Genomic DNA, 109,812 nt, shown 5'->3' on the forward strand with positions numbered 1-109,812 from the left:
TCCTGATGGCCTTGGCGATCTCGCCGATAACGACTTCTGATCCAGCAACAAGGGGCCCGTCGGGCCCCTTGTTCCATCAATGCCGTCGCTCCACATCTGAACCTCCGCGTTTGATCGCCACGTCCATCAGCATCACCCGACGACCTGCAACATTGGCGATGGACCAGACCGCAGCCACCCATCATTTACCGTGCCCGTGCGCCCATCGAATCCCGTGCTCACGCACACATGTGCCGCAAAGGCTGAAAGGAATGTCGGCGCTTGTCCGATATGGCGGCCATGGTGAGGTGTCTGGGGCGCATTTCATGTATTGGGTGACATACACCGGTTGTGTACGGAACAACCACATGGGTAACAACCGAGTTCACTCACATGGGTAACCCTTTGAGACTTAGATAGCGCTTACGCATCTGCGATCAGGTCGCCCCGTTGGCTCGCCCCTACGCATCAAGCTCTTCAGGCGCTGCATCCGTCAGCACGATTCGCGCTGCCTTCATGTTTCCCCGCAGATGGTGGACGGCGGCAAGAACGGCACGTACGCGATGCGCGTACCGGCCAGCTCTTCCGTCAGCGCATCGACCGGTGTCGTGGCATTCCGCTCGTCTGGAGCCGGCGCAAATTCTAACGGCCTCTGAGTTCGAAAGAAGGAACAAATTTAAGGATCGGCCTATGGATGCACCAACTAACGTTGGGTACATCTTGGCATTGGCAAGCGCGGTCTTAGCGATGGGAGCGGATTGAAGCCCAAGGTAGAGCGAGTCACCGCGGCCACGGTGCCTTTGGCGTCTGCATATGCATGGTGCACGCAGGGGCGGATTCGGACTCAATTCAGTTGTTAGAGGTGAACAGTTGAGCAGCTCTCATTCGCGCCTGCGGTCTTGCGGGCACGTTCTCCATACCTCGCCGGACCTTTACATCCTCGTTCGCTATCAGCCAAAGACAGATACGCCGAACTACTGCCGCGTGTCATGTGAATACATAGACCACGAGAACCCGGGCGAGGGAAATGGCATGTCTGTCTATCTCTCTCCATTCGATGCCTACATCGCTGCCGCGTTCCTCTCCAAACCGGGCGAGCAGTATCACGCCATTCCTGCTTATGAGTTTGACCCGCGAGAGCTCATTGGGGACAACGGCGGCAGGCTGCATTACTTCCTGCATTGCGGATGGGGGGCGAGTGACCGGAAACTGGTTACTCGGCGAAAGGGAGGCCTTGTTGGCTTATACGGCATGGATACAGTCAGGGTATCACCTGAAGCCGTGAATGCCGTCGACTTGAATATCAACGGCAAGGACCTCGCGCACTATGGCCGGATGCGAGAAAGGGCGGGGCTGTTTGCGCACTCCGAATGCCATGGCCGGGTATTGGCTCTTGACGAGCGACAACGCATGCAGCATGTTGCGCAGGCCATCGAATCGATGCCCGGCACGATCCCGGTGGGCTGCGATATCAACCAGATGGCGATGTACGATTTCGATGCTGCGCAATGGCATTTCGTCCCCATTGAAGTCTTCACTTCCACCACGGACAGCATGGAGCCGTAATGCCCGATATTCGCTACGCACTTCGAAATGGGGACAAGACCAGTACAGGAGGAACGCTTATCGCCACCGGCCATAGCATGTTTCATCATGGTGTGACCATAGGTGTGGAAGGCGACTATGCGACCTGTCCGGCCTGCAAGGCTGGCGGGCCTGTGATGAACGACTGCGACCCATCGTTCAACATACACGGGAAGCCGCTTCTGGTAAGCGGTGCCCGTGTCTCTTGCAAGTGCGCTACGCGGCCGCTGGTCATACACTCGCAATCCGATTTCAGGATCGAAGTGAACCGAGTAGGTCAGTACGCGTCGCCGCCAAACTCGGCAGGGTTGAGTTCTGGCGTAGCTGCGGCTAGTCACGACACGCAAATCATTGAGCAGTACTACGAGCTTGTTGATGCCGACACGGGACAGCCTGAGTCCGGCTATCGATATGACCTGTTCATTGAGCATCAGTTGGTTACCCGGAATGCCGGACTTGCCGGGACAACCGCAACAGTGCGCGGCGATGTCGAGGTGCGCATCGTCATGTGGCTGGATAAGACTGGCGAAGCACGAGCATGACAGATTCTTCCAAGCTTACTTCGGAGGAGCGCTTGCTGGCAGCCATTGCCTATGGCGAGTCCTCAACGCGCGACCAATATGAAGAGATGGCGGCGCTGGCAAGCGTTATGGTTCGTCAAATGAAGGCGCGCGGTTATTCATCTATTGATGCCTTCACATCAAAGGATAAGAACTTCTCCTTTGTGAGAACAGATGGCAACGCGCGCTATGCCAAGTTGATGAAGTCCTCGGAAAAGGATGTTGAGAAGAGTTCAGCCATGTCGGATGCGGTTAAGGCAGCGAGAAATGCTCTTTCGGGAGGCGTGGACTACTCGAACGGCGCGTACTTTTGGGACGGAGCAGACATCAAGTCAAACTACAAGAATCATGCGAAGGTGAAGTCGGGCATTCACATCACAGATCCCTCTCACAATATCTACGGAATCAGTGGGTCAGAGAAGACGAAAATTCTGTATAAGGCCGTTAAGAAGAAGGTCAACGGACAAGTCAAGACTGTAAGGGAGGAGGTGGGGCGCTACTCCTGGGTCTATGAGTCTACCGCCGGTGTGGGGGGAACGATCTTTTGGCGCTATGGCCAAGACTGGGTCGCTGTCACTCGCGCCAGGGAATACAAATGATACGAACGGCTCTCATGCTTCTTCTCCTCGCGCTTTCGGTTTCCGCTCACGCGGAACAGGTGCCCGAGGACATCATCGACAGTTGCCTACTATTCGACAGATCGTCTGACTCTTCGATCTCGATCAGCCCAATTGAAGGGGATGCGAATCTGATGGACGAGGTTACTATGGCCGGCTACCAGCTGTTTATCCCTGGCGGTGACAGCAACAAGCTCCGGATTGGCTATGCAACCAGTAAGCGCGGGAACAATGACTATATTTTCGTCGGGGCGCGTCGCGGATTCATCATGCGAGCGGTCGCCGTGGGAAAGCCTCAGCCCTCAAGAGTTGAGGAACCGAGCCTTGCCGCCTACGCTGTGCTGCGCCAGCGTGGGCAGCGATATGTGTGTGTGATGGAAAGCAGCGGAAACGGCAGCGCCGCTTTCGTGAGGTCAGCCTTCGTGGGGCGAATCCCGCGGTCGAAGAACGCTACGTTGAAGCTCTTTTACAAGGTTGCAGACGTGAAGAAGTTCAAGGCATTCAATGAGGGGCCGAAACAGATGCCTTGAATTTTCGGATGCTGTTCACGGCGGCGCCGGCCGTTGCCTGCCGAGCCCGCATCAAGCTCCCGTGATCTCCCCGAATCCTACCTTCCGGGCAGTCCTCACCGCCCGCCGTACATGGAAATCGCTGGTCGTCGCCACAATGGGATCGGTGGCGGCCACGCCCTGCTCTTCAAGCAACCGCTGGCTGAACACCAGGTTTTTCTCCGTGCTGGCACTACGCCCTTCCCGGATCACCCTGCCTGCTGCGACCCGCGGTGCAGATTGCTCGATTCAGTGTAAGAAAGGTTCGACAGCGAGCGGCATTGGACCCTACCCCATCGCATATGTCACCAGGTAGAGCGATGCCGTGCCTACAACGAGTAAGGCCAGCAATTGGGCGAGGCGCCTCGACGAAGCGTCACAAGTTCTCCAGCCCACCGCCGCGAACACAATGGATGGCCCCAGAAAGTAGAGGTAGAGCAAGAGTGTGTACCAGGCAGGCACAGTACAAACGCCCACCTCCCAGCAACCCTCCAGGTTTTGAAAACCCCAGCCGAGACCGAGTCGAAAGCTCATTCGACTTCCGATCCAGCAGGCGGCCCAAGTGGTCGCCGCACCCGCTAGGCAGAACGCAGCGACAGTGTAGGCGCGTCTCATTTGATTTCCCAAAACAGGATCGGTAGCTCTCCCCAGATCAGAGTAGAAGGGAGACGAGTTGATTCCGAAAATAAAGCACCCGACATTTGCGGCCATCCCTGCTGCGCCACTGACAGTCATCCTCGACCCGTTCCAGAGGTTGATATGGCCGCTATGGTCGGTCCAACTTCTCGATCCACGGCGGTTGGGTACCCGGATCCATCGGCTGTATCGATTTGACGAGTTCGATGGATAGCTTCATCGGTGAGTTTATCTCCTATGCAAAGGACATGGACGTCGCGGTCACGTATTAAGTGGGTGGCGACCGGCGTGCTTCTCGCGACGATGGCAATCGTCGCGATTGACGCCTGGCAGGCATGACATTCACCGCAGCACTATCCATTTGGCGCAGAAGGGCCTGTGGCAAATCTCTGGGCGTACCAGTCGCAGCCACACTACCTGATTGCATCCGGGCTCGCGCTCGCCGCCTGCGGCATCGCGATGATGGGAATCTGGTTACGCCACGCACCGAGACGGCTTCGTTGGCTCTGTGTTGCGCCGCTTCTCGCCATGGTGGTGCTTACGGTCTATGAGTGGCTCATCGCGTTCGAATGAAAACGCAACTCGACACCACCAACCCGTTCGATGTCGCGCTGTGGTACCTCGCTCGCCTTTCGGGCGCGATCGGCGGGGATTTGTCCATCATGTGGAAAATGCGAAAAATGAAACAATTATTATGATCGCTTGATATGGAAGAAGAAATGGACTACTTACGAAGGTACGTCCCGCCTGGGCTGCTCTGCAGCGGCACCGTGGGAGAGAGCGACGTGCGAGGGTGCTCATAGGGAGAGGCCTCTCATGCACGGACCATCTTGTTAGCGTCGCCGGAACGCTATTAGCCGGTTTCATTCAACAGTGGGAGGCTATTGAATATGTCATCTTTCTCGCGCGTCTTCGTCGTGCTTCTTGGTGCGGCTGGACTTCTTTCCGCCTGCGGAAAATCTGATCAGGCTAAATCCCCGCCTGTGGCGCCGGCGGTGAGTACTTCGCAGGAACCAGCCGCTGACAGTGGTGTGAAACGCGTTGAGGTGCGTCCCACAGATCCGTCACCGGCCCAGGCCGCACCGCAACGGGCTGCTATTCAGACCCAACCGGGGCCAAAGGGCTCTCAGGTGGCCCTCAACAAGGTCGCTGTGACTGGCGATATCATGACCGTCCAGCTCACCTTCACGGCCGACAAGGGCGGGACGGAATACGTTCCACTGAATGAAGTCAGCGTGATCGACGACGCCACCGCGCAGCAGATCGGTGTGCTCAGGGACAATGCGGGTAACTGGCTGGCCTCCCCGCTCCAGGGCAAGGATCGTGTGAACATCAACCTGTACAGTTCGCCCGCGATCGTGTGGTTTAAATTTCCCGCGCCGCCCGCCACGACCAAAACAGTGTCGATCAATATCCCGACCGTGGGGCCGTTCGATGGCGTACCGGTGACGCGATGACGCTCGCGATGGCATCGCCACCCTGTTGGTCAGGCGCCGGTCCTTGGGGGGCCGCACTTCTTGTGGCGGCTATCACCGTCTCCTCGCCGGCGACGGCGGCTCCGGATCAGCTTCCGGCGCCAGGGAAGCTTTCCGCCAACGTCAGCGGCCTGAACGCGACCCGAAGCGATCTGGTTGTACGCGTCACCGATACTGCAACTGTCGTCGACCTGCAGGCGGACACCCTCTTTGCATTCGATAGTGCGGACCTGGATCCCAAGGCGGCTGACAATCTCCGCAAAGTTGCTGATTTGGTCCGCGCGGGCGGACAAGGTGCGGTGGAAGTGATCGGTCACACGGATGCTAAAGGGACCGATACCTATAACCAGGCGCTGTCAAAACGACGCGCCGAAGCGGTGGCGGCGTGGATGCGCAAGCAGGTCGGCGTGGGGCAGCGTGAGTTCGTCGCTTCGGGCAAGGGGGCGGCGGCCCCGGTCGCGCCCAACGTCCGCCCTGATGGCAGCGATGATCCTGCTGGTCGCGCTAAAAATCGGCGTGTTGAAGTGATTATCCCCCGCACCTGAAGCCTGCCGCCGGCCTGGCCTGGCCAGATGCGTCCGGCAGCGGCCACCCTGAACCCGCGCTACACGGGCGCAGCGTTCGAGCGCCTGTGCGACAGTGGCCGTGATGAAGCGACGCATCCCTTCATGATGCTGCCGTTCAAGGCGGCGCCGGCCGTTGCCTGCCGAGCGCCGCGCTTGAATGAGAGCCAGCACCACTTCGTGCGACGGCAGTGTTCTCGCCTTACAGCCCTTCAGCGCTCCTGCCCCTGGCGCAGAAACGGTGCCACGGCGCAGGCGATCAGCAGCAGTCCCGCCATGATGACCAGTCCGTTGCGCGTACTGCCGGTCGCCTGTTCGATGATGCCCATCACCGACGGTCCGATGAATCCGCCCACCAGCCCGCAGGTATTGATGAGGGCCAGTCCCCCCGCCAGCGCCACCCCCTTCAGGCGGGACGACGGGAACAGGAACACGATCGACTGCACCACGAAAAACATCAGCGCGGTCAGCGAGAAGCCGACGAGCGCCATCACCGGCCCTGTGAAGGCGGCAATCAGCAGGCCGCCTGCCATCACCACCAGCCCCAGGCAGAGCAGGCGGCGTCCGCGCTGTGGGGTGTTGGCATGTCGGGGCAGCCATGCGGCGCCGATGGCGGCGGCAATCCAGGGCAGGGAATTGAGCAGCCCGATTTCCACGGGCGTGAGCTTGCCGTACGTGCCGATGATGCCCGGCAGGAAGAAGATCACCGTGTAGATCGAGATCTGATGGCAGAAGTAGATAAAGATCGCCAGCCAGACCTGCGGATCACGCATGGCGCCCAGGAACGAGTGGCCACCCTTGCCGACGCTGGCATCGGCGGCTTCCGCGGCCAGCCGGCTGCGGACTTCCTGCGCCTGGGCTGGCGTCAGCCATGGCGCGCTGTCCGGACCGTCGGGCAGCTTCTTCCAGACCACCGCGGCCAGGAACACCGCAGGCAGGCCTTCCAGCACGAACATCCATTGCCAGCCCTTGAAGCCCCAGATGCCGTCCATGCCCAGCAGGGCGCCGCCCAGCGGGCCGCTGACGATGTTGGCAATGCAGACGCCGAGCAGGAAGTAGCCCACCGCCCGCGCGCGTTCCTCGCGGCCGAACCAGTACGTGAGATAGAGCATCACGCCGGGAAACAGCCCCGCCTCGGCCACGCCGAGCAGCACGCGCATGATGTAGAAGGAGGTCTCGCCCTGGACAAAGGCCATCGCCGCGGACAGCAGGCCCCACGTCACCATGATGCGAGTGATCCAGAAGCGCGCCCCGACCCGATGCATGATCAGGTTGCTCGGGATCTCCAGCAAGGCATAGCTGAGAAAAAACAGACCCGCGCCCAGGCCGTAGGCCGCGGCCGAGATGTTCAGGTCGACAGCGATGTGGGTCTTGGCCAGTGCAATGTTCGTGCGATCGAGAAAGCTGATCACATAGGACAGCACCAGCAAGGGCATGAGCTTGCGGAACAGCAGTGCGGTCAGCGGGCGGTCTGTCGGCGCGGCCAGCGGCGGCGCGCCTGAGGCGGGTACGGTCTGCATGAGCGTAGTCTCCATCGGCGGATATGGCGCCGCGCCCTGGGGCCGCGCGTCAGCCGTTCCGCCTGGTTGATGTCTTCAGTGTTCGATGGTCGGGCGAGGCCGGGCCGTGGCGGCCCCGCCGGTTCAGAACGCGGTGCCTGCCGCGCCCTTCAGGGCGAGAATGTCGCGGGCTTCGCCCGGCGTGGCCACGTCGATGTTCAGGGCTTCCAGCACGGTCCGGATGCGCGTGACCTGCTCGGCGCTAGATGCAGCCAGCTGGCCCGGACCGATCCAGAGTGAGTCCTCCAGGCCAACGCGCACGTTGGCGCCCATTGCCGCGCCGATGGTCGCCAGCGGAAGCTGGCCTCGGCCGGCGCCAAGGATCGACCAACGGAACTGGTCGCCGAACAGGCGCCTGGCGGTGCGGTGCATGTGCATCAGGTCTTCGGGATCGGGGCCAATGCCGCCCAGGATGCCGAACACGGATTGGATGAACACCGGGCCACTGACCAGGCCACGGTCAAGGAAGTGCCGCAGGTTGTACAGATGGCTGATGTCATAGCACTCGAATTCGAACCGCGTGCCGTTGGCATTGCCGATGCGCAGGATGTTCTCGATGTCCTGATAGGTGTTCTTGAAGATCAGGTTGCGGCTGTTCTCCAGGTGTTCGCGCTCCCAGTCGTGTTGGAATTCCTTGAAGCGGTCGAGCATCGGGAACAGGCCGAAGTTCATCGAGCCCATGTTCAGCGAGGCCAGCTCCGGCTTGAAGGTGGTGGCCGGCAACATGCGTTCTTCCACCGTCATGTGCGGGCTGCCGCCGGTGGTGATATTGATCACTGCGTTGGTCTCGGCGCTGATCCTGGCCAGGAACGGCCGGAACAGCTCCGGGTCCTGCGACGGGCGTCCGTCCTTGGGGTCGCGGGCGTGCAGGTGCAGGATGGCGGCCCCTGCGCGCGCCGCGTCGATGGCGGCTTGTGCGATCTCGTCGGCAGTCACCGGCAGGTGGGGCGACATGCTGGGCGTGTGGATGGCGCCGGTCGGGGCGCAGGTGATGATGGCTTTGGCTCGCTTGGCCATGGTGATTCCTTGGTTGGGCTTGGTCGGGGCTTGGTTGGGTTTGTCGGACTGCGGGCCGCGGATATCCGGCGGCCCCAGGAATGTGCCGGGCGCGCTAGCTGAGCGCCTGGGTCAGACCGTCCACGACCATTTCCTGGCCGTGCACATTGGCCGCCTGGTCGCTGCAGAGGAAGCGCACCATGTTGGCGATGTCGCGCATCGTCACCATGCGCTGCAGTGCCGCCTGCGACGTGTAGCTGCGCGTGACTTCCTCAAGCGGCTTGCCCAGCGACTCAGCCTTCGCGGCAATGACGGCGCGGATACGCGGGCCGTCGACCGCACCGGGCAGCACCGTGTTCACACGGATGCCATCCGCTCCCAGTTCAAGCGCCAGCGATTTGGTAAAGCCCACCACGGCCCATTTCGACGCGGAGTAGGCGGCACGGCCCGGCATGCCGAGATGCCCGGCAGCGGAAGAGAGGTTGACGATCGACGGCGAGCGCCCCTGCCGCAGGCGCGGCACCGCGGCGCGGGCGCACAGGAACTGGCCGGTGATGTTGACGGCAAGCGTGCGCTCCCAGTCGGCCAGCGACAGGGTTTCAACACCGCCAGTCGGGCCGGCAACCCCGGCATTGTTGACCAGCACGTCCAGGCCGCCAAAGGCGCCATCGACCGCCTGGAACAGCGCCTCGACGTCGCTTTCCTTCGACACATCGGCCCTGACTGCCACCACGCCGGGCAACTCGGCACAGACCCGTTCGAGACTGTCGCCAGCCACGTCGCAAACCGCAACGCGGGCGCCCGCCTCCACAAAGGCCCGTGTGATCTCCAGGCCAATGCCGTCCGCGCCGGCGGTCACCAGTACGCGCTTGCCGGCGAGCGATTCATCCTTCCACATGATTCCAATCCTCCTGGGAACAGGCGGCTGCCTGCCTTCCGGACGAAGAGTAAAACTGTGATCACAGATCAAATATAGAGAATAACCCTATGTGCTATGCTTCGCGGCATGCCCCTGAATGACCTTGTGACGCCCCTTGTCCGCCAGACGCTCAGCCGCGACGTCTACACACAGCTGCGCGACCTGCTGGTCAGCGGCCAGATGATGCCGGGCGAGCAGATTTCGCTGCGCAGCATCGCCGCCGCACTGGGCGTCAGCGTCATGCCGGTGCGCGAAGCGGTGCATCGCCTGGTTGCCGAGCAGGCGCTCGAACTCACGCCGAACCGCGCGCTGCGCGTGCCGCGCATGAGCGTCAGCCAGTTCGACGAAATCACGAAAATCCGGATCGAGCTCGAAGGGCTCGCCACCGCGACCGCGGCAGAGCGCATCACCGATGAGGAGCTGAAGCAGGTACAGGCACTGCACCGCCGGTTTGCCGACGAGATGGCCAAGCGCAGCCCAAACGGCGCGGATGTCATCGCCGCGAACCAGGCCCTCCACTTTGCCGTCTACGCGGCGGCGCGCATGCCGATCCTGTTGCAGATGATCGAGTCTACGTGGCTGCGCATCGGCCCGATTCTTAACCACGACCTCCGCTCCGGATCGCGTCGTGTGGAAGAGCGCGTCGCGGTCAAGCATCACGACAACCTGATCGCAGCGCTGCGCAAGCATGACAGCGCGGCGGCATGTGCGGCGCTGCGCGGGGATATCGAGAGCGCGGCGGCCTATATTGTCTCGGCGGGGGTGCTGGTCAATACGGACAGGCCGGAGGATGCGGCGGCCACGCTGGTGCCCGTGAAGCGGGCTGCGAAGGCCGGGCGTGCGGCGGTGAAGCGCTGATCAGCGCCGTGGACGTGAAGAGGTTCAAGGCGCGCCAGCACCCAATCGCGTCTGGTTCCGGCTATCGCTATCGCTCAGGACGATTCTGCGACAACACCCAAAGCATGGCACCGACAGCCTCCGTCTGCGTCCGCGTGCGGGTCTTCTCGTAAATCGCCCGCAACTGGGTGCGAACCGTAGCCACCGAAACCCCGGCACTGCTGGCGTAGGCCTCAGCCGTCTTGCCTGAAACCAGCGCTTCAGCAACCGCCGCTTCCGCCGCAGACAATGCGAACGCTTGCCGCAACTGCCGCGCCGTCACCAGGGCGGTGGTGCCGCGCTGCCTGGCTGTGATCAGCATGGTGGCATTGCCAAACACCGCACGCGTGTCCTTGCCGGGGAGCGCGGTGATGCTGAGGAAGATGTCCGGCGGTGCGCCCGATGTGGCTGGCAGCGCCAGGCTCTCGCCCTGGCGGGTTTTTGCCACGCGCCCGATGGCCGCTTGCAGGCCGACGTTATCGGCTGCCGTGGATGCAACCAGGCGCCCGTGTTCGAGTTTCAGGCTGGTGGTGGCGCGCAACGCGGATTCGGCCGCCGCATTGACAAAGACCACGCGTGAATGCCGGTCCAGCGCGAACACGGCCAGGCCTAGTTGTTCCATCAGTTCCGTGCCAAGCGCGGCATCGCGATGCAGGACCCTGGCGTCCTGCCAGAGATTGATGGCGCGCTGCAGGTGGCCGGCCATGCCTGCAGCTGCCGCGCGTTCTGCCTGTGTATAAGGCGACCTGTCCCGCGCCCGCAACAGGCCAAGTAAGATCTCGTCGCTGTTCGGCCGAGCCAGCCGCACACCCATCAGGTAGCGGAATCCCGCCGGAATCTGGAAATCCTGGAAGAACTCGCTGCGTGAAACGTCCTGCTCGCTTAGGTGGTCATCGCAGTTGACGAACTGGCCGATGCGGGCCTGCTCCACAAAGCGGCGCCGGGGATCGAAGGCGCCATAGAACTGGTCATAACGCGCGATGACCTCATCCCATCTTACGTCCGGCGTATAGATGGAGAGATGCGGTGCATTACGCACGGCATCCCAGCTGAACATGTGGAAGACGTTGGCGCCCAATACCTCGGTGACGGTCTGGAACGTGTCCAGAAAGCCGTCTTGCCGGACCGCCGCCTCATAGAGGTCACCGATGAGCTGATCTCTTGGCAATTCCATTCCTCCCCAGGCGCCGGTGTCCGGGCATCGTGCGTGCCCTCTGGCCGGCTCCCCCTCTTTTTATTCAATGCATTGTCTTGCGCGGGTTATCACTGCCGCTCTGCAAGCCGCACTGCGATTTTTTTTCTGGCTTTCATCAATTTGAATGATGCCAGCCAGTACGCGTTTTTGCAGAATTCCGCGAAAGTCCGACGGCTTCAAATCCAGTTGCCAGGTCAAGAAAATGAAGCCCGGATTAACAAAAATCACAACGGGGTGTGCTCAATATGAATTATTGAGCGCTTTCAAAGGGGTCCATTGACGTAGCCAGTCAAGCTTGACCCTCCCTCAGAGGGGAGGTGGCTGCGTTTGCGGTGTTGTCTCTTTTACAACGGTACGGGGAAGGAAATGAAACTCACACCTATTGCACTCAGCATTGCAGTGCTCGCCTTGTCGGCGTGCGGCGGCGGCGGAGATTCTTCAACGGGAGGCACCACCACCACCTCTACGCCTCCCGAGGTTTCTGTGCCTGCCAAGCAGACTGTCAGCGGCGTAGCCGCGACCGGCGCAGCCATGCAGGGCGCGACGGTGACGCTGATGGACGCGGCCGGCAAGTCGGCCAGTTGCCCGGCTGACGCCACCACGGGCTCTTTCCAGTGCGACGTGACCGGCCTGACCGCGCCGTTCGTGCTGGCCGCCACCGGCAACGTCTCTGATTCCCAGGCAACGCTGATCAGCCTGAGCGCCACCGCGGGCACCCAGACCATCAACATCACGCCGTTGACCAATGCCATTGCCGCGACCATCATCGGCGACAACCCGACCAAGCTGCTGGCCGACAGCAGCCTGCTGCAGTCCAAAGTCACATCATCGGCGATCAGCACCACGGTGAAAGCGTACTCGGATGCGCTGGCCGATCTGCTGAGCGCCACGGGCAACACCGGCGTCGACCTGATCTCAGGCCCGCTCACGGCCGGTGCGCCGGGGCTGGACCGCCTGCTGGACCAAGTGAAGATCAACGTGCTGCCAGACGGCGGCGTGCAGCTGTCGTCCGTGGCCGGCGCTTCGAGCGATACGCCAGTGGTGCTGCAATTGGCACCGGGCGTGGCCCCCACGGCCAGCGACACGGCCAGCCTGCCTAGCGTTGCCACGATCGGCGGCGCGCCGGTGACCAACCTGCCCAGCGCCAGTGACCTGGCTGGGCTGCAGGCCGCTTTCAACCAGTGCTTCGGTGGATCATCGACGGGCAACGCGCGCATGGAGGGCAATGTTGCCGCGTGCAGCCAGATCTTTGTTGACGAAGTGGCCTCCGGCAACCTGCAAGCGGGCGTTCCCGCGGCGTATTTGAGCAATGGCGCCAGCGCCGAGCAGGAATTCGGACCGGGCCCGAGCGGCAGCGCCCCCGGCATCTTTGCGGACGACGAGATGAACGGCGCTGTATTCAGCCTGCCGGAAATCATCCGGGTGCAGGCGGCTGACAAGGTCTGGATGAAGCTGTCGTGGACGCGCACCGATGGCATCCGCGATGGCGTGCAGCTGATTGCGCAGGTCGCCCTGCAGCCCGCGGCGCGCACCAGCAGTGATAACGGCTGGCGCCTGGTGGGCAACCAGCGGCATATGGTGACCAAGGTCAATGGCAGCGCGCAGCGCTGGGACTGGCTGAATCCGGCCAAGCCGATGACCGGCACCAACGCCTATATCAGCTCGCTGACGCTGCAGGTCGGCATCACGGACGACCAGAATGTGCCGGTGGATTTTGCGATCGTGAAGGGGCCGGGGCTGCGCAATGGTGTCCTGCTCAATCGCAGCAATGGCGTGTGCGGCACGCTCAATATCGCGGCCCAGCTGACGCCTTCGCAAACACCGGCCCAGGCAGCGGCGCTGCCAAGACTGAATTCCTGCCGCAACAACTTCCGGCTCGCCGGCGTGGCGCAGGATGCATCGGCCCAGGCGCTGTTCACCTGGCCGGGCGCCACCAACAAGGCGTTTGCCGATCCGCAGCTGAGCACCACGGAGCTGGAAGGGGTCACGCCGTTCAGCGCCTACACCTTCGACATCTATCAGAACGGCAACACGGCTGCGCCGGCCTACTCGTACACCGTGCGCCTGCGCACCCCGCCGCCGGCGCCGGTGACGCTGCGCCAGTATGCCTGGCAGGATGTCAGCAAGGCCGCGCGTGACCAGCTGACGCCGGGTTCCGGCACCACGTTCACCGGCGGCAGCACGTTCCCGATGAGCTGGACCTCGGCTGCGAACGTGCCGTTCGTGAAGCGGAGCAATGTGCAGATCCGCTCGACCATCGGCGCAACGCCGGCGGTGTTCGTGAGCGGCAACGGACGTGCGCGCCCGGCGGCGCCCAATACGGTGGTCAGCCTGAATGTGTTAGGAGACCTGGGTGCGTCGTTCCCGTCGGTGGCGGGGGCGACTGGCGGGGGCGATATGTCGTTTGCCAACCTGAACTGGACAGATCCGTTTGACCTGAACTTCAGCACCAGCGTGGAGTATGACCACTAAGGCGATGGTGTGATCCGCTGCGCGGCGGGCTGCCTGACACGCAGCCAGGCCGCGGGCGGCTGATGCTTGTTTTGCTCGCTTCCAGGCCAGGGTGATTTGCTCTGGCCTCTTTTTTTGGTTGCGTGGTTGGTGGTCATAGGCGCCGCAGATCCGAGCGGTCAGGCATCTGTCCAATTAACATAAAAGCCTTCGTCGACGTGGGGATCGGTCCCCGGCGGTTGGCAGCCGCCGCGCGCGGCGCTAGCGGTGGAAGGCGTGACCTGTCCGTCAGCCGAGCAACCGCCAGGCCAGCCGCGCAGCCACGCGCGCGCCCTGGTGGTCGCGGTCGTACTGCGGGTTGTACTCCGCCAGGTCGGCCACGCGCAGCTTGCCGCTGCGGCGGACAAGCAGGGCCACTTCCTCCACCACCGGCAACGGCACGCCATAGGCGGCGGGTGCCGACACGCCCGGCATCACGGCCGCGGGCAGCGCGTCGAGGTCGATGGTCAGGTACACGTGGTCCGCGGCATCGATGCACGACGCCAGTTCCGTGAGGCGCGTTTCCAGGTGGCGCTCCTGCATGTCCAGGTCTTCCACGTAGCTGACGCACAGCGCGTCCGCGCGGTTGAACAGCGCCGGTGTATTGCTGAGGCGGCTTACGCCCAGGCAGACATAGTCGAACGGCTGCCCGCGCTCGGCGCAGGCGTTGGCGATCTGGTCGAACGGCGTGCCGGAGCTTGCCGGCCGGCTGGTGCGCAGGTCGAAGTGGGCGTCGATATTGATGATCAGCACGCGTCCGGCATCGTCCTGCGCATCCAGGTGCGCGCGCAGGCCTTGCCACGTGCCCCAGGCTACTTCATGGCCGCCGCCCAGCACCAGCGGGAAGCCGCCGCGCGCCAGCACGTCGCGCACGGCACCCGCCAGCGCGAACTGGGCCGACTCCAGGTCGGCGTCTTCACAGCTGATATTGCCAGCGTCGTACAACGCAGGCAGGCCATGCGCCGGCACGTTGGCCAGCGCCTGGCGGATGGCGTCGGGGCCATGGGCGGCGCCGGGGCGGCCCTGGTTGCGCAGCACGCCGGCATCGCAGCGGAAGCCGAGCAATACCGGTGCGTTGCCCAGGGGCGTGAGGTCTGACGTCTCCAGCGCATGCACGATGCGGAACAGGCGCGTGGTGTCGCCATCCTCGCCGTTGTCGACACGGCCCTGCCAGGGGTTCTGGGTCACTGCCATCCTCATGAGCGCGTCAGCACGGCCTGCAGGAAGCCACGCGTGCGTTCCTGCGTCGGTGCGGAGAAGATGACCGACGGCGGCCCGGCCTCGATGATGCCGCCGCCATCCATGACCACCACCACATCGGCCACTTCACGGGCAAAGCCCATTTCATGGGTGACCACGACCATGGTCATGCCTTCGGCGGCCAGCACCTTCATCACTTGCAGCACTTCGCCCACCAGCTCGGGGTCCAGCGCGGAGGTCGGCTCGTCGAACAACATCACGCGCGGCTCCATGGCCAGCGCGCGGGCAATGGCCACGCGCTGCTTCTGGCCGCCCGACAGGCTGGCGGGCATGGCGTGGGCCTTGTGCGCCAGGCCGACTTTCTCAAGCAGGCTCATCGCCTTGCGCTCGGCGTCCTCGCGCGAGGCGCCGCGCAGCATGCGGGGGCCCACCGTGACGTTGTGCAGCACTGACAGGTGCGGGAACAGGTTGAACGACTGGAACACCATGCCCACTTCCGTGCGCAGTTGGTTCAGCTCATGCTCGCCGATCAGCTGGCCTTCAGTCACCAGCCGCTTGCCGACGATGTCGATGGTGCCGGCCTCGGGTTGTTCCAGGCCATTGCAGCAGCGCAGGAAGGTGCTCTTGCCCGAGCCGCTGGGGCCGATCACGACCACCACCTGCGACGGCTCTACATCGAAGTCGATGCCGCGCAAGACCGTGTGGCTGCCGAACGATTTACCCAGGTTCCGGATCCGGATGATTGCGGAATCGCTCATTGCACCATGCCTCCCATGCGCAGCCGTTGTTCGGCGCGCCGCAGGATCAGCCCGGCCGCGCTCGTCAGGATCAGATAAACCAGCGCGATCGCCAGGTAGACTTCCAGCGACCGGTACGACACGCTGATGATCTTCTGGCCCTCATGCATCAGGTCGGCAATTGTCAGCAGCGACACCAGCGCCGAGTTCTTGATCAGGGCGATGAACTCGTTGCCCAGCGGCGGGATCATCCGCACGATGGCCTGCGGCAGGATGATTGCGCGCATGGCCTGGCCGGAAGACATGCCGATCGAACGGGCCGCTTCCATCTGGCCCTTGTCCACCGACTGGATCGCGCCGCGCACGATTTCCGACACATAGGCGCCGGAATAGATGCCCAGCCCGATCACGCCGCATACAAAGGCCGGCAGCAGGATGTTGAACTGCGGCAGACCGAAGAACAGCAGGAACAGCTGCACCAGCAGCGGCGTGCCGCGGATAAAGGTCACATAGGCCGTGCAGAGGCTATAGATGACGCGGCGATTCGGGTCCAGCCGGCCAATGCCGACCAGCAGGCCCATGACGCAGCCCAGCACCAGCGCGCAGGCCGTCACCTCCACGGTGATGACGGCGCCGTGGAGGATGTCAGGCCAGCCGGCGAAGACGGGAGAAAAATCCAGTTCCATGATGTCGGTCCGCGCGGCTTACTTGGCGGCCGCGCCGAACCATTTCTGGGTCAGCCTGGCGTAGGTGCCATCGGCCTTCACCTTGGCCAGCGCGGCATTGAGGGCGCGGGTCAGCTCGGGCGTGTCCTTGCGCACGGCCATGCCGTATTCCTCGGTGGTCAGCGGCTGCTCCACCACGCGCAGGCCGCCGCGGGTCTTGACGTACTGCATCGCGGCCGGCTTGCCGGTCACGGCGGCATCGGCGCGGCCGATCTCGACCAGGTTGAACATTTCCTGGTTCTTCTCCACTTCCACGCGCTGCACCTGCGGGTACGTGTCGCGCAGGAAGCTGACGGACTTGGTGCCCACCTGCACGCTGACCTTCTTGCCGTTCAGGTCGGCCGGGGCGTGGATGGCGGTGTTGCCGCTCTTGACCAGCGCCACCAGGCCGCCGGTGTAGTACGGCTCAGTGAAGTCCACCACCTTGCGGCGCTCGGGGGTGATGTAGATGCCGGACACGGCCATGTCGAAGCGGCGCGAGACCAGCCCCGGGATCAGGCCCTTGAAGTCGATGTCGGTCCATTCCACCCGCTTGCCCATCGTCTTGGCCATGGCCTCCACCAGTTCCACGTCAAAGCCGGTGCGCTTGCCGTTCTCGGTGAATTCCATCGGCGGGAAGGTGGCGTCGGTGGCCACGCGCAGCACGGCGCTGTCCTGCGCGTGCGCGACGGTGCCGAAGGTCAGGGCGGTCAGGGTTGCCAGGCCGGCGAGGCTGACCATCAGGCATTTGCGGCGAAGGTTCATGGAAGTCTCCTATTCTCGGGAACGAGGGATCTGCCGTCGCATGGGTCTGCCGACGGCGGCGGTAATGATTGGCTTGGTAGCCTGGTATTCAGTAAGACTGCAGCCGCGCGGAAATCCGCATCGCCGCTGCCACGGTCATGTCGATCAGCGCGCTCTCGCGCCCTTGCCGCCGCGTGGCCGGCACCATCAGCGTGATGGAACCCAGCGCATCGGCCTTGCTGCGCCGCGAGAACAGCGGCGCGCTCACGCCCCACACGCCCGGATCCACCTCGCCCTCGCTGACCGCGTAACCGGTCTCGCGAATGGCGGCCAGCTCGGCCAGCAGCCGTTCGGCTTCGCCTGGCTCGCACTGGGCACGGACCAGGCGCTCGCGCGCTTCGTCGCGCATGAACGCCAGCAGCGACTTGGCCGACGCACCGGCGCGCAGCGGCACGCCGCGGCCCTTCTCGAACGAGCAGCGCAGCGACTGGCGGCTCTCCACCATCTCCAGGCACACCACGTGATCCTTGACGGCCACGACCAGACCCACGCTTTCATCGGACTGCTGCGCCAGCAGCTGCATGTCGGGCAAGGCTTCGCGCGCCAGGTGCGAGGCCATGTCAAAGCCGAGCGCCAGTTGCAGGCTGATCGGGCCCGGCGCGTATTCGCCGTCGGACTCCAGCACAAAGCCCCAGCGCTTGAGCATCATCAGCTGCCGGTAGAGCGTGCTCTTGGGCAGGCCGGTCTTGGCAACCAGCTCGCGCACCGTGATCGGCGCGCCGTGTTGCGCCAGCGTTGCCAGCACGAACAGCACGCGATCGGCTCCGCCCGCGGGCTGGCCGGGTTCGGCAGGCGTGGGCGTCGCGGGCTTCACGGAGGGAGGGTTGTCGACGGCATTCAACATAGGGCCCAAGAATAGGACCTGATTCCCGGAAATCAAAACCGTGAGTCCCGGAAAATGGGAATGATCGACTAGGGATAACCCTTGATGATTGGCAGATTGATTGCCAAGTGCGCGGGGCGCCGCTGCGTCGCGATCAGTAGATACCGGGGAGCAGCCGCCACGTCCTGTCGCAGTACGACGCATATTCAACGCCGGACTGGTCGCGCAGCAGCGCTTCTTCGGCCCGGATGCGCGCCAGCAGCGCGGGCACCATCAGCAGCGTCAGCACCACGCCCACGCCGGAGCGAAAGGTCAGTACCCATCCCAGCGAACTGATCAGGAAAAGCAGCGCTCAGCGCGGGGTTCGAGGCAAAGAGCGCAAGATGTCAACGCCGATAGCCAGCCACCAGCTGCTTCATGGCCCGGAAGGCCGTGGCGCGGTCGTCGCCGAGCAGGAAGGCGTGCACGCCTTGTTCGCGCCAGTGCTCGCACTGTCCGGCCGCACGCGGAATCGCGCAGAACGGCACGCCACGTGCCTGGCAGGCCTGCGCAATGCGGCGGATTGCCGCCTGCACGGAAGGATGCTGTGCGTCAGCTGGCACGCCAAGGCTTTGCGACAAGTCGATCGCACCTTCCAGCACCATGTCGATGCCCGGCACGGCGACGATCTCTTCGATGGCATCGACGCCCTCCCGGTCTTCGATCATGGCCACCACCATCAGCTCACGATTGGCCCGCTCAATGTAGGCCGGCAACGTCAGCGTGCCAAAGCCGGTGGTCCGGCCCCCGGCAATGCCGCGCGTGCCGAGCGGGTGGTAGCGCGCGCTGTCGACGGCCAGCTGGGCTACCTCCCGGCTGGACACGTGTGGCACCACGATCCCCTGCGCGCCGGCATCCAGTACGCGCAGGATGATGTCCGGCGCCGCCCATGGCACCCGTATGAGGGCGGTAGTGCCAGCGCATTCCGCGGCGCGGATCATGTTCTCCAGCGTCTGGGGGTTCACGCCGACGTGCTCGAGGTCCAGGATCACGAAGTCAAAGCCGGCGTAGCCGATCATCTCTGTCATCAGCGGCAATGGCAGCGAGTTGATCAGGCCGAACACATCGCGCCCGGCCGCGAGCGCGGCCTTCAGCTTATTCGGCTGCAGCATGGGCATTCTCTGCGGGAAGGTAGCAATGCCGCGGGTGCGGGTGGCGCAGGAAGTCGTGGTGCGAGATATGCCAGGCGTATGCGCCGGCATACGGGAACACCACCATGTCGCCGGCGCGCACGCGCGCCACTGGCGCGTCGTGGGCAAGGATGTCCTTCGGCGTGCAGAGCTGCCCGACTACGCTGACGCGCGCGTCCTGCACGCCGGGGCGGGCAAACGGGTAGCGCCACGATTCCACAGGCAGCACCCGGAACGGGTGGCTGTGCCCCTGCGCATACGGCGTGCGGAAGTGGTGCGTGCCGCCGCAGGCCACGACGAAGGCACGGTCGAAGGCGTGTTTCACATCGATCACCTCCATCGCGTAGTAGCCGCAGAAGGCGGTGATATAACGCCCGCATTCAAAGCGCACGGTGAGCCCGTCGCGCTGCGCCGACAACGCCGGGAGGCCTGCGGTAAAGGCGGCCCAGTCGAACTGCCGCTCGGGCTCGCGGTAGTTGACGCCGATGCCGCCGCCGACGTTGACCTGGTCCAGCGTATCGAGCCCATACTCTGCACGCCAGCGCCTGACCTGTTGCAGATAGGCGTCGAGCAGCCGCAGGTGGGCGGCAGCGTCGAGCTGGTGCGACATCAGGTGGAAATGGAAGCCACGCAGCCGGATCTCCGGATGCGCGCGCAGCCACGCCAGGCAGGCCGGCAACTGGTCGCCGGCGATGCCGAATGGCGTGGGCTTGCCCCCCATCATCAGCGTGGTGGCCTGCAGTCCTTCGATGGCAAGGTTGACACGCAGCAGCACCGGGGCCGTGACGCCGCGCTCGCGCGCGAGCCAGGCCAGCCGTTCGAGTTCATGCAGGCTTTCCACGTGCAGCGCCTCGACCCCGAGATCGAGCGCGCTGGCCAGTTCCGCATCGGTCTTGCCGGGGCCGCTGAAGATCAGCGGCACCTCGGCAAAGTGTTCGCGCACCCATGCCAGCTCGCCGCCGGAGGAGATCTCGAAGCCGTGCGCCAGCGGCGCCAGCGTCTGCAGGATCGGCAGGTCGGAGTTGGCCTTGATCGCGTAGAACAGCTCGAATCCGGGCGGCAGGCTGAGCGCCGTGGCCGCGGCGTGGCGCCGCAGCGCCTCCAGGTCGTAGACATAGGTGCACAGGGGGGCGCTGGCCTTGGCCAGCGCATCGTGCAGGTGGGTGGCGACGCGTGTCCAGCGCAGTTCGGGGGTGCTCATTGCCATGCGGCCTCCACCCCGGCGAAAGGAATGGGATTGGTGACGGGCACGTAGGTGGAAGCGCGGTCAGCACGCTGGAAGAAGCGGTTGCTGAAATTGGTCTTGGCCGGGAAGGGATTGCCGGCCAGCAGTCCGTTGATGCGCCGCGCCGAGGCCGCATTGCCATAGCGATGCTGGTAGGTATGCAGGTGATGGCGCACGACCGACCACAGCCGCGTGGTCATGGCCGCCCTGCCGGCACCGAGCTGGGCGACGACTTCGCACAGGTTGTTGACGAACAGGCAATAGGCCACGCGGTTCCAGCCTTGTTCTTCGTCGTACCAGAGCGAGGCCTGGGCGCGTTCGCTGAGCCCGGGCATGGACGACGCGGGATGGCGCGAAGGCGTCAGCTTCACGCCCTCGAAGTCGCGCAGGAAGAGCTGCGCGGGCATGTCCTGGCGCAGGCCGAGCACCACGTTCTGCAGGTGCGGCTCGAAGATGACGCCGTGCGCGAAGAAGAGGTGGAAGACCGGGTAGATGAGTTGCGACACGTAGGCGGAGAACCAGCGTTCGGTCATGGCATCCACGGGCGTCCCGGCCTGCGCGGCGAGCGCCGCCAAGAGGCGCTGCATGCGGGCTTCGCCGTAGTAGTGGTTGCCGAACAGCGAGCCGGCCAGCAGCGGCACGCAATCAGGCGTGCGCAGCGTATCCACGCTCTGGCGCAGGATCAGGCCGAAGCCCTCGATGACCTGACGATTCTTTTCGATATCGGCGTCCTTCAGGTCCACTGACAGGAATGCCGGCTCCTCCATCAGCGCCAGGCCCGGGAACAGCCGCCCGAGATCCGGCAGCAGCGGACGCAGCACGCGATTGACGTGCATGGCGCTCTCCAGCTCGTACCACGCGTTCTTGCGCACGCAGTTGGTGATGCGGATGTTCAGCGAAAGCTTGTAGAAATACGGATTGCCGGGCTGGTACAGGGTGCGGATCGATGAGGTGGGAAAGAAGTCCGCGCCCTGCGTGCCCAGGTCCTGCATGCGGCCGCTTGCGAGGGCATCGCGCACCAGCGGGTGCTCGCGCAGGTAGGCCGCCTGCCAGGGGTGGACCGGTACCGCCACGCGGTCGGCGGGTACTGCCGGGGCATTCGCCGTGATCAGCTGGTCGCAGCTGGCGTCGAGCAGTGACTGCTGCGCGATGTCGTCGCGCGGCACCGCGAACCACGCGAGCGGAAAGCGGGTGCGCAGTTCAGGCGAGTAGCGCAGCAGGTCGTCGTCGGAGAAGCCCTGCCGGCTCTTCGGCGTGGGGTGGAACGGATGGCCGAAGGTCAGCGATTGCTCGGAGTCGATATAGGCCTCCACCGGATCGGCCGGAATCGCGGCGGACACCGGCACGGACAGGACTTCTGTGCTGACGGCCACGCTGTTGCGGATCTGCTCCATCAGCTCGGTATTGGGCGGCAGTTCGTGCTGCTGCGCCATCTCGCGCAACAGCAGCGCGGCCTGCGATTCCCAGTCGAGCAGCGCCCACGGCTTGTTTTCGGCCTTGTGGAATACCGGCGACAGGTAGCGGTAGTTGCCAGTCAGCCAGGCACCGCCGACCACGGCCAGGAGGCGATCGTGGATATGCGGCAACTGCACTTCCAGGACCTGGGCCTGCTCGCGCTGCAGCGTCATGGTGATCGTCGCCGGCCAGTCATTCTGCCCGGCGGGCGGGCCGACGCGCAGCTGGCCGGCGGGCGCCGCGACCTCGCGGCAGTAGCAGTTCAACAGCGTTTCCTGGCAGCGCCGCGTGGCGGCCAGTTTCGCCGACGTGCGGCTCATGCCGTTAACTTCCATCTTGGTTTGCACTTGCATGTCTTGTGACCTCGTTCTCGGGAGGGATCAGAGTGTGCTCATCCGCTGCCTGGCGAAGAAAATCAGGTAAGCGACGGCCGGCGCGAGCAGCGCCGCGCCGAGCAGGTAAGGCGCACGCTGGCCGGCCAGGCTGACTGCCGCGCCGGCGCCAAGCCCGGCCACGACGCCGCCCCATTTCGAACTGCTTTCGAACCAGCCAAAGGTCCGGCCGGCGTTGCCGGCGTGCACCATGCTTGCCACTAGCGCGTGCAGGGCGATGAATCCGACCGTCATGGCGGTGCCCATCAGCAGGCGCCAGGCCACCAGCGCCGGCAGGCCAAGCGGCGCCGCCTGTGCCAGCAGGGTGATCACCAGCGTGCCGTAGGCGGTGGCGAGCAGCCCCAGCGATGGGGCCAGCCCCAGCCGCCGTGACAGCAGCGGTGCGGCGGCCAGGTACACCAGGTGTGGCAGGCCGAAGAGCAGCCCGGCCGTGGCCGCGGACAGAACAGGCATGCGCTGCTGCATGTCAGGGATGAAGTACGGGAACGTCACGACGGTGGCGAACACGAACGCGAACTGCAATACGTAGATCTGCCGCGGCGAGGCTGGCGCCGCGGCGCTTGCATCGCCGGCGCGTGCTGCCGGGCGCTTGGCAGCGCTGGCGCCTTCGCCCGCAGGCAGCGATGCGATCAGCGCCGCGGCGGCCAGCGGCAGCAACGCCAGGCAGCGGTACAGCACGATCGGCGATTCCGCCCCCATCCACAGGCCCAGGCAGGCGGGTGCCGCCACCAGCGCGGCGCGCGCGGACCACTGCATCGCCGTCAGGCTGCGCGTGAGCGTGGTACCGCTGGCGACCGTTGCCAGGTAGGCATTGGAGGCCGAAAACGTGCCGCCCAGCACGCCCTGCAGCACCAGCGCCGTCAGGAATGCGAACGAATTGGTGGCGTAGCTGGCAAGCAGGAAGCTTGCCGCCAGGCCCAGTTGCGCGCGCATCAGCAGCCGCTTCTTGCCAAAGCGGTCAGCAAGCCGGCCCCACCATGGCGCCGACACCGCTGCCAGCAGCGTCGGCACCACGTAGAACGCGCCCGCGAGCCACGGCACGTCGTTGTGCAGCGAGCGCTGCAGGATCAGCGCGAAGAAAGGCGGCATGCCCAGCGCCGCAAACGCGGCGATGAAATGGCACAGCATGACCACCGCGACCACCTGTCGCGTGCCGGTACTCATGTGGCCACCCGGAGGAAGTTGGGCGCGCGCTTGCCGTAGAACTTGTTGACGTCGGTCGCGCCGGTCTGCGCCTTCTCCACCAGCGACGCCGCGGTCAGCAGGTACTTGAGGTGCAGCCGCTCGTCGTCAAGCAGCACCTGGCGCGCGAAGCCGGTGTCTTCGCCGGCGGCGTCCAGGTCGGCAAGCACGGCCTCCACATGGCGCTGCACGCGCGCGTAGCCCGCGGCGGGATCGGTGCCGCCACGCTGCGCAAGGCCTTCCACCAGCGCCGCAATGTTCAGCTGCAGCGTGATGGTGACGAACATCTGTGCCAGCGGCAGCGCCTCGGCTACGCCAATGCGCTGGTCTTCCAGGCTATCGAGACGCGCCGACAGGGCCGGCCAGCGGCGCGCGAGCGTGCCGCGGTCGATGCGTGCGGCATCGTTGTCCTTCAGCAGCAGGCGCAAGCCTTCGTCGCTGTAGACCAGCATCGAATTCTGCTGGTTCGACTCCAGGGCAATACCGTAGCGCAGCCACAGCGTCAGGTGCAGCTGCAGCGTGAGCGCCAGGTAGGCGTCGAACCAGGCATCGAGATCGCCGCCGTGGTAGCGGCCGGCGAGTTCCTCGGCCACGCTCATGCCGCCGGCGGTTTCCGCCAACAGGCCGGCCACCGGCACCACCGTAGCGTTCGCCAGTTGCTGTCCGGGGTAGCGGCGCAGGATGTAGCCCAGGAACGGGCGCTGGTCCACATGGGTGCCATTGGCCTCGTCCGTAAACAGCACCTGCCCGTTGAGGCCCGGTTCGCGCCGGACGATATCGCCGAGCAGTGACTGGATGCGATGCCCGTCGCCGATGGTACTGGGCTTGATGGTGCGGATGTTTTTGGCGCCCAGGGTGCGGATCGTGAGCGGCAGTTTGACGTGCCATTCGGGCGCATCAAGCAGGACCAGCGAGCGCACCGACAGGGTGGGCGACACGCGCAGGTACGCGCGCGGGGCGCGGATGACCTGGCCGTCGAGCCCGGCTTCGGCCATGAAGCCGTCCAGGTGATGCTGCCACACGAACGGATGCACGGGCACCAGCGCATGCGAGCGGGCGAGCGCGGGATCGAGGCCGACATCGGCGAAATCCGGCCAGTTTGGCGGCAGCGTCTCGCCACTGCGATGATGGCGCTCGCGCGGGACCGCCAGCCAGTTCAGCGCGAATACCGGCTGGAACTCGGGCGCATAGTGGGCCAGATCGCTGGCGGCAAAGCCAAGCTTGGCGCGCGCGGTGGGATAGTAGGGGTGGTCCAGAAAGCCCGCGACACGGTCGTAGTGCAGCATGCGCTGGTCCCATCCCGGCAGCGCGTGGCCGTCTGCGCTGTCCGGCTGCGCGAACCAGCGCGCCCGTTCGGCCAGCGAAGCCTTGCGGTGCTCGACAGCCGCACGGCATTCGTCGCCATAGGCGGTGAACAGGCGTTCTTCTTCGGCTGGAAGGTTGCCGGCAAATGCTGAGAGGATGGTGTCGACGTCATGCAGCGCGGAGCACGCGCCGACGTCACCGCGCAGCAGCGGCAGGCGGGTCAGGCGCCATTCCTGCATGTAGCGGGTGGGCGTCACCGGGATCCAGAGGGTGCCGGCGCCAAGGTGCGCCACGCGCAGCCACTGCTGGCTGGCGTCGAAACCGTGCGCGGTGGCGGCCGGTACGGCATCGGCACCGTGCACCTCGCCGCGGCTGACGCATGCGCGGACATCTTCGCGCAGCAGGGTGTCGACGACGCGGACGCAGATATAGGCGGCATCCGCATCCGGGGTCGCGGCGGACAGGCCCGGCTGGTCAGGCAGGCGTGCGGTCATTACGCGATCTCCCAGGCGAGCTTGCTGCTGGCCAGCTCCACGGCGGCGGCGAGACCCGTGGTATCCGGACCGCTGCCGCGCAGCACGCCCAGGTAGTCCTTGTTGGAGTTGGTCAGCTGGATGGCGTCGCCCACTTTGCGCAGGGGCTGGTAGGTCAGGCGCACGCCGTCGCCTTCATGCTGGCTGTGCGCAGGCGCATGCCGCAGCGTGCCTTCCGACTGGGCCGTGAAATAGCGGATCCAGGCCGCCCGCTTCGGCACCTCGAGCGCAGGCAGGGCCTCGCCAAGGTGCAGGCGCAGGACCTGCTCGAACAGCGGGAACTGGAGCGTGTCGGACAGCAGGAACTCGCGGTAATCGCCGATGCTGCGGTAGTTGATCTCGATAAGGCGCGGGCCTTTCGGCGTCAGCACGTATTCGGTATGGCAGGCGCCGAAGCCGATGCCGAAGCGGCGGATGGTGTCCAGGACTTCAGCCTCGACCGAGGCGGGCAGGCCGGTGCCCCATACGGCTTCCAGTTCAACGAAGTACGGCGGCGGCGACAGGCTCACGCGGAACCCGCCCAGCGCGCGGATCTCCTTGCCATCGCCCAGCGTCTCCAGCGTGAACAGAGGACCCTCCAGGTATTCCTCCAGCAACAGGGCCTGACCCGGGTGCCGGGCCCAAATTGCGCCGCAATGCACGGCAAGCTCGGCGTGGCTGCGCGCCAGGCTGACCTGCTGGCTGGCCACGCCTTCGCGCGGCTTGACGATGCACGGCATCGGGACATTGGCGAGGGCCGCCAGGCCGTCTGCATCGCAGACGACCGCGTGCCAGAGCGTGTCGATGCCCGACTCCGCCAGCCGCCGCCGCATTTCCGCCTTGTTCTTGGCGGCGTAGGTGGTTCGCCAGTCCTTGCCCGGCAGGCCGAAGTAAGCCGCCGCAATTGCCGTGGCCGTCTGCAGGTGATCACTGTTGGAGTAGACCGCCGCGGGCTTGCCACCGCGTCGGGTGATCGCATCGATGACCGCCAGCGGGTTGAAGACGTCGCACGAGACAACGTCATCCGGATAGGCGGGCAAGCCAGCACTGGCAAAGTGGGCGCGATGCGCATCGGCGCAGTCGGTCAGCAAGATGACGGAGAGCCCGAGTGTCCGTGCCGCCGGCAGGAAGCCTTCGTTGACGGGGGCGGTCGGTACATGGGCGAGTACGAAGATTTCTTGCATGAATTAGGAACCTTGAACCTGGTTGTGCAGCTGGAGATGTTTTGGCTAAGCGTGCTTAATGAATCGTGATGCTAATCGCAATGATTCGCATTACGCAAGTATGATACGTTTTGTTACGACAAATTAAGAAAGCGCACCAGCGACTGGCAGATTGATCGGCCAGGTGCGGTGGCATCGCTACGCCGCGATGGATTAGTAGATACCGGGCAGCATGCGCCAGGTCCTGGCGCAGTACGATGCGTACGCGTCGCCAAACTGGTCGAGCAGCAGCGCCTCTTCGGCCCGGATGCGCGCCAGCAGCGCGGGCACCATCAGCAGCGTCAGCACCACGCCCACGCCGGAGCGAAAGGCCAGTACCCATCCCAGCGAACTGATCAGGAAGCCGAGGTAGCTAGGGTGCCGGATCACGCCATAGACCCCGGTGGTCACCAGTGTGTGCCCTGGCTGGATCGCCACCAGCCCGCTGAAGCGCCGCCCCAGCACAAACACCGGCCACAGCCGCAGCACGCCGCCGCCGGCAAACAGCGCCACGCCGATCCAGCGCATGGCGTCGCCATCCAGTGTCCAGAAACCGATACGGTCGGTATAAGGCGGCAGGTAAGCCGCCAGCAGCCCAAGCACGCCAAAGACTGCCAACACCCAGCGGTTGCCGCGGTCCTCGCGCATGCCGCTGCTGATGTTGCCGCCCGAGAAGAGTGCCGCGATCGACAGGGCGAACAGCACCAGGGTCAGGGCCACGCGCGCCGGGTGCGCGAAGAAGGGGGCGATGCCGCCCCAACCTGCGATGGCGATGGCGAGGTAGGCGAGCGTGCCGGCGAGCGTGGCAATTGCCAGGCCGGGAGTCGGGCGCATGGTGAACCTCCGTTGCGGCGGTGGATGCACAAGCGAAGGGTAAGCCTCGGGCGGCCCGGATGTCGAGGGTGGCCGGGTCGTGATTAAATCTGCGTCTTGCGCCGGCGCATGCCGGGGCGCAGAGAACCGCTATCGCTACACCACCATGCCCCTGATCGACATCAAGAACCTCCAGCAAGCCGCCCATGCCTTCGGCGAGGCCCGCCACTGGGGCAAGTACCACAGCCCCAAGAACCTCGCGATGGCGCTGAGCGTGGAGGTGTCCGAGCTGGTCGAGATCTTCCAGTGGCAGACCGACGCGGAATCGCGCGCCATCATGTCCACCGACGAGCGCGACCATGTGGAGCAGGAGCTTGCCGATATCACCATCTACCTGGCGCAGTTGGTGACAGCGCTGGGTGTGGACCTGGACGCGGCGATCCGCGCCAAGATGGAGCTGAACGCCAGGAAGTACCCGCTGCCGGAATGAGGCGCCCGGCGACGGCGTGAGCTTACGAAAATGGCCGGCTCGCCGCCAGGACGCACAACAGCAGCACCCCGTTCAAGGCAAGCAGTCCGCTCACCAACAGCACGATGGGCGGCGCATCCCGTGTCCGCTCGCGCAGGCGGCTGACCCCCGGCAGCCATTCGCCTCGCATGCGCCGGGACCAGCAGGCGATGCCCGCGCCGCACATGCCCAGCCAAGCCAGCGTGCCCAGCGATGCCCAGCCGCGTGGTTGCGGCGCCAGCGTCGGCCGGATGGAAGCCTGTTGGAGCGTCGGGCCGGAGGCTCTCTGGATCAGCACAGGGTGCGCTTGAGTCCCCGGTTCGGCTAACGCCTCTGACGGTGGCCGGGCTTGAGCCTGCTCCGCTACTGGTTGAGCCGCTGGAGGTGGTGGCGCGACGGCTGGCCGCGAGGCCTCGACCCTGACCGCCGCTTGCTTGTTCCTCGACACCTCTCGCGCCCGCCCCGCCGGCGGCGTTGGTCGCGGCGCGGCAGCCCGAGGGGGTGGCTTCTTGCCTGGCTGCCGGCGCCAACTGGCAAAGACCCTGTCCAGGCATGTCACCGACGTGCAGGCGTCCCGTCGCTCACGCCAGGCGGCGATGTCGCTCCCATGGATCGCGCCGGCGCGCAGCTGGCGCTGCTGGTCCGCATGGATGCGCTCATGTTCGCGCTGGAGCATCGCGTGGTCGCAGATCAGGTCGGCGGCATGTGGCACTGACTGCAGGCAGGACGTGCCGGCGGCGAGCGGATCGTCGCAGCGGGAAGGACGCATCGTGGTCTTGCAGGCGATATCCGACGCCTGCGCACTGGCAGCCAGCAGAAGACCGAACGCGATGCACGCGGCCAGACGGCCCGAAAGCCTTGTCATCCTGTCGCCCGGGATAGTGGGGATCGACCGGCGCTAAAGCGGGCGCCGATGGACTTCTATTCTGGAACGGCGCTGGCAATCTACGGTTCGCTATCCCACAGAACTGTGTAGCGAACCTTACGCGCGGTCTCGGATGCGTAGCCGAGGCCACAAATCCCGAAAGCTGCGGGCATGGTGGTCTGCCGCTGTATCCGTTTGTCAGATCGATCCTGCTACCAGGCTCACAACCCAACCCGCCACATAGAGCCCCAGCCCGAACACCGCATGCGTCACCAGGCTATGCGCCCGTGCCACATTTGGCCGTGGCGTGCGGCTTGCAGCGATGCCGGCACCCATCGCCGGCTGCATCAGCAGGAACGGTGCCGCCACACTGCCGATGCCGACGATCAACGCGGGTGCCAGCGTCGGATGACGCGCCCAGTCGAGTCCCCATAGCCCCAGCAGAATGGCCGCGAATACGATGCCGGTCAGGTAATGCGCGATCCAGCCGATCGCGCGCTCGCCGCGCACCGGTGGCGATGCCGCGATGGGATGGTGGCAAAGGCGCCCTCGCGGCAGCCACACGAGCCAGCGGCCTGCCAGTCCATAGTCCAGCGCAGGGACGCCCATGAACCGCTTGCGGAGGAAGGCCCAGGCGTCCATCGCCAGCGTTGCGCCGGTGCCGATCACGATTGCATTGAACAGGAGCGCCATCGCTGTATCAGTCATGGGCAGTCTCCCCGGCCGACTGTGATGGAGCCGAAGTCCGGGCTGTGATCATCCAGCAAGCAGCGGTGTAGCGCACAGTTGCGCCATGAACATAAGGCTCGAATGCCGCGCGGACGGTTTCGATGACCCTGGCGCGGGTGCTTGCATCCGTCTCGCGCAGGGCCAGGCCGACGGGACCCAGGCGGGACAGGTAGTCCACCAGCGCAGGCTCCGGCAGCGTGCAGGCGAGCTCGACCGGCTGGATATCGATCCCGGTCCAGCCGCCCGCTTCCAGGATGGCCTGCACGCGCTGGCGGTCGCCGAAGGCGAACTGCCCCGGCGCGCCCGGCTGCCGCGGCGGCAGGTTGGACAGCAGCGGTGCGGCCGCTCGCTCGGCGGTGGTCATGAATGGGTTCTCCGCGGCGCTGCGCCAGGCGATGCAGTGGAGCGTGGCGTCCGGTGTTGCGGCCTGGCGCAGGTTGGCAAAGGCCCGCACCGGATCGCTGAAGAACATCACGCCCAGGCGCGACACGATGCTGTCGAAGCTTGCTGGGGCGAAGGCGTAGTCCTGCGCGTCGGCGCGAATAAAGCTGGCAGTCGAGCCGTCGTGCTGCGCGCGTGCCCGTGCAGCGGCGAGCATCGGCTCGGAAATATCGATGCCGGTGCATCTGCCCAGCGTGCCGAGCTTGCGCGCCAGCGCGATCGTGGTGCTGCCGGTGCCGCAGCCGACATCGAGCACACGCTGCGCAGAGGTCTTGCCGACCGTATCGACAAGGAGGCCTTCCAGCGGCCGGAGCATGTCGTCGAGCACCGTCTGCTCCGCGACCCAGGCATGGCCGGACGGGCCGTTCCATAGTGCGGCCTGGTCGCCGCCGATGCTGCGGGTCTGTTGTTGCACATCCATGGTCATATCCCCTTGCACGCCGTCCTGGCATGGAAGCTACACTGTGCCAGTTCAAGTCGACTTGAGGTCAAGCGGTGACAAGCCTGGATATTGCGGAAGTGGCCCAGCAGGCTGGCGTGCCGGCCTCGACGCTGCGGTACTACGAGGAAAAGGGGCTGATCGCCTCAATCGGCCGGCGCGGGATGCGGCGCGTGTTCGATGCCGGCGTGCTGGAGCGGCTGGCGCTGATCGCACTGGGGCGCGCCGCCGGCTTCTCGCTGGATGACATTGCGCAGATGTTCTCGCCACAGGGCCAGCCGCGCATCGACCGGCAGATGCTGGCGGCCAAGGTGGATGAGCTGGACCGGACCATCCGCAAGCTGACTGCGATGCGCGACGGATTGCGGCATGCGGCGGTTTGTCCGGCGCCAAGCCATATGGAGTGCCCGACGTTCAGGCGGATTCTGCGGGCGGCGGCGTCGGGGGCGATTGGTGGAAGGAAGCATGCCCACGGGCTTCCAACGGACTGACGTTCCGCCCTGAACAAGCGTTTCGCAAGGCCCCTTTTTGGACTCTGTGGAGTTTGGCGGGGCCATTCTCCGCGGCACGATCTGATCCAGCTGGCTCACCGATATATTCATCTATTGAATACTACGGGTCTGTTCCGCGGCTGCACGATTGATCTCTGAAATAATGCCGGTCACCCTGTAGACGTGGCTGACGATCTCGCCCATGGTGTCGCCGGCGCGGCGGACCTGCCGGAGCGGGGGGTCGGCGCGATCAAACGCTGTTCCGATGCGTTGCAATACAAGCTGCGTTGCAACGCAGCGGTTGATGCCGATGCGGGCGCGTGGCAGCACGACAGCTGCCGCAGCAGAACGCGTGTCGCAGCGCATCGGACGCGGCCTGAACGAGAGCACATCTTCGTCAAGCCTTGCTGACCGGTCATGCAGGCAAGCTGCTGACTTTTTCACAACGCATTACAAAGACTTACAGCCGTTATTCGATCAGCAACATATTCTCGGATCAGACCACAAACAAAGCGGAGAAACTATCGTGTCAGTCAGTTCTTTTACTTCTGCGCCGCTGCGCATCCTTGCCCTGAGCGGCGCCCTGGCGCTGGCTGCCTGTGGCGGTGGTGGCGGCGATGATGGCGCCGGACAAGGGACGCTCAAGGTCTCGATGACCGATGCGCCGGCCTGCGGTTTCAACAACGTCTTCGTGACCGTCAACAAGGTGCGCGTGCATAGCAGCGCCAGCGCCGAGGCAAGCGCCGCGGGCTGGGTCGATATCGATGTCGTGCCGGCACGCAAGATCGACCTGCTGTCGCTGACCAATGGTGTGATGACGGTGCTGGGCCAGACCGCGCTGCCTGCCGGCAACTACCAGCAGGTGCGCCTGGTGCTCGATGCCAACCGTGGCGGCGGCGCCGGTGCGCTGGCTAATTCGGTGGTGCCGACCGGCGGCACCGAGCAAGCGCTGGATACGCCGAGCGCCGTGCAGTCCGGCATCAAGATCAACCGGCCGTTCACGGTGGCACGCGATACGCTGACCGACCTGGTGCTGGACTTTGACGCGTGCAAGTCGGTCGTCACGCGCGGCAACGGCACCTATGGCCTGAAGCCGGTGGTGTCGGCGATCCCGACAACGGTCAGCGGCGAAGTCACCGGCGTGGTGAGCGGCGCGCCGGGCGCGCGTGTCTATGCCGAGCGCAACGGCGTGGTGGTGAAGTCGACGGTGGCGGATGCCAATGGCAACTTCCGGCTGGTGCCGATCGAGCAGAGCAGCACGGCCGGCACGGTGGATGTGGTGGTGGTGCCGGGTACGACCAATGGCAAGGCGGCGGGCATCGTGCGCAGCGTGCCGGTGGTGGTGGGCACGCCCACGGCGATCTCGACCGCGGCGGCGCCGATGACGCTGCCTGCATCGACCTATCGCCGCGTTTCGGGTACGGTGACGCCGGCTTCGGCAGAAGCGACCCTGCGCGCGCTGCAACTGGTCAGCGGCGGCACCTTTGAGATCGCGGCGACGGCTGCCGCAAGCGATACCGGCGCCTACAGCCTGTTCACGGGCGAGCCGGCGCTGCCGGTGGCCGCGCCGGTGATCGGCACCTACCAGGCCGCGCTGCCGATCCCGCTGTCGCCGGATGGCGCTGCCGCGGGCAAGTACAGTGTGCAGGCCACCAGCGCCAGCGGTGCCGTGCAGACGAAGCCGGCCGATGTGAGCGCCGCGGACGCTTTGGTGAACTTCACGTTCTGATTCTCCGGGGGGTCAGGCAGGAAGCCGGAAGGGGGCGTTGCCCTCTTTCGGCCTTTTTGTCTGGGCAGCGGGCCTTGACGCGCAGCCACCGCTTGCCGTGGTTTCCCGCTAGACTGCCAGTCTCGCGTTTCGGGAGATCGCGCCATGGCAGCACGCACCGCGGCGAAAGCCGCATCCACGCCTGCAACAACGTCCGGGGCCACGCCCAAGGCCAAGGCACGCAACGCCTCTACGTCCGCCAAGCCGGTGCGCGTCGGCATCGGTGGCTGGAATTTCGCCCCGTGGCGCGACAACTTCTATCCCGCCGGCCTGCCCCACGCGCGTGAACTGGCCTATGCCAGCCGCCACCTCAGCGCGATCGAAATCAACAGCACGTATCACGGCACGCAGAAGCGCACCTCGTTCGCCAAATGGCGCGACGAGACACCGGATGACTTCGTGTTCGCGGTGAAGGCATCGCGCTTTGCCACCAACCGGCGCGTACTGGCGGAGTCCGGTGAATCGATCGAACGCTTTATCGACAGCGGCATTGCCGAGCTGGGCCGCAAGCTGGGGCCGGTGGTATGGCAGTTCGCGCCGACCAAGCAGTTCGATGCGGAAGACTTCGAGGCCTTCCTGCAGCTGCTGCCGGATTCGGTGGAAGGCGTGAAGCTGCGCCACGTGCTGGAAGTGCGGCACGACAGCTTCCTGTCGCCGGACTACCTGAAGCTTGCGCGCAAGTACAAGGCCGCCACGGTCTTTACGGATTCACCCAAGTTCCCGTCGATGGCGGATCTCACCGCGGACTTCGTCTATGCGCGGCTGATGGCCAGCAGCGGGAAGCTGAAGGCCGGCTACGCGCCCAAGGCGCTGGATGCATGGGCAGAACGCGCGCGCGCCTGGGCACACGGCCGACAGCCGGAAGACCTGCCGGCCGTGGAAGACCGCAAGCCCGCCGCGCGCAAGCGCGAGGTCTTTGTCTTCTTTATCAACGGCGCCAAGGAACGCGCGCCGGCCGCGGCGCAGGCGCTGCTGGCGCGGCTGGACTGGACGCCGCCGGCCGATGACTGACGGATCGACATCCCTGGTCGCTATAATCGCGCATGAACTCGACCCCCGCCCAGCCGCAAGCCGGCATCGCTTTTTCCACCCTGCCGCTGTCGCCCACCATGCTCGCCACGCTGGCGCAGCTTGGCTATGACGAAATGACGCCGATCCAGGCGGCCAGCCTGCCGATCACATTGGCGGGCCAGGACCTGGTGGCGCAGGCCAAGACCGGCAGCGGCAAGACCGCCGCCTTCGCACTCGCGCTGCTGCACCGGCTCGATCCGCGCCGCTTCGATGTGCAGGCGATGGTGCTGTGCCCCACGCGCGAGCTGGCCGACCAGGTCACGCAGGAAATCCGCCGCCTGGCGCGCGCGGAAGAGAACATCAAGGTGCTGACGCTGTGCGGCGGCTCGCCAATGCGGCCGCAGGTCGACAGCCTGATCCATGGCGCGCATATCGTGGTGGGCACGCCCGGCCGCATCCTGGATCACATCGACCGCGGCAGCCTGGACCTGTCGGGCATCAACACGCTGGTGCTGGACGAGGCCGACCGCATGCTCGACATGGGCTTCTTCGACGACATCGCCTATGTGGCCAGCCGCTGCCCGAAGGACCGGCAGACGCTGCTGTTCTCTGCCACCTACCCGCCCGGCATCGACAAGCTCAGCCACCGATTCCTGCGCAACCCGCAGTCGGTCAAGCTGGAGTCGACGCATGACAACAGCACCATCCGCCAGCGCTTCTATGAGGTCGAGGAAGGCGAGCGCCTGAGCGCAGTGGGGCGCCTGCTGGACCACTTCCGGCCGGTGAGCACGCTGGCGTTCTGCAATACCAAGGCGCGCTGCCGCGAGCTGGTGGAGCTGCTGCGCGCGCAGGGCTACCAGGCGCTGGCGCTGCACGGCGAGCTGGAGCAGCGCGAGCGCGACCAGGTGCTGGTGCAGTTTGCCAACCGCAGCTGCTCGGTTCTGGTGGCCACCGACGTCGCCGCGCGCGGGCTGGATATCGCGCAGCTTGAGGCGGTGATCAATGTCGAGATCACGCCCGATCCTGAAGTCCACGTGCACCGCATCGGCCGCACCGGCCGCGCCGACCAGGAAGGCTGGGCCTTCAGCCTGGTCAGCATGGACGAGATGGGCCGCGTGGGCAACCTGGAACAGCACCACGGCGGCGAATTCGAATGGCACCCGCTCGCCGACCTGAGGCCCGCCGGCGATGAACGCCTGCTGCCGCCGATGGTGACCTTGCAGATGCTGGGCGGCCGCAAGGAGAAGATCCGCCCCGGCGATATCCTGGGCGCGCTGACCGGCGACGCGGGCTTCACCAAGGAGCAGATCGGCAAGATCAATGTGCTGGAGATGTCGACCTATATCGCGGTGGAGCGCAGCATCGGGCGCGAGGCAGTGAAGCGGCTCAATGCCGGCAAGGTCAAGGGCAAGAAGGTGAAGGTGCGGATGCTGACGGAGTGAGGCAGGGGCCCCATGCGGGGTGCCGGTTCGCGGCCCTGACGCCACGGCTGCCATGCGTGCGTCACAGCATTGCTTACAAAGATTAGCGTAAGTCACCCTGTGAGGGCGCGCGTTCCTTTGCTACTCTGATTGCATTGGCATCGAAGCAGGCACCGCATTCTCGACCGAAAAGGAGTTGGTGATGAAAACCGCACGCCAGGTTCTGGAGTCCAAGCCGAGTCAGGCCATTTACAGCGTCCCGCCCACGGCAACCGTTTACGCCGCGCTGCAACTGATGGCGGAAAAAGGCATCGGCGCGCTGCTGGTGATAGAGCAAGGCGAGATCAAGGGGATCCTGAGCGAGCGCGACTACGCGCGCAAGGTGATCCTGATGCAGCGCACCTCGCGCGAGACACTGGTGCGCGACATCATGACCACCGCGGTGATCTATGTCGGCGGCAGCCAGACCACTGACGAATGCATGGCGCTAATGACCCGGCACCGGCTGCGCCACCTGCCGGTGATGGAGCGCGACGAGCTGATCGGCATGCTCTCGATCGGCGACCTGGTGAAGGACATCATCTCCGAGCAGCAGTTCATCATCGAGCAGCTGGAGCATTACATCACTGGCGGCGGGCGTTAGGCTTCGCGCCGTTCGCCGTGGCCGCGCTGAGGCCTTGCGCTTGTCGATTGCGCCCTCTCCGTCGCGCGGGAGAGGGCCCAGCACGCTGGTCTGAAGCGGTCGACAACTAGTCCAGGTCCCGATCATCTCGTCGCAAGCACGATATGCGCTGGCCGCATATAATTATGCGTTCGCTGAATTAGGCCACCCGCAACGGCATCGCCCTCTCTTTTGCGTGGTTTCCCGGCCGAGATTCCCTGCATTTGACGTTGCTTTTGCCGCACATTGCTGCGGTTTCGTGCTTGCCCATGTCTTCCCCCTCTTCCGCCGTATCCGTCCAGGACACCACGCCGGCCCTGCCCGCCCACGACCATCGCGCCGTGATGCGGGTGATCGGCGGCATCGTCCTGTGCATCCTGCTGGCCGCGCTCGACCAGACCGTGGTGATCCCGGCGGTGCCGGCCATTGCCAATGACCTGAACGGCTTCAGCCACCTGTCGTGGATCGTGACGGCGTATCTGATCGTGTCGACGGTGACCACGCCGCTGTATGGCAAGCTGTCGGACAGCTTTGGCCGGCGGCGCCTGCTGATGGTGGCGATCACGCTGTTTATCGGCGCCTCGGTGGCATGCGCGCTGGCGCAGACGCTGGGCCAGCTGATCCTGTTCCGCGCGCTGCAGGGGGTGGGCGGCGGCGGCCTGATGTCGCTGGCGCAGGCAGCCATTGCCGATGTGGTGGCGCCGCGCCAGCGCGGGCGCTACCAGGGCTACCTGGCCACGGTGTGGGCGGTGGCGTCGATCGCCGGGCCGCTGGTGGGCGGCTGGGTCTCTGACCATATGTCGTGGCGCTGGCTGTTCTGGGTCAACGTGCCGCTGGGCCTGCTGGCGATGTTCATGTGCTACCGCGGGCTGGCCATGCTGCCGCCGCGTGGCGGGCGTGCGCGCGTGGACTGGCTGGGGGCGCTGCTGCTGGCGGTGGCCATCGTCGCCTTCCTGCTGGCGATGAGCTGGGGCGGCGACGTCTACGACTGGCTCTCGCCAGAACTGGGCGCCCTGCTCCTGGCCGCAGTGGCCGCGGTGGTCCTGCTGACCTGGCAGGAGCGCCGCGCCGCGGACCCGATGCTGCCGCCGCGCCTGTTTGCCAACCGTGCCTATGTGATGGGCGTGGCCGCCTCGGCGCTGGCCGCGCTTGATATCTTCCTGTGCATCTTCGCCCTGCCCCTGCACTTCCAGCTGGTGCGCGGCGCCGATGCATCGACCTCCGGCCTGCTGGTGATGCCGTTCCTGCTGGCCACCGTGGCGGGCAACTTTATCGTGGCGTGGCTGGCGCCGCGCGTGGGCCGCATGCGCGGCATCCTGACCGGCGGCTATATCGCCGGCGCGCTGGGGCTGATCGCACTGGCGCTGGTGACGCCGGCGGTGCCGCTGGCGGTGGTGCTGGCGGCAATGACGCTGGCCGGCGTGGGCCTGGGCATGACCATGGTGGCCACGCTGATGAGCGTGCAGAACGCGCTGGAGCGCCGCGACACCGGCGCCGGCACGGGCGCGCTGCTGGTGCTGCGCTCGCTCGGCAGCGCGCTGGGCGGGGCGCTTGCCGGCACGCTGCTGACGCTGGAATTCCGCCATGCGCTGGCGGCCTCGGGTGTCACGCAGGCGCTGGACCTGGGCGCGCTGCGCCACGGCAGCGAGGCCTTTGCGCAACTGTCGCCGTCGGTGCGCGCGGTGCTGGCGGGCGGCGTGGAATCGGGCTTCCACCTGATCTTTGCCGCGGGCGCGGCGGCGGCAGTGCTGGCGCTGCTGATCGTGCGCCGCATGCCGGACCTGGAACTGCGCAGCGGCGTCACTGAACACGCGGCCACGCTGGCGATGGACTGACGGGCGCCGCATCCGGCCGGCCGCCATCGGCGTAAACTACGCGTACCCGATACAGCGAGCCGACCACCGGAGCCCCGTCGCCATGATCCGTCGTCCCCTGCTTTCCAGCCTGGCTGCCGCCCTGACCCTTGCGGCGGCCAGCACCGTCCTGCTGCCGGCACCCGCGCGCGCCGCCGACAAGCCCGCCGCGGCGCCTGCCGCGGGCGCCTGCCCCGCCTCGCTCAACTTTACCTTCCCGCGCCTGCAGGACGATGCACCGCAGAACCTGTGCCAGTACGCCGGCAAGGTGGTGCTGGTGGTCAATACCGCCAGCTATTGCGGCTTCACGCCGCAGTACGAGGGGCTGGAGGCGCTGTACGCCAGGTACGGCGCGCGCGGGCTGGTGGTGCTGGGCTTCCCGTCCAATGACTTCTCGCAGGAACCCGGCTCGCAGAAAGAGATCGCGGACTTCTGCTACAACACCTACGGCGTCAAGTTCCCGATGCTCGGCAAGTCGCATGTGCGCGGCAGCGATGCCAACCCGATGTACGCGCTGCTGGCAAAGCAAACCGGCACCACGCCCAAGTGGAATTTCTACAAGTACCTGATCGGCCGCGACGGCCAGGTGGTGGCCAGCTACGGCAGCCGCACCAGGCCGGACGACAAGGAACTGGTGGCGAAGATCGAATCGCTGCTCGGCGCGCAGCGCTGAGCGAGCGATTTTCCGCGTGGCTGGGATCAGTCGCGCACCAGCCCTTCGGCCCGCATCGCTTCCTGCACCGCCGGCCGTGCCGCAACGCGCGACAGGTATTGCTGCAGCGCCGGGTAGTCGTTGAGCGGCAGCTTCAGGATACGGGCCCAGCCGACGATGGTGAAGCAGTACGCATCCGCCACCGTGAACCTGTCGCCGGTCAGGTACTGGCGGGTTTGCAGGTGCTGGTCGAGCTCGGCAAAGCGCCGGTGCAGCCTGGCCTTGCACTCGTCCTGCGTGCTCTGTGCGGTTTCCTTGTGCCACAGCCACGGGCTGAAGACCTTGTGCAGCTCGGTTGAGACCAGCGTGATCCAGCCGGTGGCTTCCAGCCGCTCGCGCGTGCCGGCGGCGGGCAGCAGCGCGCGTTCGGGCACCATGTCCGCGATGTATTGCAGCAGCGATGCCGCCTCGGTATGGCGCGAGCCGTCGTCGAGCTGCAGCAGCGGCACGTAGCCGCGCGGGTTGATGGTGTAGTAGTCGTCGGTGCCGTTTTCAGGCACGGCCAGCTTGTGGTGGTGCAGGTCGACCCTGGCCAGTGTGACCGGCAGGCCGGCTTCGCGCAGGGCGATATGGACGGCCATCGAGCAGACGCCGGGAGTGTAGTAGAGCTTCATTGCGATCCTGTGGTGGTTGCCTGGCCGCCACGCCATGCGGCGGCTGTGCAGGCAGTCTAGGATCGCCCCCCTTTATGCAGCAATGCGCGTCCTTGCGGACGCGCATTGCAGATTTGCACAGGGCTAAGTTTGCGCGCTCGCTTGCGCTCAGTTGAGCAGCTTTGCCAGCGCCGGCGGCAGGCCGGCGTTGGGCTTGCGCGGCGGCCGCGCGAAGCTGCCCTGCGTGGCGCTGCCGGGGCGCAGGGCCACCAGCGATTCGCAGTGCCGCACCGCGCTGGACACGCCATCCACCACCGGCACCGGGATGCGCCCTTGCAGCGAGCGCGCCAGTCCCGCCAGCGGCGCGCCGGCGACGATGATCACGTCGGCGCCGTCCTGCTCGATGGCCTGCAGCGCCAGTTGCTCCAGCCGCGCGGCATGGTCTTCCTGCACGCTGCCGATATCGCGCAGGGGCTCCTGCAGCGAGCGCACGCTGGCCAGCCGCGACGACAGGCCGTTGGCCGCCACGCATTCGCGGTACCACGCCTGGATGCGGTGCGAGATCGCGATGATGGAAAAGCGTTGCCCCAGCAGGCAGGCGCTGGCCAGCGCCGCTTCGGTCATGCCGACGACCGGGACGTCGAACAGCTCTTTCAGCCCGGCCAGGCCGGGGTCGCCGAACGCGGCGACCACCAGGCCGTCGAACTGGCCGGCGTGTTCCGCGGCGGCGCAGGCGGTGGCATAGCCGCCGACCAGCGCCTCGAAGCGCGTTTCGATATAGGCCACGCCGAAGGGCGCGGTGGCCATCTGCAGCGTGGTGGTGGCGGCCGCGGTGCGGCGCGCCTCCGCCTCGATCAGCGCCGTGACGGATTCGCTGATATTGGGATTGACGATCAGGAGTTTCATGTTCGGAATGGGTTGGCTGCAGGCGTGGCGATCAGCCCAGCATCGGCGCGCCCGCCGGCAGGAACTGCCCGCGTCCGGCCTGGGGTTCCTGGTACTGGCCATCGCGCACCAGCATCTCGCCGCGCGAGAAGCAATGCACCGGCCAGCCGGTCACTTCGATGCCTTCGTACGGCGTGTAGTCCACCGCGTGGTGCAGCGCGCTGTTGCGGATCTGCACGCGCTTGTTCGGGTCCCACAGCACGATGTCTGCATCCGCGCCGATGGCGATGGTGCCCTTGCGCGGATACAGGCCATACAGCCGCGCCGGCCGCCATGAGGTCAGCTCGACAAACTGGTGCAGCGACAGCTTGCCGCGTGCCACGCCGTCGAACAGCAGCGGCAGGCGCGTCTCGATGCCCGGCACGCCGTTGGGGATATGCTCGAACGAAGGCCGTTCGCCGCCCGGCTGCTTGCCTTGCGGGTCGTCATAGCGGAACGGTGCATGGTCTGACGAGAACACGCTGAACACGCCATTGGTCAGCGCGCGCCATACCGCGGCCTGGTTCTCCGGGTCGCGCGGCGGCGGGCTGCACACGCACTTGGCGCCTTCGTAGCCGTCGTCGCCGGGCAGGGCCATGTCGTCGGCGGTCAGGTACAGGTACTGCGGGCAGGTCTCGGCCAGGATCTGCAGCCCCCTGCCTTGTGCCCAGCGGATCTGCTCGATCGCTTCCTTGCCCGAGACATGCACGATCAGGATCGGCACGTCGACCAGTTCGGCAAAGGTGATGGCGCGGTGCGTGGCCTCGCGCTCCACCGCGGCGGGCCGTGCCAGGCCGTGGAAGCGCGGTGCGATGCGCCCTTCCCCGACCAGCTTGTCGGTCAGCCACGAGATGCAGTCGGCGTTCTCGGCATGCACCATCACCAGCGCGCCGTTCTGCTTGGCGACGTCGAGCACCGACAGCATCTCGCGGTCAGACAGCTTCAGGTCGTCGTAGGTCATATAGACCTTGAACGAGCTGTAGCCCTTGCGGATCAGCGTCGGCAGCTCATCGGCCAGCACTGCCGGCGTGGGGTCGGCCACGATCAGGTGGAAGGCGTAGTCGATCACCGCGCGGCCTTCCGCGCGGCGATGGTAGTCCGCCACGGCAGCCTTGAGCGATGCGCCCTTCTCCTGCGCGGCAAACGGGATCACAGTGGTGGTGCCGCCGCACACCGCGGCGCGCGTGCCCGTGAAGAAGTCGTCGGCCATGCGCAGGCCGTCGGGCATGGGCTGGTCGAGGTGGCAATGGCCGTCGACGCCGCCGGGCAGCGCCAGCAGGCCATCGGCATCGATCTCGCGCGCGCCGGGTGGTACCTCAGGCAGCGCGTGGCCGAGCGCGACGATCTGCCCGTTGCGCACGCCGATGTCGCAGCGGAAGCGGTCGGAGGCAGTGACCACGTCCGCGCGGCGGATCACCAGGTCAAGGCTGTCGTGAGCGGACATCGGCTTACTCCACTTCGCGGAACAGGCGGCCCCAGCCGCGCAGTTCGCGCGTATCGACGCCGCACAGGCGCAGCGACTTCCACACCACGGTGGAGATGGTGTCGTACAGCGGAATGCCGGTTTCGGCTTCAAGTTCTTCGGCCAGGTGCGCGGCGCGCAGGTTGGTGCAGAAGGTGGTGATGGCCTGCGGCTGGTGCTGGGCCAGGCCGCGCACCATCTCGCGGATGGTGTCTTCCTCGACCTCGGCGAAGCTGTAGTTCACATGCAGGTCCAGGTGGCTTTCGGCCACGCAGTGAAAGCCGCTGCGCTCATAGTTGGCGATGATGCGCTGCTGCACATCGTCCAGGTACGGCGTGGCCAGGCCGAAGTTGCGCGCGCCGGTCTTTTCCAGGATCTCGTTGAGCGCCAGCACCGAGGTGGTGGCCGGGATGCCGGTGGCTTCGGTGATCTGCTTGCACAGCGCTTCATCCTTGTCGAAGCCGAGCCAGCCGGAAGAGGTGCCGTTCCAGGCGATGACATCGACGCGCGCATCGGCCAGCAGGCTGGCGGCGGCCAGGATCTTGTCCAGGTTGAACTGGCCCAGGGCCTGGTCGCGCAGCGAGATCTCGGTCACGGTGAAGCGCGAGAAATGCGCGCTGACGTTGGGCAGGCCGGCAACCATCGCGCTGGTGATGGGTTCGAGCGCCGTGTTGGAAGACGGCGTCAGCATGCCGAGGCGGATTTGCTTGGTCATTTCAGTCGTTCTCAGGAGTTGGGCGGGCGCCGTCTCATGGGCGGCGCCTCTGCGGTTATTGTTCGGGTTTGTCGTTGAAGGCGAGGGCGGTGCCGGGTACGCGCTGGCTGGCGCGCGCCAGTTCAAGTTCCTTCTGCAGTGCGGCCTGGCGCGCGGCATCCGGCCTGACGGACTTGCCGGCCTGGAGCGCGGGCAGTACGTATTCATTCACCATGCGGCGGTACAGGTCAAGGTACGCCGCGTCACGCAGGCCGCCTTGCGTGGACATGATGCTGTTCATCACGATCACCGCGTTCTGCTTCGGCAGCACGGTGATGAACTGGCCCTTGTAGCCCATCGCACTGAACTCGCGCTCGCTCTGCACGATGTTGTTGACCCAGCAGTAGAAACCATAGTCCTTCGCCGGACCCGCAGGCGTGATCATGCGTGCGACCCAAGAGGCCGGCACGATCTGCTGCCCGTTCCAGCGACCTTCGTTCAGCATCAGCATGCCGAGCTTGGCCATGTCGATGGACCGCAGCCGCAGGCCCCAGCCGCCCGATACCGCGCCCTTGCCGTCGGCGCCGTCCCAGCGGTAGTGGCTCATGCCGAGCGGGCCGAACAGGCGCGCCTTGGCGTACTGGTCTTCGGGCTGCCCGGCGGCCTGCGTGATGGTGGCGCCGACAAGCACGGGATTGACGTCGATATAGTCGAACTCGGCGCCGGCCTTGGTGCGCACGGCGGCGGTCGCCGCCACGCGCAGGCGGTCCGGCACGCCGTAGTAGAGCGTGTCGGTGCCTTCCACCAGCTTGTACGACAGGCCGCTGGACATCGACATCAGGTGGCGCAACTGGATCGCCTGCTTGTCTGCCAGCGCCGGGGCGAGGTCGGGGCGCGCTGCCGCCAGGCGCTGCGCGGGCGCGTCTTCGGCGCTCAGCTTGCCGTCGCCGACCAGCGTGCCGACCAGCAGGGCGCTGATGAACTTGGTGACGGAATACAGCTCGTGGTTGTAGTCGCGCGCCAGGCCGTCGCCGTAGCGCTCGAACACCAGCTTGCCGTCCTTGATGATGAGCAGGCTGCGTACGTCGAGCTTGTCGCGGCGGATCCATTCGGACAGTGCGACGAGTTTTGCCGAATCGACGCCGACGGCTTCGGGTTGGGCGGTCGGCAGTCCATCACCGGCAGGTGCCGAGGGCGCTGCCGGCGCGGCGTGCGCCTGCGCTGCGCCCAGCACGAGCAAGGCTGCAGCCAGCATACGTGGGAAGCGGGTCATGACATGTCTCCTCCACCGCTGCGCCGGTAGCGGCCGGCGCAGCGTGTGTGGTTTGCCTTGCATGAGGCAATGTTTGAGTGTGGGTCCTTGGGTGCCGCAGTGGATCAGACCGGGATCTTGGTCTCGTAGTCGATCGCGGTGGAAGCGAACAACAGGCCCACGCCGGCGGCCGCGAAGAACATCAGCGCCAGGAAGTAGGAGCCCGTGGCCTGCACGATCAGGCCAACGATGATCGGCACGCTGATGCCGGCGATATTGCCGCCCAGGTTCATCAGGCCGCCCAGGAAGCCAATCTTGTTGCGGGTGGCCAGCATCGACGGCACGGACCAGAACAGGCCGCACCAGCGCAGGAAGAAGAGGGTGGAAGAGAGCAGCGCCACCACGGCCACTGCGTCGGTGACATAGGCCACCGAAAAGATCGACACGGTGGCGACCACGGCCGCAATGCCGAACAGCGTGCGCATCACCACGTTGGGGCGGCCGCCGGCTTCCTTCCACTTGTCGGCGATCCAGCCGCCGACGAGTTCGCCGACGAAGCCGCTCATGAAAATGATGAAGCTTGCGCCGCCCATCGTCTTGAGGTCAAAGCCGCGGGCCTTGCTCAGGTAGGTCGGCATCCAGGTGAGCAGGCCGTAGAAGACGGCGTTGAAGCACATCCAGCTGATGGCCATGCACCACACCGAGCGGTACTTGAAGAAGTCGAGCGAACGGCCGGACAGGTTGGCCGGCTCGGCGCTGTGCTCGCGTGCTTGTGCTTCTTCGATGTGGCGCGCTTCGAGTTCATTGACGCCGCTGTGTTCGCGCGGCGAATTGCGGATGTACCACCAGGCCACGAAGCCGGCGAGCACGGTGCCGACGCCGGCTACCACGAACGACATGCGCCACGAGCCGAGCTCGCTGATCAGCCCGGCAATGATGAGCGAGCCGAGCGCTGCGCCCAGCGGCGCGCCGCCGTCAAGCAGCGTGGCGCCGCGACCGCGTTCGTTCTGCGTCATCCAGATGGCGTTGAGCTTGCCGCCGGCCGGGTAGATCGGCGCTTCGGAGGCGCCCAGCCCGAGCCGGGTGATCAGCAGCGAGGTGGCGTTGGTGCAGACCGCCGCGATCGCCTGGAAGAAGCCCCAGAACACGGTGGCGCAGGCAATCACGATGCGCGGCTTGTACTTGTCGGCCAGCATGCCGCCCGGGATCTGCATGAAGGCGTAAGTCCAGAAGAAGGAGCTGAGGATCAGCCCCTGCATGGCGGGACTGAGGTCGAACTCCTTGGCGATCAGTGGCATGGCCACCGACAGCGAGGCGCGGTCAATGTAATTGATCGCGACGAGGAACAGCATCATCAAAAAAATCTTCCAGCGCACCGAGGTCTTGGCCTCTGTGATCACTGTCGCCCGGCTTGTCGTCTCCATGACGGCGTCTCCTGTTTTAGTCCTTGGGTGAGGCAGTTCTGTTGGCGTTCTGCGCAACAGGTCGGAGTATAGGATACGTAATCTGTAATTACAACGCGTGTAAGTCATTGATTTTGCTATATTGCACATGCACAATTTTGGTATGTGGTAGCCTTGTCGTGGTGCATTTCCCCATTCTGGTGACGTCTGTGACACAAACGCTTTCCCAAACCACGCGCCTGCGCACGCTCGGCATGTCGGCCGAAATCGCCGCCCGGTTGCGCACCATGATCGAAGAGGGCGAACTGCCGCCCGGCGCGAGGATCGATGAACGGGCCTTCTGCGAGACCTTCGATGTCTCCAAGACGCCGCTGCGCGAGGCGCTGAAGGTGCTGGTGTCCGAGGGGCTGGTGCTGCACCGGCAGTACATCGGCTACCGCGTGGCGCCGCTGGACCTGGACGAGTTGCGCGCCACCTTCGAGACCCTGCACGGCCTGGAGGCGCTGGCGGGCGAACTGGCCGCGCAGCGCCTGGGCGCGGCGGCCATGGCCAAGCTGGAGCGGCGCCACCTGGCCATGATCGATGCGCATGCCGCCGGCCGGCGCACCGACTATTTCCGCATCAACCAGGAAATCCACCAGCTGATTATCGACGGCGCCGCCAACCCGGTGCTGGCCGGCGTCTATGCCGCGCTGATGAGCAAGGTGCACCGCGCACGCGGTGCGGCCAATGCCGATACCATCCGCTGGCAGGAGTCGCATGAGGAACACGAGGCCATCATGGCCGCACTGCGCGAACCGGGCCGGCCGCGCCTGGCGCAGGTGCTGCGCGCCCACTCGGAGAACACCGCCACGGAAGTCCTGAGCGTGGTGGCGCAGACCCTGGCCGAAGCCGGCGCAACCGGCGCAACCGGCGCATCTGGCGCATCTGGCGCCGCCCTCAAGAAATCCGCCTGAACAACCCCTGAAGACAACGACGACGATGAAACTGGTTCGAGTAGGCAATCCCGGCGCCGAGCGCCCGGGCATGATCGATGCGCAAGGCCGCGTGCGCGACCTGTCCGGCGTGGTGGCCGATATCGGCGCGGCGCAGCTGGCGCCGGCGGCGCTGGCGCAGCTGGCGCAGGTGGACCCCGCGTCGCTCCCGGTGATCGAGGGCGCACGCTTTGGCGTGCCCTGGAGCGGAGTCGGCAAGATCGTGGCGATCGGCCTGAACTATGCCGACCACGCCGCCGAGGCCGGCATGCCGCTGCCGGCCGAGCCGATCGTGTTCCTGAAGGCCAACAGCTCGCTGAATGGTCCCAACGACGCGGTGATGCTGCCGTTCGGCTCGGAGAAGACCGACTGGGAAGTTGAGCTGGGCGTGGTCATCGGCAGCACCGCGCGCAATGTCTCGCGCGAAGCGGCGCTGAACCACGTGGCCGGCTACTGCGTGGTCAACGACGTGTCCGAGCGCGAATTCCAGATCGAGCGCGGCGGCACCTGGGACAAGGGCAAGGGCTGCGACACCTTCTGCCCGGCCGGCCCCTGGCTGGTGACGCGCGACGAAGTGCAGGACCCGCAGGCGCTGGGCCTGTGGCTGGAGGTCAATGGCGAGCGCGTGCAGAAGGGCAGCACCGCCACCATGGTCTTCGACGTGGCCACCGTGGTCAGCTATGTCAGCCGCTTCATGACGCTGCTGCCGGGCGACCTGATCGCGACAGGCACGCCGCCGGGCGTGGGCATGGGCTTCAAGCCCCCGCGCTTCCTGAAGGCCGGCGACACCATGCGCCTGGGCGTGGACGGGCTGGGCGAGCAGACGCAGCAGGTGATGCCCTACGGCGAACGCTGAGGGCAGGGCAGTGGCAACGCGTCACCCTCCGGGGTGACGCATGCCGGCAGCGCTGCTGCGGGCAAAGACACCATCCCCAATGGTTCCCCATCGATACGCTTTCACACAAAGCGTTGGGTTTCCATACAAAGCGTACGATTAGGGCAACAGTTCCGGTGCTGAAGCAGGCCCGATTACATGGTTTTACAGGAAATCGCACACTTGGCGTTTCGCTCGCGTTTTCTGCGTGAAATACTGGTTATACAGGTTTCGCCAGAGAGCAAAACACCATGTCTGAGCACGCCCCCGAAATCGAGTCCTACCTCGGCACCACCCTCACGGCGTCCCCCACGGCGCCACTCAAGCACCGGTACTGCGCGCTGGCCGACACCCTGGACAGCCGCGCTGAACTCGAAGTCATCCGGCGCAATATCCACCAGCATCCCGAATTAGCCTTCGACGAGGTCCGCACCTCGGGCCTGGTCGCCAGCCTGCTGGAGACGTGGGGCTACACGGTCACGCGCGGCGTGGGCGGCACCGGAGTGGTGGGCACCCTGCGCTGCGGGGACAGCGGGCACAGCGTGGGCATCCGCGCCGACATGGACGCCCTGCCGATCCACGAACGCACCGCGCTGCCATACGCCAGCGTCAATGCCGGCCGCATGCACGCCTGTGGCCACGACGGCCATACCGCGATGCTGCTCGGTGCGGCAAAACACCTGGCGCGCACGCGCAACTTTGACGGCACCGTGCACCTGATCTTCCAGCCGGCCGAGGAAATCGGCGCGGGCGGCGGCGCCGAGCGCATGCTGGCCGACGGGCTGTTCGAGCGCTTTCCCTGCGATGCGATCTTCGGGCTGCACAACCATCCGGGGGTGGAGCAGGGCAATTTCCTGTTCCGCTCGGGTCCCTTCATGGCGGCGTGCGACACGGTCACCATCACCATCCGCGGCAAGGGCGGCCACGCCGCGCGCCCGCACCAGTCGGTCGACCCCATCCTGGTGGCAGGCAGCCTGGTGATGGCGCTGCAGTCGGTGGTGGCGCGCTATGTCGACCCGAACGAGACCGCGGTGGTGACGATCGGCACGCTGCACGCCGGCCACGCGCCCAATGTGATCCCGGACAATGCGCGCATGGAGATCAGCGTGCGCTCATTCAACCCCGAGGTGCGCGCATCGGTGGAGAACCGCATCCGCCAGCTGGCCACGTCGCACGCCGAGGGCTACGGCGCGGTGGCCGAGGTCGACTATGTGCGCGGCTACCCCGTGCTGGTCAACAGCGAGCGCGAGACCGAGTTCGCGCGCCAGGTGGCCGAGGAGCTGGTCGGCCCCGGCAAGGTGGTGGACCAGGCCGCGCGCATCGCCGGCAGCGAGGACTTTGCCTACTTTCTGCAGCAGCGCCCGGGCTGCTTCGTGCGGCTGGGCAACGGTGCCAACCAGCCGCTGCTGCACAACGCCGGCTACGACTTCAACGACGAGAACCTGACCGTCGGCGCGGCCTACTGGACGCGGCTGGTGGAGCGATACCTGGCGCGCTGACCGCCCTGGCGCCCCGCTCAGCGAAAGAACGCACTTGGCGGCACGCCGAACTGACGCCTGAACATGGTCGCAAACGCGCTCGGGCTGTCGTAGCCCAGGTCCAGCGCCACATCCACGACCTTGCTGCCGGCGGCCAGTTTCTCCAGCGCCGCCAGCAGGCGCGCCTGCTGGCGCCATTGGCCGAAAGTCATCCCGGTTTCACGCGCAAAGCGGCGCTGGATGGTCTTGGGGTCCACCCCCAGCCGTGAGCCCCAGTCCGCCAGCGTCAGCGCCGTATCGGGCGCGCCGGTGATGGCATCGCAGATCTGCCGCAGGCTGTCATCGGCCGGGCGCGGCAGGTGCAGCGGCAGCGACGGCACCAGCATCACTTCATCGAGCAACAGCCGCATCAGCCGCGCGTCGCGCGTGTCGGGGGCGTAGGGCAGGGGGATGTCGATCGCGGCCAGGATCAACTCGCGCAGCAGCGCGGAGATGCCCAGCACGGTGCAGCGCTGCGGCAGGTCGGGCGCGGCATCGGGGCGGATATAGGCGGTGCGCATCTGCACCCGGCCGACCATGCGGATCCAGTGCGTGGTGCCGCCCGGCATCCACATGCCGCGCGTGGGCGGCACGATCCACTGGCCGTCGGCCGTGGCCACCACCATCACGCCGTGCACCGCATGGATCAGCTGCGCGTGCGGATGCTGGTGCGGGTTGGTCACGTGGCCGGGCAGGTAGTCGGCGGCCATGGCGGTGACGGGAAGGGGGCTGCGGTCGAAGCGGACGTAGGGCGGAGGATCGGCGTAGGTGTCGCCCAGCGCCAGCGTCCCGGGCGTGGGGGCAGGGGGCGCATGCTGGCCGCGGGGGCGGCGGCGGACCGCGCCCGGAGCAGAAAGGGGGCGAGGGGCGCGCGGCATGTCCTTTTCTCCAAGGTTGCGGACCTATTCTCGCAGGACAGGCGCCGGGGCGCCAGCTAGCATCGGTGCTCAGTTCCTTCCAGGCCGGCGCCCCCGCTGGCCGCTTTCCGTCTGTCGAGAGCCGCCAATGAGCACAACCATCGACTCCGCGCCTGCTGGCGCGACACCCTCCGCGACATCCCCCCAGGCCGAACGCACTGGCTTCCGCGTGTTGTCGGCGATCAGCTTCGCCCACTTCCTCAACGACATGATCCAGTCGTTGATCCTGGCCATCTATCCGATGCTCAAGGGGGGCTTCAACCTGAGCTTCACGCAGATCGGCCTGCTGACCATGACCTACCAGGTCACGGCGTCGCTGCTGCAGCCGGTGGTTGGGCTGTACACCGACAAGCATCCCAGGCCGTATTCACTGGCCATCGCCATGGCGTTCACGCTGGCGGGCTTGCTGCTGCTGTCGGTGGCGCCAACCTACGGCGTGCTGCTGGTGGCCGCTGCGCTGGTCGGCACGGGGTCGTCGATCTTCCACCCCGAGTCGTCGCGCGTGGCGCGCATGGCCTCTGGCGGCCAGCACGGGCTGGCGCAGTCGATCTTCCAGGTCGGCGGCAACGGCGGCAGCGCCATGGGGCCGCTGCTGGCCGCGCTGATCGTGCACCAGCAGGCCAGCCTGGCGTGGTTCTCGCTGGCGGCGCTGGTGGGCATCGTGGTGCTGTGGCGCATCGGCGGCTGGTATGCGCGCCAGCTGGCGCAGGGCGCGCGCAAGCGCAAGGCCGCGGGCGCGGTCGCCGGCCCGGTGCCCACGCGCGTGGTGGTGCGGGCCATGGTGGTGCTGATGGTGCTGGTGTTCTCCAAGTACTTCTACATGGCCAGCCTGACCTCTTACTACACCTTTTACCTGATGGAGCGCTTCGGGCTGGCGCGCCAGGACGCGCAGCTGCACCTGTTCATGTTCCTGGCCGCGGTGGCGGCGGGCACCATCCTGGGCGGCCCGATCGGCGACCGCATCGGCCGCAAGCGCGTGATCTGGGCCTCGATCCTTGGCGTGGCGCCGTTCACCCTGGTGCTGCCGCACGTGGGCCTGTTCTGGACCACGGTGCTGACCTTCATCATCGGCTTTATCCTGGCCTCGGCGTTCTCGGCGATCCTGGTGTTCGCGCAGGAGCTGATTCCCGGCAAGGTGGGCATGGTGTCGGGCCTGTTCTTCGGCTTCGCCTTCGGCATGGGCGGCATCGGCGCCGCGGTGCTGGGCGGCATGGCCGATACGCACGGCATCCGCGCGGTGTACGAGTACTGCGCCTACCTGCCGCTGCTGGGCCTGCTGACGGTATTCCTGCCCGACCTGCGCGAGCGTGCGCAGCGGGCCTGACGCTCAGGCCGGCTCATTGCCTTCGCCGCCTCCGCCCGGTGGCGGCTCGAACATGCGCAGCCAGCGGCGCAGCAGCGCGGCCAGCTGCGCGCGCTCCGTCGCAGTCAGGTCCGCCAGCAGGCGGTGCTCGTTGGCCACGTGCAGTTCCAGCGCGCGGTCGACGCGCTCGCGTCCGGCCTCGGTCAGTTCCACCAGCAGCCCGCGCCGGTCCTCCGGATTGGGCTGGCGCCGCACCAGCCCGGCCCGCTCCAGGTGGTCGAGCCGGTTGGTCATGGTGCCCGAAGTGATCATCAGCGACCCGATCAGCGCGCCCGGCGACAGCGCATACGGCGGCCCCGCGCGCCGCAGCGTCGCCAGTACATCGAATTCCCACGGCTGCAGGCCGGTTTCCCCAAGCGCGGCTTCAATGGCGCGGCTGGTATGGCGGTTGAGCCGTCCCAGCCGGCCGATCACGCCCATCGGCGAGGCATCCAGGTCCGGGCGCTCACGCGCCCATTGGGCGAGAATGCCGTCGACGTGGTCAGGCGTGTCTTCGGGTTTGCGGCGGGCAGTCATCAGGGGGGGCAGGCGTGCGGACACGCGATGGGCGGAACACCGAAGTATCTTGACATCAACCAATCGGCTTCGTAAAGTCTATTTATCTTGACATCAAGAATATCGACATGAAGGCGAGTGGATCTTCCTCCCTGGCCGCGACCGGCGGCGCAACCCTCAGGGACATCCTGCTGACCGGGCTGGCCCCGGCCATCTGGGGCAGCACCTACCTGGTCACCAGCCAGTGGCTGCCGCCGGGGCAGCCGTTGCTGTCAGGCGTGATCCGGGCGCTGCCGGCCGGGCTGGCGATGCTCGCGTTCGGCCGGCAACTGCCGCGCGGCAGCTGGTGGTGGCGCGCGGCGGTGCTGGGCGTGCTCAATATCGGATTCTTCCAGGCCATGCTGTTTATCGCCGCGTACCGGCTGCCGGGCGGCGTGGCGGCCACGGTCGGCGCGATCCAGCCGCTGATCGTGGTGGTGCTGGCGTGGGCCTGGCTGGGCGCGCGCCCGCGGCCGGCCGCCTGGCTGGCCGGCGTGGGCGGGCTGCTGGGCGTGGCGCTGCTGGTGCTGGGCCCGGCCGCGCGGCTAGACGCCGTCGGCGTGGCGGCGGCAGCGGCCGGGGCGGTATCGATGGCGGTGGGCACGGTGCTGACGCGGCACTGGCGCCCGCCGGTCTCGCCGCTGGTGCTGACGGCATGGCAGCTGTGCGCGGGCGGGCTGTTCCTGCTGCCGTTCGCACTGGTGCTGGAGCCGCTGCCCGGGCATTTCACGCTGGCTAACTGGCTTGGCTATGCGTGGCTGAGCATTGTCGGGGCCGGCTTCAGCTATGCGCTGTGGTTCCGCGGTGTCGGGCGCATGCCGTCGTCCGCGGTGGCGGCGCTGGGGCTGCTGAGCCCGGTCAGCGCCACCGTGCTCGGCTTCCTGGTGCTGGGCCAGGCATTGACGGCGATGCAGGCGGCCGGCGCGCTGCTGGTGCTGGGCAGCGTGTGGCTGGGCCAGCGCGCGGCGACGCCGGCCGCGGTGCCGCGCACGCAGCCGGCCTGATCGCATTGCGTCAGCGGCTGCTGCCGGGCGTCATTTTGCGGCATCATGGCGGGCATGGAGTCTGCCGTGCCCCCGTCCCCGCCCCCCGTCCAACCTGTGCCGGCACCGTCTGCCACGCCCGCCACGCCTGCCTGCGAGCGCTGCCTGGCGCTCGCCGCCGACCCGCGCCGGCGCGAGCCGCCGTCCTGCCTGGCGCTGCGCGGCACGGTGCCGTTGGTGAGCCAGAGCGCCGCCGGCGTGCCGTTCAGCATGCTGACCTTTGCCTGCCGCGACTGCGGCACGGTATGGCGGCTGTATGACAGGGCCAACGAACTCTTTGTCTCGTGGGTGCCGGAACGCCCGCTGGTGCGCTGACAGCGCGCACGTCCCGATCGGCTAAGATAGCGGCTGCCATGCGCCAGACCGGCAATCCGCTGCCGCTCCCGGCGCCCTCCTGTCGCAGTCTCTCCCGCATTTCCATCATGGCCTTCCCCTTCCGCTCATCCGTGCTGGCCGCCTTGTGCGTGACCAGCGGTGCTGCCGCACTGCCTGCCGCCGCTGCCGACGCCTATCCCAGCCGTCCGATCCGCCTGATCGTCGCCTACCCGACCGGCGGCATCAGCGACACCGTGGCGCGCGCGCTCGGCGAGCGGCTGTCGGCGCAGATGGGCACCTCGGTGGTGGTCGAGAACAAGGCCGGCGCGGGCGGCAGCATCGGCATCGACGCGGTCGCCAAGGCTGCGCCTGACGGCTATACGCTGGGCTTTGCCGCCACCAGCCCGCTGACGCTCAACCCGCATGTCGGCCGCGTCAACTACGACCCGCAGAAAGACGTGGCGCCGGTGATGAGCGTGATGTACTCGCCGGTGCTGGTGGTGGCCACCTCCGGCTTCAGCGGCAAGAGCTTTGCCGATATGGTCGGCCAGGCCAGCGCCAAACCGGGCTCGGTGCGCTGGGCAACGTCGGGCCTGGGCACGGTCGGCCATGTGGTGCTGGAACAGATCAAGCAGAAGTCGAAGGCCGATATCACGCTGATCCCATACAAGGGCGCGGGCCAGCAGATGAACGACGCGCTCGGCGGCCAGTTCGAGGTGATGAGCACCAATGCCAGCCCGGTGCTGACCCAGCATATGCAGGCCGGCCGCCTGCGCGCGCTGGCGGTGGGTGCGCCCAGGCGCCTGGAGAGCCTGCCCTCGGTGCCGACACTGGCCGAGCTGGGCTACCCCAAGGCCAACCTGACCTCGACCTTCGGCATTTTCGCGCCGGGCAAAACGCCCGCGGCCATCATCAGCCGCCTGAACGCCGAACTGAACAAGGCGCTGGCCGAGCCGGAAGTCCATGAGCGCCTGCTCAAGGGCGGCGAGGTGCCGACCGGCGGCACGCCGGCGCAGTTTGCCAAGGCCATCCGCGACGAGTCCGCGGAGAACGCCCGCATCGTCAGGGAAGCGGACATCAAGGCCGATTGAGGCCTGCGGCTTCACAACTAGGCCGCATCCAGGCGGCTGCCCAGCCCATACACCGACGACAGCCGCACGCCGTTGTGCGGCCACAGCGCCAGCTTGGTGCGCACGCGCGACAGGTGGCTGTCCACCGTGCGCGAGGCCGGGTCCATGTGGTAGCGCCAGACCTGGTCGGCCATGGTCTGGCGCAGCACCAGCGAACCCAGGTTGCGGAACAGCAGCACCGCCAGGTCGAATTCCTTGGGGGCCAGCAGCACCGGCTTGCCCTGGACCCACACGCGCCGCTCCGTGGTGGCAAAGCGGAACACGCCGTGCTCCAGGTCGCATTCCTCGCCCGCTGGCCTGGCGCGGCGCAACAGCGCCAGCACGCGCGCGGCCAGCTCGGCCGTGCGCAGCGGCTTGGGCAGGTAGCTGTCGGCGCCTTGCGCAAAGCAGGCCGCGACGAAGGCTTCTTCGTTGGAGGTGCCGGTCAGCATCACCGGCATCTCGTTGCCGAGCGTGCGGCGCACCCATGCCAGCACTTCCAGGGCCGGAATCCCCGGCGTATCGCAATCGAGCATCAGCAGATCGAACGACCTGCCGCGCAGCGCGCCGATCATGGTGCGTGCGCTGAGATAGCGCGTGCACTGGTGGCCGTTCAGGCGCAGGGTCTGTTCGATGCTGACGGCGAGGGTCGGGTCCGCCTGCAGCGCGGCGATGTTCACGAGAGTGGCTCCTGCGCGGGCGCATCGGAATGCGCCGATGGATGGACAGAGCATGGCACCGCGGGCCCGCTCGGCACGCAGCGAAGCCCATGGTAGGAGCGGCCTGCTGAGGCGAGAAGTAAAAGATTGTTGAAAGTCGAGATTGAGGTCTTTCCTATTCGTGCGGGCGACAAGTCGGTCTTAAATGTCCCGCTGGTGTCCTGTTCCGTCGGAGACAACACATGGGAAAGAAAATGGCATCGCGCATTGCATCGCTTGAGGACGCGCCCGCGGATGCGGCGCTGATCCGGCAGGTCATTACCGGCGCGGGACATGACTGCGTGACCTTTGCTGAAAGCCGGCGCCTGCTGCTGGCGCTGCGCGACGCGGGCTTCGACCTGCTGCTGCTGGACTGGCAGATGCCGGACTTGTCGGGGCGCGAGGTGCTGGCCTGGGTGCGTACCCACCTCGACCGCCGCATCCCGGTGATGTTCCTGACCTGCCGCGAGGCCGAGCCCGACATCGTCAATGCCCTGGCGGCTGGCGCTGACGACTACATGGTCAAGCCGGTGCGCCCGGCCGAGCTGGCCGCGCGCATCGACTGCCTGCTGCGGCGCGCGTATCCCGCGCATCTGGCGCCGCTCGCGCCGTTGCGGCTGGGTGAGTACGCTTTCGACTGCGCCCTGCGCAAGGTCACCTGCAACGGCCATCCGGTCGGCCTGACGCCGAAAGAGTTCGACCTGGCGGTGCTGCTGTTCCGCAATGAGGGGCGCATCGTCACGCGCGACCACATCTCCGCCGCGGTCTGGGGCCGCGAGATCTCGCCGCTGTCGCGCACCATCGATACCCATGTCTCGCGCGTGCGCAGCAAGCTGGGCCTGCAGGCAGGGCATGGCTTGCGGCTGACCCCGGTCTACACGCATGGCTACCGGCTGGAGCGCACCGATCGCCCGGAGCGCACCGAGCGGGCTGCCGCATGAAGGCGTCCCGCTTGCCCCGGGCGGGGCTGGCCGTGGCACTGTGGCTCGGCGGCCGCTGGCTGGCCCGGTGCCTGCGCGGCCGGCCGGTTGGGCAGCGCCGCGCTGATGTGCGCGACCCCGACGCCGTGCACGGCATGCTCCTGCAAGTGCTTGGCCACGACCTGCGCGCACCCAATGCCTCGCTGCTGGCCTGGCTGGAGCTGCGCCGCACGCGGGACCAGGCCGACGCCGCGCTGCTGGCGCAGGTCGGCGGCCATGCGCGCCGTTCACTGTGCCAGATCGATGACCTGAACCGGCTGTTGCGCGAAACGCGCCACGCCTATCGCATGCGCCGTATTGCCATGGAGTCGCTGCTGGATGAAGCGCTGGACCGCGTCTGGACCCTGGCCAGCGAGGCCGGCATCCGGTTTGAACGGCCGGCAGGCCGCCTGCCGCGCCTTGGCGGGGACCAGGCCATGCTGGCGCAAACGCTGGAATGGCTGCTGACCAGCGCCATTGGCGCCGCGGCGCGGGGGACTGCGCTGCGGGTCACATGCCGTGGCCACGCAGGCGGCCTGGCGCTGTGGCTGGCGTTCGATCCCGCCGATGACGAAAGCGCCGCGCGGCTGGCGCAGCCCGGGCCTGCGCTGTTGTGCGCACAGCGCGTGGTGGCGCGCCATGGCGGCGTGCTGGTGCCGCTGCAGCCGATGGGCCAAGCCGCCGCGCCGGCCGGCTGGTACCTGTGGCTGCGGCGCCGGCCGCGCCCATGAAAAAAGGCACCCGAAGGTGCCTTTTGCCAGGTACACCGCTGATCAGATGTCGATCAGAAGATGTGGCGGATACCGAGGGCAGCGCCAGTCTGGTTGTTGCGGCCCGGCAATTCGGTGGTGGTGCCGCCCGAAACCTTGTTGAAGTCAACCGTGCCGTAGACCTGGGTGCGCTTGGACAGCGAGTACTCGGCCAGCAGCACGCCGGTGTAGCGGCGGCCGTTGTTGTCGTTCACGCCGTTCTTGTTCTCGACGTAGTCGCCGTAGAACACGCCGGTCAGCGCCAGGGCCGGGGTGGCCTGGTAGGTCAGGCCGATGTAGCCGATGGTGTCCTTGCGCGGGTTGCTGGCAGCGCCAGCCGTGACCACGGCCGGAGCAGGCGCGGCAGCCGAGTTGTTCAGGAACCCGTTGTCGATCACGCCGGTGCGGTCCTTGCCGCCGACGTAGCCCACGAACAGCTTGGCCGGGCCAAATGCGTACTTACCGGCAGCGCCCCACATTTGCTGCTTGTTGCCGTTGATGTCGCGGATTTCCTGGTACACGCCGCCGATGCCGAACGGACCGTACGAGTACGCGGCACGGGTGCCCCAGTACTGGTTCTTGGTCATGCTGCCCGGCTGCTCGCCGAAGCCGTAGCTGGCGCCCACGTCCAGGCCGCCGAACTTGCCGCCGTAGCTGACCACGTTGTCGCTGCGGAACTGGGTCAGGAAGAACGGCCAGGCGTTGGCGGTGTAGTTGCCGATGGTCAGCGGATCGTAGTCGCCGAAGAAGTTAAAGCCTTCGGTGTACTGGCGGCCCAGCTTGATCGTGCCGAAGTCACCCGACAGGCCAACGTAAGCCTGACGACCGAACAGGCGGCCATTCGGGTTGGTGGCGCTGGCCTGGTTGGAACGGCCGGTATCCGGATCGAAGCCGCCTTCCAGCTGGAAGATCGCCTTCAGGTTGTTGCCCAGGGCTTCGCTGCCCTTCAGGCCCCAGCGGCTGTTGGTGACCGCGCCGTTGGTCAGTTCGAACAGGTGATCGTTGTTGGCGTTGGCGTTCGTGGTGAAGCGCAGGCTCTGGTCAACGATTCCGTACAGGGTAACGGACGATTGTGCGAACGCCGAACCTGCCAACAGGCTGCCGGCTGCGAGGACGATGGCCGATTTCTTCATGGAGCTCCTTTTCTGTCTTGTATTGTGCTCACCGCCGGATCACGGCGGGGATAAAAGGTCTACGTTTCGTGTAAACGCCCGCGAAAATTTAACAAAACGACAGCTACAAGGACACAAAACTCCGCGAAGCTGCGCTTTCAAGCAGGATTTTGGTGCAAATCCGTTGTCTCGCCGCTACACAATTCTGAGTTGGTGCATTGCCGCAAATCGCAAGGTGGCCTGCAGACTGGCTGGCGGGGGGCATGGCGGGGGAAACGGAGGCCGGCCGACCCCGGCGCGCAAGCGGCGCCGCGGTCGGCGGAAAGACGGGAAGTGCGGGAAAACCGAAGGAGGAGGAACGAATCCGGCAGCGCCGGGAATCCGTCCTCAGTTCTGCGGGATCTCGATCTTGACCTCGAGCACCTCGAGGTTGTCCTGGCGTTCCAGGCTGACGCGCAGGTCCTGGTCGCCGATCTTGACGTACTTGGAGATCACCGCCACCAGCTCGCGCTGCAGCGCGGGCAGGTAGTCGGCGGGCGCGGAATGGCCGGTGCGCTCGTGCGCCAGGATGATCTGCAGCCGCTCCTTGGCGACCGACGCGGACTTCTTCTTCTCTCCCAGCAGGAAGGAAAGGATCGACATGGGGTGAGCCCTCCTTGACCGTTACTTGTTGCCGAAGATGCGGGAGAGCAGACCCGGCTTCTGGTAGTCGGTGAAACGCATCGGCTTGTCCTTGCCGAGGAAACGGTCCACCACGTCGCTGTAGGCATCCGACACGTCGCTGCCTTCCAGGTGGATGGCGGGCGTGCCCTGGTTGGAAGCGTGCAGCACGGCTTCAGACTCAGGCACCACGCCGATCAGCTTGATGCGCAGGATTTCCTGGATGTCGGTCAGCGACAGCATTTCGCCGCCATGCACGCGCTTGGGGTTGTAGCGGGTGATCAGCAGGTGTTCCTTGATCGGGTCGCCGCCTTCGCTGGCGCGCTTGGTCTTGGACGCCAGGATGCCCAGGATGCGGTCCGAATCGCGCACCGACGACACTTCCGGGTTGGTCACGATCAGCGCCTCGTCAGCGAAGTACATCGCCATCAGCGCGCCCGACTCGATGCCGGCGGGCGAGTCGCAGACGATGTATTCGAAATCCATCTCGATCAGGCCGTTGATGACCTTCTCGACGCCGTCGCGCGTGAGCGCATCCTTGTCGCGCGTCTGCGAGGCCGGCAGGATGAACAGGTTCTCGCACTTCTTGTCCTTGATCAGCGCCTGGCGCAGGTTGGCTTCGCCCTGCACCACGTTGATCAGGTCGTACACCACGCGGCGCTCGCAACCCATGATCAGGTCAAGGTTGCGCAGGCCGACGTCGAAGTCGATCACGGCAGTCTTGTGGCCGCGCAGGGCCAGGCCGGCGGCAAAGCTGGCGCTGGTGGTGGTCTTGCCGACGCCTCCCTTGCCGGAGGTCACAACGATGATTTTTGCCATGGCTCTTTGGTCCAGTAATAAGTTGAAGCTTGCGCTCTCTGCGATTCGGTCCCGAGGGCTGCCGCGGTTACTTGAGCCGCAGCGCTTCGAGGATCAGTTTTTCATCGGCCAGGCGCACCTGGGCGGTCTTGCCGAGCACATCGGCCGGAAGCGTCTGCTCCGCGGTCCGGTAGATGCCGGCGATGGAAATCAGTTCAGGCTCCATGCACGTGCTGAAGATGCGCGCGCCGGTGTTGCCCTTGACGCCCGCCAGCGCACGGCCGCGCAGCGGAGCATAGATATGGATGTTGCCTTCGGCGATCACCTCGGCGCCGTAGCTGACCACGTCCAGGATGACCACGTCGCCCTGCGCGTAGACCTGCTGGCCCGAGCGCAGCGGCTTGTCGATCAGCATGGTCTGGGTCTGGCGGATGGCAGCGGTCACGGCGGCGTCGGTGGCGGCCTGCGCGGCGGCGCGGATGGATTCCTCGCGCGCGGCCTGTTCGGCGGCGGCCTGTTCCGCCGCGGCTGCGGCCCTGGCCTCGGCGGCGCGGTCGGTGGCGCGGTCGGCGCCACTGCCGCGGCGGGCCTGGCTGTCCAGCAGCGGCAGGCCGAAGCGCTCGGCCCACTCGCGCTGGCCGGGGCGGGCCACCACGCCGATGGCGCGGGCCTTGAGCGTGGCCAGGGTCTCGATCACGGTGCCAAGCGCGACTTCGCTGTCATCTTCCAGCGCGCGCAGGTCCAGCGCGATCACGTCATTGGAGAAGAAGTCGGGGGTGGCTTCAAAGCGGGAGAGGAGGTCATCCCGCAGCGCAGCCATGTCGGCGGTCTGGAGGGCGAGAAGGAGGGCGTCTACGTTGCCACTGCGCAGCTCGAAGCGTGGCGATTTCTTCTGGGACATAGCCGGGTGACCGTGGAAATGCCACATTCTAACTTCGTATCTGTCGCGAACTGTAACAATTGGATCGATATGTACAGCAGGTGGCGCGTGGGTTCCATATGCGCGTGTACGGCACACCGTAGCGCGGGGCAAGTGCGGCCAGCGTGGTTTGCCGCGCGAGGCAACGCGCATCGAGTCCGGCGCAGCGTAAAGGCTTGTTACGATTGCGCCATCTGATCAGCGGAGTTTTCATGGGCGCCATCGTCAATTGCGTGGCCTACCGGCAGGGCAAGCGGCTCAGCACGGTGGGCATGGAGGAGATCCCCGCAGTGCTGAGGGTGCCGGGCACCTTTGTCTGGCTGGGCTTGCATGAGCCTGACCTCGCGCTGCTGCGCCAGGCCCAGCAGGCGTTCGGCTTGCACGACCTGGCGGTGGAAGATGCGCTCGATGCGCACCAGCGCCCCAAGCTCGAGTCCTACGGCGATTCGGTCTTCGTGGTGCTCAACACGGCGCAACTGGTGGAAGATGAAGTCGTGGTCGGCGAGACCCATCTCTTTGTCGGCCCAAACTACGTGGTTTCGGTGCGCCACGGTGTCAGCAGCACCTATGCGCCCGTGCGCGAGCGCTGCGAGCACGACCCGCACGGCCTGGCCAATGGCCCGGGCTATGTGCTGTACGCGCTGATGGACTTTATCGTCGACCACTACATGCCCATCGTCACGCGCCTGGAAGACACCTTCGAGGCGCTGGAGCAGGGCATCTTCCGCGACGAGTTCGACCGCGCGGCGATCGAGCGCCTGTACCAGATCAAGCGCCAGGTGCTGCGCCTGCGCAATGCGGTCAGCCCGGTGGAAGACATGTGCGGCCAGCTGATCCGGCTGCACGAGGACCTGGTGCCAAAGGAGCTGCGCGCTTATTTCCGCGACATCGAAGACCACGCCAGCCGGCTGGTGCGCACCCTCGACGTGGTGCGCGAAATGCTGACCACCGCCGTGCAGGTCAACCTGGCCCTCGTCACCGTGGGCCAGAACGAGGTGGTCAAGCGCCTGGCCGGCTGGGGCGCAATCCTGGCGATCCCGACCGTGATCTTCAGCCTGTATGGCATGAACTTCAATTTTATGCCTGAGCTGAAAATCCCCTTCGCCTACCCGGTGGTGATCGGCGTGACCGCGGTCGCCTGCGGGGGACTGTGGCGGCGGCTGCATCGGGCCGGGTGGATCTGAAGACCTGATTTTATCTGTTCGACGAATGATGGCGGCAGCTATTGTGGCCGATTGATTATTCGCATGGATATTCTGGCGATTCCGCGCCTGCCTACCGGCGCGGTGTCCTGACTCCTACACTGGAATCAGGAAGGCGCCGTGCCCGGAGTCCGCCATGTCGATTGCCCGCCCCCCGATTGCCGCCCTGCTCGCCGGCGCCGCCGCCGCATGGCTGTTGTGGATGCAGCCGGCAGCCTCCGCACCGCAGCCGCCTGCCCCCGCGCAGGCCCAGACCCGCGACGCGGTCACCGCGTATGAAGCGGGCAACTTCGACCAGGCCCTGCGCGGCTTTGCCGATGCCGCCCGGCTGGGCAACCGTCTGGCCCAATTCAACTACGCAATGATGCTGCTGCGCGGCGAGGGCACTGCCGCCCGCCCGCAGGAGGCGCTGGTCTGGCTGAAAAAAGCGGCCGACAACCAGATGACGCATGCGCAGTACACCTGGGGCGACCTTTATGAGCGCGGCGAACTGGTGCCGAAGTCACTGGAGCAAGCCAACCGCTGGTATGCACTGGCCGCACAGGGCGGGCATGTGCAGGCGCAGATGGCGCTGGCGACGAATTACTTCACTGGCCGGGGCGTGCCGCGCGACTACGGACAGGCGTTCATGTGGTACAGCCGCGCCGCCAGTGCCGGCGACGGCGGCGCGCAATACATCGTCGGCAGCTACTACGAGCACGGTGAGCCCGGGGTGGTCGACCGGGATCTCGAGCAGGCCAAGATCTGGTATGCGCGCTCAGCCGCGCACGGCGATCCGGGCGCGCTGGCGAAGTTGCGGTCGTTGCTGGAGGAGTCGGTGCGGGGAAGGGCGGCGAGGTAGCGCAGCGGGCTGACTGTGCCCGGAAGCGTCAACCATGTCCTCGCACGCCTGTCACCTGTGTCCCCGGTCTGTACCGCGGGGGAGGGGAGCAGACCGGCGCGGGATCATGGCTTCCCGCCGCCCCCGCCTTCCTCATCATGCAAATGCTCGATGATCGCCGCCACCCGGTCCCCCAGGTATTTGTTGGCCGAGATCTCGAGCGCCCGCATCATCTCCGTCTCCGCCATCACCAGCGCCAGCGGGCGGATGCGCCACAGGATGTCCACCAGCCGCGGCACGTCCTGCGGCGGCGGCAGCTTGCCAACGCCAAAGCGGTCCAGCTCGCGCACCACGGTAGCGACGATATGGTCCGATACCGCCTGGAAATGCCCGCGCGACTGGGCGATGATCTCCAGCACGTCTTCCAGCGCAAAGCCCGCCTGGGCGATCTCCGCGCCCGCGGCCAGCGCGCGCGGGCTGCGCGCGAGATAGCCCAGGCCGTCCGGCTCCAGCAGCCCCAGTGAGATCGCCTTGGCCAGCGCCGGGCGCGAGATCGCGCGCCCGAACAGCCGTGCCAGCGCCAGGTAGGAGTAGTGCCGCGGCGTCTCGCTGGTCCACGGGCTGCTGATGGCGGTTTCCAGCCCCAGGATCGAGCGCAGGTCGTGCCCTTCGACGATGGCCTTGAGCAGCTCGGTGATATTGGCCAGCGTATAGCCGCGCGCCAGCAGGTGGTGGATCAGCTTGAGCCGCCCCAGGTGCGCCTGCGTGTAGATGCCCACGCGCCCGCGCCGCTGCGGCGGATCGATCAGGCCGCGGTCCTGGTAGGAGCGCACGTTGCGCACCGTGGTGCCGGCCACGCGCGCCAGTTCGTCGATGGTGTATTCCGGGGCGGGCGGCATGGTGTCGGACGCCTGGCTGGTCGGGGACGAGGGGGTGCGGCGCCGGATCAGTGTCATGCGAAAAATTCTAACCGACGAATGCGGCAGGCAAAGGTGGCGGCCGGTTTTGCCGATAATGAGGGCATTGCCGCTCCACCCTCAACGGTCCGCCTTCCATGCATATCCGCTGGCTCGAAGACTTCGTCTGCCTGGCCCAGGCCGGCAGCCTGGCGCGCGCCGCCGAGCTGCGCAACGTGACCCCGCCCGCGTTTGGCCGGCGCATGCAGGCGCTTGAGGTCTGGGCCGGCGCCCCGCTGATCGACCGCAGCGCGTTCCCGGTACGGCTGACCGCCGAGGGCCGCCAGTTCCTGGAAGCGGCGCAGAGCGCTTTGCGCACGCTGGACGAGACCCGCCTGGCGCTGCGCGCCGCGCACCGCGCCGACGCCAGCACGGTCACCATTGCCACCGGCAAGACCCTGGCGCGCTCGATGGTGCCGGCGTGGCTGGCGGGCCTGCGCGAGGCGCTGCGGCACGACCCCGCGGCGGCCGGCTTCCGCACCCGGCTGTCGACCTTCCCGATGCATGACGCGCTGGCCATGTTTGCCGAGGGCGATGCCGATTTCCTGCTTTGCTACAGCCCGCCGGACCTGCCGGTGATGCTGGACGACGCGCGCTACCAGTTCCACCTGGCCGGCGTGGAGCGGCTGGTGTGCGTGAGCGCCGCCGATGCGCGCGGCGCGCCGCTGCACCGGCTGGCGACCGGCAAGGCTGCGGCGAAGCCGGTGCCCATGATCGCTTACGCCGAGACCCTGACACTCGGCCGCATGGTCAACCAGGAGATCGCGCGCCGCAAGCTGGCACCGCGGCTGGACGTGATCGCGGTCAGCGACTTTGCCGAGTCGGTGCACGAGATGGTGCGCCAGCGCATGGGCCTGGCCTGGCTGCCGGCGCGGCTGATTGCCGACGACCTGCACGCGGGGCGCCTGGTGCGTGCCATCGGCGGCGTACGCGGCGATGATGGCGGCGACCTCGCGCTCGATATCCGCCTGTACCGCCAGCGCGCGCCGATGCGCGCGCTGGCCGAGGCCTTCTGGCGGGCGGCGGTGCAGGCACCGCGCTGATGCGCCTTCGGCCACCATTGCCGAATCGGCAACCGCCCTTGCCAAAGCTGCACGCCGGGCCGGTTCCGCGCTCACTACCATCGGTCCACAACAACCATTCCGGGACCCCCAGAGCCAAGACCATGAAGACCATCCTGCGCGCGGCCGCTGCCGCACTCTGCCTTGCCGCTTCCGCCGGCGCCGTTGCCTCCGCCTGGCCCGCCAAACCGATCACGCTGGTGGTGGGCTACACCGCTGGCGGCAGCGTCGACCTGGTGGCAAGAACCATCGCCCCGGAGCTGGGCAAGCGCCTGGGCCAGAGCGTGGTGATCGAGAACCTGGGCGGCGCCGGCGGCACCATCGGCGCGGCCAAGGTGGTCAAGGCCGAGGCCGACGGCTACACCCTGCTGATGGGCTCGGGCAGTGAAGTGTCGATCGCCCGCCTGACCAACCCCGCCGTGCGCTACGACGGCGAGAAGGACCTGGCGCCGGTGACCTTCGTCGGCACCCAGCCGATGGTGCTGGTCGGCAAGCCCGGCCTGCCCGCGAAGAACGCCGCCGAGCTGATTGCGCTGGCCAGGGCGCAGCCGGGCAAGCTGTCGTATGCCTCCTCGGGCGTGGGCACGCCGCTGAACCTGGCCGGCGAGCTGATCAAGCAGCAGGGCCAGGTCAATATCACGCATGTGCCTTACAAGGGCGCGTCGGCGATGGCCACCGACCTGCTCGGCGGCCAGATCGACCTGGCGGTGATGGTGCTGTCGTCGGCGCTGCCGCATATCCAGGCCGGCCGCGTGCAGGCCTACGGCGTGACCAACGCCAGGCGCTCGCCGGTGGCGCCGAACGTGCCCGCGCTGGCCGAGACGCCCGCGCTCAAGGGCGTCGACATGGGCGTGTGGTTCGGCCTGATGGGCCCGGCCAGGCTGCCGCAGGCGGTGGTGGAGCGCCTGAACACCGAGATGCAGGCGGTGCTGGCCATGCCGGATGTGAAGAAGAAACTGGCAGAAGCCGGTGTGGAAGTGGCGCCGGCCAATCCGGCGCAGTTCGGCAGCTTTATCAGGCGCGAGACGGGGCGCTATCGCACCATCGTGCAGACGGCCGGCATTCACGAGTGATGAGGCGGGCGGCGCTGGCAAGACCCCGCCGCCCATCCTCAACCTGATCCCCAGAACACGACCCGGCGGCACCGACCCGCCAGGCACCCTGAACGCACCGATTCCCATGACCCAGCCCACCGCACCGACCGAGGCCTACCCCGTCGATGTCGCATTCCCCGACATCCGCGCCTGCGCGGCCGGCAACACCGGCATCCCCTACCTGTTCACCTTCGACAGCGGCCAGCCCGGCCCGCACGTGATGGTCAACGCGCTGACCCACGGCAACGAGGTCTGTGGCGCCATCGCCGTCAAGGCGCTGCTGGACCACGGCCTGCGCCCCCGCCGCGGCCGGCTGACGCTGGCATTTGCCAACGTCGATGCGTACCACAGCTTCGATGCCGCCAGGCCCGACGCATCGCGCTTTGTCGACCAGGATTTCAACCGCGTATGGACCGCCAGGGTGCTGGATGACGCCAGCCTGGATTCATCGGAGTTGCGCCGCGCGCGCGCCATGCGCCCGGTGATCGATACCGTCGACCTGCTGCTGGACCTGCATTCGATGCACGAGAAAAGCCGGCCGCTGATCGTATCCGGCCCGCTCGACAAGGGCATCGCCCTGGCGCGCGCGCTGGGCGCGCCGGCCGATGTGATCGTCGACGAAGGCCACCCCGAAGGCCGCCGCATGCGCGACTACGATGGCTTTGGCGATGCCGCCAGCCCGCGCAATGCACTGCTGATCGAATGCGGCCAGCACTGGGAGCCCGCCGCCGTGACCGTGGCGCAGGACAGCACCGCGCGCTTCCTGCTGCATGCCGGCGTGATCGATGAAAGCGACTTGCCCGCGGGCTGGCTGCAGCCGCTGCCCGCCACGCAGCGCGTGGTGCGCGTGACCGAGCCGGTGGTGGCCACCAGCATGGACTTCCGCTTTGCCGGCCCCTACACCGGGCTGGAGACTTTTACCGAGGCCGGGACCGTAATCGGCTGGCGCGACGGCGAGCCAGTGGTGACGCCGTATCCGGACTGCGTGCTGGTGATGCCGTCGCTGCGCCAGTTGCGCCCGGGCGTGACCGTGGTGCGCCTGGGCCGGCTGGAGCGCTGATCCGGGTACGCTGGGCCAGGCGCGGCTGCGCCCGGCAAGATGCTGCGCGGAGCGGCATGGTCCGGCCCTCCGGTTGACTGCAGACAGGCTAGGCCGCTGGGTCGGCCGTTCCCGCCGGCGGCGGGGGCGGCGGCAGCATGCCGGGGAACAGCTGTTCGACCAGTTCATCCAGCTTGGACGACGGCTGCACGAAGTTGCTCAGGTTGAGCCCGCCCGCGCTGCGGTTGGCGCTATAGATGGCCTTGCCGACGCGGTCGCCGTTGCGGAACACGGTGATGTCCGCGCTGTTCAGGTAGGCAGTCCAGTACCACGCGCTGCGCGCCGTGTACAGCGCCACCACCGGGCATGCCGCGATCGAGGTCTGCGGCTGCAGCACCTTCACCTCGAAATTGCGCCGCCGCAGCGATGAGAGAAAGTTCTCGACAAAGTCATTGCCCGTGACCGGGTTCACCACTACGCACAGCAGCGTGCCGTTGGCGCCGTAGTGGCCCAGCGGGCCGCCGCCGGCCGGCACCTGGAACGCGACCAGGGGATCGGTGCGGTCGGGCCGGTCGACCGGGGTCACTGCCTGGTAGGTCGAGCAACCGGTGATCAGCAGGCCAAGGCCTGCGGCCAGCAGAGCTTTGTACATGGATGTCCTGTGTGGCTGGGGCGGGCTGCCACGCAAGACGCAGTGGCCACCGCATACCTTCACACTGTAGGCGCCGGTACGCCGATCCAATCGTCCAAACAGAGGCGCAAAACGGCCGCTTCTGCGCCGGGGTGGCGCCTCAGCCGCCCGCGCCGCCGCCTTGCGCCAGCCGGCCCACCAGCACCAGGCAAAGCCCGGCAAGGCAGACCCCAATGACTGCGACCTGCAGCCGCGTGACGGGTCTGCCGCCAAACAGCGTCTGGCTGAGCCAGGCGGGCGAGACCACGCCGACGATGGTGGCCACCATGATCAGGATGGCAAGGACGGACAGAACGGATTGCATGGCGGGACTCCGGAAGCTTGGATGGGGCGATCAGTTGGCGCCGCCGCGCAGCAGGCAGTCGCGCAGCAGCGGTGCGCCATCCGCCAGCCCCGCGCCGTTGCATTCCAGCGCCACTTTCTGGCCGCGCCGCACCATGGTGGCTCGGGCTTCCACCCCGCACACCCGCCCTGCCGGGCCGCAGATCTGGCGTTGCAGCAGCAGTGCGCGCACATTCACGCCGGGATCGTTGGTGCGGATATCGACAAAGACCTGGTCGCCCTCGCGGCGAATGCCGCTGGCGACGCCTTCGACGATCAGGTACTGGCCCAGGTAGCGGGTGTCGGCTTCCTTGGGGTTGTCGCGGTAGTCCTTCAGCAGCGTGTCGGCCTGGAGCTGCGGCAGCCGGTCCGCGGGGCGCTCCGGGTCGATGCTGATCGGGTCGAGCGTGCCATCGCGCGGCACCCCGCGCACGACGCTGGCCGGCACCGCGCTGGCTTCGGCCTGTGCCTCGGGCGCGGCACCGCCGACATCGTCGCGGCGGTCATTGCCGGCAAACCACAACATGCCAAGGACAGCCACGGCGACGATGGCAATAAGGATTTGCTGGGTACGGTTCAACATCGGAAGGTCCTGCGTCAGTGAATGCGGAAGGCGGAACGGGATTATGCGCCCTGCCTGCCGCAAAAGCGCTCAATCGCCGCCACGGCATTGTCGACGCCGCGCTCGGCAGCCATCGCTCGGCCCAGCCTGGCGGCCCGTTCGCGCGTGGCCGGTTGCCCGGCAAAGGCGATCATCGACGCCAGCCGCGGCGCGTCGATCTTGTGCCCGGCGACATAGCGCGGCGCCACGCCCAGCGCCGCCAGCCGGCCCGCCCAGAAGAACTGGTCGCCCGCAAACGGCAGCACAATCGCCGGCACCCCCGCCGCCGCGGCCGCATGCGTGGTGCCCGCACCGCCGTGATGGATTGCCGCCGACACGCGCGGCAACAGCCAGTCATGCGGGGTGGCGCCCACCACGTGGAAGTTGGATGGCAACGCCGCCACGTCGATGCCGCTCCAGCCCGGATAGAACAGCGCGCGCCGGCCATCGACCGCCTGCATCAGCGCCGTCATCACCTTGTGCCGGTCAAAGCCCGCCATGCTGCCAAAGCCGATATACAGCGGCGCCTCGCCGGCCGCCAGGAAGTCGCGCAGCGGCGCGTCCGCTTGCCAGTCCGGCTGCGGCGGCATGGTCCACGCGCCGCTCACCAGCCAGTTGTCATGCCAGTCATGCGGACGCGGCACCAGGTGTGGCGACATCGCATACAGCGTCGGAAAATTCGCCCACATCGCCTTGCGCGCTGACGCGCCGAACAGCCTGGACCGCGCGGCATTGGTAGCGGTACGGAACATGCGCCACAGCACGAAGTTGATCACGTGGTGGCTGGCGCGATTGGCCCACCCCGGCATCCTGAACGGCGGCAGCAGCGCGGACGGAAAGGCCCGCGTCGGCGAGATCGGGAACATGCCCGCGCCGATCACCGGCTTGCCCAGCTGCTCGCCCACCGACAGCGCCACATATGCCGTCAGCCCCGAGAACACGATGCCATCGGCAGCGCGCGCGGCCTCCGCCAGTTGTGCCATCCACGCCTCGGTGTTGTCCTCGGCGATGCGCGCGAATGCCCGCGTGGCCTCGGCGACGTTGCCGCCTTCGGTCATCAGCTTGTGCAGCGCGCCGCCCGGCGCCAGCGTCTGCTGGATATCGCCTGCCATCGGGGCAAAGGCCAGGCCGTGCTCTGCCGCGAGCGGGGCCGCCGAGCGTTCGCCCAGCATCAGCACGTCGTGGCCGGCGGCGCGCAGGCCGAGGCCCAGCGCGACGATGGGGCGGCAGTCGCCCTGGGTACCGAAGGTGATGAGGAGGAGGCGCATGCAGGTAGCAGCAGCTTCTGTCGGGTCAGAGATCTTCCGGTGTGGCCTTGCTGATTTGTTTTGCAGCTGACGCTGTTCACGCTCAATCTGCGTAATGCTCTTCTCCGCAGGTTTTCCAGGAGCGGCATCGCGGACCTGGGATTCCGCTTACTTCCCGATACAAAACCGCGTAAAAATCGTCCCCAGCAAATCATCACTGGTGAACTCGCCGGTAATGCTGTTCAGGTGCTCCTGCGCCAGCCGCAGTTCTTCGGCAAACAGGTCCAGCGCCTGCGCCTGGCGCTCGCTCTGCTCGGCCGCCACATCCAGGTGCGATTGCGCCTGCCGCAGCGCGGTGAGATGCCGTTCCCGCGCCAGGAAGTTGCCTTCATTGCCTGACTGCCAGCCCACCAGCCGCAGCAGCTCGCGGCGCAGCAGTTCAATGCCGGACCCGGTGCGTGCCGAGATCCAGATCTCGGTCGGGTTGGGGCCGTTGGCCGCGACCACGTGCGGGCGGTTGCCGCCGAAGACGATATCGCCAACCGCGGGCGCCTTGTCGATCTTGTTGACGATGCGCACGATCGGCGAGCCCGGCGGCAGCTGGCCGCTGAGCTGGTCGTCGATGGCGTTGTCAATCTCTGACAGGCCGTGGCGCAGGTAGTCGGTGGCGTCGACCAGGTGCAGCACGATATCGGCCCGGCGGATGGCGTCCCAGGTGCGTTCGATGCCGATGCGCTCGACTTCGTCGGCGGTGTGCTCGCGCAGGCCGGCGGTGTCGATGATATGCAGCGGGATGCCGTCGATCTGGATGGTCTCGCGCACGCGGTCGCGCGTGGTGCCGGCGATGGGCGTGACGATGGCCAGCTCCGCACCGGCCAGCGCGTTCAGCAGCGACGACTTGCCCACGTTGGGCTGGCCCGCCAGCACCACCGACAGGCCCTCGCGCAGCAGCGCGCCCTGGCGCGCCTGCGCCAGCACGCCGCCCAGTTCGGCGCGGATGGTGGCAAGCTGGCCGCGGGCGTCGGACTGCTCCAGGAAATCGATCTCTTCTTCGGGGAAGTCCAGCGTGGCTTCCACCAGCATGCGCAGGTGGATGACCTTATCCACAAGCTGGCGGATGGCGTTGGAGAACTCGCCCTCCATCGAACGCGCCGCTGAGCGCGCCGCGGCCTCGGTGCTGGCTTCGATCAGGTCGGCTACAGCCTCGGCCTGGGCCAGGTCGAGCTTGTCGTTGAGGAAGGCGCGCCGCGTGAACTCGCCGGGCTCTGCCAGGCGCAGGCCGATGCCGTCGCCCGCTTGCAGGCAGCGCGTCAGCAGCATCTGCATCACCACCGGGCCGCCGTGGCCCTGCAGCTCGAGCACTTCCTCGCCGGTATAGGAATTGGGCGCCGGGAAATACAGCGCCAGGCCGTGGTCGATGACCTTGCCATGGCCATCGAGGAAGGGCAGGTAGGTGGCGTGGCGCGGCTTCAACGCCTGGCCGCAGACGGCGCGCATCACGGGGCCGACATCGGGGCCCGACACACGCACCACGCCGATGCCGCCGCGTCCGGGCGCGGTGGCGATGGCGGCAATGGGAACCTGGGGAGCAGTCATGGCGGTATTGTCGCAGATCGGGTGCCGTTGGCGTGGCACGCGGTGGGCAGGCCGCCATGGCGGGCGGGGTGGTCAGCTGGCGCCGGGCAGCGGGCGCGGCGCCTCGTCCGGCATTGCCTGCGCCTGCAGGCAATCGGCCAGCAGGCGGCGTGCGACCATGCCGTCGACAATGCGGCCGAGCTTCGCCTGCCGTTTGACCAGCTTGCGATGCAGGTCCCTGGCGTAGCGGGATGGCAGCACCGGCGCGAACGCCTCGATCACATAGCGCAGTCGCTTGCCGGCGATGCGCTGCGCATGCACCGCGCGGGGATCGCCGCGGCGTGCAGCCTTTGCCAGCGCGCGCAGGCGCTTGCGGCCGCGGCGCACGCGCTTGCGCGCAAAGGGCCCGAGGCGGCCACCATCATTGCGGGTGCGGGCGGCCAGATGGGCCAGGTGCGCCAGGTCGCGATGCAGCGCGGGCAGGGGCCAGTCACGGTAGCCGGACAGGGCCGACAGCATGGTTGTACGTGCGGTGTCGCGGCGCTCACGGGCAGTGTCGGCGATGGCCGACAGCACAGTATCGTCCGGTTCCAGTTCGCGTGCCGGGGCAATGGTTTCGGCCAGGAATACGTCCCAGTCGCGCACGTCGCTGGTGGCGTGCGCCAGCATGCGCAGGTCATGTTTCCAGCGATCGCGCTCCTGCCGCGGCAACGACGGCCCCAGGGCCCAGAGCACCGCGCGCGCATGGCGTACCGCCACACGCAGCGCGTGCAGGTCTTCGGGCTCGTCGCGGCGCAACAACTGGTCCAACCTTGCTTCGATGCGCGCCAGGCTTGCCTGCGTCAGCGCGGCAAAGGCGGCGGCGGGCCGCGTCTTGCTGCGTAGGGTGGGGGGATGGTCGTCGGCGATCATGGCGGGCTGCATGCGGTCAGGCGCGCATGCGGGTCGCGGATGCTTCCAGTGTAGGCGACAGCACGCCGGCCCGCTTTTACGCGGCGTAAAAGGCGCATGGATGGTTGACAGCCCGGCGCCTTCACGCTGGAATGCGCACATCCCGGTGATGCAGTGACCCGACAAGGAACAGCCATGACCACCGAACAGGAACGGCTTCTGCTGCGCGACACCATCGAGGCGGGCTTCCGCCAGGCCGCTTTCGTCAACGAAGTCGGCATCACGCTGGCGGACTGCGGGCCCGGCTGGTGCGAATCCACGCTGGCCATCACGCCGCGCCACCTGCAGCATGGCGGCATCGTCCATGCGGGCGTGCAGGCCACCATGGCGGACCATACCGCGGGCGCGGCGGCATCCACCATCCTGGAGGCTGGCCAGCACGTGGTCACCGCGGAGTTCAAGATCAACCTGCTCAGGGCCGTGCGCAGCGAACGGCTGCGCTGCCGTGCCGATGTGCTCAAGTCCGGCCGCGCGATCATCGTGGTGGAGGCAGATGTCTTTGCCGACGTCCACGGTGAATCCGTGCTGGTCAGCCGGCTGAACGCCACCATGAGCGTGCTGGACCTGGCCTGAGCTCCCTCCCACAGCTTGTGGCAGGCCGCTTCGATGTTGCAGGGTCTCAGCGCGTGGCGACGATGAACAGGCGCGGGAACGGCAGCAGCACCGACCCGTCCGGCAGCGCCGGGTACGCCTTGGCAATCTCGGCCTGGTAGCGTGCCAGGTAGGCGGCGCGCCCGGCCTCGTCCAGCGGCTGCAGGAAGGGGCGCAGGCCGCTGCCCTTGAACCACTCCACCACCGCGGCCGGGCCGCCCGCCAGCGGATGGTGGTACACGGTCAGCCATACGTCCACGCGCTGGCACAGCGGGCGCAGCAGCTCGTAGTACCACTGCGCCGGGGCGCGCTCGGCGCGAGCCTTGCTGGCGCCGGCGAGCTTTTCCGCCCACGGGCCTTGCGCCGCCACTTGGCGCATCAGCCGGTGCGCGGGTTCTTCCAGGTTGTCCGGCATCTGCACGGCCAGCGTGCCGCCGGGAGCGAGCCTGGATACCAGTGCCGGGAACAGGCTGGCGTGGTCAGGCAGCCACTGCAGCACGGCATTGGCCAGGATCACGTCATAGGGTCCGGCCTCGTCCCAGGCGCCGATGTCGGCCACGCGGAACTGCACGTCGGGGAGGCGCTTGCGCGCCGCGTCGATCATGTCCTGCGAGCTGTCCAGCCCGGTCACCGACGCCCCCGCATAGCGTGCCAGCAGCACCTCGGTAGAGTTGCCCGGTCCGCAGCCGATATCCACCGCGCTGCGCGCGATCGCATTGGGGATGGCAGCCACCAGGTCGCGGACCGGGCGGGTGCGTTCGTCTTCGAAGGCGACGTATTGGTGGGCGGACCAGCTCATGGGGATCTCCTGACGCTTAGGGCAGGCCAGTAGGATACGCCTGCCGCTGGCGGTTCGCTGGTCCTGTCAGCCCGCCCTTGCCCCATTACCCCAGTTTCTTCTTCAGCAGCTCATTCACCTGCGCCGGATTGGCCTTGCCCCTGGTGGCCTTCATCGCCTGCCCGACCAGCGCATTGAACGCCTTCTCCTTGCCCGAGCGGAATTCCTCGACCGACTTGGCGTTGGCCGCCAGCACGTCGTCGATGATCTTCTCCAGCTCGCCGGTGTCGGACATCTGCTTCAGGCCCTTGGCCGCGATGATGGCGTCGGCATCGCCGCCGTGCTCGCCGGCCCACATCGCCGGGAACACGTCCTTCTTGGCGGTGTTGTTCGACACTGTGCCATCGGCGATGCGCGCGAGCAGGCTGGCCAGTTGCGCCGGCGTGACCGGTGCGGCGTCGATGGTGATGCCTTCGCGGTTCAGCTGCGAGGCCACGTCGCCCATCAGCCAGTTGGCCGCGGGCTTGGCGTTGGCGGCGCCGGCACCGGCCACGACGGCCTCGTAGTACGTGGCGAATGCCTTGGTGGCGGTCAGCGTGGTGGCGTCATAGGCCGACAGGCCGTACTGCGAGACAAAGCGCGCCTGCATTGCCGCCGGCAGTTCCGGCAGTTCGCCGCGTACGCGCTCGATCCAGCTCGCGTCGATCTCCAGCGGCATCAGGTCGGGGTCGGGGAAGTAGCGGTAGTCGTGCGCGTCTTCCTTGGTGCGCATGGCGCGCGTTTCGCCCGTTTCCGGGTCGAACAGCACGGTGGCCTGCTGGATCTTGCGGCCGTCCTCGATCTCGGCGATCTGCCACTGCACTTCGTACTCGATGGCCTGCTGCAGGAAGCGGAACGAGTTCAGGTTCTTGATCTCGCGGCGGGTGCCGAATTCCTTCTGGCCGAGCGGGCGCACCGACACGTTGGCGTCGCAGCGGAAGCTGCCTTCCTGCATGTTGCCATCGCAGATGCCCAGCCACACTACCAGCGAGTGCAGCGTCTTGGCATAGGCCACGGCTTCGGCGGCGCTGCGCATGTCGGGCTCGGTGACGATTTCCAGCAGCGGGGTGCCGGCGCGGTTCAGGTCGATGCCGGTCATGCCGGCAAAGTCTTCGTGCAGGGACTTGCCCGCGTCTTCTTCCAGGTGGGCGCGCGTCAGGTTGACGGTCTTTTCATAGAACTCGCCCTTCTTGCCTTCGACCTGGATGGTGATGGTGCCGCCCTGTACCACGGGGATCTCATACTGGCTGATCTGGTAGCCCTTGGGCAGGTCGGGGTAGAAGTAGTTCTTGCGCGCAAAGATGCTGCGCGGCGCGATGGTGGCGCCGATCGCCAGGCCGAACTGGATGGCGCGCTCGACCGCGCCCCGGTTGAGCACCGGCAGCACGCCCGGCAGCGCCAGGTCCACCGGCGAGGCCTGTGTGTTGGCCTCGGCCCCGAAGGCGGTGGAGGTGCCGGAAAAAATCTTGGAGGCCGTCGAAAGCTGAGCGTGCGTTTCGAGGCCGATCACCACTTCCCATTGCATGGCGGTATTCCTGTTCGGTTCTTTCGGTTCTGTCTGTTGCGGTGGAGCGGCGGCGCCGCCCCGGTGTTCAGTCTGGTCTTGCCCCGGCCCTCAGGGGTCGGGGCTGGCAAGCCATGAGTCGAGCTGGGCCAGCGCGGCCACGCGGGCCACCGCATCGCCGCCGACGGTGACGCCCTGGGTCTTGCGCATGCCTGCCGGCACGTCGCGGCGCATATGCAGCTCGCTGGTGCCGTCAAAGCCGTGATAGGCGCCCGGGTAGATCTCCAGCCGGAAGCGCGCGTCCGGCTGGCGCGCCAGCACCGCGCTCTGCAGCATGGCGCAGCGGGTGGCGGGCGTCCAGTCGTCGGCGCCGCCGATCATCAGCAGCATCGGCGCGCGCAGGCGGTAGTTGTGCTGCTGCACCGCGCGCTTGCAGCCCGGATAGAACGCCACGGCGCGCTCCACCTGGGGCGTGCCGGCCGGCCACGGGCGGCTGGCATCGACCGTGGCCAGCACTGCCTGCGCGCCATTGGACCAGCCCAGCAGCACGATGCGCGCGGTGTCGATCGCCGGCTGCTGCGCCACCCAGCGCAGCGCGGCCAGCGCATCGGCGCGGCGCGTGCGGTCGTCGATGCCGCGCGTGTCGATGGGTTCGGAGCAGATGCCATGGGGCCTGCCGCGCGCGCTGAAGCTGTCGGGCATCAGCACGGCATAGCCGCGCTCGGTCAGCCAGTGTGCGTATTCGCGGTAGCGTTGCTGCAGCATTCCGGAAACGTCCGACCTGTCGGTTCCCGTGGCGCCCGCTGCGCTCGCGCGCGAGGGGCGCGCGGACAGCAGGCCGCCGCAGCCGTGCAATGCCACCACCACGGGCAGCGCGCGCGCGGTGGTGCCTTCGCGCGGCAGGAACCAGTAGGCGGTCAGCGCGGGCGTGGCCGCATCGCCGCGCAGCTCGACGCGCTGCGCGGGCACCGATGCTGTTGCCGCAGATCCTGGCGCGGCCCGGCTCACCGCATTCGGCGCCAGCACGCCGGCGGGCGTCAGCGGCGCCGGTTGTGCCAGCGCGGGGGCGGGCAGGTCCGGCGTATGCGCCGCCGCGCCGGCCAGCCATGCGCCCAGCCCCAGTGCCACCGCGGCGCGCAGCACCGCCACCGCCGGGCGGGCGGTGCGCAGTGAGCGTTGCGGGGTGGCGGGTGCGTGGGTCATGACCGGCTTCGAGGGCTTCAGCGCGTGCGGGCGCAGGCGCCGCTGCCCGGCTCGAACATCACGGGCCAGGCTTCTTCGTAGATGCCGGGGGTGCAGCGCTGCTGGCAGTTGGCGTGCGCCAGCGTAACGCGGCGCGGGTCCTGCCAGACCATCAGCTTGCAAGCGCTGCCGTCTTTGGCGCGCAGCTCGATATGCGGCTTCTTCTGGACCTGGCGGAAGTCCGCCAGGTTGAAGCTGCACGAGCCGCGCTTGCCGACCCACAGCTTCCACGACAGCTGCTGCACGCTGTTGTCCGACACGCGCAGCTGGGCGTCTTCGCGGAAGCCGTCTTCCTCGGTGCGGCGGCAGTCGCCGGCCAGGTCGATATCGCGGCTGGGGATCGGCGTGGAGCGGCCCAGCCCGCCCGGCAGCGGGATGCACCCGGCCACCGCCGCGGCCAGCGCGGCCGCGGCCATCAGGCGCAGAGTCAGCGAGGAGCGCGCGGTCATGTTCATGCCTTGCCCGGACGGCGCAGGTGCCAGTCGGTTGCCTGCTGGAACGCGTGCGCGGTCTGCAGCAGGCGCGCCTCGTCGAAGTAGTTGCCGATCAGCTGCAGGCCCACCGGCATGCCGGCATCGCCGAAGCCGCACGGCACGCTCATGCCGGGCAGGCCGGCCAGGCTGGTCGACAGCGTGAAAATGTCGGCCAGGTACATCTGCACCGGGTCCGAGGTCTTTTCGCCCAGCTTCCACGCCACCGTCGGCGCCACCGGGCCCATGATCACGTCGCACTGGGCGAAGGCGCGCTGGAAGTCGTCGGCGATGATGCGGCGGATCTTCTGCGCCTGCAGGTAGTAGGCGTCGTAGTAGCCATGCGACAGCACATAGGTGCCAACCATGATGCGGCGCTTGACCTCGGCGCCGAAGCCTTCGGCGCGGCTCTTCTTGTACATGTCGAGCAGGTCGCGGTACTCGGCCGCGCGGTGGCCGTAGCGCACGCCGTCAAAGCGCGACAGGTTGGAAGAGGCTTCGGCCGGCGCGATCACGTAGTACACCGGGATCGACAGCTCGGTCTTGGGCAGCGTCACCTCGACCAGCGTGGCGCCCAGCTTTTCATACTCGGCCAGCGCGGCGCGCACGGCCTGCTCGACGTCGGCCGACAGGCCCTTGCCGAAGTATTCCTTCGGCAGGCCGATGCGCAGCCCGGCCAGCGGGCGCTCGGCGGTGGCGCCGGCGCGCGGCTGGCCCAGCAGGCGGGTGTAGTCCTCGTCCACGCCGCCCTGCGCGGGCGTGATGCTGGTGGAGTCCCTGGGGTCGAAGCCGGCCATGGCGTTGAGCAGCAGCGCGCAGTCTTCGGCGCTATGGGCCATCGGGCCGGCCTGGTCCAGCGACGAGGCGAAGGCGATCATGCCGTAGCGCGACACGCGGCCGTAGGTCGGCTTGATGCCGGTGATGCCCGAGAACGACGCCGGCTGGCGGATCGAGCCACCGGTGTCGGTGCCGGTGGCGGCGGGGGCCAGGCCGGCGGCCACGGCCGCGGCCGAGCCGCCCGACGAGCCGCCGGGCACGCGGCTGGTGTCCCAGGGGTTCTGCACCGGGCCGAAATGCGAGTTCTCGTTGGACGAGCCCATCGCGAACTCGTCCATATTGGTCTTGCCCAGCGTAACCATGCCGGCCGCGGCCATGCGCTCGACCACGGTGGCGTCGAACGGGCTTTCATAGTTGCCCAGCATCTTCGAGCCGGCGGTGGCACGCCAGCCGCGCGTGACGAACACGTCCTTGTGCGCGATCGGCACGCCGGTCAGCGGCGCGGCCTCGCCGCGGGCGCGGCGTTCATCGGCGGCGCGCGCCTGCGCCAGGGTCCGCTCGGCATCGACGTGGATAAAGGCGTTGAGCGCGGTGGCCTGCTCGATGCGGGCCAGGTACTCGCGTGCGAGTTCCTCGGCGGAGACGGAGCGCGCGGCCAGCGCATCGGCAAGCTGGCGCAGGGAGGTCACGGAATCAGCGGAAAAGGGCATGACAGTCGGTTGGCATCAGGGGTAGCGTACTGGCGGGTGGCCGGCGGCGGACAGGCTTGCACGGGTGCGTCGGGTCCGGGCCGGGCGGCGGTCATTCGATGACCTTGGGCACCAGGTACAGGCCGTCTTCGGTGGCCGGCGCGGGGCGCTGGTAGTCGGCGCGGCGGTCGGATTCGGTGACCACGTCCTCGCGCAGGCGCTGGACCATGTCGCGCACGGCCGACAACGGGTGGGCCAGCGGTTCGATGCCGGTGGTGTCGACCGCCTGCATCTGCTCGACCAGCGAGAAAAAGTTGTTCAGCTGCGCAAGCGTCTGGGCGGCCTCGTCATCGCTGGTTTCGATGCGGGCCAGGTGGGCGATGCGCTTGACGTCGGATAGGTCGAGGGCCATGGCGTGGTGGTTCGGATGCTCGGATGCGGGGGGCGCGGGCTGCGCCGGCGGCTGGCTCATGGGGCGGCTGAGTCGCACGGCCCTTGGCCTGACCGGGGGCGCCGGAGTGGCGCCCCGGAGTCGTCGGAATTACAGGTATTTTCAGGCTGTAAACGCCCGAAGCAGCAGGAATTATAAGGTATCATTGCGAGTTACCGACCCTTGGCAACGCTTACGCCACATGGCCGCAAGCCGGCCGCTGGCCGGCGTGCCTGCGCCCGGCATCCCCAGGCGCCCGAAGGGCGAACCAGGTTCCTCTGATTAGGCCTCTGCAGCCGGCCACCGCATGTCGCATGTCACTCGACATTGTGCGCCGGAGCCTGCACATTTCCGCGAACTTTTCCGCGGGGTCTAATCAAAGGTTCCCGTAGGGCCGGCGGTGCCGTTCCCAATCCCATTCCGGCCCGGGCAGCCCCCGTGCCGGACGGCGGGCGGACCGGGAAACCGGGAACCATTCCGTATTCAACACAACGTATTTCGTGGCCGGGCCGCCTGCGGTGCCGGCCGCTTCGCCTACCCGCGAACACCACCACAGACAGGATTCCTGATGTTCGGATTTCTCCGCAGCTACTTCTCCAACGACCTGGCGATCGACCTCGGCACCGCCAACACGCTGATCTACATGCGCGACAAGGGCATCGTGCTGGACGAGCCCTCGGTCGTCGCGATCCGCCAGGAAGGCGGCCCCAATGCCAAGAAGACCATCACGGCGGTGGGCAAGGAAGCCAAGCAGATGCTGGGCAAGGTGCCGGGCAATATCGAGGCGATCCGCCCGATGAAGGACGGCGTGATCGCCGACTTCACCGTCACCGAGCAAATGCTCAAGCAATTCATCAAGATGGTGCATGACAGCAAGCTGCTGCGCCCGAGCCCGCGCATCATCATCTGCGTGCCGTGCGGCTCGACCCAGGTCGAGCGCCGCGCCATCCGCGAATCGGCGCTGGGCGCCGGCGCCAGCCAGGTCTACCTGATCGAGGAGCCGATGTCGGCCGCGATCGGCGCCGGCCTGCCGGTGTCGGAGCCGTCGGGCTCGATGGTGGTGGATATTGGCGGCGGCACCACCGAGGTCGGCATCATCTCGCTGGGCGGCATGGTCTACAAGGGTTCGGTGCGCGTGGGCGGCGACAAGTTCGACGAGGCCATCGTCAACTACATCCGCCGCAACTACGGCATGCTGATCGGCGAGCAGACCGCCGAGGCCATCAAGAAGGAAATCGGCTCGGCCTTCCCCGGCTCCGAGGTCCGCGAGATGGAAGTCAAGGGCCGCAACCTGTCCGAAGGCATCCCGCGCGCCTTCACGGTGTCGTCCAACGAAATCCTGGAAGCCCTGACCGATCCGCTGAACCAGATCGTGTCGGCGGTGAAGATCGCGCTGGAGCAGACCCCGCCCGAACTGGGCGCCGACATCGCCGAGCGCGGCATGATGCTGACCGGCGGCGGCGCGCTGCTGCGCGACCTGGATCGCCTGCTGGCGGAAGAAACCGGCCTGCCGGTGCTGGTGGCCGAAGACCCGCTGACCTGCGTGGTGCGCGGCTCCGGCATGGCGCTGGAACGCATGGACAAGCTCGGCAGCATCTTCTCCTACGAGTAAGAAGGACGCTCACGTGGCGATGCGCGGCCTGCCGGATCCAGCGATCATGGCGGCGTCGCGGCGCCTCATCCGCCGGGGCCAGGCCCCGGCAGCTCCCGCCGCCCGACCGTACCGCGCCCGTTCCCGCCAGGGATCGGGGCGCGGCACGGCGGGCGGCGGGGCGTTTCCGCGTGGCCTCCGGCCTTTGTTCGGGTAAATGGATTACTCCCCTCCGCCGCTCTTCAAGCAAGGCACCTCGGCTGTCGCCAGGCTGGTCCTGTACGTGGCTATCGCGCTGGCGCTGCTGGTGGTCGATGCCCGTTTCGACGCGCTCAGCGTGGGCCGGCAGGTTGCCGCCACCGTGCTGATGCCGGTCGAGCGCCTGGTGCTGACGCCGCGCGACGCACTGCGCACAATGTTCGACTATGCGCAGTCGTCGGCGATGCTCGCCACCGAGAACCGCGAACTGCGCCAGAATGCCGTGCAGCAGGCCCAGGCCTCGGTGCGCCAGGCGCAGCTGGAGTCCGAGAACAACCAGCTGCGCAAGCTGCTCGGGCTGGCGCAGCAGTCGGCCACGCCGGTGACGTCCGCCGAGATCCTGTATGACGCGCGCGATCCCTACAGCCAGCGCATCGTGATCGACAAGGGCAGCCAGCACGGCCTGCGTGCGGGCTACCCGGTGATCGACGAGCGCGGCGTGGTGGGGCAGGTCACGCGCGTGTCGCCGTTCCAGTCCGAGGTGACGCTCCTGACCGACAAGGACCAGGCCATCCCCGTGCAGGTGGTGCGCAACGGCCTGCGCAGCGTGGCCTTCGGCGGTGCGCGCGCGGGCCAGCTGGACCTGCGCTTCATGGCCGCCGCCGCCGACCTGCAGCAGGGCGACCTGCTGGTGACCTCGGGCCTGGACGGCACCTACCCGCCGGGCCTGCCGGTGGCGAAGATCGTCCAGATCGAGCGCAAGGCCGATACCGCGTTCTCGCGCGTCTATTGCGAACCGGTGGCCGGCGTGCGTGCGCACCGCCAGCTGCTGGTGGTGCGCTACGACGCCGCCATCCCGGCGCGCGAATCGGTCGAAGCCAGGCCGCAGGCGCCGGTCAAGGGCGCCAAGTCCGCCGCGGCGCGCGCTGCCGCCGACAGCGCGGCGGCTGCCAGGGCCGCGCCCGCCAAGGAGGCACCACAGTGACCAACCCCCAATACCTGCTGCGGCCGGTCAATCCCACCTTTATCGCCTTCAGCTTCGTGCTGGCGTTCCTGTTCAACCTGATGCCCTGGGGCACCACGCTGTGGATTCCCGACATGGTGGCGCTGGTGCTGGTGTTCTGGAACATCCACCAGCCGCGCAAGGTAGGCATGGGCGTGGCCTTCCTGCTGGGCCTGCTGATGGACGTGCACGATGCCCGGCTGCTGGGCGAGCACGCGCTGGCCTACACCCTGCTGGCCTACTTTGCCATCACCATCCACCGCCGCGTGCTGTGGTTCACCGTCTATACCCAGGCACTGCACGTGCTGCCGCTGCTGTTCATCGTGCACGCGGTGCCGGTGCTGATCCGGCTGGCCATGGGCGCGCCGCTGCCGGGCTGGCAACTGTTGCTGGCGCCGGCGATCGAGGCGCTGCTGTGGCCGCTGGCCACCAGCCTGCTGCTGGCGCCGCAGCGCCGTTCGAGCGATGTCGACGAGACGCGGCCGATCTGACGCCGCCATTGCCATCATCCGCCACCGCCCACCACCGCCCCCTCCAGGCCACGCAGTACCATGACCGAAATCCGCAACGTCGAACTGGAAATCGGCCGCTTCCGCATCCGCGTGGCGGCCGCGGCCCTGTTCACGGTGATCTGCTTTGGCCTGCTGTTCTCGCGCTTCCTGTGGCTGCAGTGGTACAAGCATGACCAGTACTCGGCCAAGGCCGAGGACAACCGCATCTCGGTGGCGCCGATCGAGCCCAACCGCGGCATCATCATGGATCGCAACGGGATCGTGCTGGCGCGCAATTATTCGGCGTACACGCTGGAGATCACGCCGTCCAAGCTGACCGATACGCTGGACAACACCATCGAAGGCCTGTCCGGGCTGGTGGATATCCAGCCGCGCGACCGGCGCCGCTTCAAGCGCCTGATGGAAGAGTCGCGCAGCTTTGAGAGCCTGCCGATCCGCAGCCAGCTGACCGACGAGGAAGTGGCGCGCTTTTCCGCGCAGCGCTTTCGCTTCCCGGGCGTGGACGTGCGCGCGCGGCTGTTCCGCCAGTACCCGCTGGGCGAGTCGGCCTCGCACGTGATCGGCTACCTGGGCCGCATCTCGCAGCGCGACCAGGAACGCATCGAGGCCATGGACGAGGCCAACGATGCCGACGGCGCCAGGTACGATCCGCGCAAGGATGCCGACAACTACAAGGGCTCCAACTACATCGGCAAGATCGGCCTGGAGCAGAGCTACGAGACCGAGCTGCACGGCCTGACCGGGTTCGAGGAAGTGGAAGTGAGCGCGGGCGGGCGCCCGATCCGCACGCTGTCCACCTCGCCGGCCACGCCCGGCAATAACCTGATCCTGTCGCTGGATATCCGCCTGCAGCAGCTGGCCGAGGCGCTCTACGGCGACCGCCGCGGCGCGCTGGTGGCGATCGAGCCGTCCACGGGCGACATCCTGGCCTTTGTCTCCAAGCCCACCTACGACCCCAACCTGTTTGTCGAAGGCATCGACACCAATACCTGGAATGAACTCAACGGCTCGCCCGACAAGCCGTTGCTGAACCGGCCCCTGCGCGGCACCTATCCGCCGGGCTCAACCTATAAGCCGTTCATGGCGCTGGCGGCCCTGACCACCGGCAAGCGCACCGCCGCCTGGGGCATGCACGATCCGGGCTTCTTCACGCTGGGCAACCACACCTTCCGCGACGACAAGCCGGGCGGCCATGGCTGGGTCGACATGCACAGCTCGATCGTGCAGTCGTGCGACACCTATTACTACGCGCTGGCGCGCGACCTGGGCGTCAATGGCATCCATGACTTTATGAAACCGCTGGGCTTCGGCCAGATCACCGGCATCGATATCGAGGGCGAAAGCCGCGGTATCCTGCCGTCGACCGAATGGAAGCGCAAGGCTTACCGCAAGCCCGAGCAGCAGAAGTGGTACGACGGCGAGACCATTTCGCTGGGCATCGGCCAGGGCTACAACAGCTTCACCATCCTGCAGCTGGCGCAGGCCACCTCGGTGATCGTCAACAACGGCAGCGTGATGAAGCCGCACCTGGTCAAGGCCGTGGAAGACGCAGTCACGCGCAAGCGCTCGCTGACGGTGCCCAAGGAAAGCTACCGGATCCCGCTCAAGCAGGCCGATATCGACGTGATCAAGCGCGCCATGGTGGCGGTGACGCACTCCGGCACGGCCGCGCGCGCGTTTGCCGGCGCCGCCTATGAGTCAGCGGGCAAGACCGGCACGGCGCAGACCTACAGCCTGGGCAAGGGCGAGAAGTACAACCACCACGCGCTGGACGAGCGCAAGCGCGACCACTCGCTGTACACCGCCTTCGCGCCCGCGGACAACCCCAGGATCGCGATTGCGATGATCGTCGAGAACGCCGGCTTCGGCGCCGCGGTGGCCGCGCCGATCGCGCGCAAGGTGATGGATTATTACCTGACCGGCAAATGGCCCGAGGAACTGGAAGCCATCGCGCCGCCGGAAGCCGAGCGCATGGCGGGCCGCCCGCCGGTGGCTACGCCGAGTGTGTTCACCACCGGCCAGACCGCCAGCATCGCCAGCGCCACCGTGATGTCGAGTGGCAGTGCGCCGGCCAGCGGCGCGGCCGCGAGCGCCGTTGCCGCGGCCTCGGGCGCGCACGCCGGGGCATCCGACGCAATCGTGGCGGCGCTGGATCCGGCCGCGATCGCGCCGGCCTCGGCCGTGCAGACGCTGGACGAACGCATGCTGCAGGCGCTGGGCCACAGCAAGCCGCAGGCGCCACCGGCCGCGCCGGTTGCGCCGGCCAAGGCGCCCGCGCCCAAACCACGCGTCAAGCCCGTGGCTGCCAAGGCAGCCAGCGGTGCCGGCGCCACTCGCTGAAGGAGACGCGCATGGATCGACGCCGCGTCCTGTCCCTGGTCAAGACCGCGCTGACCGGTTTTGACAAACCACTTTCGCTGATTGTCTTCCTGCTGTTCGCCACCGGCATCGTGGCGCTGTACTCGGCCGCCATCGACATGCCGGGCCGGGTCGAGGACCAGTTGCGCAATATCCTGCTGTCGTACGTGGTGATGCTGGTGATCGCCTACCTGCCCACGCAGACACTGATGCGGGTGGCGGTGCCCATCTATACGGTGGGGGTGGCGCTGCTGGTCGCGGTGGCCATGTTCGGCCTGATCCGCAAGGGCGCGCGCCGCTGGCTCTATGTCGGCATGGTGATCCAGCCGTCCGAGATCATGAAGATCTCGATGCCGCTGATGCTGGCCTGGTACTTCCAGAAGCGCGAGGGTGTGGTCAAGTGGTTTGACTTCGTGGTGGCGCTGGTGCTGCTGCTGATCCCGGTCGGCCTGATCGCCAAGCAGCCCGACCTGGGCACGGCGCTGCTGGTGATGGCCGCGGGCGTGTACGTGATCTACTTTGCCGGGCTGTCGTGGAAGCTGATCCTGCCGCTGCTGGGGCTGCTGGTGGTCGCCGTCACGCTGCTGATCACGTTCCAGAACGACATCTGCGCGCCGGGCGTGAACTGGCCGGTGCTGCACGACTACCAGCAGCACCGCGTCTGCACGCTGCTGGACCCCACCAGCGATCCGCTCGGCAAAGGCTTCCACACGATCCAGTCGATCATCGCGATCGGCTCGGGCGGGGTGGAGGGCAAGGGCTGGCTCAAGGGCACGCAGACGCACCTGGAATTCATCCCCGAGAAGCACACGGACTTTATCTTCGCGGTGTATTCCGAGGAGTTCGGCCTGATCGGCAATGCGCTGCTGCTGGTGCTGTACCTGCTGCTGATCTTCCGCGGCCTGTTTATCGCGGCCAATGCGCCGACGCTGTTCTCGCGGCTGCTGGCGGGATCGATCACGCTGATCTTCTTCACCTATGCCTTCGTCAACATGGGCATGGTCAGCGGCATCCTGCCGGTGGTGGGCGTGCCGCTGCCGCTGATGAGCTATGGCGGCACCGCGCTGGTGACGCTGGGCGCGGGCATCGGCATCCTGATGAGTATTTCGCGGCAGAAGCGGCTGATCCAGACGTAGCGCGGCACGCGTAAAAAGGGGCCGCGGCTGCGCCGCCGGCCCCCTTTGCTAAACTGCCACCAACTTTACCTCTACCGGTCCACGCCCCATGAACGCCCAAGACGTTGCCGCCTACCTGCAGAGCCATCCCGAATTCTTCGAAGAACACGCCGAGCTGCTGGCCGCGGTGCAGCTGACCAGCCCGCACAGCCACCGTGCCGTGTCGCTGCAGGAGCGCCAGATGGAAATCCTGCGCGAGAAGAACAAGGGCCTGGAGCTGCGCCTGGCGGACCTGGTCCGCCACGGCCATGACAACGACCGCACCCAGCAGCGCATGCATGCCTGGCAGCTGCGCCTGCTGGCCGAAGCCGATTCGCACGCGCTGCCCTATGCGGTGCAGGACGGTCTGCAGCAGGTGTTCGACGTGCCCGCGGTGGCGCTCAGGCTGTGGGACGTCGCCGAGCAATACGTCCATATGGAAGTGGCGCAGGGCGCCAGCGAAGACCTGCGCATCTTTGCCGAAGGCCTGCGTGCGCCGTACTGCGGCAGCAACGGCGGCTTCGAGGCGGCGGGGCTGCTGGAGCGCGGCGATATCACCTCGCTGGCGATGGTGACGCTGCGCGTGCCGGTGCGCGCGGCCGATGCCGGGCCCGGTGCAGACGTGCGCGGCGCCGCCTTTGGCCTGCTGGTGCTGGGCTCGCCCGATCCGCGCCGTTTCCACGAAGGCATGGGCACCGCCTACCTGTCGCAGATCGGCGAAGTCGCCGGCGCCGCGCTGCACCGGCTGCGCGACTGAGGCGCGGCGGCCCGCGCCTGACGCCATGACTGCACGCCGGCCGCCTCGCAGCGTGGTTGCGGATATCGCGCCTGCCAGCGACAGCCCGCCGCCGGCACCCGAGCCGCTGGTCACGCGCTACCTGGACTGGCTGCGCGGCAGCCGCAAGCTGGCCGGGCACACGCTGACCAGCTACAGCCGCGACCTGCGCGTGCTGCAGGGGCACGCGGCGCGCTATGCGCCCGGCGTGGCCCTGCTGGCACTGCAGACCCACCATATCCGCAACTTTGCCGCGCGGCTGCATGGCGCCGGGCTGGTCGGCACCAGCATCGCGCGCACCTTGTCGGCCTGGCGCGGTTTCTTCCAGTGGGCGGCGCGCCACGGCCATGGCGTCACGGTGAACCCGGTCGACGGCGTGCGCGCGCCGCGCTCGGGCCACGCGCTGCCCAAGGCGTTGTCGGTCGAACACGCGGTGGCACTGGTCGCGCATCCTGCCGGAACGGATGCCCAGGCACTGCGTGACCATGCGGTCTATGAGCTGTTCTATTCAAGCGGGCTGCGGCTGTCCGAGCTGGTGCAGCTGGACCTGCGCTATGCCGATGCCGACGGCTACCGCTCCAGCGGCTGGCTCGACCTGGCCGGGGCGGAAGTCACCGTGACCGGCAAGGGTTCGCGCCAGCGCTCGGTGCCGGTCGGCAGCAAGGCCATCGAGGCGCTGCGCGCCTGGCTGGCGGTGCGCGACACGCTGCTGCGCCCCGGCGCCTTGCCGGAAGATGCTCACGCCCTGTTCCTCGGCCCGCGCGGGCGGCGCCTGTCGATGCGCACGGTGCAGTTGCGGCTCAAGCAACAGGCGCTGCGCGCCGGCGTGCCGGCCGATGTGCATCCGCATATGCTGCGGCATTCGTTTGCCACCCACGTGCTGCAGTCGTCGGGCGACCTGCGCGCGGTGCAGGAGATGCTGGGCCATGCCAGTATCTCGACCACGCAGGTCTATACCGCGCTCGATTTCCAGCATCTGGCGAAGGTCTACGACAAGGCCCATCCGCGTGCCGGACGGGCGCGCGCCAAGCCCGCGGAGGCGGGCCCCGATGCGGCCGATGCCGGCGAAGCCTCGGAAGACTAGCTCACTCCCACTGCGCCAGCACCTCGCGGAAGCCCTCGATCTCGGGCAGCAGCCAGCCGCGGAACGCCTGCACCTTGGGCAGGCTCAATGCGCCCGGAGCGCACACGAAGTACAGCAGCCACGGGCAGGGGATGCCGACATCGAACAGCCGCACCACGCGCCCGGCCAGCAGGTCGTTGCAGGCCAGCGAGGAGCGGATCAGCGCAATGCCCTGGCCTTCGGACGCAGCCTGCAGCAGCAGCGAGGAATCTTCCAGCAGCAGCCCCTTGCGCGGCTCGGGCCAGTCCAGCCCGGCGGCCTCGAACCACGGCTTCCACGGGTCGCCCTCGCCGCGCAGCAGCGGCAGGCCGGCCATGTCCTGCGGCCGCTCGGGCAGGCGACCGCCATTGAAGCCGGGGCTGCAGACCGGGAAGAAGACATCGTCCAGCAGCCGTTCCACATACAGGCCGGGGTAATCGCCGCTGCCCATGCGCAGCGCGATATCGACTTCCTCATGGGCAAAGTTGACCAGCGTGTTCGACGACAGCAGCTCGACATCCAGCTCCGGGTGGCGCTCGATAAAGCTGCCGATGCGCGGCGTCAGCCAGCGCGCGGCAAACGACGGCATGGTGCTGATGGTCAGGCGCTTGTCGCGGTTGCCGGCCTGCAGCGCGCGCGTGGCATCGGCGATCTGCAGCAGCGCGTCACGCACCCGCTCGGCATAGAGGCGCCCCGACGGCGTCAGCGCGACGCGCTTGCCGTGGCGCTCGAACAGCGGCATGCCCAGTTCTTCTTCCAGCGCGCGGATCTGGTGGCTGACCGCGCCGTGCGTGACAAACAGCTCCGTGGCCGCCCGCGAAAAGCTCTCGTGCCGCGCCGCGGCTTCGAAGGCGCGCAGCGCGGTCAGCGCCGGCAGGCGCGGCAGTTCGCGGTGCCAGCCGCGCGGCAGGTCCTTTTCCCAGGCGCTCTTCCATGCCATGGTGGTCTCCAGGCGGTCGTGTGTATGTGAGTTTGTCTAACAAGAACAAAGAAAATATATCGTTTTGATAGTGGCCGGGCAATCACTAATATTCCATCACCGGCCCCCGCAGTAGTCATTGTCTTCACGGCGATATTCATAGGATTTAACTGGCCTGGTCCCCTTGCCGGACCAGTTCCGGTGCCCCGCCGCGAATTCCTACTGTGTCTGGCGTATTCCCGCCGCGGCCGGCTGAACGGAGAACCACCATGAAAACCGTGCTCACAACGACCGTGTTCACCCTGAGTCCTGGCGAAGTCACCACGCTGTCGGTGCATGCTGCCCAGCGCCTGCATGTCGAAGAGGCCCGCGGCACCGACGTATGGCTGACCCGCGAGAAAGATTCAGAGGACTACTGGCTGCGTTGTGGCGGCAGCCTGCTGCTGCGCTCGGGTGACGAGGTGGTGCTGAGCGTTGACCCGCGTGCGCTGCAACCGGTGCGTCTCGCCCTGATCGCGGAAGCGCGCCGCCCGGCGCTGGCGCTGGCTGACGTGCCGCACCTGGTGTACCGCAGCCTGCGCCGCCTGGTTCGAGGCACGGAGTGGACGCCTAACCAGGACAAGGTCACCGCATCCTGAGGCAAAGGCTGGCGGGGCGTCGTCCGCATCACACCGCGACCGCGGGCATCTGCGCCTGGTCTGGTCGCGGGACGCATCGGATGATTCTCGCCAGACGACACCCTGAGCGGGCAGCAGAAGTGACCGAGGCAGGGCCGGCGCAAGCCGGCCCTTTTCGTTACACTCTCGCCATGCATCCGATTCAAGTCATCGAACGCGGCCGCGAGGACTATCAGCCGTGTTTCGACGCGATGCGCGCCTACACCGCCGCACGCACGCCCGAGACGCCCGACCAGGTCTGGCTGGTCGAGCATCCGCCGGTCTACACCCTGGGCCAGGCGGGCGACCCCGCGCACCTGCTGGCCCCGGACGACCAGATTCCGGTCGTGCAGATCGATCGTGGCGGGCAGATCACATATCACGGTCCCGGCCAGGTCGTGGCCTACCTGCTGCTCGATCTGCGCCGCCGCCGCCTGATGGTGCGCGAGCTGGTGCACGGCATCGAGCAGGCGGTGCTGGACACGCTCGCGGCGTATAATCTCCCAGCCGAACGCAAGCCCGGCGCCCCCGGCATCTACCTGTCCGACGGGCCGCACCAGGGCGCCAAGATTGCCGCGCTCGGCCTCAAGATCCGCAACGGCTGCAGCTACCACGGCGTCAGCCTCAACGTGCAGATGGACCTGTCGCCGTTCCTGCGCATCAATCCCTGCGGCTATGCCGGGCTGGAAACAGTCGACATGGCTACCGCGGGCGCCACCTTCGCGGCGGCGGATGCCAACGGCGCCCCCTTGCCCGTGACCGCGGTACAACAACCGGAAATCGCACAGCGCCTGGCGGCAGCATTGTGCGAGGTGCTGGCAGCGCATGAAGCCCGCGCGCTGGCTGCCGAAGGAACTGCCGCCCCGGCTGAAGCGAAGCAGCCGAGTGAGACGGCCCTGGCCTCCTAGTCAAAAGCGAAATGCACGCTGAGCGCGTGCGGAGAAATGTATGAGCGACGCACTGATCGCCACTTCCAGCGAAGCCCCGCAGTCCCCCGCGGAGCAGTACGACCCGACCCGCAAGCAGAAGTCGGCCGACAAGACCGCACGCATCCCCATCAAGATCGTGCCGGCCGAAAAGCTCAAGAAGCCGGACTGGATCCGCGTGAAGGCCGCCACCGGCAGTTCGCGTTTCTATGAGATCAAGGACATCCTGCGCGCCAACAACCTGGTGACGGTGTGCGAGGAAGCCAGCTGCCCCAATATCGGCGAGTGCTTCGGCAAGGGCACCGCCACCTTCATGATCATGGGCGACAAGTGCACGCGCCGCTGCCCGTTCTGCGACGTGGGCCACGGCCGCCCCGATCCGCTGGACGTGAACGAGCCGGGCAACCTGGCCCGCACCATCGCCCAGCTCAAGCTGAACTATGTGGTGATCACCAGCGTCGACCGCGACGACCTGCGCGACGGCGGCGCCCAGCACTATGTCGACTGCATCTCGCAGACGCGCGAGCTGTCGCCCGTTACCCGCATCGAAGTGCTGGTGCCCGACTTCCGCGGCCGCCTGGACAAGGCGCTCGACATCCTGCAGGCGTGCCCGCCGGACGTGATGAACCACAATATGGAAACCGTGCCGCGTCTGTACAAGCAGGCCCGCCCGGGCGCGGACTATGCGCACTCGCTCAAGCTGCTGCAAGAGTTCAAGCGCCGCAACCCGAACGTGCCGACCAAGTCCGGCCTGATGGTGGGCCTGGGCGAGACCGACGAGGAAATCCTCGACGTCATGCGCGACATGCGCGCCCACGATATCGACATGCTGACCATCGGCCAGTACCTGGCGCCGTCGAACCACCACCTGCCGGTGCTGCGCTACGTGCATCCCGACACGTTCAAGATGTTCGAGGAAGAGGCTTACAAGATGGGCTTCACCCACGCTGCCGTGGGCGCGATGGTGCGCAGTTCGTACCATGCCGACCAGCAGGCGCATCAGGCGGGGTTTGCCTGAGCAGGGCTTGTCAGTGGATGGAATAAGAAAACGGCCGGATTTCCGGCCGTTTTTCTTTGGGTCTTGCGTGGCTACTGACGGCTGCCGGTAGCGGGCCTGAGCTCCGGGTCAGTCAGCCGATCCTAGGGTCAACCCCGACTGTCCAGTGAAGTTCCATTTCGATATGATGAATTCATCGATAAATTATCGATGAAATACAAACACGTCACTTTTCCGGTTTGCCTGCCTACACTGGTAGCAAGTGCGCTACCGGGACTCTCATGAACTGCATCGTCCACCGACTCGCCGAGCAGGCGTTGCTGTACAGCGTGGCGCCTCCCGCCTCGCTGGAAGTCCAGCGCCGGATCTGGGCCATGGCTGCCCGCGCGGCGGACTGGCGCGGGGTGGTTGACGTGGTGCCGGGCATGAACAACCTGACCGTGATCTTCGACGGCAGCGCCGACGTAGACGCGCTGGAGCGCAACCTGAAGCTCGCGTGGGCCTCCGGCGAGGCGCGCAATGCGACCGGCAAGCTGGTGGAGATCCCGGTGCGCTATGGCGGCGAGCATGGCCCGGACCTGGGCGATGTGGCGGCCCATACCGGGCTGACGCCGCAGGAAGTGGTGCGCCGTCACGCCGCCGGCGAGTACGTCGTCTACTTCCTGGGCTTCCAGCCCGGCTTTGCCTATATGGGCGGCCTAGCGCCGGAGCTGGCCACGCCGCGCCGGCGTGAGCCGCGGGTGGCGGTGCCGGCCGGGTCGGTCGGCATTGGCGGCGAGCAGACCGGGATCTATCCGGCGGTGCTGCCGGGCGGCTGGCAGCTGATCGGGCGCACCGACGCCGAACTCTTCGTGGCGGACCGGGATCCGCCGTCCCTGTTCGCGCCCGGCGATACCGTGCGCTTTGTGGCCGAGGAAATCATCGCGTGATCGAGATCATTCGTCCCGGCGCGCTCGCCTCGGTGCAGGACCTGGGCCGTACCGGCTTTCGCCGTTTTGGCGTGGGCCGCTGCGGGGCCATGGACATGCTGGCGGTGGAAGTCGGCAACCGCCTGCTCGGCAATGCGCCGGGCTGCGCCGCCATTGAATTCACGCTGGGCCGCGCCGCGCTGCGCTTCCATGCCGATATGCGCGTGGCGCTGGCTGGTGCTGAATGCGGCGCCAACCTGGACGGCGTGGCCGTGTGGTCGTGGCATGCCTTTGACGTGCACAAGGGCGAGACGCTGACGCTGCCGTCGACGCGCGGCGGCACGCGCGTGTACCTGTGCGTGGCGGGCGGCATCGACGTCGAGCCGGTGATGGGCTCGCGCAGCACCGACCTGAAGTCAGGCTTTGGCGGGCTGGGCGGGCGCGCGCTGCAGGAAGGCGACCGCCTGGCGGCGGGGCGCCCGGGGCTGTTGGCCGAGACCGACTGGATCGGCGTGCAGGCGCCGTCGTGGGCGCTGCCCGCCAGCATCGAGGGCAAGGCCACGCCGGTCCGCATGCTGCCGGGGCCTGAATATGAGGACTTCGACGCGGCATCGCAGGCCGCGCTGTGGCAGGCCGACTGGACCGTCACGCCCAACAGCAACCGCATGGGGCTGCGCCTGAACGGGCCCGCGCTGGCGCGGCGCGCCGAGCGCAGCGCCGACCTGCTGTCGCATGGCGTGGTGCCGGGCGTGATGCAGGTGCCGCCGGGCGGCCAGCCGATCGCGCTGATGGCCGATGCGCAAACCACCGGCGGCTATCCCAAGATCGGCGTGGTGATCGGCGCCGACCTGTGGCGGCTGGCGCAGGTGCCGCTGGGTGCGCCGGTGCGTTTCGTGCAGGTGACGCTGGCACAGGCAGAGGCGGCGCAGGCCGAGCTGGAGCGCTACCTGCGCCAGATCGACCAGGCGCTGCGGTGGCAGGGCGATGGCATGCCCATCGCCGCGCGGCGGCGCGCACGCACGCGCGTGGCCGCATAGGCGCGCACGCGCAACAGCAATCGGGCGACGCAAGACGCCGCACAGGAGAATGGCAATGCAGATCGATTTGAACGCCGACCTTGGCGAAGGCTGTGACAACGACGAGGCGCTGCTGGCGCTGATCAGTTCGGCCAATATCGCATGCGGCTGGCACGCGGGCGACGCGGCCACCATGGTGCAGACGGTGAAATGGGCGCTCGCGCGCGGCGTGGCGATCGGGGCGCACCCGAGCTACCCCGACCGCGAGAACTTCGGCCGCACCGAGATGCAGCGCGACCCGGAAGCCGTCTACGCCGACGTGCTGTACCAGATCGGCGCGCTCGACGCGATCGTGCGCGCGCAAGGCGGCGAACTGCATCACGTCAAGCCGCATGGCGCGCTGTACAACCAGGCCGTGCGCGATCCGGCGCTGGCCCGCGCCATCGTGCGCGCGGTGCGCGACTTCGATGCCGACCTGGTGTTCGTCGGCCTGGCCGGCAGCCAGATGATCGATATCGCCAGGGAGGCCGGCCTGCGCGTCAAGCAGGAGGTCTTTGCCGACCGCGGCTACAACCCCGACGGCACGCTGGTCAAGCGTGGCACGCCGGGCGCGCTGCATGAGGACGAGGAAGTCGCCCTGAACCAGACCCTGACCATGGTGCGCGAGAAACGCGTGCGCGCCATCGACGGCACCTGGGTACCGATTCAAGCCGAAACCGTGTGTCTGCACGGCGACGGCGCCCACGCGCTGGCCTTTGCGCGCCGCATCCGGGAACGGCTGGGCGCGGAAGGCATCGCGGTCCGCGCCGGCGACTGAGCACTCCGTCTCAAGCGCCAGCATCCACTGCGGCCGGCCCCGTCGTGCGGTAAGACGGCTGCCGTCCGCTCGCCTCCATCACACTCGTTTGGTGTCTCTTATGGAACAGGCAGTCAATCTCTGGCCCCTTGTCGGGGTCGGCGTCATCATCATCGGCTTCGTGCTGCGCTTCAATCCCATGCTGGTGGTGGTGCTCGCCGCACTGGCCACGGGGCTGGCCGCGCCGATGCCGCTGATGCAGATCTTCTCGGCGATCGGCACCGCCTTCGTCAAGGCGCGCAACCTGCCGCTGATCATCCTGCTGCCGCTGGCCGTGATCGGCCTGCTGGAGCGGCACGGGCTGCGCGAGCATGCGCAGGCATGGATTGCGCGCATCGCGTCGGCCACGGTTGGCCGCCTGCTGATCGTCTACCTGGGCGTGCGCGAGCTGACCGCCGCGATCGGACTGACCAGCCTGGGCGGGCACCCGCAGATGGTGCGCCCGCTGCTGGCGCCGATGGCCGAGGGCGCGGCCGAGAACCGCTTTGGCCACCTGCCCGAGCCGGTGCGCCAGCGCGTCCTGGCGTTCTGCGCCGCCACCGACAATGTGGGCCTGTTCTTTGGCGAGGACATCTTCGTGGCCTTCGGCGCGATCGCGCTGATGCACACCTTCCTGCTGTCGTCGAACCTCGACGTGGAGCCGCTGCATATTGCCGTGTGGGGCATTCCCACCGCGATCTGCGCCTTCCTGATCCACGCCGTGCGCCTGAAGCGCCTGGACCGCTGGCTCGAGCGCGAGCTGGGCGGCAAGGCCGCCCCGGCCGCCGTGCCTGCCAAGAGCGCCGAGTAAGGAGCGCGCCATGATCATTTCCATCGAATATCTCTACTGGCTCGCCGGCCTGGTGCTGGCGATCACCGCGCTGATGACCTTCGCCGACCGCGAGCATCCGCGCCGCCTCAGCACCGGCCTGTTCTGGCTGCTGTACGCGATCGTGTTCCTGATAGGCGACCGGCTGCCGCCGGCCGCGGTCGGCATCGGCGCGGTGGTGATGGCGCTGATTGCGGGCTTTGGCGGCGTCGGTCACGGCAAGCACCACAGCCTGCCGGAGGAAGAACGCCGCGCCAGCGCGCGCCGCCTGGGCAACAAGCTGTTCATTCCGGCGCTGCTGATCCCGCTGGTGACCGTGATCGGCACCATGTTGTTCAAAAACGTCAAGATCGCCGGCCTGCCGCTGCTCGATCCCAAGAACGTGACTTTTGTCTCGCTGGGGATCGGCTGCCTGATCTCGCTGGCGGTAGTGTGCTGGCTCACGCGCGACACCGTGGCGCAGGGCCTGCGCGAGTCGCGCCGGCTGACCGATTCGCTGGGCTGGGCACTGGTGCTGCCGCAGATGCTGGCGATGCTGGGCCTGGTGTTCGCCGACGCGGGCGTGGGCAAGGCCGTGGCGCACCTGTCCACCGCCTATATCAACATGGACTACAAGCTGGTGGCGGTGGCGGTCTACTGCGTCGGCATGGCGCTGTTCACGGTGATCATGGGCAACGGCTTCGCGGCCTTCCCGGTGATGACCGGCGGCGTGGGCGTGCCGATCCTGGTCGGCATGTTCGGCGGCAATCCGGCGGTGATGGCGGCGATCGGCATGTTCTCGGGCTATTGCGGTACGCTGATGACGCCGATGGCGGCCAACTTCAATATCGTGCCGGCGGCGCTGCTGGAACTCGACGACAAGAACGCCGTGATCCGCGCGCAGGTGCCCACCGCGCTGGCGATCCTGGTAGCCAATATCGCGCTGCTGTACTTCCTGATGTAACTGCGGAGCCCCGCCATGCGTACCGTGCTGCTGACCGGCTTCGAGCCGTTCGAGAATGAACCGATCAATCCCTCATGGGAGGCAGTGCGCGCGCTCGACGGCGAGCGTGTGGGCGACGCGGTGATCGTGGCGAGGCAGCTGCCGTGCGTGTTCGGCGCGGCGATCGATACCATCGGCGAGCTGGTCGATGTGCTGCGGCCCGCGCTGGTGATTGCCGTGGGCCAGGCCGGCGGGCGCGCCGAAATGTCGGTGGAGCGCGTGGCGATCAATGTCGACGATGCGCGCATTGCCGACAACGCCGGCGCCCAGCCGATCGATACCGCGATCGTGGCAGGCGGCCCGGCCGCCTACTTTGCCACGCTGCCGATCAAGGCGATGGTGCGCGACATGCGCGCGGCCGGCGTGCCGGCCTCGGTGTCGCAGACCGCCGGCACCTTCGTCTGCAACCATGTCTTCTACGGGCTGATGCACCGGCTGGCGCAGCAGCCGGATGGCGATGTGCGCGGCGGCTTTATCCATATCCCCTACCTGCCCGAGCAGGCGGCGCGCCATCCGGGCCAGCCGAGCCTGGCGCAGGAAACGCTGGTGAAGGGATTGCGCGCGGCGGTGGCGACGGCGCTGTCGACCCGCGCCGATGTGCGCGAGCAAGGCGGGCAGCTGCACTAGTCCCGCCGCGCTATTCCTGCGTACCGGCCGCGGCCGCCTCACGGTGCGCCGCGGCTTTTTTCCTGGCATGGCGGCGCAGGCTGACCTGCTCGAAGCGCCAGATCACATAGCAGAACGCCAGGAACGGCCACAGCCAGCCCAGCCATTGCGCCAGGCTGTTGAAGTGGATGAAGCGGCCCATGCGCCAGCCTTGCTCCGAGATCCATGCATAGGGGTTGGATGGCAGCACATTGGTCAGCACCACCAGCACGATCAGCGCCACCATCGCCAGCACCGCACGCAGCCAGCGTGGCAGGTACAGCAGCAGCGCCAGCACCAGCGAGCTGGTCAGCAAGGCAAAGCGCCCGCCCTCTGAGAGCCAGACAAAGGCGCTCTCGGACGGAAACTGCAGTTCGGCCGCGGTGGCCTTGAACAGCAGCGCCGCGGCCAGCAGGCCGGCCAGGATGCGCAGCATCGGCGCGCTGCGGCGCATTGCGAACGAGGCGAACAGGCCCGTGCCGACCCAGCTGCTGGCGGTCACCAGCGATTCCAGCAACTGCTGGCTCTGCATGTCCTCGGGCCGCAGGCCGATATGGTCCTGCCAGGCCTCCAGCTGCGGGAACACCATCTGCAGCACCTGCATCGGCCAGGACTCCGGGTCGGTCAGCCATTCGCGCACGATGCCGCCCATGCCGAACAGGTGCTCTTGCGGAAACACCTGCGCAAACGGCCACAGCAGCAGCAGGATGATGGCAAAGCTGGCGTGCGGCTCGAACCACGCATGGCGCAGGCGCGTCAGGCGCCCGTCGTCGATCAGGGCCCGGGTGAACGGCGCCACCACCGCGCCGCCCAGCAGCGCGCCCAGCGCATTGGTGATCAGGTCGATATTGGAAGAGATGCGGCTTGGCAGCCAGGTCTGGAAGGCCTCCATGCAGGCCGACAGCAGTGCCCCGGCCACCAGCGCCACCAGCGTGGCGCGCCCGCCCGACATGCGCGGATGCAGCGACAGCACCACCAGCGCGCCGAACGGGAAGTATCCCAGCACATTGGTCAGCAGGTCGAAGTCGGTGATGTAGCGCGGCTTGGGCGCGCTCAGGAAGGCAAACGGCGAAACGCCGTTGTCGACCCAGCCCGAGAACGGGTACAGGCTGGCGTACACGACCAGCAGCGTGAAGCAAATCAGCCCCACGCGGGCCAGCGGCGAGTGCTGCGGGCCGGCAGGTTCTGGCCTTGACTGAGCCGCCGGGGGCGGCGCGGAGGGCGGCAGGGGAGCCGGCTCCATGGCATTTCTCCTTGCGTATCTACTTTAGCTGCAGCGTGCCGATCCAGTCGAGCAGCGCCGCGATCACGGCGTCGCTGGCCTCGGCCAGCGCCCTGGCGCCGCCGGCGCCATCGGCGCTGGCCGCGGGCCGGCGCGCCTCGAAGGTCTGCTGGCCGAGCATGCCGTGCTGGAACACCGTGGCGCGCAGCCGCACCACGCCTGCGCTGGTGGTGGCGCTGTCGAACACCTGGTCGAACTCGATCAGGTCCACCTTCAGCGCCGGCACGCTGCTGTCGCCGAACCAGCTCAGCGTGCCGCGCGCGGCCACGGCCTCGCGCAGCCGCTCGTCGAACAGGCGCGTGGGCGACATCACCCAGCGCTGCGTGGCGTAGGCCTGCAGGCGCTGCGCCTGCGCATACTGCAGCCGGTAGAAGAGGGCGTTGCCATCCAGCCAGTTGGGCCCGTCGGTCTGCGCCACGCGCAGTTTGGGCAGCCGCGCCGGCGCGGGGTTCCCGTTGCCGGGGCTGGCGGCGGCCGGCGGGCCGAGGTCGTAGGTGACGGTGGGGTCGTTGCCGCGCGTCAGCGCGCAGCCCGACAGCGCCAGCCCCGCGGCGGCGGCCAGCAGGGCGGCCTGGAGGCGGGATCGCGCGGATCGGAGAAAGCGTGGCATCTCGGTCGCAGGGTTCACGGCGGTGTCTCGCGGTTGACGGTATCGGGTCAGGGGTGGCATGCGGGCCGCGCTACGGTGCGCTGAAGCCCTGCTCGCCCGGACCCGGCGCGGGCGTGGGCGCGCCGAACAGCACGCTGCTCGGGCTTTCATTGAACTGGCCGGCGGCGCGCTCGAAGGTGCGCGCGGTCTGGCGCGCGTCGCGGGCCAGGCCATTGAGCTGCGGCAGGGTCTCTTCGCTGAAGGTGCCCGCCGCGGACTGCACCGACGAGGCCGCGCCCTGCAGGTCGCGGCCGACGTTGTCGACCGTGCGCATCACCGTGCCGTTGGGGTTGGCCAGCTCCTGCGTCAGGCGCCGGGTCGATTCCAGCGTGGCGTTCAGGTTCTCGCTCACCTTCGGCAGCCGGTTGGCGGCCGGGGCCAGCGAATCGGACAGCCGCGAGTAGTCTTCCGCGGTCTTGCGCACCGCGTGGATCGCGGCCATCAGCTCAGTGCGGTTGGCGCCCTGGAACATGTCGTTGAGCGAGGCCATCATAGTCTCGACCTGCGTCAGCAGCGAGTCGCCGCGCTTTTCCAGTTCCTCGAAGAAGCCTGGCCGCATGGCGATGCGCGCCACCGCCTTGGGCGAGGTCGGCAGCGGCGGCGAGGCCGTGGCGCCGTCGTGCGTGGCGGCGTCGTCGAGCTGCACGTAGGCGATCCCGGTCACGCCCTGGAAGCCCAGCGTGCCATAGGTGGTGCGCGTGATCGGCGTGTCCTTGTTGACGTTGACGCGCACGATGATCTGGCCCGGCACCTGCGGGTCGAACTTGATCGACTCGACCTTGCCCACCGCAAGCCCACGGTATTTCACGTCGCCCTGCGGCTGCAGGCCGTTGACGGTGGAGCGCGTGATCAGGTCGTATGGCACGCGCACGGCGTGGTCGCTGCTGAACCAGAAGATTGCGAACAGCACCAGCACGGCCAGGCCGATGGTGAACACGCCGGCCAGGAATGCGTGTGACTTGTTTTCCATCATGCTTCTCCAGGGGGCGCCGCATCCGGCTGCCCGTGCGGTGGCAGCGCCTGCATGGCGCGCTGGGCGCGCTCGCCCAGGAAATACTCGCGGATGAAGGGGTGGTCCACCTTGACCACGTCAGGGATCGGCGCCGCGGCAATCAGCTTGTGGTCGGCCAGCACCGCGACGCGGTCGGACAATGCCACCAGCGTGTCCAGGTCGTGCGTGATCATCACCACCGTCAGGCCCAGTTCGCGGCGCAGTTCGCGGATCAGCGCAACGTAGTCGTCCGAGGCCATCGGGTCCAGCCCGGCGGTGGGCTCGTCCAGGAACAGCAGCTCGGGCTCCAGTGCCAGCGCGCGCGCCAGCGCCACGCGCTTGATCATGCCGCCGGACAGGTCCGCCGGCATCTTGTCGGCATCGCGCGCCGACAGCCCCACCAGTTGCAGCTTGAGCAGCGCCGCCTGGCAGATCAGGTTGTCGGGCAGCGCGCGCAGCTCGCGCAGCGGCAGCGCGATATTGTCGATCACCGACAGCGCCGAGAACAGCGCGCCGCGCTGGAATTGCAGCCCCCAGCGGTTGCGCAGCGCCTGCAGCTGCGCCGGGCGCAGCTGGGTCGGGTCTTCGCCGAACACCTTGATGGAGCCCGAGGTGGGACGCTCCAGCCCCACGATCTGGCGCAGCAGGACGGTCTTGCCGCTGCCGGAGCCGCCAACGATTGACAGCACCTCGTCGCGGTAGACGTCCAGGTTCACATGGTCATGCACCACCGCCTTGCCGAAGCGCTTGACCAGGTCGCGCACCTCGATGACCGGGGTGCGGTCCGCCTTGCGCTCCGGCCTACGTCCGGGTTTGCCGTCCGGCGTGGCGTTCGCTTGCGCCGCGCTCACAGGCCCACGTCCTTGAACAGGATGGCGAAGACCGCGTCGGCCAGGATCACCATGGTGATCGCGGTCACCACCGAGGCGGTGGTGCCTTCGCCCAGGCTTTGCGTATTGGGCTTGATGCGCAGCCCAAAGTGGCATGCGGTCAGCGCAATCAGGATGCCGAACACCACTCCCTTGCCCAGTCCGAGCCACAGGTTGGCCACCGGCACCGCATCGGGCAGCTCGCGCAGGAAGAAGGTGGCGCTGATGCCCAGTTGCCAGCGCGCAGCCAGGATGCCGCCCGCCAGCGCCATCACGTCGGTCCAGGCCACCAGCAGCGGCATGGCGATGGCCAGGGCGATCACGCGCGGCATGATCAGCCGGAAGCCGTGCGAGATGCCCATCACGAGCATGGCATCGAGCTCTTCGGTCACGCGCATCACGCCGATCTGCGCGGTGATGGCCGAGCCCGAGCGCCCCGCGATCAGGATTGCCGCCAGCACCGGCCCCAGCTCGCGGATCACCGCCATGCCCAGGATGTTGACGATAAAGGTGCTGGCGCCAAAGGTGCGCAACTGGTTGGCCGACAGGTACGACAGCACGATGCCGATCAGAAAGCCCACCAGCGCGGTGATGCCGAGCGCCTTGTAGCCGACGTTATAGATATTGGCCGAGATCTCGCGCCAGGGGCCGCGCTGCGGCATGCGTGCAAGGCGCAGCAGGTCGAAGGCCAACTGGCCCAGCATGCTGACGCCGCGGCCCAGTTGCGCGCCGAACGACAGCACGCTGGCGCCGAACAGCGTGACCGGGTTGAAGCGGTCCACCATGTGCTTCTTCCAGCCCTCGTCCTGCACCGCGGCGATGCGCTCGAACACGCGGCGCTGGCCCTCGCTGGCATCGAGCCGCTGCGGCAGCGCGCCGTTCCAGGCCTGCCACAGCAGTTGCCCGCCGATATGGTCCAGCCGCTCGACGCCGGCCAGCGACCACTGCGCGCTGTCTGGCGCCTGTGCCAGCTCATGCAGCTGCGCGCGCAACTGCCGCGCCTGGTGGCAGCCGGCCAGGGCGAGCGCGGTCCAGTCGCCACGCAGCGCTACGCTGACGGTTCCGTCCCCGCGCGTGATATGGAAGTCTGGCGTCGTCTGGCGTTCCAAGGGCATGCGATGTGATGGCCGAGTCTCGATTCTAAGCCACCCGCCCCGCTGGCGCGACCGCGCCGTGCCGAGGCGGCGGCGCGGCTACAATGCGGCATCTGCCGCAGGCACCCCGGGGCACAGCCCTGCCCCCGCCTGTGTTTTCCACGATCGCCACCGATCCCCAGTCCTTTGCCGCGCATGTCCGCCGTTCCTCCGACTCCATCCGACCCTTCCGCCCCATTCGACGCCAGCTGGCGCATCGATGCCGGTGCGCTGCGCGGCTTGCTGTCGCCCGCGCTGAGCGACTGGACGCTGGAGCTGGTGGAGGAAACCGGCTCCACCAATGCCGACCTGACCGCGGCCTGCCGCCAGGCGCCGTGGCACGACGCCGGCAGGCTGCGCCTGGCCTACCGCCAGACCGCCGGGCGCGGGCGCCAGGGCCGGCCGTGGCAGGGACAGGCTGGCATGACCTTCTCGGTGGCTCTGCCGCTGGCGCTGGCGCCGGCGCAGTTGAGCGGCCTGAGCCTGGCCGTGGGCCTGGCGCTGGCCGAGGCGCTGGGCGATGTCGATGCGCGCCTCGGCGCACGGATCGGGCTGAAATGGCCCAATGACCTCCAGATCGATGGCCGCAAGCTGGCCGGCATCCTGATCGAGTCGGTGCCCGCCGGGCCGCAGCGTGTCTGGGCCGTGATCGGCATCGGCCTGAACCTGGTGCGCGACGCGCAGATGGAAGCGGCACTGGGCCGCGAGCTGGCTGGCGTGGCCGAGGCCATGCCCGGCTTCGACGCTCAGCGCGATGCCCCGCGCCTGCTGGCCGCGCTGCTGGAACGGCTGGCGGCCATGCGCACCGCGTTCCTGGCGCACGGTTTCGGGCCGATGGCGCGGCGCTGGTCAGCGGCCGATGCCTACCGCGACCAGCCGGTGCGGCTGCTGCACGATGGCAAGGTGATCGCCGAAGGCATGGCGCGCGGCGTCGACGAGGCTGGCCACCTGCTGCTGGAAACGCCGGCGGGGCTTGAGCGCATCGCCAGCGGCGAGCTGTCGCTGCGGCCCGCGCCGGGGCAGGGAGGCACCGCATGAGCGCGCCGCATCTGCTGATCGATATCGGCAATACCCGCCTCAAGTGGGCCTGGTGCGAAGCCGGTGCGGCGCTGCCCGCCACCGGCGCGCTGCCCACGCCGTGGCAGCACGGCGGCGCGGCCGCCCATGCCGACGCCGGCGCGCTGCAGACACTGGCCGCGGACCTGCGCGCGCTGCGCGGCAGCGGGCCGATGCCGTCGGTGTGGATCAGCAACGTCGCCGGGCCGGTGATTGCGGCCGCCGTGGAGGCAGCGCTGGCCGACGCCTTCGGGGGCTGTGCGCCGGTGCAATGGGTGCGCAGCGCCGCCGCGCACGGCAACCTGGCCAACGGCTACCGCGAGCCCACGCAACTGGGCGTGGACCGCTGGGTCGGCGCCATCGGCGCACACCGCTGGCTGCCGCACGACACGCTGCTGGTGGTGACCGCGGGCACGGCCACCACGCTGGATATCGTCACGGCCGCGGCGGATGGCAGCGCGCGCTTCGAGGGCGGCCTGATCCTGCCCGGGCTGGCGCTGATGCTGGGCACGCTGGCGCGCAACACCGCGCAGTTGCCGGCGCTGGACGTGGACGATGCCGGCACCGTCGCCGGCGCGCACCTGTGCTGGGCCGACAATACGCACGACGCCATTGCCGCAGGCTGCCTGGCCGCGCAGGCCGGTGCCATCGAACGCACCTGGCGCGCGCTGGACGAGCGCCGGCCGGCGCGTCGCCCCGTGCGCTGCCTGCTGTCCGGCGGTGCCCGCGGCGCGCTGGCAGGCGCGCTCGCTGTGCCGTTCGAGATGCACGATAATCTGGTGCTGCTCGGCCTGCACGCGATGGCATCGGCCGGCCCCTGGCCGTAGCGCAACTTCTCACACGCCTCAATCCGCCCCGACCCATGACTGCCCCAGCCCAGCCCGCCCGGGCACGCTCGCCGCGCATCGTGCCGCTGTTGCTGCTGCTCGCCAATGCCGTGCTGCTGGGGGCGGTGCTCGGGGTGTTCGGCGCGAACCCGCTGGCCGGCTGGTTTGAAACGCCGCGTGAGCCGCAGCGGCTGCAGCAGCAGGTACGTGGGGAGGGCATGCGGGTGCAGGCGCCGGCATCGGCACCAGCGGCGGATGCCGCACCGCGCAGCGCGCTGCCGTCGGCCAGGCTGGCTGCCTGCATCGAGATCGGTGGCTTCAGCGCCCAGGCGGCGCGCCGCGCCACTGAAGACCTGGCCGCCACTGCGCTGCGCGTGGAAGCGTTCGCGCGGCAGGAACAGGTGCGCTGGTGGGTCCATCTGCCCGCGCAGCCCACGCGCGAGCATGCCGAACGCAAGCTGGCCGAGCTGCGCCGGCGCAACGTGACGGAGTACTCGCTGGTGACCGCCGGCACGCCTGAGGCCACCACCTATACGGTGTCGCTGGGCCTCTTCCGCGAGCGCGAGCGTGCCGAGCAATATCTCGACGCCCTGCGCGGCCACGGCGTGCGCACCGCCATGCTGACCGAGGCCGCGCGGCCGCTCACGCGGCAGTGGCTGCGCGTGCGCGATGCCGACGACGCGGCGCGCGCCCGGCTCGAGGCCATGCGCCAGCGTTACGGCGCCGAGGACATGCTGGCCTGCTCCTGAGCGACCGGAGCTGCCTTAGCTGCCTTAGCTGCCTTAGCTGCCTTAGCTGCCTTAGCTGCCCTGGCGCACCCTGGTCAGCAGCTTGGTGGTCGAGCGGTCGTGCAGGAAGGGGATGGCGTAGGCCTGGCCGCCCCAGCTGCGCACCAGCCGGGTTTCTTCCAGCGTGTCGATGTCGTAGTCGCCGCCCTTGACGTAGATGTCGGGGCGCACCAGGCGGATCAGTTCCACCGGCGTCTGTTCGCGGAACATCGCCACCAGGTCGACCGACTCCAGCGCGGCCAGCAGCGCCATACGGTCCGATTCATGGTTCAGCGGACGGTCATCGCCCTTGCCCAGCATCCTTACGGAAGCATCGCTGTTGACGCCGACCACCAGGCTCGCGCCCAGTGCGCGCGCCTGGGCCAGGTAGGTGGCATGGCCGCGGTGCAGGATGTCGAAGACGCCATTGGTGAACACCAGCGGGCGCGGCAAGGCGGCGATGCGCGCGGCCAGCGCGGCGGGGGTGTCAGGCAGGGTCAGCTTGGATTCGAAAGCGGGTACGGACATGGGGTTGGCATCGGAAAGTGGGGGCCGGCCCCTGGTCGGAGCCGGCGTGCTTGCCCGAGATGGTACCCCTTCTTGTGATCTCCGCCGGCGGTGGGCTCTGGCTACCCCGTCACGCACAGCCTGCCGGAGCGGCAACCGGGCTGGCCTGCTGCCACGCCGGGAACTGCGAGGCATGACACCACGAATTAAATGAATTCGTAATGCTGGATTTACAGCGCATTGAGTGTCAGGATAATCGCCGCGTGCTTTAAATATTCTATTTTCGGATATGAATTCTTTCGGCGAACGGCCGCCAGGCATGGGTTTGCCGCCGCCGCGTGACAGCGAGGCAGTGGGTGGGACGGGAATGGAATGATGTAGTAACCGGCTACTACCTGCATGGCAACTGGCTCGCTTATCATGCCAGGCGCCTGAATTTCCAGGATAAGGAAATCAGCAATGCAGAATACCCGCCACAGCCGGACCAGGTCCGGTGCGCCGCGGCGGGTCGCATTTGTCGGGAATGCGTCAAGGCAAAAGAAGGGCAAAAAAAGCCCCGCTTCGGCGGGGCTTTTTTTTCGGGCTGTCGGACTGGCCGCTCAGGCTTGCGCCGGCTGGGCCCCGCCCGTGCCTTGCAGGCTGGCGTTCAGTTCCTTGCGGTAGCGGTTCAGGTCCTGCACCGTTTCGAAGGTGCGTTCGAACAGCAGCGACATGTTGTGCAGAATCCGTTCGATGACCTTCTTCTCCCAGCCTTCGTCAAAGCGGATCTGTTCGTCCAGCCAGTGCTCGAGCCAGTCCGGATCCGGCAGGCGCGACTGCACCGTGTCGTTGGGGAACAGCGCCTTGTTCACGTGCAGGTTGGTCGGGTGCAGCGGCTTCTCGGTGCGGCGGGCCGAGGCCATCAGCACGCCGATCTTGGCAAAGGCGGCGCGCGCGCTGTCGCCGAACTGTGCCAGGTACTTTTTCATGTAGCGCAGGTAGGCGCCGCCATGGCGGGCTTCGTCCTGCGACAGGGTGCGGTAGATATGCTTGATCACCGGTTCCGTGTGCCATTCGGCGGCGCGGCGGTACCAGTGGTTCAGGCGGATCTCGCCGCAGAAATGCAGCATCAGGGTTTCCAGCGGCGGGGCCGGGTCGAACTCGAAGCGCACCGCGTGCAGTTCTTCCTCGGTCGGCACCAGGTCCGGGCGGAAGCGGCGCAGGTACTCCATCAGCACCAGCGAGTGCTTCTGTTCCTCAAAGAACCAGATGCTCATGAACGCCGAAAAATCAGAATCGTGGCGGTTGTCACGCAGGAACATCTCGGTCGCGGGCAGGGCGGACCATTCCGTGATCGCGTTCATGCGAATGGTCTTGGCCTGGTCGTCCGTCAGCATGCCGGCGTCAAAGGTATCCCAGGGGATGTCCTTGTCCATGTGCCAGCGGACGGCTTCCAACGATTTGAACAGTTCGGGGTAGAGCATGGTAAGCCTTTGAAATTACGGGCAGATTCTACCAGATGCGAATTATTCTCTTCTCCTTTTTTAGTCCGGATCGGGGCAAATGCAACGCTTTTGACGCGGTTTGGCGCAGCCGGCCGCATATTGCGGGCGATCAGCGCAGCGCTGACACCTCAATGTGCCAGCCGCGGCGCCTGGCAGGACGCCATGTGAGGCAGGCTGCTCAGGGCGAAAGTGCACGCTCGTCCGCCGGCTGCGCGGCCGGTGGCGTGCCCGGGACGATGCCGAACAGGAACGCCGCGAGCTCGTCCGCCTGGGCCTCGGCGTCGCGCTCGCCCAGCGCCATCAGGGCCTGGGTGAAGGCAGGTTCGAACAGCAGGTAGCTGGCAAAGGCGGCGCCGCGCGCCTCGGTGCCGCCCAGTGGCGCCAGCAGGGCGCGCACCGTGCGCGGCAACTGCTTCTGGTGCTCGGCGGCAACGGCTTCGATCGGCTCGCTGGGAGAGATCGTCATCACCTGTACCGGGCGCCAGCCCTCGCGGTCGCCGGCCAGCTCCGGCATGCGCGCCAGCAAGCGGTTGATATGCAGCAGCCGTTCCAGGTCGGCGTTGAGCCCGTCCAGGAAGATGCTGGCCAGCGCCTGCCCGCCCACCTGCGCCAGCGATGGGTAGCCGCCGGCCGGCACGGTGTCGTACCAGCCCGAGCGCTGGCGCGAGGCCGCGCCGATCGCCAGCACGCGCGACGCGCCCAGGTGGATCGCCGGCGACAGCGGCGACATCTGCCGCATGGTGCCGTCGCCGAACCACTCATGGTGGCCGTCCAGCTCCAGCGGCATCGCCGGGAACAGGAACGGGATCGACGCGGATGCCAGCAGGTGGTCCACCGTGATCTGCGCCGGGATCGCAATGCGCTGGCTGCGGTGCCATGGATGGATGCGGTGGTGCGACTGGTAGAAGGTCACGTGGCGCCCGGTGCTGTAGGACAGCGCGGTGACCGCGAATGCCTGCAGCGCACCGCTGTCCAGGCTGGCCTGCACGCGCCCGGGCTCGAACAGCTCGCCCAGCATGCTGCCCAGCGGGGTGTTGTCGAACAGGGCGCGCGGCGCGCGCCGCTGCGTGGCCCAGCCCAGCGCCAGCGTCGACAGCCAGCGCGCGCCCGATATGCCCACGCGCAGCACGTCGGTGCGGTAGACGTCGTCGGCATGAATGCTGTGCCACAGCGCCGCCAGGCTCTGCGTGGCGGCCTGGAAGTCCTCCGCCCGGATCGCCAGCCCGGCGCCGTTGATTGCGCCTGCCGAGGTCCCGGCGATGATGCCGAAGGGCATCGCGCCATGACCTTTGCCGTGCCGCGCGGCAATGCGTGCCAGCCCGCTCAGCACGCCCGCCTGGTAGGCGGCGCGCGCGCCGCCGCCCATCATGATCAGCGCGGTGGCGGCGGGGTTGGGTCCGGACTGCAGCGCTGGATGGGGGGCCGGGAAGGACTCGCGGTGCATTGCGTTGGCGTGGACGAATTGTCGCGCTAATTGGCTGTCAGGCTGCGCTGCTGCCGTTGGCGCCGTGGCTGCCGCCGCCGTTGTTGTTGCCCCCGTTCTTGCCATTGTCAGCGCCGTTGCCCGCGTTCTTGGCCGGCTTTGCCTTGGCCGCCTTTTTGGCCGGCGCCTTCTTTGCCGGCGCCTTCTTGGCGGCAGGCTTGCCCGTGCCGGCGGAGGCGGCCTTGCCAGGCGCGCCCGTCTGCGGCTTTGCAGCAGCCGCTTGCGCTGCGGCTTCGGCGCCGGCCGCGGCGCCGAAGCCGCCCATGCCGAACGGGGCGATGCTGGCCGCGGCGGCGCTGCTGGCGATCTGGCTGAACTGCTGTTGCAGCAGGTCCCACCACAGCGCGGCGTTGGGCGGCAAGGCGGAGTCGGTGTCGCTCGCCGCAGCTTGCGGGCGCTCGGCGGCAGGCGGCTCCGGTTGCGCACCGCTGCCGGCATCCGCGCCGGCGGCGCGCTCCGGCGCCGCGGCACTGGGCGTGTTGGCCGCGCGCGCGACGTTTTCCATCGCGGACTGCATGGCCTCGGGCGACAGCGCGTTGCCGAAGGTCTGCAGCGCCACCAGCGTGGCGCGCTGCACTTCCAGGCCCTGGATGGTGGTGCGCAGCAGGTTGGTGTTCAGTTGCAGCCAGCTCTCCACGGCCTTCAGGTCGGCAATGCGCTTGTCGAGGTCGTCGAGGTCCATCGGCGGCGTCATTGCCTGCAGGCCGGGCATCATGCCGGCGGGCATGCCGCTGCCGCTGCCCCACAGCCGGCGCATGAAATCGAAGCCGTTGGTGAAATCGGGAATCTGTCCGAACATGGTCGAGCACTCCGTGTGCGGCGCAGCCCCGGGATTGGCCAGGAGGGCCCGTCGGGCCGGTGGCTGCGTCGTCGTTACCTGAACTGTGGCGGCCGCTTCTGGCGCAGGCTCGCCATGCCTTCGTGCACGTCGGGGCCGGCAAAGCCCATGAATTCAAGCGCCAGCGAGGTATCGAAGGCGGGGCCGGCCATGCGCAGCCAGTTATTGAGGGCGTACTTGGTCCAGCGGATCGCGGTCTGCGACCCGGCTGCCAGCCGGTTGGCCACCTCGAACGCGCGTGCCACCAGTTCGTCCTCTTCCACCGCCAGCGAGACCAGGCCGATCCGCTCGGCTTCCTCGCCGCTGACCGACTCGCACAGCATCAGATAGTACTTGGCCTTGGCCATTCCGCACAGCAGCGGCCACACGATGGCGGCATGGTCGCCCGCGGCCACGCCCAGCCGGGTATGGCCGTCGACGATGCGCGCGGTCCTGGCCGCGATCGAAATATCGGCCAGCAGGCCAGCCACCAGTCCGGCGCCGACGGCGGGGCCGTGCATGGCCGAGACCACCGGCTTGTCGCAGTTGATGACGTTGTAGACGAGGTCGCGCGCCTCATGCCAGACGCGGGTGCGGGTCTCGAAATCGTTGGCCATGTCTTCGACCAGCGCCAGGTCGCCGCCGGCGGAGAAGCCCTTGCCCTCGCCGCGGATCAGCGCCACGCGCACCTCGGGGTCGGCGGATACGTCGCGCCAGATCTCGGCCAGCTCGCGGTGCATATTGGCGTCCGCCGTGGCCAGCTTCTGGTTGGCCGACTGGGCCGCGCCCATGATGATTTCGAGGATGGGGCCGTGGCGGCGCAGCGTCAGTGCGCGATAGCGCTCGTAGCGGGGGGAGAGGGACGTGGAGTCAGCGGTGGAGGTAGTCATTGGGGGCCTGAGAGGTACGGGGTTAGCGGCGCGCCGCATGCATCGTCAATTTGCCAACCGATCGGTCGGTTAATTATATGCACATCCGGCTCGCCGCCGCACCCCGCGGCCCCAGCGTGCGTCAGGCCGCTGCCACCAGCTGGTCGATCGCGCCGAATACCGAATGGCCCTGCGCGTCGAACATCTCGATCTTGACCGCGTCGCCGAACTTCATGAACTCGGTCACGGGCTTGCCTTCATCGATGGTTTCCAGCATGCGCTTCTCGGCGATGCAGCAGTAGCCCTTCTTGCGGTCGACGTTGGAGATCGTGCCCGAGCCCACGATGCTGCCGGCGCGCACGTTGCGGGTCTTGCAGATATGGGCGATCAGCTGGCCGAAGTCGAACACCATGTCGGTGCCGCAGTCGGGCTGGCCCACCTTCTTGCTGTTCCAGTGCACGGTCATCGGCAGGTGCACCTTGCGCTCGCGCCAGGCCTCGCCGAGTTCGTCGGGGGTCACCGCCACCGGCGAGAATGCCGTGGCCGGCTTGCTCTGGAAGAAGCCGAAGCCCTTGCCCAGCTCGGCCGGGATCAGGTTGCGCAGCGAGACATCGTTGGCCAGCATCACCAGGCGGATGGCTTCGCCGGCCTGCTCGGGCGTGGCGCCCATTCTCACGTCGCCGGTGATCACGGCCACCTCGGCCTCGAAGTCGATGCCAAACGCCTCGCTGGCGCAGACGATATCGTCCTGCGGACCGACGAAGTCGTCCGAGCCGCCCTGGTACATCAGCGGGTCGGTCCAGAACTCGGGCGGCATCTCGGCGCCGCGCGCCTTGCGCACCAGCTCGACGTGGTTGACATAGGCCGAGCCGTCGGCCCATTGGTAGGCGCGCGGCAGTGGCGCCATGCAGTCCCTGGGGGCGAACGGGAAGGGATGGCGCGCGCGGCCGGCGTTGAGCGCGTCGTACAGGTCCTGCAGCTGCGGCGCGTAGAACGGCCAGTCATCCAGCACGGTCTGCAGCTTGCCGGCGATGTCGGTGGCGTAGTGGGCAGTCTTCAGGTCGCGCGACACGACCACCAGCTGGCCGTCGCGCGAACCGTCCTTCAGGGTTGCGAGTTTCATGGATGCGATGGGGTAGGGATCAGGGGCGCCTGCATCGCAGGCGCGGTGGCCGCTAGTCTACCGTGGCCCGCCCGCGCGCCAGTCAGTCGACGGTGATGCCCTTGGCCTTGATCAGCTTGCCCCAGCGCTCGCCCTCGGCGCGCGCGTAGCTGGCGAATTCCTCGGGCGTGCTGTAGACCGCCTCCACGCCCACGCCTTCCAGCTTCTTCTGCACCTCGGGCGTCTTCAGCGCCTTGACCAGCTCGGCGTTCAGGCGCGTGACCACGGCCTTGGGCGTGCCGGCCGGCGCCACCATGCCCTGCCAGGCGTAAGCCTCGAAGCCCGCCACGCCACCCTCGGCCACGGTCGGCACGCTGGGCAGCACGGTAAGGCGCCTGGGCGTGGCCACGCCGAGCGCGCGCAGCTTGCCGGCCTGCACATTCTGCTGGCCCGAGGCCAGGTCTAGGAACATCAGGTCGACCTGGCCCGCGAGCAGGTCCTGCACCGCGGGCGCCGCGCCCTTGTAGGGCACGTGCGTCATCTTGACCCGGGTCTGGTCCATGAACAGCTCCATTGCCAGGTGGTGCGGGCTGCCCGCGCCCGGCGAGGCGAAATTGACCTTGCCCGGGTTCTTCCGCGCGTAGTCGATCACTTCCTTGAGCGTACGCGCCGGGAAGTTGGGGGTGGCCACCAGCACCAGCGGGAAGCGCGCAAGCTGGCCGATGTAAACGAAGTCCTTGTCCGGGTTGTACGGCAGCTTCTTGTACAGCGACGGATTGGCGGCCAGCGTGGCGGTGTCGGCGGTCAGCACGGTGTAGCCGTCGGGCTTGGCATGCGCCACGGCATCGGCGCCGACGATGGTGGCCGCGCCCGGGCGGTTGTCGATCACTACCTGCCTGCCCAGTCCCGGGGTGATGGCCTGCGCCACAGTGCGCGCCACCACGTCAGTGCCGCCGCCGGCGGGATAGGGCACAACCCAGCGGATCGGCTGCGACGGCCAGTCGTCGGCGCGTGCGGGGGCGCTGGCGGTGAACAGGGCGGCAAACAGGGTACCGGCCGTCAATGCGGCGAGGGCGGGGCGAAAGTAGCCAGGGGGGCGCATCGGTTGTCTCCGTGTTAAAAAGGGGCCCGGTTCGGGCGGGCTTGCATGAGAGGCATGCCGCCGGCCAGGTCTGTTGCGAAGAAAGTCTACCGATGGCTTAAA

113 protein-coding genes and 1 pseudogene are annotated in these 109,812 nt (G+C 67.4%); 53 read left to right on the forward strand and 61 right to left on the reverse strand.

Annotated features, from left to right (window positions below; all coding sequences use genetic code 11):
• The first annotated feature begins 1,011 nt into the window (after positions 1–1,011).
• Genes A3A5_RS0130680 through A3A5_RS0130695 form a run of 4 tightly spaced genes read left to right on the forward strand, consistent with a single transcriptional unit; the run spans position 1,012 to position 3,270 of the window.
• Positions 1,012–1,545 carry a hypothetical protein gene (locus tag A3A5_RS0130680; RefSeq protein ID WP_018314272.1) on the forward strand — a complete coding sequence of 178 codons (534 nt, stop codon included), beginning with the start codon at positions 1,012–1,014 and terminating at the stop codon, positions 1,543–1,545.
• The gene (locus tag A3A5_RS39585; protein WP_035814059.1) at positions 1,545–2,105 is read left to right on the forward strand and encodes a PAAR domain-containing protein; all 561 of its coding nucleotides are present in this window, start codon (positions 1,545–1,547) and stop codon (positions 2,103–2,105) included. The genes A3A5_RS0130680 and A3A5_RS39585 overlap by 1 nt, the downstream gene beginning before the upstream one ends.
• A complete protein-coding gene (locus tag A3A5_RS0130690) occupies positions 2,102–2,722 on the forward strand; it encodes a hypothetical protein (protein WP_018314274.1) in 621 nt (206 codons plus the stop codon). Before A3A5_RS39585 ends, A3A5_RS0130690 begins: the two co-directional genes overlap by 4 nt.
• Positions 2,723–2,736: 14 nt before the next feature.
• Entirely contained in the window at positions 2,737–3,270 is a 534-nt protein-coding gene (locus tag A3A5_RS0130695) for a hypothetical protein (RefSeq protein ID WP_018314275.1), read from the forward strand.
• A gap of 51 nt (positions 3,271–3,321) precedes the next feature.
• Here A3A5_RS0130695 and A3A5_RS45445 read toward each other — a convergent pair whose 3' ends face one another.
• A complete protein-coding gene (locus A3A5_RS45445) occupies positions 3,322–3,537 on the reverse strand; it encodes a YdcF family protein (RefSeq protein ID WP_081624026.1) in 216 nt (71 codons plus the stop codon).
• A 765-nt stretch (positions 3,538–4,302) separates the two neighbouring features.
• Between A3A5_RS45445 and A3A5_RS0130710 the strand changes: the two genes are divergently transcribed.
• From A3A5_RS0130710 to A3A5_RS39590, 4 genes are all read left to right on the forward strand, one after another.
• On the forward strand, positions 4,303–4,497 hold the full coding sequence (locus A3A5_RS0130710) for a hypothetical protein (protein WP_018314278.1): 195 nt from the start codon (positions 4,303–4,305) through the stop codon (positions 4,495–4,497).
• Positions 4,494–4,622, forward strand: coding sequence for a hypothetical protein (locus tag A3A5_RS45450; RefSeq protein WP_018314279.1), 129 nt, complete (start codon positions 4,494–4,496; stop codon positions 4,620–4,622). The genes A3A5_RS0130710 and A3A5_RS45450 overlap by 4 nt, the downstream gene beginning before the upstream one ends.
• A gap of 468 nt (positions 4,623–5,090) precedes the next feature.
• The gene (locus A3A5_RS0130720; RefSeq protein WP_157637341.1) at positions 5,091–5,381 is read left to right on the forward strand and encodes a hypothetical protein; all 291 of its coding nucleotides are present in this window, start codon (positions 5,091–5,093) and stop codon (positions 5,379–5,381) included.
• 62 nt (positions 5,382–5,443) lie between these two features.
• Positions 5,444–5,944 (forward strand): OmpA family protein, encoded by a 501-nt coding sequence (locus tag A3A5_RS39590; protein WP_018314281.1) that lies wholly within the window; start codon positions 5,444–5,446, stop codon positions 5,942–5,944.
• Positions 5,945–6,174: 230 nt separating this feature from the next.
• On the opposite strand, the gene A3A5_RS0130730 is transcribed toward A3A5_RS39590, so the two are convergent.
• The 3 genes from A3A5_RS0130730 to A3A5_RS0130740 all read right to left on the reverse strand — a co-directional run bounded on the left by A3A5_RS0130730 (position 6,175) and on the right by A3A5_RS0130740 (position 9,415).
• The gene (locus A3A5_RS0130730; protein WP_018314282.1) at positions 6,175–7,482 is read right to left on the reverse strand and encodes an MFS transporter; all 1,308 of its coding nucleotides are present in this window, start codon (positions 7,480–7,482) and stop codon (positions 6,175–6,177) included.
• Between the two features lie 123 nt (positions 7,483–7,605).
• A complete protein-coding gene (locus A3A5_RS0130735; protein WP_018314283.1) occupies positions 7,606–8,538 on the reverse strand; it encodes a 3-keto-5-aminohexanoate cleavage protein in 933 nt (310 codons plus the stop codon).
• 94 nt (positions 8,539–8,632) lie between these two features.
• Positions 8,633–9,415 carry an SDR family oxidoreductase gene (locus tag A3A5_RS0130740; protein ID WP_018314284.1) on the reverse strand — a complete coding sequence of 261 codons (783 nt, stop codon included), beginning with the start codon at positions 9,413–9,415 and terminating at the stop codon, positions 8,633–8,635.
• 96 nt (positions 9,416–9,511) lie between these two features.
• On the opposite strand from A3A5_RS0130740, the gene A3A5_RS0130745 reads away from it, so the two are divergent.
• Entirely contained in the window at positions 9,512–10,294 is a 783-nt protein-coding gene (locus A3A5_RS0130745; RefSeq protein ID WP_018314285.1) for a GntR family transcriptional regulator, read from the forward strand.
• A 67-nt stretch (positions 10,295–10,361) separates the two neighbouring features.
• On the opposite strand, the gene A3A5_RS0130750 is transcribed toward A3A5_RS0130745, so the two are convergent.
• The gene (locus A3A5_RS0130750) at positions 10,362–11,480 is read right to left on the reverse strand and encodes a hypothetical protein (protein ID WP_018314286.1); all 1,119 of its coding nucleotides are present in this window, start codon (positions 11,478–11,480) and stop codon (positions 10,362–10,364) included.
• On the opposite strand from A3A5_RS0130750, the gene A3A5_RS44195 reads away from it, so the two are divergent.
• Positions 11,370–11,756 (forward strand): hypothetical protein, encoded by a 387-nt coding sequence (locus A3A5_RS44195; protein ID WP_198293188.1) that lies wholly within the window; start codon positions 11,370–11,372, stop codon positions 11,754–11,756. The two genes, A3A5_RS0130750 and A3A5_RS44195, sit on opposite strands and share 111 nt — an antisense overlap.
• A 117-nt stretch (positions 11,757–11,873) precedes the next feature.
• On the forward strand, positions 11,874–13,979 hold the full coding sequence (locus A3A5_RS0130755; RefSeq protein ID WP_026201306.1) for a hypothetical protein: 2,106 nt from the start codon (positions 11,874–11,876) through the stop codon (positions 13,977–13,979).
• A 267-nt stretch (positions 13,980–14,246) separates the two neighbouring features.
• Here A3A5_RS0130755 and hutG read toward each other — a convergent pair whose 3' ends face one another.
• The 13 genes and pseudogenes from hutG to A3A5_RS0130820 all read right to left on the reverse strand — a co-directional run bounded on the left by hutG (position 14,247) and on the right by A3A5_RS0130820 (position 27,541).
• Entirely contained in the window at positions 14,247–15,197 is a 951-nt protein-coding gene (gene hutG / locus A3A5_RS0130760; protein WP_026201307.1) for a formimidoylglutamase, read from the reverse strand.
• Complete coding sequence (locus A3A5_RS0130765) at positions 15,194–15,955, reverse strand: amino acid ABC transporter ATP-binding protein (protein WP_018314289.1); 762 nt, start codon at positions 15,953–15,955, stop codon at positions 15,194–15,196. Before A3A5_RS0130765 ends, hutG begins: the two co-directional genes overlap by 4 nt.
• Positions 15,952–16,620, reverse strand: a complete 669-nt coding sequence (locus A3A5_RS0130770) for an amino acid ABC transporter permease (RefSeq protein ID WP_018314290.1) — start codon at positions 16,618–16,620, stop codon at positions 15,952–15,954. Before A3A5_RS0130770 ends, A3A5_RS0130765 begins: the two co-directional genes overlap by 4 nt.
• An 18-nt stretch (positions 16,621–16,638) precedes the next feature.
• Positions 16,639–17,403 (reverse strand): glutamine ABC transporter substrate-binding protein, encoded by a 765-nt coding sequence (locus A3A5_RS0130775; protein WP_018314291.1) that lies wholly within the window; start codon positions 17,401–17,403, stop codon positions 16,639–16,641.
• An 88-nt stretch (positions 17,404–17,491) separates the two neighbouring features.
• Entirely contained in the window at positions 17,492–18,286 is a 795-nt protein-coding gene (locus A3A5_RS0130780) for an IclR family transcriptional regulator (RefSeq protein ID WP_018314292.1), read from the reverse strand.
• Positions 18,287–18,419: 133 nt separating this feature from the next.
• Positions 18,420–18,605, reverse strand: a pseudogene (locus tag A3A5_RS0130785) (isoprenylcysteine carboxylmethyltransferase family protein); the annotation flags it as partial.
• Positions 18,606–18,651: 46 nt separating this feature from the next.
• The gene (locus tag A3A5_RS0130790; RefSeq protein ID WP_018314294.1) at positions 18,652–19,416 is read right to left on the reverse strand and encodes an HpcH/HpaI aldolase/citrate lyase family protein; all 765 of its coding nucleotides are present in this window, start codon (positions 19,414–19,416) and stop codon (positions 18,652–18,654) included.
• On the reverse strand, positions 19,400–20,635 hold the full coding sequence (locus tag A3A5_RS0130795; protein ID WP_018314295.1) for a type III PLP-dependent enzyme: 1,236 nt from the start codon (positions 20,633–20,635) through the stop codon (positions 19,400–19,402). The genes A3A5_RS0130790 and A3A5_RS0130795 overlap by 17 nt, the downstream gene beginning before the upstream one ends.
• Positions 20,632–22,467, reverse strand: a complete 1,836-nt coding sequence (locus tag A3A5_RS0130800) for an IucA/IucC family siderophore biosynthesis protein (RefSeq protein ID WP_198293183.1) — start codon at positions 22,465–22,467, stop codon at positions 20,632–20,634. The genes A3A5_RS0130795 and A3A5_RS0130800 overlap by 4 nt, the downstream gene beginning before the upstream one ends.
• A gap of 27 nt (positions 22,468–22,494) precedes the next feature.
• Positions 22,495–23,670, reverse strand: coding sequence for an MFS transporter (locus tag A3A5_RS0130805; protein WP_018314297.1), 1,176 nt, complete (start codon positions 23,668–23,670; stop codon positions 22,495–22,497).
• Entirely contained in the window at positions 23,667–25,487 is a 1,821-nt protein-coding gene (locus A3A5_RS0130810; protein ID WP_018314298.1) for an IucA/IucC family siderophore biosynthesis protein, read from the reverse strand. The genes A3A5_RS0130805 and A3A5_RS0130810 overlap by 4 nt, the downstream gene beginning before the upstream one ends.
• Positions 25,487–26,689: a siderophore biosynthesis protein gene (locus A3A5_RS0130815; protein ID WP_018314299.1), complete on the reverse strand. Its 1,203-nt coding sequence runs from the start codon at positions 26,687–26,689 to the stop codon at positions 25,487–25,489. Before A3A5_RS0130815 ends, A3A5_RS0130810 begins: the two co-directional genes overlap by 1 nt.
• 192 nt (positions 26,690–26,881) lie before the next feature.
• Positions 26,882–27,541, reverse strand: a complete 660-nt coding sequence (locus tag A3A5_RS0130820; RefSeq protein WP_018314300.1) for an isoprenylcysteine carboxylmethyltransferase family protein — start codon at positions 27,539–27,541, stop codon at positions 26,882–26,884.
• 145 nt (positions 27,542–27,686) lie between these two features.
• On the opposite strand from A3A5_RS0130820, the gene A3A5_RS0130825 reads away from it, so the two are divergent.
• Entirely contained in the window at positions 27,687–28,010 is a 324-nt protein-coding gene (locus tag A3A5_RS0130825) for a nucleotide pyrophosphohydrolase (protein ID WP_018314301.1), read from the forward strand.
• A 22-nt stretch (positions 28,011–28,032) separates the two neighbouring features.
• Here A3A5_RS0130825 and A3A5_RS45160 read toward each other — a convergent pair whose 3' ends face one another.
• From A3A5_RS45160 to A3A5_RS0130845, 3 genes are all read right to left on the reverse strand, one after another.
• Positions 28,033–28,326: a hypothetical protein gene (locus A3A5_RS45160; RefSeq protein ID WP_018314302.1), complete on the reverse strand. Its 294-nt coding sequence runs from the start codon at positions 28,324–28,326 to the stop codon at positions 28,033–28,035.
• A gap of 765 nt (positions 28,327–29,091) precedes the next feature.
• The gene (locus A3A5_RS0130840) at positions 29,092–29,601 is read right to left on the reverse strand and encodes a DUF2938 domain-containing protein (protein WP_026201308.1); all 510 of its coding nucleotides are present in this window, start codon (positions 29,599–29,601) and stop codon (positions 29,092–29,094) included.
• A complete protein-coding gene (locus tag A3A5_RS0130845) occupies positions 29,594–30,484 on the reverse strand; it encodes a class I SAM-dependent methyltransferase (RefSeq protein ID WP_035814080.1) in 891 nt (296 codons plus the stop codon). The genes A3A5_RS0130840 and A3A5_RS0130845 overlap by 8 nt, the downstream gene beginning before the upstream one ends.
• 74 nt (positions 30,485–30,558) lie before the next feature.
• On the opposite strand from A3A5_RS0130845, the gene A3A5_RS0130850 reads away from it, so the two are divergent.
• Positions 30,559–30,993, forward strand: coding sequence for a helix-turn-helix domain-containing protein (locus A3A5_RS0130850; RefSeq protein ID WP_018314306.1), 435 nt, complete (start codon positions 30,559–30,561; stop codon positions 30,991–30,993).
• Positions 30,994–31,104: 111 nt separating this feature from the next.
• Here the strand turns inward: A3A5_RS0130850 and A3A5_RS43725 are convergent, their stop codons facing one another.
• A complete protein-coding gene (locus A3A5_RS43725; protein WP_198293189.1) occupies positions 31,105–31,323 on the reverse strand; it encodes a hypothetical protein in 219 nt (72 codons plus the stop codon).
• 196 nt (positions 31,324–31,519) lie between these two features.
• Between A3A5_RS43725 and A3A5_RS0130860 the strand changes: the two genes are divergently transcribed.
• The 6 genes from A3A5_RS0130860 to A3A5_RS0130885 all read left to right on the forward strand — a co-directional run bounded on the left by A3A5_RS0130860 (position 31,520) and on the right by A3A5_RS0130885 (position 38,380).
• Complete coding sequence (locus A3A5_RS0130860; RefSeq protein ID WP_018314308.1) at positions 31,520–32,722, forward strand: DUF4382 domain-containing protein; 1,203 nt, start codon at positions 31,520–31,522, stop codon at positions 32,720–32,722.
• A gap of 144 nt (positions 32,723–32,866) precedes the next feature.
• Positions 32,867–33,772: a DUF72 domain-containing protein gene (locus A3A5_RS0130865; protein ID WP_018314309.1), complete on the forward strand. Its 906-nt coding sequence runs from the start codon at positions 32,867–32,869 to the stop codon at positions 33,770–33,772.
• Between the two features lie 32 nt (positions 33,773–33,804).
• Positions 33,805–35,214: an ATP-dependent RNA helicase DbpA gene (dbpA, locus tag A3A5_RS0130870; RefSeq protein WP_018314310.1), complete on the forward strand. Its 1,410-nt coding sequence runs from the start codon at positions 33,805–33,807 to the stop codon at positions 35,212–35,214.
• A gap of 181 nt (positions 35,215–35,395) precedes the next feature.
• The gene (locus A3A5_RS0130875) at positions 35,396–35,836 is read left to right on the forward strand and encodes a CBS domain-containing protein (protein ID WP_018314311.1); all 441 of its coding nucleotides are present in this window, start codon (positions 35,396–35,398) and stop codon (positions 35,834–35,836) included.
• Positions 35,837–36,198: 362 nt separating this feature from the next.
• A complete protein-coding gene (locus A3A5_RS0130880) occupies positions 36,199–37,689 on the forward strand; it encodes an MFS transporter (protein ID WP_018314312.1) in 1,491 nt (496 codons plus the stop codon).
• 82 nt (positions 37,690–37,771) lie between these two features.
• Positions 37,772–38,380 (forward strand): glutathione peroxidase, encoded by a 609-nt coding sequence (locus A3A5_RS0130885; protein ID WP_018314313.1) that lies wholly within the window; start codon positions 37,772–37,774, stop codon positions 38,378–38,380.
• Positions 38,381–38,406: 26 nt separating this feature from the next.
• Here the strand turns inward: A3A5_RS0130885 and gstA are convergent, their stop codons facing one another.
• The 6 genes from gstA to A3A5_RS0130915 all read right to left on the reverse strand — a co-directional run bounded on the left by gstA (position 38,407) and on the right by A3A5_RS0130915 (position 44,768).
• Positions 38,407–39,033, reverse strand: a complete 627-nt coding sequence (gstA, locus tag A3A5_RS0130890; RefSeq protein WP_018314314.1) for a glutathione transferase GstA — start codon at positions 39,031–39,033, stop codon at positions 38,407–38,409.
• 147 nt (positions 39,034–39,180) lie between these two features.
• Positions 39,181–39,918: an aspartate/glutamate racemase family protein gene (locus tag A3A5_RS0130895; RefSeq protein ID WP_018314315.1), complete on the reverse strand. Its 738-nt coding sequence runs from the start codon at positions 39,916–39,918 to the stop codon at positions 39,181–39,183.
• 31 nt (positions 39,919–39,949) lie between these two features.
• Positions 39,950–41,380 carry a dihydropyrimidinase gene (gene hydA, locus A3A5_RS0130900; protein WP_018314316.1) on the reverse strand — a complete coding sequence of 477 codons (1,431 nt, stop codon included), beginning with the start codon at positions 41,378–41,380 and terminating at the stop codon, positions 39,950–39,952.
• Positions 41,381–41,384: 4 nt separating this feature from the next.
• Positions 41,385–42,113, reverse strand: coding sequence for an aspartate/glutamate racemase family protein (locus tag A3A5_RS0130905; RefSeq protein ID WP_018314317.1), 729 nt, complete (start codon positions 42,111–42,113; stop codon positions 41,385–41,387).
• Positions 42,114–42,168: 55 nt separating this feature from the next.
• A complete protein-coding gene (locus tag A3A5_RS0130910; RefSeq protein WP_026201309.1) occupies positions 42,169–43,365 on the reverse strand; it encodes a serine hydrolase in 1,197 nt (398 codons plus the stop codon).
• 104 nt (positions 43,366–43,469) lie between these two features.
• Entirely contained in the window at positions 43,470–44,768 is a 1,299-nt protein-coding gene (locus A3A5_RS0130915) for an MFS transporter (RefSeq protein WP_013955167.1), read from the reverse strand.
• Between the two features lie 188 nt (positions 44,769–44,956).
• On the opposite strand from A3A5_RS0130915, the gene A3A5_RS39600 reads away from it, so the two are divergent.
• The 3 genes from A3A5_RS39600 to A3A5_RS0130930 all read left to right on the forward strand — a co-directional run bounded on the left by A3A5_RS39600 (position 44,957) and on the right by A3A5_RS0130930 (position 48,094).
• Positions 44,957–45,703 carry a GntR family transcriptional regulator gene (locus A3A5_RS39600; protein WP_369797839.1) on the forward strand — a complete coding sequence of 249 codons (747 nt, stop codon included), beginning with the start codon at positions 44,957–44,959 and terminating at the stop codon, positions 45,701–45,703.
• Positions 45,704–45,728: 25 nt separating this feature from the next.
• Positions 45,729–46,577 carry a fumarylacetoacetate hydrolase family protein gene (locus A3A5_RS0130925; protein WP_026201310.1) on the forward strand — a complete coding sequence of 283 codons (849 nt, stop codon included), beginning with the start codon at positions 45,729–45,731 and terminating at the stop codon, positions 46,575–46,577.
• Positions 46,578–46,846: 269 nt separating this feature from the next.
• Entirely contained in the window at positions 46,847–48,094 is a 1,248-nt protein-coding gene (locus A3A5_RS0130930; protein ID WP_018314322.1) for a M20 aminoacylase family protein, read from the forward strand.
• Between the two features lie 17 nt (positions 48,095–48,111).
• Here A3A5_RS0130930 and A3A5_RS0130935 read toward each other — a convergent pair whose 3' ends face one another.
• Entirely contained in the window at positions 48,112–48,990 is an 879-nt protein-coding gene (locus A3A5_RS0130935) for a helix-turn-helix domain-containing protein (RefSeq protein ID WP_018314323.1), read from the reverse strand.
• Positions 48,991–49,117: 127 nt separating this feature from the next.
• Here A3A5_RS0130935 and A3A5_RS0130940 point away from each other — a divergent pair, with 127 nt between their 5' ends.
• Positions 49,118–50,353 carry an MFS transporter gene (locus A3A5_RS0130940; protein ID WP_026201311.1) on the forward strand — a complete coding sequence of 412 codons (1,236 nt, stop codon included), beginning with the start codon at positions 49,118–49,120 and terminating at the stop codon, positions 50,351–50,353.
• A gap of 3 nt (positions 50,354–50,356) precedes the next feature.
• On the opposite strand, the gene A3A5_RS0130945 is transcribed toward A3A5_RS0130940, so the two are convergent.
• The gene (locus tag A3A5_RS0130945; protein WP_018314325.1) at positions 50,357–50,908 is read right to left on the reverse strand and encodes a MarR family winged helix-turn-helix transcriptional regulator; all 552 of its coding nucleotides are present in this window, start codon (positions 50,906–50,908) and stop codon (positions 50,357–50,359) included.
• Positions 50,909–51,015: 107 nt separating this feature from the next.
• Here A3A5_RS0130945 and A3A5_RS0130950 point away from each other — a divergent pair, with 107 nt between their 5' ends.
• The 3 genes from A3A5_RS0130950 (at position 51,016) to A3A5_RS0130960 (ending at position 53,375) form a co-directional block, all read left to right on the forward strand.
• Positions 51,016–51,930, forward strand: a complete 915-nt coding sequence (locus A3A5_RS0130950) for an EamA family transporter (protein ID WP_018314326.1) — start codon at positions 51,016–51,018, stop codon at positions 51,928–51,930.
• Between the two features lie 45 nt (positions 51,931–51,975).
• Positions 51,976–52,284 (forward strand): hypothetical protein, encoded by a 309-nt coding sequence (locus tag A3A5_RS0130955; RefSeq protein ID WP_026201312.1) that lies wholly within the window; start codon positions 51,976–51,978, stop codon positions 52,282–52,284.
• A 107-nt stretch (positions 52,285–52,391) separates the two neighbouring features.
• A complete protein-coding gene (locus tag A3A5_RS0130960; RefSeq protein ID WP_026201313.1) occupies positions 52,392–53,375 on the forward strand; it encodes a tripartite tricarboxylate transporter substrate binding protein in 984 nt (327 codons plus the stop codon).
• Positions 53,376–53,392: 17 nt separating this feature from the next.
• On the opposite strand, the gene A3A5_RS0130965 is transcribed toward A3A5_RS0130960, so the two are convergent.
• Positions 53,393–54,073: a response regulator transcription factor gene (locus tag A3A5_RS0130965; RefSeq protein ID WP_018314329.1), complete on the reverse strand. Its 681-nt coding sequence runs from the start codon at positions 54,071–54,073 to the stop codon at positions 53,393–53,395.
• A gap of 221 nt (positions 54,074–54,294) precedes the next feature.
• Here A3A5_RS0130965 and A3A5_RS0130970 point away from each other — a divergent pair, with 221 nt between their 5' ends.
• Together A3A5_RS0130970 and A3A5_RS0130975 are read left to right on the forward strand one after the other, a co-directional pair.
• Positions 54,295–55,032, forward strand: coding sequence for a response regulator transcription factor (locus A3A5_RS0130970; RefSeq protein ID WP_018314330.1), 738 nt, complete (start codon positions 54,295–54,297; stop codon positions 55,030–55,032).
• A complete protein-coding gene (locus A3A5_RS0130975) occupies positions 55,029–55,781 on the forward strand; it encodes a HAMP domain-containing sensor histidine kinase (protein ID WP_018314331.1) in 753 nt (250 codons plus the stop codon). The genes A3A5_RS0130970 and A3A5_RS0130975 overlap by 4 nt, the downstream gene beginning before the upstream one ends.
• A gap of 53 nt (positions 55,782–55,834) precedes the next feature.
• On the opposite strand, the gene A3A5_RS0130980 is transcribed toward A3A5_RS0130975, so the two are convergent.
• The 4 genes from A3A5_RS0130980 to minC all read right to left on the reverse strand — a co-directional run bounded on the left by A3A5_RS0130980 (position 55,835) and on the right by minC (position 59,270).
• Positions 55,835–56,932: a porin gene (locus tag A3A5_RS0130980; protein WP_018314332.1), complete on the reverse strand. Its 1,098-nt coding sequence runs from the start codon at positions 56,930–56,932 to the stop codon at positions 55,835–55,837.
• Between the two features lie 366 nt (positions 56,933–57,298).
• Positions 57,299–57,553 carry a cell division topological specificity factor MinE gene (gene minE, locus A3A5_RS0130985; protein ID WP_010811451.1) on the reverse strand — a complete coding sequence of 85 codons (255 nt, stop codon included), beginning with the start codon at positions 57,551–57,553 and terminating at the stop codon, positions 57,299–57,301.
• Positions 57,554–57,574: 21 nt separating this feature from the next.
• Positions 57,575–58,390: a septum site-determining protein MinD gene (gene minD, locus A3A5_RS0130990; RefSeq protein WP_018314333.1), complete on the reverse strand. Its 816-nt coding sequence runs from the start codon at positions 58,388–58,390 to the stop codon at positions 57,575–57,577.
• Between the two features lie 67 nt (positions 58,391–58,457).
• A complete protein-coding gene (gene minC, locus A3A5_RS0130995; RefSeq protein ID WP_018314334.1) occupies positions 58,458–59,270 on the reverse strand; it encodes a septum site-determining protein MinC in 813 nt (270 codons plus the stop codon).
• Between the two features lie 230 nt (positions 59,271–59,500).
• Here minC and A3A5_RS0131000 point away from each other — a divergent pair, with 230 nt between their 5' ends.
• Complete coding sequence (locus tag A3A5_RS0131000) at positions 59,501–60,472, forward strand: magnesium and cobalt transport protein CorA (RefSeq protein WP_018314335.1); 972 nt, start codon at positions 59,501–59,503, stop codon at positions 60,470–60,472.
• A gap of 154 nt (positions 60,473–60,626) precedes the next feature.
• A complete protein-coding gene (locus A3A5_RS0131005) occupies positions 60,627–61,331 on the forward strand; it encodes a tetratricopeptide repeat protein (protein ID WP_018314336.1) in 705 nt (234 codons plus the stop codon).
• A 104-nt stretch (positions 61,332–61,435) separates the two neighbouring features.
• On the opposite strand, the gene A3A5_RS0131010 is transcribed toward A3A5_RS0131005, so the two are convergent.
• The gene (locus A3A5_RS0131010; protein ID WP_026201314.1) at positions 61,436–62,266 is read right to left on the reverse strand and encodes a MerR family transcriptional regulator; all 831 of its coding nucleotides are present in this window, start codon (positions 62,264–62,266) and stop codon (positions 61,436–61,438) included.
• Positions 62,267–62,364: 98 nt separating this feature from the next.
• Between A3A5_RS0131010 and A3A5_RS0131015 the strand changes: the two genes are divergently transcribed.
• The 3 genes from A3A5_RS0131015 to A3A5_RS0131025 all read left to right on the forward strand — a co-directional run bounded on the left by A3A5_RS0131015 (position 62,365) and on the right by A3A5_RS0131025 (position 65,481).
• Positions 62,365–63,309, forward strand: a complete 945-nt coding sequence (locus tag A3A5_RS0131015) for a LysR family transcriptional regulator (protein ID WP_018314338.1) — start codon at positions 62,365–62,367, stop codon at positions 63,307–63,309.
• Between the two features lie 122 nt (positions 63,310–63,431).
• Complete coding sequence (locus A3A5_RS0131020; protein WP_018314339.1) at positions 63,432–64,400, forward strand: tripartite tricarboxylate transporter substrate binding protein; 969 nt, start codon at positions 63,432–63,434, stop codon at positions 64,398–64,400.
• Positions 64,401–64,506: 106 nt separating this feature from the next.
• On the forward strand, positions 64,507–65,481 hold the full coding sequence (locus tag A3A5_RS0131025) for a M14 family metallopeptidase (protein WP_018314340.1): 975 nt from the start codon (positions 64,507–64,509) through the stop codon (positions 65,479–65,481).
• An 88-nt stretch (positions 65,482–65,569) separates the two neighbouring features.
• Here the strand turns inward: A3A5_RS0131025 and A3A5_RS0131030 are convergent, their stop codons facing one another.
• The 6 genes from A3A5_RS0131030 to A3A5_RS0131055 all read right to left on the reverse strand — a co-directional run bounded on the left by A3A5_RS0131030 (position 65,570) and on the right by A3A5_RS0131055 (position 70,807).
• Positions 65,570–66,112 (reverse strand): Sbal_3080 family lipoprotein, encoded by a 543-nt coding sequence (locus tag A3A5_RS0131030; protein ID WP_018314341.1) that lies wholly within the window; start codon positions 66,110–66,112, stop codon positions 65,570–65,572.
• A 139-nt stretch (positions 66,113–66,251) separates the two neighbouring features.
• The gene (locus A3A5_RS0131035) at positions 66,252–66,455 is read right to left on the reverse strand and encodes a hypothetical protein (RefSeq protein ID WP_010811461.1); all 204 of its coding nucleotides are present in this window, start codon (positions 66,453–66,455) and stop codon (positions 66,252–66,254) included.
• Between the two features lie 30 nt (positions 66,456–66,485).
• Complete coding sequence (locus tag A3A5_RS0131040; protein WP_018314342.1) at positions 66,486–67,055, reverse strand: OB-fold putative lipoprotein; 570 nt, start codon at positions 67,053–67,055, stop codon at positions 66,486–66,488.
• 41 nt (positions 67,056–67,096) lie between these two features.
• Positions 67,097–68,341, reverse strand: coding sequence for a glycosyltransferase (locus tag A3A5_RS0131045; RefSeq protein WP_018314343.1), 1,245 nt, complete (start codon positions 68,339–68,341; stop codon positions 67,097–67,099).
• Positions 68,342–68,488: 147 nt separating this feature from the next.
• The gene (gene mnmE / locus A3A5_RS0131050) at positions 68,489–69,916 is read right to left on the reverse strand and encodes a tRNA uridine-5-carboxymethylaminomethyl(34) synthesis GTPase MnmE (RefSeq protein WP_018314344.1); all 1,428 of its coding nucleotides are present in this window, start codon (positions 69,914–69,916) and stop codon (positions 68,489–68,491) included.
• Between the two features lie 72 nt (positions 69,917–69,988).
• Complete coding sequence (locus A3A5_RS0131055; protein WP_035814091.1) at positions 69,989–70,807, reverse strand: CHAD domain-containing protein; 819 nt, start codon at positions 70,805–70,807, stop codon at positions 69,989–69,991.
• 174 nt (positions 70,808–70,981) lie between these two features.
• Between A3A5_RS0131055 and A3A5_RS0131060 the strand changes: the two genes are divergently transcribed.
• Entirely contained in the window at positions 70,982–71,419 is a 438-nt protein-coding gene (locus A3A5_RS0131060; RefSeq protein WP_018314346.1) for a PaaI family thioesterase, read from the forward strand.
• A gap of 46 nt (positions 71,420–71,465) precedes the next feature.
• Here A3A5_RS0131060 and tam read toward each other — a convergent pair whose 3' ends face one another.
• The 6 genes from tam to gatC all read right to left on the reverse strand — a co-directional run bounded on the left by tam (position 71,466) and on the right by gatC (position 77,348).
• The gene (gene tam, locus A3A5_RS0131065) at positions 71,466–72,236 is read right to left on the reverse strand and encodes a trans-aconitate 2-methyltransferase (RefSeq protein ID WP_018314347.1); all 771 of its coding nucleotides are present in this window, start codon (positions 72,234–72,236) and stop codon (positions 71,466–71,468) included.
• Between the two features lie 85 nt (positions 72,237–72,321).
• Positions 72,322–73,779 carry an Asp-tRNA(Asn)/Glu-tRNA(Gln) amidotransferase subunit GatB gene (gene gatB, locus A3A5_RS0131070; protein ID WP_018314348.1) on the reverse strand — a complete coding sequence of 486 codons (1,458 nt, stop codon included), beginning with the start codon at positions 73,777–73,779 and terminating at the stop codon, positions 72,322–72,324.
• 90 nt (positions 73,780–73,869) lie between these two features.
• Entirely contained in the window at positions 73,870–74,961 is a 1,092-nt protein-coding gene (locus A3A5_RS0131075) for a dienelactone hydrolase family protein (protein ID WP_018314349.1), read from the reverse strand.
• A gap of 17 nt (positions 74,962–74,978) precedes the next feature.
• On the reverse strand, positions 74,979–75,455 hold the full coding sequence (locus A3A5_RS0131080; protein ID WP_018314350.1) for a hypothetical protein: 477 nt from the start codon (positions 75,453–75,455) through the stop codon (positions 74,979–74,981).
• Entirely contained in the window at positions 75,452–76,957 is a 1,506-nt protein-coding gene (gene gatA, locus A3A5_RS0131085; RefSeq protein WP_018314351.1) for an Asp-tRNA(Asn)/Glu-tRNA(Gln) amidotransferase subunit GatA, read from the reverse strand. The genes A3A5_RS0131080 and gatA overlap by 4 nt, the downstream gene beginning before the upstream one ends.
• 91 nt (positions 76,958–77,048) lie before the next feature.
• Complete coding sequence (gatC, locus tag A3A5_RS0131090) at positions 77,049–77,348, reverse strand: Asp-tRNA(Asn)/Glu-tRNA(Gln) amidotransferase subunit GatC (protein ID WP_026201316.1); 300 nt, start codon at positions 77,346–77,348, stop codon at positions 77,049–77,051.
• 586 nt (positions 77,349–77,934) lie between these two features.
• Here gatC and A3A5_RS0131095 point away from each other — a divergent pair.
• From A3A5_RS0131095 to A3A5_RS0131125, 7 genes are all read left to right on the forward strand, one after another.
• Positions 77,935–78,978: a rod shape-determining protein gene (locus A3A5_RS0131095; protein WP_008648066.1), complete on the forward strand. Its 1,044-nt coding sequence runs from the start codon at positions 77,935–77,937 to the stop codon at positions 78,976–78,978.
• Positions 78,979–79,174: 196 nt separating this feature from the next.
• Complete coding sequence (gene mreC, locus A3A5_RS0131100) at positions 79,175–80,140, forward strand: rod shape-determining protein MreC (protein WP_018314353.1); 966 nt, start codon at positions 79,175–79,177, stop codon at positions 80,138–80,140.
• Positions 80,137–80,649, forward strand: coding sequence for a rod shape-determining protein MreD (gene mreD / locus A3A5_RS0131105; protein ID WP_018314354.1), 513 nt, complete (start codon positions 80,137–80,139; stop codon positions 80,647–80,649). The genes mreC and mreD overlap by 4 nt, the downstream gene beginning before the upstream one ends.
• Before the next feature lie 60 nt (positions 80,650–80,709).
• A complete protein-coding gene (mrdA, locus tag A3A5_RS0131110) occupies positions 80,710–83,010 on the forward strand; it encodes a penicillin-binding protein 2 (RefSeq protein WP_018314355.1) in 2,301 nt (766 codons plus the stop codon).
• Between the two features lie 11 nt (positions 83,011–83,021).
• Complete coding sequence (rodA, locus tag A3A5_RS0131115) at positions 83,022–84,164, forward strand: rod shape-determining protein RodA (protein ID WP_018314356.1); 1,143 nt, start codon at positions 83,022–83,024, stop codon at positions 84,162–84,164.
• A gap of 88 nt (positions 84,165–84,252) precedes the next feature.
• Complete coding sequence (locus A3A5_RS0131120) at positions 84,253–84,939, forward strand: DUF484 family protein (protein ID WP_018314357.1); 687 nt, start codon at positions 84,253–84,255, stop codon at positions 84,937–84,939.
• Positions 84,940–84,964: 25 nt separating this feature from the next.
• Positions 84,965–86,041, forward strand: a complete 1,077-nt coding sequence (locus tag A3A5_RS0131125) for a tyrosine recombinase XerC (RefSeq protein WP_018314358.1) — start codon at positions 84,965–84,967, stop codon at positions 86,039–86,041.
• 1 nt (position 86,042) lies between these two features.
• Here the strand turns inward: A3A5_RS0131125 and A3A5_RS0131130 are convergent, their stop codons facing one another.
• The gene (locus A3A5_RS0131130; RefSeq protein ID WP_018314359.1) at positions 86,043–86,999 is read right to left on the reverse strand and encodes a transcriptional regulator GcvA; all 957 of its coding nucleotides are present in this window, start codon (positions 86,997–86,999) and stop codon (positions 86,043–86,045) included.
• Positions 87,000–87,247: 248 nt separating this feature from the next.
• On the opposite strand from A3A5_RS0131130, the gene A3A5_RS0131135 reads away from it, so the two are divergent.
• From A3A5_RS0131135 to pcp, 9 genes are all read left to right on the forward strand, one after another.
• Entirely contained in the window at positions 87,248–87,616 is a 369-nt protein-coding gene (locus tag A3A5_RS0131135; RefSeq protein WP_018314360.1) for a DUF2917 domain-containing protein, read from the forward strand.
• A gap of 170 nt (positions 87,617–87,786) precedes the next feature.
• Complete coding sequence (gene lipB / locus A3A5_RS0131140; protein ID WP_018314361.1) at positions 87,787–88,542, forward strand: lipoyl(octanoyl) transferase LipB; 756 nt, start codon at positions 87,787–87,789, stop codon at positions 88,540–88,542.
• A gap of 40 nt (positions 88,543–88,582) precedes the next feature.
• Positions 88,583–89,578, forward strand: coding sequence for a lipoyl synthase (gene lipA, locus A3A5_RS0131145; RefSeq protein ID WP_018314362.1), 996 nt, complete (start codon positions 88,583–88,585; stop codon positions 89,576–89,578).
• Positions 89,579–89,838: 260 nt separating this feature from the next.
• Positions 89,839–90,486, forward strand: a complete 648-nt coding sequence (pxpB, locus tag A3A5_RS0131150) for a 5-oxoprolinase subunit PxpB (RefSeq protein WP_018314363.1) — start codon at positions 89,839–89,841, stop codon at positions 90,484–90,486.
• A complete protein-coding gene (locus tag A3A5_RS0131155; RefSeq protein ID WP_018314364.1) occupies positions 90,483–91,502 on the forward strand; it encodes a biotin-dependent carboxyltransferase family protein in 1,020 nt (339 codons plus the stop codon). Before pxpB ends, A3A5_RS0131155 begins: the two co-directional genes overlap by 4 nt.
• Positions 91,503–91,557: 55 nt before the next feature.
• Positions 91,558–92,298 (forward strand): 5-oxoprolinase subunit PxpA, encoded by a 741-nt coding sequence (pxpA, locus tag A3A5_RS0131160; RefSeq protein WP_018314365.1) that lies wholly within the window; start codon positions 91,558–91,560, stop codon positions 92,296–92,298.
• A 100-nt stretch (positions 92,299–92,398) separates the two neighbouring features.
• Positions 92,399–93,127, forward strand: coding sequence for a DUF969 domain-containing protein (locus A3A5_RS0131165; RefSeq protein WP_018314366.1), 729 nt, complete (start codon positions 92,399–92,401; stop codon positions 93,125–93,127).
• Positions 93,128–93,137: 10 nt separating this feature from the next.
• Positions 93,138–94,088: a DUF979 domain-containing protein gene (locus A3A5_RS0131170; protein ID WP_018314367.1), complete on the forward strand. Its 951-nt coding sequence runs from the start codon at positions 93,138–93,140 to the stop codon at positions 94,086–94,088.
• A gap of 15 nt (positions 94,089–94,103) precedes the next feature.
• Positions 94,104–94,754 (forward strand): pyroglutamyl-peptidase I, encoded by a 651-nt coding sequence (pcp, locus tag A3A5_RS0131175; protein ID WP_013955216.1) that lies wholly within the window; start codon positions 94,104–94,106, stop codon positions 94,752–94,754.
• A 10-nt stretch (positions 94,755–94,764) separates the two neighbouring features.
• Here the strand turns inward: pcp and A3A5_RS0131180 are convergent, their stop codons facing one another.
• The 5 genes from A3A5_RS0131180 to A3A5_RS0131200 are packed head-to-tail and all read right to left on the reverse strand — an operon-like array spanning position 94,765 to position 99,678.
• Entirely contained in the window at positions 94,765–96,015 is a 1,251-nt protein-coding gene (locus tag A3A5_RS0131180; protein ID WP_018314368.1) for a VanZ family protein, read from the reverse strand.
• Between the two features lie 19 nt (positions 96,016–96,034).
• Positions 96,035–96,724, reverse strand: a complete 690-nt coding sequence (locus A3A5_RS0131185) for an ABC-type transport auxiliary lipoprotein family protein (protein ID WP_026201317.1) — start codon at positions 96,722–96,724, stop codon at positions 96,035–96,037.
• Between the two features lie 10 nt (positions 96,725–96,734).
• Complete coding sequence (locus A3A5_RS0131190) at positions 96,735–97,676, reverse strand: MlaD family protein (protein ID WP_026201318.1); 942 nt, start codon at positions 97,674–97,676, stop codon at positions 96,735–96,737.
• Complete coding sequence (locus A3A5_RS0131195) at positions 97,673–98,545, reverse strand: ABC transporter ATP-binding protein (RefSeq protein ID WP_018314371.1); 873 nt, start codon at positions 98,543–98,545, stop codon at positions 97,673–97,675. The genes A3A5_RS0131190 and A3A5_RS0131195 overlap by 4 nt, the downstream gene beginning before the upstream one ends.
• The gene (locus tag A3A5_RS0131200) at positions 98,542–99,678 is read right to left on the reverse strand and encodes an ABC transporter permease (protein WP_018314372.1); all 1,137 of its coding nucleotides are present in this window, start codon (positions 99,676–99,678) and stop codon (positions 98,542–98,544) included. Before A3A5_RS0131200 ends, A3A5_RS0131195 begins: the two co-directional genes overlap by 4 nt.
• A 174-nt stretch (positions 99,679–99,852) precedes the next feature.
• Here A3A5_RS0131200 and A3A5_RS0131205 point away from each other — a divergent pair, with 174 nt between their 5' ends.
• The 3 genes from A3A5_RS0131205 to A3A5_RS0131215 are packed head-to-tail and all read left to right on the forward strand — an operon-like array spanning position 99,853 to position 102,328.
• Positions 99,853–100,734, forward strand: a complete 882-nt coding sequence (locus tag A3A5_RS0131205) for a biotin--[acetyl-CoA-carboxylase] ligase (protein ID WP_018314373.1) — start codon at positions 99,853–99,855, stop codon at positions 100,732–100,734.
• Positions 100,731–101,579, forward strand: coding sequence for a type III pantothenate kinase (locus A3A5_RS0131210; protein ID WP_018314374.1), 849 nt, complete (start codon positions 100,731–100,733; stop codon positions 101,577–101,579). The genes A3A5_RS0131205 and A3A5_RS0131210 overlap by 4 nt, the downstream gene beginning before the upstream one ends.
• A gap of 35 nt (positions 101,580–101,614) precedes the next feature.
• Positions 101,615–102,328, forward strand: a complete 714-nt coding sequence (locus A3A5_RS0131215) for an SPOR domain-containing protein (protein ID WP_018314375.1) — start codon at positions 101,615–101,617, stop codon at positions 102,326–102,328.
• A gap of 51 nt (positions 102,329–102,379) precedes the next feature.
• Here A3A5_RS0131215 and rfaE2 read toward each other — a convergent pair whose 3' ends face one another.
• From rfaE2 to A3A5_RS0131250, 7 genes are all read right to left on the reverse strand, one after another.
• Entirely contained in the window at positions 102,380–102,874 is a 495-nt protein-coding gene (gene rfaE2 / locus A3A5_RS0131220; protein ID WP_018314376.1) for a D-glycero-beta-D-manno-heptose 1-phosphate adenylyltransferase, read from the reverse strand.
• 578 nt (positions 102,875–103,452) lie between these two features.
• Complete coding sequence (locus A3A5_RS0131225; protein ID WP_018314377.1) at positions 103,453–104,316, reverse strand: ferritin; 864 nt, start codon at positions 104,314–104,316, stop codon at positions 103,453–103,455.
• A 199-nt stretch (positions 104,317–104,515) separates the two neighbouring features.
• Positions 104,516–105,781, reverse strand: coding sequence for a patatin-like phospholipase family protein (locus A3A5_RS0131230; RefSeq protein ID WP_018314378.1), 1,266 nt, complete (start codon positions 105,779–105,781; stop codon positions 104,516–104,518).
• Between the two features lie 37 nt (positions 105,782–105,818).
• The gene (gene phaM, locus A3A5_RS0131235; RefSeq protein WP_018314379.1) at positions 105,819–106,619 is read right to left on the reverse strand and encodes a polyhydroxybutyrate granule multifunctional regulator PhaM; all 801 of its coding nucleotides are present in this window, start codon (positions 106,617–106,619) and stop codon (positions 105,819–105,821) included.
• Between the two features lie 74 nt (positions 106,620–106,693).
• Complete coding sequence (locus A3A5_RS0131240) at positions 106,694–107,527, reverse strand: enoyl-CoA hydratase/isomerase family protein (RefSeq protein WP_018314380.1); 834 nt, start codon at positions 107,525–107,527, stop codon at positions 106,694–106,696.
• Positions 107,528–107,648: 121 nt separating this feature from the next.
• Positions 107,649–108,629: a fumarylacetoacetate hydrolase family protein gene (locus A3A5_RS0131245; protein ID WP_018314381.1), complete on the reverse strand. Its 981-nt coding sequence runs from the start codon at positions 108,627–108,629 to the stop codon at positions 107,649–107,651.
• 82 nt (positions 108,630–108,711) lie between these two features.
• Complete coding sequence (locus tag A3A5_RS0131250; protein ID WP_018314382.1) at positions 108,712–109,710, reverse strand: tripartite tricarboxylate transporter substrate binding protein; 999 nt, start codon at positions 109,708–109,710, stop codon at positions 108,712–108,714.
• Between the last annotated feature and the right edge of the window lie 102 nt (positions 109,711–109,812).

It is taken from the genome of Cupriavidus sp. UYPR2.512, from assembly GCF_000379565.1.
Taxonomy (GTDB): Bacteria; Pseudomonadota; Gammaproteobacteria; order Burkholderiales; family Burkholderiaceae; genus Cupriavidus.

Excerpts from the sequence above, each read along its gene's own strand:
- A3A5_RS0130680 (WP_018314272.1), top strand. The coding sequence starts at position 1,012 with ATGTCTGTCTATCTCTCTCCATTCGATGCCTACATCGCTGCCGCGTTC.
- A3A5_RS39585 (WP_035814059.1), top strand. The coding sequence starts at position 1,545 with ATGCCCGATATTCGCTACGCACTTCGAAATGGGGACAAGACCAGTACA.
- A3A5_RS0130690 (WP_018314274.1), top strand. The coding sequence starts at position 2,102 with ATGACAGATTCTTCCAAGCTTACTTCGGAGGAGCGCTTGCTGGCAGCC.
- A3A5_RS0130695 (WP_018314275.1), top strand. The coding sequence starts at position 2,737 with ATGCTTCTTCTCCTCGCGCTTTCGGTTTCCGCTCACGCGGAACAGGTG.
- A3A5_RS45450 (WP_018314279.1), top strand. The coding sequence starts at position 4,494 with ATGAAAACGCAACTCGACACCACCAACCCGTTCGATGTCGCGCTGTGG.
- A3A5_RS0130720 (WP_157637341.1), top strand. The coding sequence starts at position 5,091 with ATGACCGTCCAGCTCACCTTCACGGCCGACAAGGGCGGGACGGAATAC.
- A3A5_RS0130730 (WP_018314282.1), bottom strand. The coding sequence starts at position 7,482 with ATGCAGACCGTACCCGCCTCAGGCGCGCCGCCGCTGGCCGCGCCGACA.
- A3A5_RS0130735 (WP_018314283.1), bottom strand. The coding sequence starts at position 8,538 with ATGGCCAAGCGAGCCAAAGCCATCATCACCTGCGCCCCGACCGGCGCC.
- A3A5_RS0130740 (WP_018314284.1), bottom strand. The coding sequence starts at position 9,415 with ATGTGGAAGGATGAATCGCTCGCCGGCAAGCGCGTACTGGTGACCGCC.
- A3A5_RS0130745 (WP_018314285.1), top strand. The coding sequence starts at position 9,512 with ATGCTTCGCGGCATGCCCCTGAATGACCTTGTGACGCCCCTTGTCCGC.
- A3A5_RS0130755 (WP_026201306.1), top strand. The coding sequence starts at position 11,874 with ATGAAACTCACACCTATTGCACTCAGCATTGCAGTGCTCGCCTTGTCG.
- hutG (WP_026201307.1), bottom strand. The coding sequence starts at position 15,197 with ATGAGGATGGCAGTGACCCAGAACCCCTGGCAGGGCCGTGTCGACAAC.
- A3A5_RS0130765 (WP_018314289.1), bottom strand. The coding sequence starts at position 15,955 with ATGAGCGATTCCGCAATCATCCGGATCCGGAACCTGGGTAAATCGTTC.
- A3A5_RS0130770 (WP_018314290.1), bottom strand. The coding sequence starts at position 16,620 with ATGGAACTGGATTTTTCTCCCGTCTTCGCCGGCTGGCCTGACATCCTC.
- A3A5_RS0130775 (WP_018314291.1), bottom strand. The coding sequence starts at position 17,403 with ATGAACCTTCGCCGCAAATGCCTGATGGTCAGCCTCGCCGGCCTGGCA.
- A3A5_RS0130780 (WP_018314292.1), bottom strand. The coding sequence starts at position 18,286 with ATGTTGAATGCCGTCGACAACCCTCCCTCCGTGAAGCCCGCGACGCCC.
- A3A5_RS0130790 (WP_018314294.1), bottom strand. The coding sequence starts at position 19,416 with ATGCTGCAGCCGAATAAGCTGAAGGCCGCGCTCGCGGCCGGGCGCGAT.
- A3A5_RS0130795 (WP_018314295.1), bottom strand. The coding sequence starts at position 20,635 with ATGAGCACCCCCGAACTGCGCTGGACACGCGTCGCCACCCACCTGCAC.
- A3A5_RS0130800 (WP_198293183.1), bottom strand. The coding sequence starts at position 22,467 with ATGCAAGTGCAAACCAAGATGGAAGTTAACGGCATGAGCCGCACGTCG.
- A3A5_RS0130805 (WP_018314297.1), bottom strand. The coding sequence starts at position 23,670 with ATGAGTACCGGCACGCGACAGGTGGTCGCGGTGGTCATGCTGTGCCAT.
- A3A5_RS0130810 (WP_018314298.1), bottom strand. The coding sequence starts at position 25,487 with ATGACCGCACGCCTGCCTGACCAGCCGGGCCTGTCCGCCGCGACCCCG.
- A3A5_RS0130815 (WP_018314299.1), bottom strand. The coding sequence starts at position 26,689 with ATGCAAGAAATCTTCGTACTCGCCCATGTACCGACCGCCCCCGTCAAC.
- A3A5_RS0130820 (WP_018314300.1), bottom strand. The coding sequence starts at position 27,541 with ATGCGCCCGACTCCCGGCCTGGCAATTGCCACGCTCGCCGGCACGCTC.
- A3A5_RS0130825 (WP_018314301.1), top strand. The coding sequence starts at position 27,687 with ATGCCCCTGATCGACATCAAGAACCTCCAGCAAGCCGCCCATGCCTTC.
- A3A5_RS0130840 (WP_026201308.1), bottom strand. The coding sequence starts at position 29,601 with ATGACTGATACAGCGATGGCGCTCCTGTTCAATGCAATCGTGATCGGC.
- A3A5_RS0130845 (WP_035814080.1), bottom strand. The coding sequence starts at position 30,484 with ATGGATGTGCAACAACAGACCCGCAGCATCGGCGGCGACCAGGCCGCA.
- A3A5_RS0130865 (WP_018314309.1), top strand. The coding sequence starts at position 32,867 with ATGGCAGCACGCACCGCGGCGAAAGCCGCATCCACGCCTGCAACAACG.
- dbpA (WP_018314310.1), top strand. The coding sequence starts at position 33,805 with ATGAACTCGACCCCCGCCCAGCCGCAAGCCGGCATCGCTTTTTCCACC.
- A3A5_RS0130875 (WP_018314311.1), top strand. The coding sequence starts at position 35,396 with ATGAAAACCGCACGCCAGGTTCTGGAGTCCAAGCCGAGTCAGGCCATT.
- A3A5_RS0130880 (WP_018314312.1), top strand. The coding sequence starts at position 36,199 with ATGCGGGTGATCGGCGGCATCGTCCTGTGCATCCTGCTGGCCGCGCTC.
- A3A5_RS0130885 (WP_018314313.1), top strand. The coding sequence starts at position 37,772 with ATGATCCGTCGTCCCCTGCTTTCCAGCCTGGCTGCCGCCCTGACCCTT.
- gstA (WP_018314314.1), bottom strand. The coding sequence starts at position 39,033 with ATGAAGCTCTACTACACTCCCGGCGTCTGCTCGATGGCCGTCCATATC.
- A3A5_RS0130895 (WP_018314315.1), bottom strand. The coding sequence starts at position 39,918 with ATGAAACTCCTGATCGTCAATCCCAATATCAGCGAATCCGTCACGGCG.
- hydA (WP_018314316.1), bottom strand. The coding sequence starts at position 41,380 with ATGTCCGCTCACGACAGCCTTGACCTGGTGATCCGCCGCGCGGACGTG.
- A3A5_RS0130905 (WP_018314317.1), bottom strand. The coding sequence starts at position 42,113 with ATGACCAAGCAAATCCGCCTCGGCATGCTGACGCCGTCTTCCAACACG.
- A3A5_RS0130910 (WP_026201309.1), bottom strand. The coding sequence starts at position 43,365 with ATGACCCGCTTCCCACGTATGCTGGCTGCAGCCTTGCTCGTGCTGGGC.
- A3A5_RS0130915 (WP_013955167.1), bottom strand. The coding sequence starts at position 44,768 with ATGGAGACGACAAGCCGGGCGACAGTGATCACAGAGGCCAAGACCTCG.
- A3A5_RS0130925 (WP_026201310.1), top strand. The coding sequence starts at position 45,729 with ATGAAACTGGTTCGAGTAGGCAATCCCGGCGCCGAGCGCCCGGGCATG.
- A3A5_RS0130930 (WP_018314322.1), top strand. The coding sequence starts at position 46,847 with ATGTCTGAGCACGCCCCCGAAATCGAGTCCTACCTCGGCACCACCCTC.
- A3A5_RS0130935 (WP_018314323.1), bottom strand. The coding sequence starts at position 48,990 with ATGCCGCGCGCCCCTCGCCCCCTTTCTGCTCCGGGCGCGGTCCGCCGC.
- A3A5_RS0130940 (WP_026201311.1), top strand. The coding sequence starts at position 49,118 with ATGAGCACAACCATCGACTCCGCGCCTGCTGGCGCGACACCCTCCGCG.
- A3A5_RS0130945 (WP_018314325.1), bottom strand. The coding sequence starts at position 50,908 with ATGACTGCCCGCCGCAAACCCGAAGACACGCCTGACCACGTCGACGGC.
- A3A5_RS0130950 (WP_018314326.1), top strand. The coding sequence starts at position 51,016 with ATGAAGGCGAGTGGATCTTCCTCCCTGGCCGCGACCGGCGGCGCAACC.
- A3A5_RS0130955 (WP_026201312.1), top strand. The coding sequence starts at position 51,976 with ATGGCGGGCATGGAGTCTGCCGTGCCCCCGTCCCCGCCCCCCGTCCAA.
- A3A5_RS0130960 (WP_026201313.1), top strand. The coding sequence starts at position 52,392 with ATGGCCTTCCCCTTCCGCTCATCCGTGCTGGCCGCCTTGTGCGTGACC.
- A3A5_RS0130970 (WP_018314330.1), top strand. The coding sequence starts at position 54,295 with ATGGGAAAGAAAATGGCATCGCGCATTGCATCGCTTGAGGACGCGCCC.
- A3A5_RS0130975 (WP_018314331.1), top strand. The coding sequence starts at position 55,029 with ATGAAGGCGTCCCGCTTGCCCCGGGCGGGGCTGGCCGTGGCACTGTGG.
- A3A5_RS0130980 (WP_018314332.1), bottom strand. The coding sequence starts at position 56,932 with ATGAAGAAATCGGCCATCGTCCTCGCAGCCGGCAGCCTGTTGGCAGGT.
- minE (WP_010811451.1), bottom strand. The coding sequence starts at position 57,553 with ATGTCGATCCTTTCCTTCCTGCTGGGAGAGAAGAAGAAGTCCGCGTCG.
- minD (WP_018314333.1), bottom strand. The coding sequence starts at position 58,390 with ATGGCAAAAATCATCGTTGTGACCTCCGGCAAGGGAGGCGTCGGCAAG.
- minC (WP_018314334.1), bottom strand. The coding sequence starts at position 59,270 with ATGTCCCAGAAGAAATCGCCACGCTTCGAGCTGCGCAGTGGCAACGTA.
- A3A5_RS0131000 (WP_018314335.1), top strand. The coding sequence starts at position 59,501 with ATGGGCGCCATCGTCAATTGCGTGGCCTACCGGCAGGGCAAGCGGCTC.
- A3A5_RS0131005 (WP_018314336.1), top strand. The coding sequence starts at position 60,627 with ATGTCGATTGCCCGCCCCCCGATTGCCGCCCTGCTCGCCGGCGCCGCC.
- A3A5_RS0131010 (WP_026201314.1), bottom strand. The coding sequence starts at position 62,266 with ATGACACTGATCCGGCGCCGCACCCCCTCGTCCCCGACCAGCCAGGCG.
- A3A5_RS0131015 (WP_018314338.1), top strand. The coding sequence starts at position 62,365 with ATGCATATCCGCTGGCTCGAAGACTTCGTCTGCCTGGCCCAGGCCGGC.
- A3A5_RS0131020 (WP_018314339.1), top strand. The coding sequence starts at position 63,432 with ATGAAGACCATCCTGCGCGCGGCCGCTGCCGCACTCTGCCTTGCCGCT.
- A3A5_RS0131025 (WP_018314340.1), top strand. The coding sequence starts at position 64,507 with ATGACCCAGCCCACCGCACCGACCGAGGCCTACCCCGTCGATGTCGCA.
- A3A5_RS0131030 (WP_018314341.1), bottom strand. The coding sequence starts at position 66,112 with ATGTACAAAGCTCTGCTGGCCGCAGGCCTTGGCCTGCTGATCACCGGT.
- A3A5_RS0131035 (WP_010811461.1), bottom strand. The coding sequence starts at position 66,455 with ATGCAATCCGTTCTGTCCGTCCTTGCCATCCTGATCATGGTGGCCACC.
- A3A5_RS0131040 (WP_018314342.1), bottom strand. The coding sequence starts at position 67,055 with ATGTTGAACCGTACCCAGCAAATCCTTATTGCCATCGTCGCCGTGGCT.
- A3A5_RS0131045 (WP_018314343.1), bottom strand. The coding sequence starts at position 68,341 with ATGCGCCTCCTCCTCATCACCTTCGGTACCCAGGGCGACTGCCGCCCC.
- mnmE (WP_018314344.1), bottom strand. The coding sequence starts at position 69,916 with ATGACTGCTCCCCAGGTTCCCATTGCCGCCATCGCCACCGCGCCCGGA.
- A3A5_RS0131055 (WP_035814091.1), bottom strand. The coding sequence starts at position 70,807 with ATGATCGCCGACGACCATCCCCCCACCCTACGCAGCAAGACGCGGCCC.
- A3A5_RS0131060 (WP_018314346.1), top strand. The coding sequence starts at position 70,982 with ATGACCACCGAACAGGAACGGCTTCTGCTGCGCGACACCATCGAGGCG.
- tam (WP_018314347.1), bottom strand. The coding sequence starts at position 72,236 with ATGAGCTGGTCCGCCCACCAATACGTCGCCTTCGAAGACGAACGCACC.
- gatB (WP_018314348.1), bottom strand. The coding sequence starts at position 73,779 with ATGCAATGGGAAGTGGTGATCGGCCTCGAAACGCACGCTCAGCTTTCG.
- A3A5_RS0131075 (WP_018314349.1), bottom strand. The coding sequence starts at position 74,961 with ATGACCCACGCACCCGCCACCCCGCAACGCTCACTGCGCACCGCCCGC.
- A3A5_RS0131080 (WP_018314350.1), bottom strand. The coding sequence starts at position 75,455 with ATGAACATGACCGCGCGCTCCTCGCTGACTCTGCGCCTGATGGCCGCG.
- gatA (WP_018314351.1), bottom strand. The coding sequence starts at position 76,957 with ATGCCCTTTTCCGCTGATTCCGTGACCTCCCTGCGCCAGCTTGCCGAT.
- gatC (WP_026201316.1), bottom strand. The coding sequence starts at position 77,348 with ATGGCCCTCGACCTATCCGACGTCAAGCGCATCGCCCACCTGGCCCGC.
- A3A5_RS0131095 (WP_008648066.1), top strand. The coding sequence starts at position 77,935 with ATGTTCGGATTTCTCCGCAGCTACTTCTCCAACGACCTGGCGATCGAC.
- mreC (WP_018314353.1), top strand. The coding sequence starts at position 79,175 with ATGGATTACTCCCCTCCGCCGCTCTTCAAGCAAGGCACCTCGGCTGTC.
- mrdA (WP_018314355.1), top strand. The coding sequence starts at position 80,710 with ATGACCGAAATCCGCAACGTCGAACTGGAAATCGGCCGCTTCCGCATC.
- rodA (WP_018314356.1), top strand. The coding sequence starts at position 83,022 with ATGGATCGACGCCGCGTCCTGTCCCTGGTCAAGACCGCGCTGACCGGT.
- A3A5_RS0131120 (WP_018314357.1), top strand. The coding sequence starts at position 84,253 with ATGAACGCCCAAGACGTTGCCGCCTACCTGCAGAGCCATCCCGAATTC.
- A3A5_RS0131125 (WP_018314358.1), top strand. The coding sequence starts at position 84,965 with ATGACTGCACGCCGGCCGCCTCGCAGCGTGGTTGCGGATATCGCGCCT.
- A3A5_RS0131130 (WP_018314359.1), bottom strand. The coding sequence starts at position 86,999 with ATGGCATGGAAGAGCGCCTGGGAAAAGGACCTGCCGCGCGGCTGGCAC.
- A3A5_RS0131135 (WP_018314360.1), top strand. The coding sequence starts at position 87,248 with ATGAAAACCGTGCTCACAACGACCGTGTTCACCCTGAGTCCTGGCGAA.
- lipB (WP_018314361.1), top strand. The coding sequence starts at position 87,787 with ATGCATCCGATTCAAGTCATCGAACGCGGCCGCGAGGACTATCAGCCG.
- lipA (WP_018314362.1), top strand. The coding sequence starts at position 88,583 with ATGAGCGACGCACTGATCGCCACTTCCAGCGAAGCCCCGCAGTCCCCC.
- pxpB (WP_018314363.1), top strand. The coding sequence starts at position 89,839 with ATGAACTGCATCGTCCACCGACTCGCCGAGCAGGCGTTGCTGTACAGC.
- pxpA (WP_018314365.1), top strand. The coding sequence starts at position 91,558 with ATGCAGATCGATTTGAACGCCGACCTTGGCGAAGGCTGTGACAACGAC.
- A3A5_RS0131165 (WP_018314366.1), top strand. The coding sequence starts at position 92,399 with ATGGAACAGGCAGTCAATCTCTGGCCCCTTGTCGGGGTCGGCGTCATC.
- A3A5_RS0131170 (WP_018314367.1), top strand. The coding sequence starts at position 93,138 with ATGATCATTTCCATCGAATATCTCTACTGGCTCGCCGGCCTGGTGCTG.
- pcp (WP_013955216.1), top strand. The coding sequence starts at position 94,104 with ATGCGTACCGTGCTGCTGACCGGCTTCGAGCCGTTCGAGAATGAACCG.
- A3A5_RS0131180 (WP_018314368.1), bottom strand. The coding sequence starts at position 96,015 with ATGGAGCCGGCTCCCCTGCCGCCCTCCGCGCCGCCCCCGGCGGCTCAG.
- A3A5_RS0131185 (WP_026201317.1), bottom strand. The coding sequence starts at position 96,724 with ATGCCACCCCTGACCCGATACCGTCAACCGCGAGACACCGCCGTGAAC.
- A3A5_RS0131190 (WP_026201318.1), bottom strand. The coding sequence starts at position 97,676 with ATGATGGAAAACAAGTCACACGCATTCCTGGCCGGCGTGTTCACCATC.
- A3A5_RS0131200 (WP_018314372.1), bottom strand. The coding sequence starts at position 99,678 with ATGCCCTTGGAACGCCAGACGACGCCAGACTTCCATATCACGCGCGGG.
- A3A5_RS0131205 (WP_018314373.1), top strand. The coding sequence starts at position 99,853 with ATGTCCGCCGTTCCTCCGACTCCATCCGACCCTTCCGCCCCATTCGAC.
- A3A5_RS0131210 (WP_018314374.1), top strand. The coding sequence starts at position 100,731 with ATGAGCGCGCCGCATCTGCTGATCGATATCGGCAATACCCGCCTCAAG.
- A3A5_RS0131215 (WP_018314375.1), top strand. The coding sequence starts at position 101,615 with ATGACTGCCCCAGCCCAGCCCGCCCGGGCACGCTCGCCGCGCATCGTG.
- rfaE2 (WP_018314376.1), bottom strand. The coding sequence starts at position 102,874 with ATGTCCGTACCCGCTTTCGAATCCAAGCTGACCCTGCCTGACACCCCC.
- A3A5_RS0131225 (WP_018314377.1), bottom strand. The coding sequence starts at position 104,316 with ATGCTCTACCCCGAACTGTTCAAATCGTTGGAAGCCGTCCGCTGGCAC.
- A3A5_RS0131230 (WP_018314378.1), bottom strand. The coding sequence starts at position 105,781 with ATGCACCGCGAGTCCTTCCCGGCCCCCCATCCAGCGCTGCAGTCCGGA.
- phaM (WP_018314379.1), bottom strand. The coding sequence starts at position 106,619 with ATGTTCGGACAGATTCCCGATTTCACCAACGGCTTCGATTTCATGCGC.
- A3A5_RS0131240 (WP_018314380.1), bottom strand. The coding sequence starts at position 107,527 with ATGACTACCTCCACCGCTGACTCCACGTCCCTCTCCCCCCGCTACGAG.
- A3A5_RS0131245 (WP_018314381.1), bottom strand. The coding sequence starts at position 108,629 with ATGAAACTCGCAACCCTGAAGGACGGTTCGCGCGACGGCCAGCTGGTG.
- A3A5_RS0131250 (WP_018314382.1), bottom strand. The coding sequence starts at position 109,710 with ATGCGCCCCCCTGGCTACTTTCGCCCCGCCCTCGCCGCATTGACGGCC.